At 41.1% G+C, this 115343-nt stretch carries 81 protein-coding genes and 1 pseudogene (1 of these 82 running past the window's edge); 62 read left to right on the top strand and 20 right to left on the bottom strand.

From position 1 onward, the window contains the following. Positions 1-233: 233 nt before the first annotated feature. The 6 genes from P2W73_RS08730 to sucC all read right to left on the bottom strand — a co-directional run bounded on the left by P2W73_RS08730 (position 234) and on the right by sucC (position 5678). On the bottom strand, positions 234-1700 hold the full coding sequence (locus P2W73_RS08730; protein WP_276501637.1) for a ComEC/Rec2 family competence protein: 1467 nt from the start codon (positions 1698-1700) through the stop codon (positions 234-236). A 113-nt stretch (positions 1701-1813) separates the two neighbouring features. After that, a complete protein-coding gene (locus P2W73_RS08735; protein ID WP_276501638.1) occupies positions 1814-1987 on the bottom strand; it encodes a hypothetical protein in 174 nt (57 codons plus the stop codon). Positions 1988-2232: 245 nt separating this feature from the next. Next, complete coding sequence (locus P2W73_RS08740) at positions 2233-2589, bottom strand: hypothetical protein (RefSeq protein WP_276501639.1); 357 nt, start codon at positions 2587-2589, stop codon at positions 2233-2235. A gap of 54 nt (positions 2590-2643) precedes the next feature. Further along, positions 2644-3234 (bottom strand): Crp/Fnr family transcriptional regulator, encoded by a 591-nt coding sequence (locus P2W73_RS08745; protein WP_276501640.1) that lies wholly within the window; start codon positions 3232-3234, stop codon positions 2644-2646. A 251-nt stretch (positions 3235-3485) separates the two neighbouring features. Beyond that, positions 3486-4334 carry an SUMF1/EgtB/PvdO family nonheme iron enzyme gene (locus P2W73_RS08750; RefSeq protein WP_276501641.1) on the bottom strand — a complete coding sequence of 283 codons (849 nt, stop codon included), beginning with the start codon at positions 4332-4334 and terminating at the stop codon, positions 3486-3488. 132 nt (positions 4335-4466) lie between these two features. Next, positions 4467-5678: an ADP-forming succinate--CoA ligase subunit beta gene (gene sucC / locus P2W73_RS08755; RefSeq protein ID WP_276501642.1), complete on the bottom strand. Its 1212-nt coding sequence runs from the start codon at positions 5676-5678 to the stop codon at positions 4467-4469. 178 nt (positions 5679-5856) lie between these two features. Here sucC and P2W73_RS08760 point away from each other — a divergent pair, with 178 nt between their 5' ends. The 20 genes and pseudogenes from P2W73_RS08760 (at position 5857) to P2W73_RS08855 (ending at position 27550) form a co-directional block, all read left to right on the top strand. Beyond that, positions 5857-6681: a purine-nucleoside phosphorylase gene (locus tag P2W73_RS08760; RefSeq protein ID WP_276501643.1), complete on the top strand. Its 825-nt coding sequence runs from the start codon at positions 5857-5859 to the stop codon at positions 6679-6681. Between the two features lie 247 nt (positions 6682-6928). After that, positions 6929-8881, top strand: coding sequence for a putative porin (locus P2W73_RS08765; protein ID WP_276501644.1), 1953 nt, complete (start codon positions 6929-6931; stop codon positions 8879-8881). A gap of 70 nt (positions 8882-8951) precedes the next feature. Next, positions 8952-9344, top strand: coding sequence for an HYC_CC_PP family protein (locus P2W73_RS08770; RefSeq protein ID WP_276501645.1), 393 nt, complete (start codon positions 8952-8954; stop codon positions 9342-9344). A gap of 163 nt (positions 9345-9507) precedes the next feature. Beyond that, positions 9508-10044, top strand: a complete 537-nt coding sequence (locus P2W73_RS08775) for a heavy-metal-associated domain-containing protein (protein ID WP_276501646.1) — start codon at positions 9508-9510, stop codon at positions 10042-10044. Positions 10045-10233: 189 nt separating this feature from the next. Continuing rightward, positions 10234-10779 carry a heavy-metal-associated domain-containing protein gene (locus tag P2W73_RS08780; RefSeq protein ID WP_276501647.1) on the top strand — a complete coding sequence of 182 codons (546 nt, stop codon included), beginning with the start codon at positions 10234-10236 and terminating at the stop codon, positions 10777-10779. A gap of 60 nt (positions 10780-10839) precedes the next feature. After that, positions 10840-11331, top strand: coding sequence for a TlpA family protein disulfide reductase (locus P2W73_RS08785; protein ID WP_276501648.1), 492 nt, complete (start codon positions 10840-10842; stop codon positions 11329-11331). Positions 11332-11344: 13 nt separating this feature from the next. Then, the gene (locus P2W73_RS08790) at positions 11345-12211 is read left to right on the top strand and encodes a hypothetical protein (protein WP_276501649.1); all 867 of its coding nucleotides are present in this window, start codon (positions 11345-11347) and stop codon (positions 12209-12211) included. Next, positions 12195-12758 carry a helix-turn-helix domain-containing protein gene (locus tag P2W73_RS08795; protein ID WP_276501650.1) on the top strand — a complete coding sequence of 188 codons (564 nt, stop codon included), beginning with the start codon at positions 12195-12197 and terminating at the stop codon, positions 12756-12758. The genes P2W73_RS08790 and P2W73_RS08795 overlap by 17 nt, the downstream gene beginning before the upstream one ends. 93 nt (positions 12759-12851) lie before the next feature. Continuing rightward, positions 12852-13586: a heavy-metal-associated domain-containing protein gene (locus tag P2W73_RS08800; RefSeq protein ID WP_276501651.1), complete on the top strand. Its 735-nt coding sequence runs from the start codon at positions 12852-12854 to the stop codon at positions 13584-13586. A 131-nt stretch (positions 13587-13717) separates the two neighbouring features. After that, positions 13718-15130, top strand: coding sequence for a hypothetical protein (locus tag P2W73_RS08805; protein ID WP_276501652.1), 1413 nt, complete (start codon positions 13718-13720; stop codon positions 15128-15130). Positions 15131-15257: 127 nt separating this feature from the next. Next, positions 15258-15656, top strand: a complete 399-nt coding sequence (locus P2W73_RS08810) for an HYC_CC_PP family protein (RefSeq protein WP_276501653.1) — start codon at positions 15258-15260, stop codon at positions 15654-15656. A 103-nt stretch (positions 15657-15759) separates the two neighbouring features. Beyond that, positions 15760-16203, top strand: a complete 444-nt coding sequence (locus P2W73_RS08815; protein WP_276501654.1) for a heavy metal-binding domain-containing protein — start codon at positions 15760-15762, stop codon at positions 16201-16203. Between the two features lie 21 nt (positions 16204-16224). Further along, complete coding sequence (locus P2W73_RS08820; protein ID WP_276501655.1) at positions 16225-16857, top strand: DUF3347 domain-containing protein; 633 nt, start codon at positions 16225-16227, stop codon at positions 16855-16857. Between the two features lie 72 nt (positions 16858-16929). Next, positions 16930-20097 (top strand): annotated as a pseudogene (locus P2W73_RS08825) (efflux RND transporter permease subunit). Between the two features lie 153 nt (positions 20098-20250). Next, complete coding sequence (locus P2W73_RS08830) at positions 20251-21516, top strand: TolC family protein (protein ID WP_276501656.1); 1266 nt, start codon at positions 20251-20253, stop codon at positions 21514-21516. Positions 21517-21524: 8 nt separating this feature from the next. Then, on the top strand, positions 21525-22853 hold the full coding sequence (locus tag P2W73_RS08835) for a heavy metal-binding domain-containing protein (protein WP_276501657.1): 1329 nt from the start codon (positions 21525-21527) through the stop codon (positions 22851-22853). A gap of 384 nt (positions 22854-23237) precedes the next feature. Next, entirely contained in the window at positions 23238-24434 is a 1197-nt protein-coding gene (locus P2W73_RS08840) for an efflux RND transporter periplasmic adaptor subunit (RefSeq protein ID WP_276501658.1), read from the top strand. 5 nt (positions 24435-24439) lie between these two features. Further along, a complete protein-coding gene (locus P2W73_RS08845; protein WP_276501659.1) occupies positions 24440-24985 on the top strand; it encodes an AAA family ATPase in 546 nt (181 codons plus the stop codon). Further along, entirely contained in the window at positions 24986-25492 is a 507-nt protein-coding gene (locus tag P2W73_RS08850; RefSeq protein ID WP_276501660.1) for an SRPBCC family protein, read from the top strand. It begins immediately after the preceding gene. A 3-nt stretch (positions 25493-25495) separates the two neighbouring features. Beyond that, complete coding sequence (locus P2W73_RS08855; RefSeq protein ID WP_276501661.1) at positions 25496-27550, top strand: heavy metal translocating P-type ATPase; 2055 nt, start codon at positions 25496-25498, stop codon at positions 27548-27550. Between the two features lie 82 nt (positions 27551-27632). Here the strand turns inward: P2W73_RS08855 and P2W73_RS08860 are convergent, their stop codons facing one another. Then, entirely contained in the window at positions 27633-28955 is a 1323-nt protein-coding gene (locus P2W73_RS08860) for a RagB/SusD family nutrient uptake outer membrane protein (RefSeq protein ID WP_276501662.1), read from the bottom strand. Between the two features lie 72 nt (positions 28956-29027). Further along, a complete protein-coding gene (locus P2W73_RS08865) occupies positions 29028-31988 on the bottom strand; it encodes a SusC/RagA family TonB-linked outer membrane protein (RefSeq protein ID WP_276501663.1) in 2961 nt (986 codons plus the stop codon). 538 nt (positions 31989-32526) lie between these two features. Between P2W73_RS08865 and P2W73_RS08870 the strand changes: the two genes are divergently transcribed. Then, the gene (locus P2W73_RS08870; RefSeq protein ID WP_276501664.1) at positions 32527-34812 is read left to right on the top strand and encodes a TonB-dependent receptor; all 2286 of its coding nucleotides are present in this window, start codon (positions 32527-32529) and stop codon (positions 34810-34812) included. 6 nt (positions 34813-34818) lie between these two features. On the opposite strand, the gene P2W73_RS08875 is transcribed toward P2W73_RS08870, so the two are convergent. Beyond that, positions 34819-35583 (bottom strand): hypothetical protein, encoded by a 765-nt coding sequence (locus P2W73_RS08875; RefSeq protein WP_276501665.1) that lies wholly within the window; start codon positions 35581-35583, stop codon positions 34819-34821. 134 nt (positions 35584-35717) lie between these two features. Here P2W73_RS08875 and P2W73_RS08880 point away from each other — a divergent pair, with 134 nt between their 5' ends. Continuing rightward, positions 35718-37979: a Tex family protein gene (locus P2W73_RS08880; protein ID WP_276501666.1), complete on the top strand. Its 2262-nt coding sequence runs from the start codon at positions 35718-35720 to the stop codon at positions 37977-37979. A gap of 103 nt (positions 37980-38082) precedes the next feature. Beyond that, a complete protein-coding gene (locus P2W73_RS08885) occupies positions 38083-38679 on the top strand; it encodes a Uma2 family endonuclease (protein ID WP_276501667.1) in 597 nt (198 codons plus the stop codon). Positions 38680-38730: 51 nt separating this feature from the next. Here the strand turns inward: P2W73_RS08885 and P2W73_RS08890 are convergent, their stop codons facing one another. The 9 genes from P2W73_RS08890 to P2W73_RS08930 form a co-directional block, all read right to left on the bottom strand. Then, entirely contained in the window at positions 38731-39057 is a 327-nt protein-coding gene (locus tag P2W73_RS08890; RefSeq protein ID WP_276501668.1) for a cupin domain-containing protein, read from the bottom strand. Positions 39058-39184: 127 nt separating this feature from the next. Further along, on the bottom strand, positions 39185-40408 hold the full coding sequence (locus tag P2W73_RS08895) for a hypothetical protein (RefSeq protein ID WP_276501669.1): 1224 nt from the start codon (positions 40406-40408) through the stop codon (positions 39185-39187). Between the two features lie 457 nt (positions 40409-40865). Then, positions 40866-41714 (bottom strand): type 1 glutamine amidotransferase, encoded by an 849-nt coding sequence (locus P2W73_RS08900; RefSeq protein ID WP_276501670.1) that lies wholly within the window; start codon positions 41712-41714, stop codon positions 40866-40868. A gap of 329 nt (positions 41715-42043) precedes the next feature. After that, positions 42044-42250, bottom strand: coding sequence for an ORF6N domain-containing protein (locus tag P2W73_RS08905; RefSeq protein ID WP_276501671.1), 207 nt, complete (start codon positions 42248-42250; stop codon positions 42044-42046). A gap of 178 nt (positions 42251-42428) precedes the next feature. Then, positions 42429-43094, bottom strand: coding sequence for a hypothetical protein (locus P2W73_RS08910; RefSeq protein ID WP_276501672.1), 666 nt, complete (start codon positions 43092-43094; stop codon positions 42429-42431). 164 nt (positions 43095-43258) lie between these two features. Further along, positions 43259-44920: an amidohydrolase gene (locus P2W73_RS08915; protein WP_276501673.1), complete on the bottom strand. Its 1662-nt coding sequence runs from the start codon at positions 44918-44920 to the stop codon at positions 43259-43261. 120 nt (positions 44921-45040) lie between these two features. Then, positions 45041-46150 (bottom strand): carboxylate-amine ligase, encoded by a 1110-nt coding sequence (locus P2W73_RS08920; protein WP_276501674.1) that lies wholly within the window; start codon positions 46148-46150, stop codon positions 45041-45043. 5 nt (positions 46151-46155) lie between these two features. After that, a complete protein-coding gene (locus P2W73_RS08925) occupies positions 46156-46773 on the bottom strand; it encodes a Uma2 family endonuclease (protein ID WP_276501675.1) in 618 nt (205 codons plus the stop codon). After that, the gene (locus P2W73_RS08930) at positions 46773-47726 is read right to left on the bottom strand and encodes an ATP-grasp domain-containing protein (RefSeq protein WP_276501676.1); all 954 of its coding nucleotides are present in this window, start codon (positions 47724-47726) and stop codon (positions 46773-46775) included. The genes P2W73_RS08925 and P2W73_RS08930 overlap by 1 nt, the downstream gene beginning before the upstream one ends. A 230-nt stretch (positions 47727-47956) precedes the next feature. On the opposite strand from P2W73_RS08930, the gene P2W73_RS08935 reads away from it, so the two are divergent. From P2W73_RS08935 to P2W73_RS09065, 27 genes are all read left to right on the top strand, one after another. Then, the gene (locus P2W73_RS08935; RefSeq protein ID WP_276501677.1) at positions 47957-48769 is read left to right on the top strand and encodes an alpha/beta hydrolase; all 813 of its coding nucleotides are present in this window, start codon (positions 47957-47959) and stop codon (positions 48767-48769) included. Positions 48770-48939: 170 nt separating this feature from the next. Next, positions 48940-51294, top strand: a complete 2355-nt coding sequence (locus P2W73_RS08940; protein ID WP_276501678.1) for a TonB-dependent receptor — start codon at positions 48940-48942, stop codon at positions 51292-51294. A gap of 215 nt (positions 51295-51509) precedes the next feature. Further along, positions 51510-52112 carry a TetR/AcrR family transcriptional regulator gene (locus P2W73_RS08945; RefSeq protein ID WP_276501679.1) on the top strand — a complete coding sequence of 201 codons (603 nt, stop codon included), beginning with the start codon at positions 51510-51512 and terminating at the stop codon, positions 52110-52112. A gap of 207 nt (positions 52113-52319) precedes the next feature. Continuing rightward, the gene (locus P2W73_RS08950) at positions 52320-53519 is read left to right on the top strand and encodes an efflux RND transporter periplasmic adaptor subunit (protein WP_276501680.1); all 1200 of its coding nucleotides are present in this window, start codon (positions 52320-52322) and stop codon (positions 53517-53519) included. A 143-nt stretch (positions 53520-53662) separates the two neighbouring features. Beyond that, positions 53663-56824 (top strand): efflux RND transporter permease subunit, encoded by a 3162-nt coding sequence (locus P2W73_RS08955; RefSeq protein WP_276501681.1) that lies wholly within the window; start codon positions 53663-53665, stop codon positions 56822-56824. 72 nt (positions 56825-56896) lie between these two features. Continuing rightward, the gene (locus P2W73_RS08960) at positions 56897-58318 is read left to right on the top strand and encodes an efflux transporter outer membrane subunit (protein ID WP_276501682.1); all 1422 of its coding nucleotides are present in this window, start codon (positions 56897-56899) and stop codon (positions 58316-58318) included. 231 nt (positions 58319-58549) lie between these two features. Then, positions 58550-59167, top strand: a complete 618-nt coding sequence (locus tag P2W73_RS08965; RefSeq protein WP_276501683.1) for an RNA polymerase sigma factor — start codon at positions 58550-58552, stop codon at positions 59165-59167. Positions 59168-59275: 108 nt separating this feature from the next. Then, positions 59276-60307 (top strand): FecR family protein, encoded by a 1032-nt coding sequence (locus P2W73_RS08970; RefSeq protein WP_276501684.1) that lies wholly within the window; start codon positions 59276-59278, stop codon positions 60305-60307. 179 nt (positions 60308-60486) lie between these two features. Continuing rightward, positions 60487-63894: a TonB-dependent receptor gene (locus P2W73_RS08975; RefSeq protein ID WP_276501685.1), complete on the top strand. Its 3408-nt coding sequence runs from the start codon at positions 60487-60489 to the stop codon at positions 63892-63894. A gap of 122 nt (positions 63895-64016) precedes the next feature. Further along, positions 64017-65699, top strand: a complete 1683-nt coding sequence (locus tag P2W73_RS08980; RefSeq protein ID WP_276501686.1) for a RagB/SusD family nutrient uptake outer membrane protein — start codon at positions 64017-64019, stop codon at positions 65697-65699. 203 nt (positions 65700-65902) lie between these two features. After that, a complete protein-coding gene (locus tag P2W73_RS08985) occupies positions 65903-67675 on the top strand; it encodes a hypothetical protein (protein WP_276501687.1) in 1773 nt (590 codons plus the stop codon). Positions 67676-67713: 38 nt separating this feature from the next. Further along, positions 67714-70059 carry a GH92 family glycosyl hydrolase gene (locus tag P2W73_RS08990; RefSeq protein WP_276501688.1) on the top strand — a complete coding sequence of 782 codons (2346 nt, stop codon included), beginning with the start codon at positions 67714-67716 and terminating at the stop codon, positions 70057-70059. Between the two features lie 2 nt (positions 70060-70061). Further along, positions 70062-71513, top strand: a complete 1452-nt coding sequence (locus tag P2W73_RS08995; protein WP_276501689.1) for a glycoside hydrolase family 28 protein — start codon at positions 70062-70064, stop codon at positions 71511-71513. Positions 71514-71669: 156 nt separating this feature from the next. After that, complete coding sequence (locus tag P2W73_RS09000) at positions 71670-72461, top strand: helix-turn-helix domain-containing protein (protein WP_276501690.1); 792 nt, start codon at positions 71670-71672, stop codon at positions 72459-72461. 125 nt (positions 72462-72586) lie between these two features. Next, on the top strand, positions 72587-73057 hold the full coding sequence (locus P2W73_RS09005; RefSeq protein WP_276501691.1) for a carboxymuconolactone decarboxylase family protein: 471 nt from the start codon (positions 72587-72589) through the stop codon (positions 73055-73057). Between the two features lies 1 nt (position 73058). Continuing rightward, positions 73059-73433, top strand: coding sequence for a dimethylsulfonioproprionate lyase family protein (locus P2W73_RS09010; protein WP_276501692.1), 375 nt, complete (start codon positions 73059-73061; stop codon positions 73431-73433). 342 nt (positions 73434-73775) lie between these two features. After that, positions 73776-74357 (top strand): RNA polymerase sigma factor, encoded by a 582-nt coding sequence (locus P2W73_RS09015; RefSeq protein WP_276501693.1) that lies wholly within the window; start codon positions 73776-73778, stop codon positions 74355-74357. A 29-nt stretch (positions 74358-74386) separates the two neighbouring features. Then, positions 74387-75538, top strand: a complete 1152-nt coding sequence (locus P2W73_RS09020; RefSeq protein WP_276501694.1) for a FecR family protein — start codon at positions 74387-74389, stop codon at positions 75536-75538. 290 nt (positions 75539-75828) lie between these two features. Further along, the gene (locus tag P2W73_RS09025; RefSeq protein ID WP_276501695.1) at positions 75829-79350 is read left to right on the top strand and encodes a TonB-dependent receptor; all 3522 of its coding nucleotides are present in this window, start codon (positions 75829-75831) and stop codon (positions 79348-79350) included. Between the two features lie 22 nt (positions 79351-79372). Continuing rightward, the gene (locus P2W73_RS09030) at positions 79373-81211 is read left to right on the top strand and encodes a RagB/SusD family nutrient uptake outer membrane protein (RefSeq protein ID WP_276501696.1); all 1839 of its coding nucleotides are present in this window, start codon (positions 79373-79375) and stop codon (positions 81209-81211) included. A 259-nt stretch (positions 81212-81470) separates the two neighbouring features. Then, a complete protein-coding gene (locus P2W73_RS09035; RefSeq protein ID WP_276501697.1) occupies positions 81471-82787 on the top strand; it encodes an IPT/TIG domain-containing protein in 1317 nt (438 codons plus the stop codon). A 138-nt stretch (positions 82788-82925) separates the two neighbouring features. After that, the gene (locus P2W73_RS09040) at positions 82926-84458 is read left to right on the top strand and encodes a right-handed parallel beta-helix repeat-containing protein (RefSeq protein WP_276501698.1); all 1533 of its coding nucleotides are present in this window, start codon (positions 82926-82928) and stop codon (positions 84456-84458) included. A 16-nt stretch (positions 84459-84474) separates the two neighbouring features. Beyond that, a complete protein-coding gene (locus P2W73_RS09045; RefSeq protein ID WP_276501699.1) occupies positions 84475-86637 on the top strand; it encodes an alpha-N-acetylglucosaminidase in 2163 nt (720 codons plus the stop codon). 68 nt (positions 86638-86705) lie between these two features. Beyond that, positions 86706-88478: a DUF4091 domain-containing protein gene (locus P2W73_RS09050; protein WP_276501700.1), complete on the top strand. Its 1773-nt coding sequence runs from the start codon at positions 86706-86708 to the stop codon at positions 88476-88478. A gap of 10 nt (positions 88479-88488) precedes the next feature. Continuing rightward, the gene (locus tag P2W73_RS09055; RefSeq protein ID WP_276501701.1) at positions 88489-90270 is read left to right on the top strand and encodes an SGNH/GDSL hydrolase family protein; all 1782 of its coding nucleotides are present in this window, start codon (positions 88489-88491) and stop codon (positions 90268-90270) included. 405 nt (positions 90271-90675) lie between these two features. Next, a complete protein-coding gene (locus P2W73_RS09060) occupies positions 90676-92025 on the top strand; it encodes an alpha-L-fucosidase (RefSeq protein WP_276501702.1) in 1350 nt (449 codons plus the stop codon). Between the two features lie 125 nt (positions 92026-92150). Next, a complete protein-coding gene (locus P2W73_RS09065; protein WP_276501703.1) occupies positions 92151-92495 on the top strand; it encodes a DUF5655 domain-containing protein in 345 nt (114 codons plus the stop codon). Positions 92496-92684: 189 nt separating this feature from the next. On the opposite strand, the gene P2W73_RS09070 is transcribed toward P2W73_RS09065, so the two are convergent. Next, complete coding sequence (locus P2W73_RS09070; protein ID WP_276501704.1) at positions 92685-92939, bottom strand: hypothetical protein; 255 nt, start codon at positions 92937-92939, stop codon at positions 92685-92687. Positions 92940-93322: 383 nt separating this feature from the next. Beyond that, the gene (locus P2W73_RS09075; protein WP_276501705.1) at positions 93323-94093 is read right to left on the bottom strand and encodes a class I SAM-dependent methyltransferase; all 771 of its coding nucleotides are present in this window, start codon (positions 94091-94093) and stop codon (positions 93323-93325) included. A gap of 238 nt (positions 94094-94331) precedes the next feature. Between P2W73_RS09075 and P2W73_RS09080 the strand changes: the two genes are divergently transcribed. The 12 genes from P2W73_RS09080 to P2W73_RS09135 all read left to right on the top strand — a co-directional run. Next, a complete protein-coding gene (locus tag P2W73_RS09080) occupies positions 94332-94946 on the top strand; it encodes a cytochrome c biogenesis protein CcdA (RefSeq protein WP_276501706.1) in 615 nt (204 codons plus the stop codon). A 459-nt stretch (positions 94947-95405) separates the two neighbouring features. Further along, positions 95406-95996 (top strand): sigma-70 family RNA polymerase sigma factor, encoded by a 591-nt coding sequence (locus P2W73_RS09085; RefSeq protein ID WP_276501707.1) that lies wholly within the window; start codon positions 95406-95408, stop codon positions 95994-95996. Positions 95997-96054: 58 nt separating this feature from the next. Further along, positions 96055-97164: a FecR family protein gene (locus tag P2W73_RS09090; protein ID WP_276501708.1), complete on the top strand. Its 1110-nt coding sequence runs from the start codon at positions 96055-96057 to the stop codon at positions 97162-97164. A gap of 273 nt (positions 97165-97437) precedes the next feature. Beyond that, positions 97438-100938 (top strand): SusC/RagA family TonB-linked outer membrane protein, encoded by a 3501-nt coding sequence (locus P2W73_RS09095; RefSeq protein WP_276501709.1) that lies wholly within the window; start codon positions 97438-97440, stop codon positions 100936-100938. Positions 100939-101153: 215 nt separating this feature from the next. Next, a complete protein-coding gene (locus P2W73_RS09100) occupies positions 101154-102854 on the top strand; it encodes a RagB/SusD family nutrient uptake outer membrane protein (RefSeq protein WP_276501710.1) in 1701 nt (566 codons plus the stop codon). A gap of 133 nt (positions 102855-102987) precedes the next feature. Then, complete coding sequence (locus P2W73_RS09105) at positions 102988-104238, top strand: alkaline phosphatase family protein (RefSeq protein ID WP_276501711.1); 1251 nt, start codon at positions 102988-102990, stop codon at positions 104236-104238. A gap of 222 nt (positions 104239-104460) precedes the next feature. Continuing rightward, the gene (locus P2W73_RS09110) at positions 104461-105369 is read left to right on the top strand and encodes a metallophosphoesterase family protein (RefSeq protein WP_276501712.1); all 909 of its coding nucleotides are present in this window, start codon (positions 104461-104463) and stop codon (positions 105367-105369) included. Between the two features lie 726 nt (positions 105370-106095). Continuing rightward, positions 106096-109326 (top strand): ligand-binding sensor domain-containing protein, encoded by a 3231-nt coding sequence (locus tag P2W73_RS09115; protein ID WP_276501713.1) that lies wholly within the window; start codon positions 106096-106098, stop codon positions 109324-109326. A 23-nt stretch (positions 109327-109349) separates the two neighbouring features. After that, complete coding sequence (locus P2W73_RS09120) at positions 109350-110102, top strand: response regulator transcription factor (protein WP_276501714.1); 753 nt, start codon at positions 109350-109352, stop codon at positions 110100-110102. A gap of 150 nt (positions 110103-110252) precedes the next feature. After that, a complete protein-coding gene (locus P2W73_RS09125; RefSeq protein ID WP_276501715.1) occupies positions 110253-111521 on the top strand; it encodes a glycoside hydrolase family 88 protein in 1269 nt (422 codons plus the stop codon). Between the two features lie 61 nt (positions 111522-111582). Next, positions 111583-114708: a SusC/RagA family TonB-linked outer membrane protein gene (locus P2W73_RS09130; protein WP_276501716.1), complete on the top strand. Its 3126-nt coding sequence runs from the start codon at positions 111583-111585 to the stop codon at positions 114706-114708. A 20-nt stretch (positions 114709-114728) separates the two neighbouring features. Beyond that, positions 114729-115343, top strand: the 5' portion of a protein-coding gene (locus P2W73_RS09135) for a RagB/SusD family nutrient uptake outer membrane protein (protein WP_276501717.1). It continues 1023 nt past the right edge of the window; the window shows 615 of its 1638 coding nt (coding positions 1-615); the start codon lies at positions 114729-114731; the stop codon falls past the right edge of the window.

Genomic DNA, 115343 nt, shown 5'->3' on the forward strand with positions numbered 1-115343 from the left:
GCTTTATGGAAATCTATATTACGCTATAGAATAAATAACACATGGATGCTAAAGTTCAATATTGCAAGCACTTGTTCAAAGTATAATTTCATAACAATCTAAAATTACAGTCGCGCAACAGCCACTTAAAGATGGGGCAATACAATTAAAGAATTTACCGGCTTTAGCCAAACAATTTTTAAATGAACATCCCGGGACCTTGTAAAAGATTTACCAGTTTTTTTATAAATGGGTTAAAACCTTGACATAAATGTTTCAATCTCCCATTCTCTTTTTGTTTCACTCATGGTGGCGCATAATATTTTTTCGCCATCTGTGCGGACATTGACAAGTCCATACACAATACCACTTACAAACATGCTTTGCCAGAAATCCCTTGTTCGCACCTGTCCGCTGGAAGTAAATTGCAGTTTAGCTTTTTTGTTTGAAGAATTATAAGTTTTGTCCACACCGTTTTCGTCAAGGATTAGTTTTTCCGGTTGTGTTATTTTATAACTCCTGGCGATTTCGGTTGAGTAGATCAGCGGTGTTACTACCCGGTCATCTTTAATGAATTTATGACCTGTCAACGCACTGGCGGCAACAATCTTTGGCCGGGGGTGATTGTGCCCTTCATTGTCGCCGGAAGAGATAACGGTTGCTGACGCAGATAGTGCAGATAAAAATTCAAATGAACAATCATCACTTCCATGATGGCAGGCTTTTGCCAGATCACAGGACAGTTCGCTTAAATTTTGCTGGTAAAAATTCAGGATATGTTTTTGACTTTGTGAATTGAGATCGCCGGTGAGCAATACCCTTGTTTTTCCATAATCCACTCTTAATAGCAAACTATGACCGTTGGTATTGATAGCATCGCCATTAGTGAATTTTTTTAAAGCCGGTTTACCATCCAGTGTCTCTTCGATCGGCGCCAGCACTTTGATGCTGGGTTTATTCGGCTTTGGTTCAAAGCCTGGTACATAACCATTGCTGTTTCGTTTATTACTCAATCGTTCGCAGGCGCCTGCTGTATTTACGATCAGTGAAATAAAATCTTTCCATTGTCCCTGTAGATTGTATCCGGTACTGTTGGCGGCACTCCCACCTGGTAAGTATTTTTTCAACGCTGTTTTATTATCCAGCAGCGGTGTCCAGTAGCCATCTTTATTTTGACCGAGGTTGCGTTTGCCATCTTTTTCAAACCAGTTGACGCCGGCATAGTAAAAATTTTTTACTTCCACCTTTGTCAACTTTAATTCATTCACTTCGTTCGGATTGATAATATCCCATAAGCCACCATAATGATCCTCGTCGTTATGGGAACTCATCATTACATCAAGGCTGATCTTTGTTTTGCCGTAATCCCGGTCAAATTTCCAGTCGACAAAATCGGCGGCATTTCGTTTGGTAATTTGTTTTTTGCGGATGTAACCGCCATCAATTAAAATATGCTTACGATCAGGTGTCACGATCAATACACCATCACCCTGGCCTACATCAATAAAATAATATTCCAGCAAGGCCTTATCGCTGAGATGATCCACGTTTACATAACCATTGATGCCACGGGCCTTTACTTTTACCCTGCCGCTGGCAGGTAATGTTTCCTGTAGTTGAACAGAGTCACCCCACAGAAGGGAGATGCTTTTTGTATTGGTAGTTTTGTTGGTAAATAAAGGAATCGTGTCCTGCGACACATAGCGTGTGGTAGTGGCCATGGTTAAAAGGTTTAATGATTAAGGTATCATCAAGTTCCTTTAAATTTTGAAAAAGGCCAAAAGAAAGTTTAAGTTGTTTAATTATCTCTATCTGTCAGGAAGAATTTTTATTATTAATCACTGCCTTTGTAAAAAGAAAAAGCTACACCTATCTCGGGTGCCCAACCGGGCGCCTTGGAGCTAAGCCCGAATGCATTATTTATTTTGAAATACATTTTTCTGCTGACATGCAATTGCAGTTCTGTGATCAACTCCACTTCATCTTCATTGCCTTCAATGACGGTCACCTGCAATACAAGCCTGTATCAGTTGCGTTGGCTGGTCCATACCGGTTACAATATTGGTATAGTAGTATAAGCCGGGCAAAAAGGTTGGGTCAGTATCTAAAAAGAGCTGACCTGCTGCAAAGTTGGTGAGAATTTATGGTATGCTATGTTTTTTAAAAAGACCCGTTTTTTTGAAGCCGGACCGGCGGGGAGGATTATTGCCAAAGGCAATAAAATAAAGCTGCGAAACTTTTAGTTTCGCAGCTTTATTTTTCCTCAGGAACATCATCGATGTTGTAATAAATCTTCAAACCTCTTTCTTTTGCTTTTCTTACGTCTTCGTCGGCTCCTTTGGAGGTGCCTTCCAGGCGAAGAACCGCATCGCATTTGTCAAGCAGGCGATGGGCAACAGGATATTGAATTTCTTCCCAGGCGGCATCACCGGGTTTGGCAGAACCCGCCAGGTGGATCAATGGCAAAGCCACCCATTCACCGATCATGGGCACATGTCCTTTACGAAAGAGTGGGAGGGCTACCGATTCCAGCCGGTCAAGATTTTGTTGCATCAGTTTGGGATCATCGTTTGTTCCGCTACGGTAAGGTCCTGCAATGAGAATAAGCATGGTTGATTTTTTTACAAAACAAGCAAGAAAGTGGCAAGGGAAAATTAAGATAGATTAAGAAATGGATTTGCCGCTTTTCTTTTTGCGGATAGCACTTAAGAATTCCGGCGTTATGCCCAGGTAGGAAGCAATTTGTTTCTGCGTGACCTGTTGTGCGATCTGCGGATACTTATTTAAAAAACGATCATATCGTTCCTCGGCGGTTAGCGTTAAGTTTTCGATAATACGCAGTTGTTCTCTCGTATAGGCGTTTTGCATCAGGATGCGGAAGAAGCGTTCAAATTTGGGAATGCTGTCAAACAACTTGTCAAAATTTTCCCTGCTTATCTGCAGGATGCAACTATCGTCAATCGCTTCGATATACATCATGGCGGGCTTATTGTTCAGGAAGCAATACATGTCTGTCAGCCACCAATCGGCTACGGCAAACATGATCGTCGATTCTTTGCCTTCTTTGTCGAGGCAATAAGAACGCAGGGCGCCTGAGGTTACATAGCTTAGGTGTTTGCAGGCTTGTCCTTCGGCTAGCAATAAAGTTTTTTTGGGAACTTCTTTGTAAGTCAGGAGAGACGTAAATAAAGCCGTTTCCTTTTCATCAAGGCTAATGTGTTTGGAAACGTTTTTTAGAGTCAGGTCAGGCCGCATTCAAAAATTATTAAACTGATAAATGAAGGTAAAATGTAGGGCGCAAATAAGAACAAGATCTTAGCTAATTTTTGAATATCAGAGTTGGTGTCCGAATTCGTTTTGTTGGTGATGGCTATACACAATAAGCACCGCACAACACCAACAAAGGCGTCTTACAGTTTTAGAAGACCTGCAAGGGCGAAAAAGTGTTGAGTGCCACATGTAACATTTTATGGCTTTATATAGGAACCATTTGTTGTAAGGAGTATTTACTTACTATATTTTGTCACAACGAATCTAAAACCTAACCAAATTTCAGGTTTTGTATAACCAATCTGTGCATTACTATACGAGTCTTTTGCGGTGTGAATATATGACCCGCCCATTGAGATGTTTTTTTCTGAAGTGATTTCCGCAGCATTTCCTTGTAAATTAAAAATTCCATAATTGTCAGCTGGGAATCTGTCACATCGTACAAGTTTGTTAGTGTTTAATTCAATGCCAATTACTGAGTTATTGTCACATTTGGTTTGATTGTAGTTGAAATTGAAGTTGCAATTACTTGTGCAATTCGAAACACAGATGCTGTCTTTGTTTTTTATTAAATTTTTGTATGTTTCAATTGTCGGTAAGGCTATATTAACTTTACAAACTGGATGTTTTTGTGTAATTGAATTAAATTTATTCTCTAGCCATTTACAATATTGTTGAGCTTGGTCATACGAAATTGCAGTTATCGGCATAAACATTACAGACTTTAGCTTCTCGTTTTCTTCTTTGTTGCCTTGTTTTTTCATCTTAAGAAAAAAACCAATTGGGCCTGGAGCTTGTTTGCCGAGTTTAAAGTATTTAAAATTGCTTTGCTTGGAAATGTCGTCCAAAAGAAATTTATAAGGAAGCAGCCCTAAAAGAGTTGAATCTGGATAAAGGGCTGGGTTATTATCGTTACTTACAATAAATTCTAAGTACTCTCTAACAGTTAATTCTGTTGCACGAATAAAATACGAATTGTCAACCTTTACAGTTCCTGGTACTTGGGCACACTGAATTCGTCTAGAACAACTACTAATTATTATGATCGGTGTAAATATGATTATTAAAAATCGGAGTCTTGTCATAATATGGGTTACAACACTTGTATTTGAGCAAGTCTTTGCTCCAAATCTAATTCAATTCCAAATCCAAACAGAACAAAAAATCCCGCCCACTTTCATGGACGGGATTCGTATTTCAAACTTCTTACTTCGTACTTACGCTACTGCTTTCTTCACCAAATCAGCTGCTTCACTCAATAAGATCGCTGATTGAACTTTCAACCCGCTTTCATCAATCAGCTTTTTAGCTTCTTCAGCGTTAGTTCCCTGCAGGCGAACAATGATCGGGATAGTGATATTGCCAAGATTTTTATAAGCATCAATCACACCCTGTGCTACCCGGTCACAACGAACGATACCACCAAAAATGTTGATCAAAATAGCTTTTACCGCAGGGTCTTTTAAAATGATCTTGAAACCGGCTTCTACGGTTTGTGCATTGGCGGTACCACCTACGTCCAAAAAGTTAGCAGGCTCACCACCGCTTAGTTTGATCATATCCATAGTAGCCATGGCCAAACCAGCGCCATTTACCATGCAACCCACGTTGCCATCCAGTTTTACAAAGTTCAGATTGTATTTGCCCGCTTCTACTTCCGTAGGATCTTCTTCTGTAGTATCCCGTAAAGAAGCCAGGTCAGCATGACGCATCAACGCATTATCGTCCAAATTCATTTTGCAGTCAACGGCTACGATTTTATTATCAGCGGCTTTAAACAGCGGGTTTATTTCGAGCATGCTGCAATCCAAACCTACATAGGCGTTGTATAAGTTGGTAACAAACTTTACGCAACTCTTAAATGCATCGCCAGTCAGCCCAAGATTGAAGGCAATTTTTCTTGCCTGGAAACCTTGCAGGCCACCGGAAGGATGTACCCATTCTTTAAATATTTTTTCCGGTGTATCATGTGCCACATCTTCGATGTTCATACCACCTTCCGTGCTATACATGATCACATTCTGCCCGTTGCTGCGGTCCAGCAGGATGGATAGATAAAATTCTTTCCTGTCACTGGGCCCATCGTAGTACATATCCTGTGCCACCAGCACTTTATTTACCACTTTTCCGGCCGGTCCGGTCTGAATAGTCACCAGGGTGCCACCCAGTATTTTTTTAGCAATATCGGCTACATCTTCCAGGTTCTTTCCCACTTTTACTCCATTGATACCGGTTTCCTTTACTGTGCCCTTACCGCGGCCACCCGCATGTATTTGTGCTTTTACTACGGCAAAGCTGCTGCCGTATTGTGTCTTGATCTGGCGATAGGCTTCTTCTGCTTCGTGTACGGAGGTACAGGCATATCCTTCCTGTACGGTAACATTATATTTTTTCAGTAATTCTTTCGCTTGGTATTCGTGGAGATTCATGGTCTAAAAAAATTTGCTGCGAAGATAGGGAAAGATGAAGTCGGAAGTTGGAAGTATGAGCCCGGAATTTCCGGTAGTTGACGTTTTCTTTCGGACCTCCGGCTCCCAACCTCTGACTCGCATATTTTCATTACGTTTGCTGCCTGCCTGATGGTTGGCAGGGCTTAATTACCAAAACATGGCTTCAGATATTTTAGGACAGTTGGATGAAACAGTACAATTCTTACAAAAACAATATGCAACCAAACCTGCGGTAGGTATTGTGTTAGGTAGCGGCCTCGGCAATTTTGTTGAAGAGATAGAGGTAGAAAAGGAAGTGGCCTATGCTGATATTCCCCATTTTCCCGTTTCAACAGTAGAAGGGCATAAGGGCAAACTGGTGTTTGGAAAAATCCACGGTAAAGCTGTTGTGGCGATGGCAGGCCGGTTTCATTTTTACGAAGGTTATGCAGCACAACAGGTGACTTATCCCATCCGGGTGATGAAGATGCTGGGAGTGGAAACATTATTACTATCTAATGCGGCAGGTGGGGTGAATCCAAGCTTTAAGGTGGGTGATATTATGATCATCAAAGATCATGTTAGTTTTTTTACGCCCAATCCGTTAATTGGGAAAAATATCACAGAACTGGGACCACGTTTTCCCGACATGAGCGAACCATATAAAAAGTCGCTGATCAAGAAAGCAAAGGACATTGCCATTCAAAATAATTTTGATATTAAAGAAGGGGTGTATGTAGCTGTAACGGGTCCAACGTTTGAAACCCGGGCCGAATACCAGCTTATCAAAGTAATTGGTGGCGATGTGGTGGGCATGAGTACGGTACAGGAAAATATCGTAGCCAATCATATGGGTATGCAGGTGTTTGCCATTAGTATTGTGACAGACCTGGGTATTCGTGAAGAAGAAAATATTATTACCCATGAAGAAGTGCTGCAGGCAGCAAAAGAGGCGGAACCAAAGCTGGCATTACTATTTAAAGAACTGATAGCAATCATTTGATCCGGGAAAATTGGCCCGCGGGTGGTAATTGAAAGGACGGAATATTTTTGAATGGCTCCCTTTAACATTTTAATAGAAGAACTCTACATTTGCCGCCTTAATTTGCATGCGGATCATTCCAGGCTTCAGAATCTTTGATTGAATGGGCCGGTAAACTTTAAACCTATAAAAACTGGTTAAGAAAATTACATACCTGTTAGTAACCCTGCTTCTTCTTTCAGCTGTAGATGCTTTTTCTCAACGCAATTTGATAAGACAGGGTAGCAGCCGTCTCGGTCAGTTGGGTGGCAAGTTTTCAGGAGGCGCCAGCACAGATAGCTTGAAACGGCGGGATAAGAATGAAGATTCCATTACCATTCGTTTTCGTTATCTCGACTCTACCCGCAACTATACACTTGATTCGTCGATAGTGGATTTCTCAAATCGCTTTCCGATTCCGGCTACCAATATTTTTTTGGGAAATAACGGAACGGCTTCCCGGTCTATCCTGTTTTCACCGAAGATGCAACCAGGCTGGGATCCCGGATTTCATGCTTTTGATGTCTATAAATGGACACTGGAGAAAGCCAGGTTTTTTAATACCACCCGGCCTTATTCGGAACTGAATTATATGCTGGCCAGCCGGTCGGAACAGGTGATCGAGTTGATGCATACGCAAAATGTGAAGCCCAATTTCAATTTTGCCTTTCAATACCGGTTGATCAATGCACCAGGAGCTTTTAAAAATCAAAAAACCAATCATAATAATTACCTGCTAACCTCGAGATTCGAAACAGTGAACAAGCGTTACAATGCCTATCTTATTTTGTTGGGCAACAAATTGCAGGCCGGCGAAAATGGCGGCATACAGGATACACTTATAGATGATGTCATTTATAAGGATCGTTTTAATATTCCAACGAAGATTGGCGGCGATAATTCATACACAACCAATTTTTTCAGTACCGATGTCGGCACCGGTAATCGCTATAGCGAGTTTAGTGTTTTGTTGAGACAGCAATATGATTTTGGACAAAAAGATTCTTTGGTAACCGATTCAACAGTTGTTCCACTATTTTATCCCCGGCTGCGCTTTGAGCACACCATCCAGTACAGCCAGCGTAAATATGATTTCAGTAATTATGGAGTAGACTCTGCTTACTATAAAGATAATTATGATACTACATTAAGTGCGGCGGTTGATACGTTCCAGTTACGGGACCAATGGAAAGAAATGATCAATGATTTTTCTATCTATCAATTCCCCGATGCGAAGAACCTGCACCAGTTTTTTAAAGTGGGTGCAGCGGTGCAAAATCTTTCCATTAGAAATTCGAATACCGGCTATGTAAGTGAAAATTCTTTCAATGTTTTTGGTCATGCTGAATACCGTAATCGTACACGCAACCAGAAATGGGATATGCAGGCGAATGGCAAATTATATTTCACCGGCGAGTATGCAGGCGACTATCATGCTTATGCAAGCCTTCAACGTTTTGTTGGTAAGCGAATGGGCTATGCGCAATTAGCTTTTGAAAATGTAAACCGTACTCCTTCGTTTATTTTTGATACCCGCAGCAATTTTTATTTAGCCGATACTGCCAGTTTCAATAAAGAAAATACAACACACTTATTCGCTTCATTATTACAACCAGCTCTCAGGTTGAAGTTAACGGGTCACTACTACCTTATTACAAACTATACTTACCTGTCGAACTATTACCAGTTGCGGCAGGAGAGCACCTTGTTCAACTTTTTCCAGATCGCCGTGCAAAAATCAATACGCCTGGGAAGACGCTGGTGGTGGCATGCTGATGTTTATTTTCAGCGAAAGATCGGGAATGCACCGGTCAATACACCGTTGATCTTTACCCGTAACCGTATCGGTTATGAGGGAAACCTCGGATTCAAAAACCTGGACATCGCTTTTGGTTCAGAGATTCGCTATCACACGCCCTACAAAGCGGATGGTTATTCGCCGGTGTTGAGACAATTTTATTACCAGGACAGCACCCGTATCGAAAACGCTATGCCGGATATAGCCGGCTATGTACATTTCCGTATTAAATCATTTAAACTTTATTTCAGGGCTGAAAACCTGAATACAGCCCAGCTTGTTAATCGAGAATTTGGCTTTACCAACAATAATTTAGCCGCCCCCGGCTATTATTATCCCGGTTTATTGTTGCGCCTGGGCGTTTACTGGAGTTTTGTTAACTGATCCCCAAAAAAGATAAAGTGTAAAGGGTGGATTTTAATTATCCATAATTGCGTTTATCTTTGTAGCGTTCATGAAAAAGCTACTGGTATCCATAGTATTATTGAGCTATCTCGCCTTAAGTACAGGCGTGATGGTCAATTTTCACTATTGCATGAACCGGCTGGCGTCCACTGAATTTTTTGCTGCTGAAACAAAAGAATGTCCCAAATGCGGCATGCATATCGAAACATCGCATGGTTGCTGCCGGGATGAAGTAAAAATCGTGAAGATCGATGACGATCAGAGAGTAAATACTGTAGTCAGTTTTGATTTTCCATCTTTTGCGGCCCTTATTCAAAAGCCATCTGAATTTATTGTCACTTCTTTCTATAATACCGGTGATGAAAGACATCATCCAAATCATTCCCCTCCTTTACTATCCGAGCAGGATACATACCTGCAAAACGGAGTTTTCAGAATTTGAGATATAATAGGTCAACAGTCAGTTAGGTACTTAGTCATTAATTGGCTATGCCTAAAGACTATGACAGTAAATTATTGACCGGCAGCTAATGCTGGCACTGAAGGTTATGTACTTTAAATAGTGCGATATTTTATATATTATTATACTCTCAAAAAGTTAAAAGATGAAAACGCTTAAAATATTTTCTTTCGTAGCTGTATTATTGGTTTCAACTGCTTCATTTGCCCAATCAAAAACGGAAACCATTCCTGTATCTGGCAATTGCGGCATGTGTAAGTCAAAGATCGAAAAGGCCGCAAAAACAGCCGGCGCCGCTGATGCCAAATGGGATGTGGATGCCAAAACACTTACAGTAAAATACAACAGCTCAACTACGAGTGCTGCAAAAATTCAGACAGCAGTAGCCGCCGTGGGTTATGATACAAGAGATGTAAAAGCTACCAATGAAGCTTATACTAAGCTGCATGGCTGCTGCCAATATGATCGTTCAGCGGCAAGTGGCGATGATGCAAAAATGACCGCCCGGAAGACTGGGTCGGACGGGGATTGCTGCAAGGATGGTAAATGCAGTAAAGAAGGCCACGATGGTAAAGATTGCTGCAAAAAAACGGATGGCCAAATGGACTGTTGCAACGATGGCAAATGCACAAAGCCCGGCCATGACGGTAAAGAATGCTGCAAGGCTTCACACGATCATTAAGATATAGCTTAATCGAAATGAAAAGTATTCTTTACCATGTCTATTCAGTAGGGAATACTTTTCTTTTGGTGATACAATTAATATTTCAGGACAACAAAATTTTTCCGGGTAAAATGAGTGATGATGCGGTGGTTAAATGCCTCCGTCATTTTTAGATTACTAGTACCCGGTAACAAAAAAAATAACCAGATGAAAAAGATAATGATGTTAGTGATGATTTCGCTGGCGGTGTTTTCATCTCAGGCTCAATTCACAAAGGCGAACCTGCAAGCTACGGGCCTGACCTGTGCCATGTGTAGCAATGCTATCAACAAAGCATTGATGGAAGTACCCTTTGTTGAATCAGTGAAGTCGGACATTAAGAACTCTGCTTTCAACATTGTGTTTAAGCAAGGACAGGAAGTAAAAATAGATGAACTGCGGGAAGCGGTAGAAGACGCGGGTTTTTCCATCGGTAGCCTTAAAATGACAGGGAATTTCAATGATGTGAAAATTGAAAATGATAAACATGTAGCAATCGGCAAAGATGTTTTTCATTTCCTGAATGTCAGTGACCAGTTGTTGACCGGTGAAAAAACAATCACGATAGTGGACAAGAATTTCCTGACAAATAAACAATTCAAAAAAATCAGTGGTGCTACTAAGATGAGTTGCCTGCAAACTGGTAAGGCAGCGGCTTGTTGTGTAAAGGAAGGAGTGCCTGCTGAAGCAAGAATATACCATGCAACTATTTGATTGTTGAGATGAAGATTAATATTGTCCAATTATGAAAACCCGGTAAAACATTTTTTAATAATGAAAAAAATCATTCCGATAATAATTTTCCTGTCCCTGGCCTTTCATGCATCAGCACAGGAAGTGGCGAACATCGGCGATCCCAGGCTGCAAATAAAATTGCCCGATATAAAAGGTGATTCGGTTACACTGGCATCGTTAAAGGGAAAAGTTTTGCTGCTCGACTTTTGGGCCAGTTGGTGTATGCCTTGCCGTGCAGCCAATAAAAAGCTGGTAAAGTTGTATGACAAGTATAAGACAAAAGGTTTTGAAATATTCAGCGTTTCCCTGGATGAAGATAAAGACGATTGGAAAAAAGCCATTGCCCGGGATAAGATCAGCTGGGTGCAGGTAAATGATCCCCGCGGAAGCTGGAATGCCAAAACCGCTGCCGATTGGAATATATCCGTGTTGCCTACTACTTTTTTAATCAATAAAAAAGGGGACGTGGTAGCTATTGATCCGGAAGGAAAGGAGTTGGAAAAAGGAATCCGGGAGCTATTAGAGGAGTGATGCTTACATGATCATGAAAACACAAAAGCAAAAGACAACCGCTGTACTGTTTCTATTTTTTCTTTCTTCAGTTGTTAGGGCGCAGGAGTTGTACGTTTACACGGAGCCGGCCTCCAATATGCCCGCCCATTCGTTAAGTGCAAAGATCACTGCCAACTATGTGGGAAAAAAACCTGAAACGGGCGACCGGTTTATGCAACGTTATATTCCCGAGTTGATGTTTGGGATCAATAAAAACTGGATGCTGCATGTAGGTGGAACCTTTGCCGATATGCATACCCGGAATTTCAGATGGGAGTCTGTTTACCTGTATGCGAAGTATCGTTTTTTGTCAAAGGATGAGCTGCACTCGCATTTCAGAATGGCAGTGTTTGCTGATGCAGGCTATACAAGAAGTCCTTTCCATTATGATGAAGTGACACTGCAGGGAGATAAGACCGGGGTACAGTTGGGTGTGATTGCTACACAACTTTGGAATAAGTTAGCCTTATCGGGAACAATGAGCCATACGCAGGTGCTGGATGATTCGAGAAATGATAAAGCTGTTTACATTCCATCCCGCATTTACCAGGTAATGAACTACTCCTTGTCGGGGGGCTATTTATTATTGCCTTTTCAGTACACCGATTACCGGCAAACTAACCTGAATTTGTATACCGAGATTCTGGCGCAACAATCCCTGGACAGGAAAGCTTACTTTGTTGATATGGCGCCAGCCATTCAGCTCATCTTTAACAGTAATGCCAAGTTGAACATCGGTTACCGTTTCCAGTTAAAAGGTGATATGCAGCGTATGACAAACGATAGCTGGCTCGTTAGTTTTGAGCGGACCTTTCTGAATGCATTACGGAAGAAAAAAAACAATGGAAGTATACATTAAAAATATGGTTTGTGATCGCTGTATCAAATCAGTGACAACAATTTTCCAACAGGCAGGCGTGGTTCCCGAATTGGTTCACTTAGGCGTGGTAGAGTTGAAAGAAGAGTTAAACGAGGAACAAATCCAAAAGATAAAAGCAGCTCTTGAAACAGAAGGGTTTGCCTGGATAGATGACCAGAAACAAAAATTGGTCGATGATATTAAACGAATCATCATCGAACTGGTACACTATGGTGAACTGGATGAAATGAACAAGAATCTTTCTGATTATTTGTCTTCGAAGCTGCATAAAGATTATCATTACCTCAGCACTCTTTTTTCATCCATTGAGAATACAACAGTCGAACAATATTTTATTCTGCAAAAAATAGAAAAAATCAAAGAATGGCTGGCTTATAATGAATTTACCCTAAGCGAAATGGCCTTTAAGCTTGGCTATAGCAGTGTGGCACATTTATCGGCCCAGTTTAAAAAAGTAACGGGCTTCACCGTGTCTCAGTTCAGGCAGTTAAAAGAACATCGCCGTAAACCTCTCGATAAGGTTTGAGCCTTTAGAAATTATGTAACAGATCCTCAGGATTGTGTAACAACGCCAGGCAATCTCTGCGTGAAATTCGTACTATCAAATTAAAACAATAGTATGACACACGAATACAAGATCACCGGGATGACCTGCGGCAGTTGTGTAGCAAGGGTCAAAAGCGAATTATTAAAGCTTGGAGATATTTTATCAGCAGATGTACAATTACAATCGCCACAAGCTACTATTACCATGAGTAAGCATGTTTCAACGGATACATTACAACAGGCGGTGAACAAAGCCGGGAATTATATCATTGCCGAAGATGGTAACGGCGTATCGACAGCTATGCACTCATCGGCAACGGAAGTTGAGGAGGAAAAATCTTACCTGCCTATTTTCCTGATCTTTGGCTATATCGCCGGGATTACGTTATTGATCCAATATGCACAGGGATCATTTAACCGGATGCAGTGGATGAGCCATTTTATGGCGGGCTTCTTTTTGGTGTTTTCCTTTTTCAAGTTAATGAATCTGAAAGGCTTCGCAGAGGGTTATCAAACCTACGATATAGTGGCAAAAAAGATACAGTTGTGGGGATTTATTTATCCTTTTGTTGAATTGTTTCTCGGCATTTCCTTTCTTACCGGTTTTAATCCAATAGGTACAAATATTGCAACATTGATTGTAATGGGAGTAAGCAGCATTGGCGTAATTCAAAGTTTGTTGAAAAAAACAGCTTTTCAGTGTGCTTGTCTTGGTACTGTTATTAAACTACCGCTTAGCAAAGTGACTCTGTTTGAAGACTTGTTAATGGTGGTAATGAGTGCGATAATGATTATTTCAATGACATGAAACTAATAAGATGGCTACTCAGCTTTATTAAATCATTATTTATAAAGAAAAATTGCTGCAAATGAAACAAATGATGATTCAACTGAGTGTAAGAAAGAAAGTCGGCAATTAAATAATTAAAAAATATAGGGATGAAAACTTTTTTTATTATAATGACAATGTTGTTTTTTTCAATCCGGCAAAGTTCGGCTCAGCACGAACATCACCAACAGCCTAAGAAAGACACCGTGACGACTAAAAACAAACCAGCAGTACCTGCCAGGGACACTGTAAAAAAGAAACAACCTGTTAAGAAAGAAATGGATAATATGGATCACTCCATGCATGATATGCATAACATGCAACCTATGTCCTCACATGCTTTTTCCAGGAATCTTCCCATGAGCCGTAACAGTTCCGGTACGGCCTGGAACCCGGATAGCAGCCCGATGTATATGTGGATGAAACAAACTGGAAAAACCGACTGGATGTTTCATGGTAATGTTTTTCTGCGCTATACCAATACGGATATCTTCAACAGCGGTAACAGGGGCCATGATAAACTGGATGCACCCAACTGGTTTATGGCAATGATGAACAGGAAAATGGGAAAGAAAGGACTTTTTAATCTTACCGCGATGATCAGCCTTGACCGGCTTACAGAAGGAGGTGACGGTTATCCTTTATTACTTCAGTCAGGCGAAACATGGAATGGAAAACGGTTGGTTGATAGGCAACATCCTCACGATCTTTTTTCGGGTTTAAGTATTGGTTATACACAAATGATCAATAAAAATATTGATGTGTTTGGTTATGTGGGTTATCCCGGCGAACCTGCTTTAGGTGCTCCTACTTTTATGCACCGTGTTTCATCTATGAATAATCCCGATGCACCGTTGGGTCATCACTGGCAGGATGCCACACATGTTACTTTTGGAGTAGCTACACTTGGTTTTCGTTACAAAAATTTCAAACTGGAAGGTTCATCGTTTACCGGTCGTGAGCCTGATGAGGACAGGTATGATTTTGATAAGGCAAGATTCAACAGTTATTCATATCGCTTATCTTATAACCCTACCCGGAATTGGGCTTTACAATTCTCCCAGGGATTTATTAAAGAACCCGAAGCGCTGGAACCGGGAGTTGACATTACCCGCACAACAGCTTCGGTATTGTATGCAAAATCAGCAGGTGCAGACAAACATTATAGTGCGGCATTGGTATGGGGATTGAATGATAAAGGTGAAGATCATAAAGAACATTCCATTTTATTGGAAAATAATTACCAGTTTGGAAAGAATGCTTTATTCAGCCGGTACGAATTTTTGCAAAAATCCGCCGAAGAACTTGATCTTGAAGATGAGTTGGGACACCAGACTTTCAATGTTCATGTATTTTCATTGGGTTATAACCGGAGTCTATTTCAGCAAGGCGTTTTTGAATTGTCAGCAGGTACAAAAGCAACGATTAATTTTCCGGCAAAAGAATTAAAACCTTTGTATGGCGACATGCCTGTTGGACTACAGGTATACCTGCAACTAAGGCCTTCTTTGCACAGGCATTAAAAAAATAATAGTAAGCAATATCATAAAATTGGCTGACTTTTGTCATGGAGATACTGAAGACAATTTGATTATTTTAAGTTCACATTAATAAGGGTTAAAGAGAAGGGATTATTAATAACTGCGGCACATGAAAAAGTTCCTCACTGTCATATTAGCTGTTTTATATCTCAGCACTTCGATGGGAGCAACTGTTCACATGCATTATTGCATGGGTAAACTCGCCGATTGGGGATTAGGCCATAACAAATCAAAAACCTGCGGCGAATGCGGCATGGAAAAAAAGAATGCGGAGGAAGATGGCTGCTGTAAAGATGAACAGAAATTTATAAAAAACGATACCGATCAAAAGATTAATGAATCTTCTTTTCAATTAATGGAAGTGATGGGATCAGCCCTGCTTCCCACTTATACTCATTTACCTTCTGTACAAATCTCTACTGTAACTGAAGAAAACCCTTTGAGCAATGCACCGCCACGAAGTAGCAGCATTGCTGTTTATATTCTCAAAAGAAGTTTCCTGATTTAGAGATTCCTTTCTTTTTAAAGCCGGGTAAAAACATTTGCCGGGCTTTTGGCATTTCTCTGTGCCATACGATACAAGTTTTTCCAACACATTAAATCATAAAAAAATGAAATCACTTAAAATGCTGTTGATGGCAGCTTTCTCCATCATGACGCTTACTGTTTTTTCACAGGAAAAAGCCGGAAAGAAAGACACAACGCAACATGTTACTTTATATGCCTGCCCGATGCATCCTGATGTGACGAGTGAAAAACCTGATAAATGTTCAAAGTGCGGAATGGATTTATCGCTAAAGGAGCAAATGAAGCAAAAGGTGGTAAAAAATTATGCATGCCCCATTCATGCTGATGTATTAAGTAATAAACCTGGTAGATGTTCTAAATGTAAATCAAAATTGGTTGTTGACAGAAGAGGTTCAAAGCAGCCATCTGTAGTTTACACCTGTACCATGCATCCGGATGTAACAAGTGATAAATCCGGCAAATGCCCAAAATGCAATATGGACCTGACAGAAGTAAAAAAAGAAGATCATTCCGGTAATCAACATTAAAGTTATAAATTAAAACATACTATGAAGAAGATTTTATCAGCGGCCTTTGCATTTTCGGTGATAGTTTTTACAGCTTGTAATAACGGCGGCAGTAAGAACGAACATGAAGGACATGATACAAGCAACATGAGCAAGGATACAGCACAACAGCCAGCCACAACTGATAACAAAGATGTGAAAGCTGTTGCAGTTACTTATACCAATATAGATGCAAAAGCAGCCAGTTCCATTAAAGAAATCATAGATCATTACCTGCATATAAAAAATGCACTGGCCAATGACAATGGCAAAGAAGCAGCTAAAGGAGGCGCTGCAATGGAAAAAGCTATAAGCAGGTTGGATAAGTCATTGCTGACGGCTGAACAAAAAGCAGCTTATGATGTGAATGAAGAAGAAATGAAAGAACATGCAGAGCATATTTCCGAAAATGGCGATAAGATCAGTCATCAGCGTTCACACTTCGTCATGATGAGTGAAGTAGTGTATGATCTCGTAAAGAATTTTGGCGGAGGCCGCCCGCTGTATCATGATCATTGCCCGATGGCAAGAGATAATAAAGGCGCCATGTGGATCAGTGAAACGAAAGAAGTAAAAAATCCATATTTCGGTGCGGAGATGCTTACCTGCGGAAGTGTCGAAGAAGTTATTCAATAGACAACAGGTAATTGACAATATGCAAAAATTGAAGCCGATTGCTAATTGTCAATTGCAAATTCAAAAGAGATCATGATATCAAAACTTATCGAAGCTGCTTTGCGAAACCGCATCATTGTGCTGTTGGTTGCTGCAGGCATTGCCGGTTATGGTTTTTATGCCGTAAAAACAACAGCAGTGGATGCTATACCCGATCTGTCAGAAAACCAGGTGATCATTTTTACCGAATGGATGGGCCGCAATCCGCAGATCATCGAAGACCAGGTCACCTATCCGCTGGTGAGCAACCTGCAGGGAATCCCAAGAGTGAAAAACATCCGCGCCAACAGTATGTTCGGGATGAGCTTTGTGTTTGTCATCTTTGATGATGGCGCCGATATTTATTGGGCAAGAACCCGTGTGCTGGAAAGATTAAATTCTGCACAGCGTTTATTACCGCAGGGAGTTACTCCCACACTGGGGCCTGATGGTACTGGTTTAGGACACGTTTATTGGTACACACTCGATGCTCCTGGTTTTGATCTTGGTGAGTTGAGAGCATTACAGGATTGGTACATCCGCTTTGCATTACAAACAGTGGAAGGCGTAAGCGAAGTAGCATCTTTCGGTGGATTTCAAAAGCAATACCAGGTTATAGTTGATCCCATAAAACTCCAGTACTACAATATTCCATTAATGGAGGTTGTAAACAAAGTAAAAGCCAACAACAATGATGTGGGTGGAAGAAAGTTTGAACAATCCGACATTGGTTATATCATCCGCGGATTGGGTTACATCAAAGACATCAAACAGGTAGAAGAAATTCCTATTACTACTATCAATTCTATTCCCGTTCGAATCAAAGATATCGGCTCTGTGCAAATGGGTGGCGAGCTGCGACTCGGCATCATTGAAGAAAACGGCGAAGGCGAAAAAGTAGGCGGTATTGTAGTAATGCGTTATGGTGAAAATGCGAAAGATGTGATTGACCGTGTAAAAATAAAATTAGCTGATGTAGAAAAAGGATTGCCACCTGGTGTAAAGTTTAAAGCAGCCTATGATCGTTCCGATTTGATAGAAGCAACGATTGATACATTGAGAAAGGCCGTGACAGAAGAAATCATCATTGTTTCCCTTGTGCTTTTCATTTTCCTGCTAAACGCTAGGAGTGCATTGGTTGTTGTTATCACTATTCCAATGTCAGTGCTGGTTGCATTTATTATGATGAAATGGTTTGGCATCACTTCCAATATCATGTCGCTGGCCGGCGTGGCATTGGCTGTTGGCGACCTGGTGGATGCAGGCATTGTGATGGTAGAAAACGCCATGAAATCATTAAGCGGTGAAACCGATTAAACAATATTTATGCTTACTAAACAGGAAAGAGAACAAAAAATAGAATCATCATCTAAGCTGATTGCAAAAGCCGTGGTCAGTTCCATATTGGTTACACTGGTTTCATTCAGTCCCATTTTATTTCTGACAGGACAGGAGCATAAATTGTTTTCACCATTGGTATGGACAAAAACATTTGCCATGATCGGCTCTGCCTTTGTTGCCATTTTTCTGGTGCCTGTTTTGATGGTTGTTTTATTGAAAGGAAAAGTAAGACCCGAAAGCAAACATCCTGTTTCCAGGTTTTTTATCTTTTTATATTCTCCTGTTATTCGCTGGTGTTTAAGATGGAAAAAACTTACGCTGCTTATTAGTTTTTTGATACTTGCAGGAAGCATTCCGCTGGTAATGCGATTGGGTCGTGAATTCATGCCGCCGCTTGATGAGGGCTCATTGCTTTTTATGCCTGTTACATTGCCCGATGTTTCCAATTCAGAAATCAAACGCATCATGCAGGTGCAGGATAAACTGATGCTGACAGTGCCCGAAGTGCAAAATGTTTTAGGAAAAGCAGGCAGGGCAAGCACCGCCACCGACAATGCACCCATCAGCATGATTGAAACAATTGTATTGCTGAAGCCGCAATCACAATGGCGTAAAGGGATCACGAAGAATGACATCATCAATGAACTGAATGCAAAGATGCAGATACCCGGTGTTGTGAATGGTTGGACGCAACCCATCATCAACCGCATCAATATGCTTTCTACCGGTATCCGCACCGATGTGGGAGTAAAAATATATGGGCAAAATCTTGACACCATCAATGCATTGGCACAGGAATTTAAAAAATCGTTGATAGGTGTAGACGGAGTAAAAGATTTGTATGTTGAACCAATTACAGGCGGCAAATACATTGATATAAAAATTAAAAAAGAAGAACTCGGCCGCTACAATCTTTCTGTTGATGATGTAAACATGTTTGTTGAAACCGCATTGGGCGGCATGAACATTACGCAAACAGTTGAAGGAAGGCAGCGTTTTTCTGTCAACGTTCGCCTGGCGCAGGATTATCGTAACTCGATTGAAAAATTAAAACGATTGCCTGTGATCACGATGAATTACGGGCCTATACCTTTGGCTGCACTTGCTGATATTGAAATTGCCGAAGGCCCGCCGATGATCACTTCAGAAAATGCGATGCTTCGGGGAACGCTTTTGTTTAATGTTCGTGACCGTGACCTTGGCAGTACGGTTGATGATGCAAAAAGAAGATTATCAGAAGCAGTAAAGAGATTGCCCAAAGGTTATTTTCTCGAATGGAGCGGTCAATACGAAAACCAGGTAAGGGCAGAGCAGCGGCTGAAAATAATTTTGCCAATTGTTCTCATCATCATCATTGTTATCCTGTATTTCACTTTCCATACATTCCGCGAAGTGTTGATTGTTTTATCTGCTATTCCCATTGCATTGGTTGGCGGCGCTTATTCACTTCATTTTTTCAATGTTAATTTTTCCGTGGCGGTAGCCGTTGGTTTTATTGCCTTGTTTGGAATAGCGGTTGAGACTGGTGTGCTGATGCTGGTGTATCTCAATAACTCACTATTTAAAAAGGTTAACAAATTAAATGAACAAAATCAAACGATCAATAAACAATCATTGGAAGATGCTATTTATGACGGCGCAGTTTTGCGTCTGCGTCCCAAGCTGATGACGGTAATTGTTGACATATTGGGATTGCTTCCCGTGTTACTGGCAACAGGCACGGGCAGCGATGTGATGAAACCGATCACTTATCCATTTGTTTTTGGATTGATTACTTCCACACTTTTTGTATTGATCGTTTTGCCGGTGATGTATGCGATGGTAAGGGAATATGAATTGAGGAAATACGGTAAGCTGCAGATTGCGGAGTTAGGAGAGTAAATGTTTTAATAAGAGTAAAAATAGTTTTTAGGAACCGGGCTAAAGTTTTTCATGGGATCCTCTGTTGCGTCGCACTCTTCAACGTCCAGTTCGCTGTTGAGCAAATTTTGCATTTGTACGATTGTTGGTTCGATAACATTTAAATTATCAACAATGAAGAAAGTTGTTTTTATATCAATTTGTGTTCTGTCATCTGTAATGCTGAAAGCCCAGCAACAATTATCGCTGGCGACCGTACTTGATTCAATTAAGGCTGTAAATCCATTGCTGAAAATGTACGACAACGATATCCGCTCCATGGATGAAGCAGCCAAAGGTGCAAGAAACTGGATGCCGGCAGAGTTTGGCGCTGGGTTTTTTATGACGCCTTATAATGTTAACCGCTGGAAAAAAATGGAAGATGGTATGGGCGGCACAGAAGAAGGCATGGGACAGTTCATGTTGTCTGCTCAACAAATGTTTCCCAATCGCAAAAAACAGAATGCAGAGTTTGAATACATGTCGGCAATGTCATCAGTAGAAAAAGAAAAAAAGAATTATTCGCTAAACCAGTTGTATGCAGAGGCAAAAAAAAATTATTATGAATGGACCATCATTCAGAAAAAAATAAATGTGATCGGACAGAATGAGCGGCTGTTGAACTTCATGATTCAAAGCGCAGAGATACGGTATAAGAATGGGCTGGAAAAAATCAATGCTTATTACAAAGCGAAGGCGGCACTGGGCAACCTGGAAAAAATGAAAGTGATGCTGGAGAACGAAGTGCTGCAGAAAAGAATAACGCTAAATACACTGATGAACCGTGATAAGTTAGCGGAGTTTTCAGTAGATACCATTTATTCACTGAAAGATTATTCGGCGTATGTGATTGACAGCACAGGATTGGCCGCTTCAAGAAGTGATTTAAAAGCAGTGAATAAAGAAATTCACCTGAACTGGTTAAAGTTTAAAACTGAAAAGACAAAGCTGAAGCCTGAATTTGGTATCCGTTATGAGCACATGTTTGGTTTTGGCGGATTGCCCATGCAATACACATTGATGGGAATGATGAAAATTCCATTTACCCGCGGTGCTTCACGAATGTATAAAGCTAATATGGAGAGCATTGTCTGGAAAAATGAAAGCCTGCAGCAGCAAAGACAAATGATACTAAACGAAGCGGCAGGAATGGCTCAATCCATGCAAAGCGAGATTGCAGCCAAACAAAAACAAATCAGGTTGTATGAAGAAAAGATAATTCCGGCGCTGCGAAACAATTATTCTGCTTATCAATTGGCCTATGAGCAAAACACGGAGGAACTGTTTATGCTTTTTGATGCATGGGAAACATTAAACATGACACAGGTAGAATATCTTGACCAGTTGAGAGAACTGCTGATGATGCAGGTGGAACTGGAGAGGGTGTTGGAAATAAAATAACTTCTTGTATGAAACGAATATTTGGAAATAGAAATTTATCAATCGTGAATGATCAATGGTCAATAGGAAAGTTTCTCATTTTACGTTTTGTCCTTTGTTTATTGATATTTGGTCTTTATGCATGCAATGATGAAAAAAAAGAAAACCACTCACAACACCAGCAACCTGAAACCAGCAAAGAGCAATACACCTGCCCCATGCATCCTGAAATTATAAAGGATAAACCCGGTAACTGTCCGATTTGCGGGATGGATTTGGTGAAGAAGGGAAAAGATTCCAAAGCAATTACGGGGATTTCACTGGAAACATTACTGAAGCCCACCAATCAATACGTGATTGCATCATTGCCATTGGTAACTGCTAAGTACAAAGAGGAGCCTGTGGAGATTGATGTGTTGGGATATACTGCTTACAACACTTCATCGGTGGGAACAATTGCTGCCCGTATCAATGGACGAATTGAAAAGCTTTATGTGAAGTACCGCTATCAGAAAATCAGCAAAGGGCAAAAGATAATGGATGTTTATAGCCCTGAATTGCTGACGGCGCAACAAAATCTTTTGTTTCTGTTGAAGAGTGATGCGGAAAATACTTCGATGATTGAAGCAGCCAGACAAAGATTGCTACTGCTTGGTTTTTCTGAACAGCAATTAAGACAGTTAATAAAAGGTGGTAAGCCTAAGATGACAGTTTCGGTGTACAGCAATTATTCGGGTCATATTCATGAAGCGGGAATTGTGGGCACAATGGCATCACAAACAACAGATATGGGAACTTCAGAAATACAAACTACCCAGGAACTAAATTTAAAAGAAGGTATGTATGTTCAAAAAGGGCAGGCTGTTTTTTCAATATATGATCCCGGTAAATTGTGGATACTACTGAATATTTATCCGCAGGATATGGCTTTTGTAAAAGCAGGAGATAAAGTGAGGATTGTTCCGGAATCAAAACCAGGTAAAGATTTTCGTGCAACTATCAGTTACATTGAACCAGTTTACAGGAAAGGAAGCAAGACGATTGCCGCAAGAGTAAATTTTGATAATCGTGAATTACAGTTGCCTATCGGCAGCCAGGTGAACGCAACTGTTTTTTCAGGAGTGCACAAAGGTTTATGGTTGCCGAAAGAAGCGGTACTATCATTGGGCCTGGATAAAGTTGTTTTTTTAAAAACTGATGAAGGATTCAGAGTGCATAAAATTGAAACAGGACATGTGCATAAAAAATTGTTACAGGTAACGAGTGGTTTAAATGAAAATGATTCCGTGGCGGCGAATGCACAGTATTTGGTGGATAGCGAAAGTTTTGTGAAGGAAGTAAACCCCCAAACCCCCTAAAGGGGACTTTGCATCGCACAACCCTCACTTTTCGAAAAGACTAATTGATTAAAAGCTCTTCGAAAATGTTGAATAGTGTTATGAATACAATGTGGTAGACAGGTAGTTTGGATTTGCAATGCAGCACCACCTTCTCGTCCAGACCTTGTCGAAGAATCAAGAGAAGAAAGGGTAGTGAGGCCGATGTGATAGTGGAGCATTAGTGATCTTCCCCTCCCCGGAGGGGCGAATTTAGGAATCTTATTGCTGTGAGAAATTGGGGTGGGTTGCTCAATAGCGAACAGAACGATGAATGGAGCGTCGTCCCGCCATATCGCGGGATTTCGCTTCGCTCAACAACTGAAGTTTAATAGCAGCATAAAAGCTGGCAACATAAAAATAGTTATGAAACACTTATTGATTATTTCAGTCATTGCTTTTTTATTTATTTCATGCAATAATAAAAAGCATGAAGAACATGCAGATGAAGATGTGTATTATACCTGTTCAATGGATCCGCAGGTGGTAGAATCGAAGCCCGGCAAATGCCCGATATGCAAAATGCCATTGACGCCGGTGAAAAAAAGCAACGGCCTGAATAAAGATGAAATTCAACTGAGCGATCAGCAGGTACAGCTCGGCAACATTCGTGTGGATACCATCCGGAGCGGAATGATTGGTGATAGAATGATTTTAACGGCGACACTAAACACCGACCAGTTGAGAACGAATTCAGTGAGTACAAGAGTGATGGGTCGCATTGATAAATTGTATTTCAAAAATGTGGGCGACTATGTGAAGAAGGGTGCTGCGCTTTTTGATTTATATAGCGAAGAGTTGAATAATGCTAAACAGGAATATAAATTGGCGCTGGAGAAAAAGAAGACGCTTGATAATTCCATCGTGGATTTTGGACAAGTAGTGAGCAGTGCCAAAACAAAACTTTTATTATGGGGCATGAGTGAATCGCAAATCAAGGAACTGGAAACTGCAGAAAAAATTTCTGTACATACAACTTTTTATAGCCCTGTGCCGGGTTATATCACTTCGCTGGAAGCGCTGGAAGGACAATATGTGATGGAAGGAGCAACGGTGTTGCGTGTAGCTGATTTATCAGCACTATGGGCGGAGGCGCAGGTATATGTTTCGCAACTGGCACAAGTGGATCCGCAATCCATTGCTGAAGTGCAGTTTCCTGATTTTCCGGGTAAATCCGCCAAAGGAAAAATTGAGTTTGTGAACCCTGAAATAAATCCGGAGACAAGAATTACGTTGCTCCGTGTAGGCATTCCGAATGCAGGCAATCAACTGAAGCCCGGTATGCCGGCTTATCTTTTATTGAAAGAAAAGCAACATCACTCGCTGACTTTACCGACTGATGCAGTGATACAGGACAGTAAAGGCGCTACGGTGTGGCTGCAAACCGGAAAGAATACTTTTAAAAGCAAAATGATAGAAATTGGAATGGAAGATAACGGAAGTGTAGAAGTTAAAAAGGGATTGAAACCCGGTGATGTGGTAGTAATGAGTGGAGCGTACCTGCTAAACAGCGAATATGTTTTCAAAAAAGGAACCGACCCGATGGCGGGGCATTCACATTGAATATAATGAGCAGCGACAACATACGACATCTGACAAACTGGTATGTCATTACAGGCGGGCCAGGTTGCGGTAAAACAACGATGGTCAATTTACTCAGGGAAAGAGGATACACAACAACTATTGAACATGCACGGCATTATCTCTATACGCAACGCATCAAGGGCCGAACTGCAGAGGAAGTGCGAAAAAACCAGGTGGAATTTCAATTAGGTGTTCTCAATATGCAGATAGAACAGGAAACATTACTTTCTCCCGATGAGACAGTGTTTCTTGACCGGGCTATACCAGATTCACTTGCCTATTATTATTTTTTGAACCTTGAGCCGGATAAGAAATTATTGGAGACCCTGGAGAAAGTATCGTATAAGAAGATATTTATTCTGGATTTGCTGCCCTTGGTCAACGATTATTTTCGAAAGGAAGATGAAGCGGGACAAAAGAAAATTCATGAACTGATTATGAAGGTGTATAGCTCACTTCATTTTCCCATTGTACATGTACCAGTTTTGCCGCCGGAAGACCGGGCAGACTTTATTTTAAACAACCTTTAGTTGAAAACCATTAGCAGAAATATTTTTATTCATGCTTCACCTGGGAAAGTTTTCTCAGTGTTAGATGATTTGAGTGTTACCGGCATGCACATGACAAAGAAGTCTGCAATGATGATGGGAAGTAAGCTGCATTTGGAATGGCTGACAGAACATCGAACAGGTTTAGGTACAAAATACCGGTGGACGGGAAGCATGCTGGGAATGAAAATGGATTTCATCGTTGAAGTTACCGGGTGGGAGAAAGCACAGGAAAAAACCTGGGAAACAGTTGGCAAATCAAAAATGATCATTTATTCATGGTACCGGATGCACTTTTCGCTGAAGCCGGTAAATGATGGCACTGAAGCCATTTTGTCTATTACATATCAAAGACCGGAAGGATGGTTGGCAAAATTAATTTCCTTCCTGTTTGCTGACTGGTATTGTAATTGGTGCTTAAAAAGCATGCTTGGTGATACAAAGAAAAGACTTGAAGTTGTTAATCACTCAATAAACCAAAATCTTTGAACAATGGATCATCATGACCATCATCGCGATGCAGGAACAGTAATGGAAAAGAAACCTCAGCCTGCTATCCGGCATGAGCGGCATGAAATGCATGCAGCTCACGACAAACATGCGGGTCATCATATCCACGATTTTTTAAAACGTTTCTGGATTTGTATTGGCATTACTATCCCTGTTTTGTTCTTGTCTCATATGATCCAGCAATGGTTGGGGTTTGAATTAAAATTTCCGGGTGACAAATACCTCTTGCTTATCTTCAGCACTTTTATCTATTTCTATGGTGGGATGCCCTTTCTCAAAGGAATGGTTAGCGAGATAAAGGACAAAGCCATCGGCATGATGACATTGGTAGCTATCGCTATCAGCGTGGCTTTTATTTATAGCGTTGCTGTAGTGGTGGGATTAAAAGGAATGGATTTCTTCTGGGAACTTGCAACGCTGATCGACATCATGCTGTTGGGGCATTGGCTGGAGATGCGGTCCGAGATGGCGGCATCGAAGGCTTTGGAGAGTTTGGTAGCGTTGTTGCCATCTATAGTACATGTTGAAAGAAATGGCGAAACAAAAGATATTAATTTGAAAGAGCTACAAAATGGCGATACCGTCCTGGTGAAACCTGGTGAAAAAATTCCCGCTGATGGGATAGTGATCGATGGCGGTTCTTATGTTAACGAAAGTATGCTTACCGGCGAAAGTGTGCCGGTAAAAAAAGAAAAAGAACAAACCGTAATAGGCGGTTCTGTCAATGGTGATGGAGTGCTGAAGGTAAAGATTACAGCAACAGGTAATGATAGTTATCTGAATAAAGTAATTACATTGGTTAGCTCAGCCCGGGCCTCAAAATCAAAAACACAAAACCTGGCCGACAGGGTAGCCAAATGGCTAACGATTATTTCCTTAACAGTAGGAGTGGGCACCTTTATATTCTGGCTAAACAAAGAAGGTGATACGGCTTTTGCATTGGAACGAATGGTAACGGTGATGGTGACGGCCTGCCCACATGCGTTGGGAGTTGCTATCCCACTGGTGGTTGCGATATCCACCAGTTTATCGGCCACACATGGTTTATTGATCCGTAATCGTACGGCTTTTGAATCGGCAAGAAAATTAAGTACAATTATTTTCGATAAAACGGGGACGCTTACAAAAGGCTCGCATGAAGTGCAGCAAATAATTCCATTAAGTGATGCATACTCCGCCGATGAGCTTTTACAATATGCCGCTTCGGTACAACAAAATTCGGAGCACCATATCGCTCATGGATTAATTCGAAGGGCCAAAGAAAAAGAGGTGCAACTGTGGCCGGTAGAAAATTTTAGTTACATGCAAGGTGTGGGTGTAAAAGGGATAGTCAACGGAAAAAATATTGTTTCCGCAGGGCCGAATTATTTTGTCCAAAGCAACCAGGCAGTGCCAGTAACACCATCTTCTGTTGATCCTGCAGTGGAAACCATAAATTACCTGTTGATTGATGGGCATGTGGCGGGAATCTTTTCGCTTGCTGATGCTATTCGTGAGTCTTCAGCAGGTTCCATTGATGATTTGAAGAAAATGCATATAAAATCTTATTTGCTTACCGGTGATAATGAAAATATCGCCAGGTCGGTGGCAGGTAAGTTAAAAATGGATGGCTACTTTGCCAATGTATTGCCGCATGAAAAGCAAGAGAAGCTAAAAGAGTTCCAATCAAAAGGTGAATGGGTAGCTATGACGGGCGACGGCGTAAATGATGCGCCGGCACTGGCCCAGGCCGATGTTGGTATCGCTGTAGGTTCAGGTACCGATGTGGCAGCTGAAACAGCGGATGTGATTCTTGTAAACAGCGACCCCAAAGATATAGTTGGGATGATCGCATTTGCGAAAGCCACTTACAAGAAGATGATCCAAAACCTGGTTTGGGCTGTTGGTTATAACCTGGTGGCTATTCCACTGGCAGCAGGAATTTTATATCCCCGGTTTGTATTAAGTCCTGCAATGGGTGCGGTGCTGATGTCGCTCAGTACGATCATCGTCGCCTTTAATGCACAACTATTAAAAACGAATTTGACGAACAAATGATTTTTTTATGCAGGCAATAAATTTCATAACAAGGCTTATCTGATAAGGCCGTGCAATAAAATACCATAAAGCCTTCAATAGTTTATAACTCGGTTGCCGGTCGTGGAAACTGTGCCCATACGTCATCACCGGGTCGGTCAATTGGCAACTGGCTCAGGCGATCATAACGGCGCATATCGATCCAGCGATGGCCTTCACCAAATAAAGAATAACGTCGTTGCTTTAATATTTCTGTAATAAGGCTGTTCAGATCTGTTGCGCCCCCATAATTGCCCAATGAGGCGGAGCTCCGGATCTTATTAATCGCTGCTGTGGCATTCATGGTATTGCTCAGCTGTGCCTGCACTTCCGCATAGATCAGGATCAGTTCTTCATTGCGAATAATAGGAATGGGGTCGATATTTGTTTTATAGACGAAAAAATCATAGTCGCTTGACAAATCATCCTGTGCTGCGGTAGAAGTGCGTTTGGGTGCTTTGCTCAATCTTGTATCACCGGCTGCAGCATCAGTTATAAAATTTGGCTGCACTACACGGGCTTCAGCAGGTGGCGTATTCAGCGGGAAAAACATTGGATTTAACAGGTCTCCTCCTGCTGTCGAGTAAAGATAATAGACGCCCTTTTTCAGATCGCCATTTAAATCATAAAATGATTCGGTCAGGGCCGTATTTGCAGCGGCCCAGTCTTTCCGATATATCGCCACTCTTGCAGCCAGGGCCCGGTTGAATTTTGAAAATTCGTTTGCAACATTGCTATACAAAGTGGTTGAAAATGGAAATTTAGCCGCATTTCCTTTTAAATCAGCATTGGCTTCATCCAATAAACTCTGTATGGCATTCAGTGACTCGTCTTTTGAAAGAAAGGGGCCTAAGTTATCCGGATCCGCCACATCAACCCGGATGCCATTATCATATTGCTGGTTAAATACAAGGAGCAATTCATGCGCCTGAACAGTTTTTGCATAGGCTATAGCTGCTTTTCGTTGTTCATCGGTAATGGTTGCTTTTGTATTTGTCAAGGCGTCAATGAGAATATTTGTATTCTTTACAACACGATACCTTGCATCAAATGGGTTAGTGGTATAAAAAGTGTTATTATCAAGCGTAGCACTTCCTTTGCCGAGCAGGTCTGAGGTAAATCGTGGATCAGAAGTGGAATAACGATAATATTCTCTGCCTATCACTGAAACTCCATCGAAATAGAAGTTGATATCACTTCTCATAGTAGCTTCCGTTCCAACTACCAGGTTTTGTATTTCTCCCAATGACGCATTTTGTGTGATACCACCAACACTCGGGTTGTTGGGATCTAAAATGGGCTCCACTTCGCAGGAGGTCCAAACGAAGACAATAAAAAGCATACCTGCTAATGGAATTGGCCGGTATAATTTATTTTGATGTTTCATCTGTTTATTATTTTATGTTCTGGCTACAATTTGTTGATGATACTTTTTTTGAGGTATCATTTTGGTTTGCAATTAAAAAGTCGCACTTACATTAAAATGAAAACTCTTAGCCGACGGGAAAGGTGTTACTTCCACGTTGCTTGAAATAGCGTCAATTCCGAAATTGGATACTTCCGGATCGTAACTATTGTAGTCGAAAACGTTGATCAGGTTTCTGCCTGAAAACCCAACTTTGACCCGTGCAATATCTTTGAACCATTTTCCGGGCAAAGTATAGCTTAACCCTATCTCCCGGACCCGGAAATAAGAGGCATCCTCTATCCAGGGCCGGGCGGTAACACCCAAGATAGAAAGCCGGTATGCACCATTTGTTTTTTGCCCGGTTGGATCCTGCGATTTTTTATCATAGTCGGGCGATGTGGCAAAAATATCGCTAAGCAAAGTGCTCAGGTTTACATTTTCACCACCTTTTTTCCAATGCATCAAAACCGATAATTCAAAATTTTTCCAGGTCAGGTTGTTAGAGAAAGATAGATTGAAATCCGGTTCCGCATCACCGTACACGGCCAGCTTTGTAACAGGATCAACTTTATCAATGGCAGAGTCGCCGATGCCAACCAACTGCGTAGGGCTTTTGCCTTCTTCAATCCGGTATGTCCCCAATGTAGCGCCAAATGCTCCATCATTGAATGCAGGCACATCTAACCGTGTAACTTTCGCTTTGTTCTTCCACCAATTTGCATGAAGGGTCCATCTCAAATTTTTATTGCTCACCGGTACAGCATTTACGCCAATCTCTACACCTTTGTTTTCAATAGCAGCCACATTTTTCCATTCGTTTGCAAAACCTGATGAACTGGCTGTCTCCACTTTTAGCAAGAGGTCTTCTACATCTTTATTATACCAGGTAAACTCGAGGCCAATGCGATTATTAAGCACACCGGCATCCAAGCCAAGTTCCAGTTCTTTTTGTCTTTCTGGCTTTAGGTTTGCGGATCCTCTCGTTATATCTACTATGGACCCTGTAGTGGCGTTAAAATTAGCGGGCACTAATGGTGTATAAATGGCACCAAAAGGTGCGAAATTTCCCGATTCGCCATAAGCGGCACGGAGCTTCAGCTGGCTGATGGTTTCCCAGGAAGTAAGTGGAAGAATATTGAATGCAACGGAAGCCTTGGGATAATAGTACAACTTATCTGCGTCTCCATTACGACTGGATTTATCGCCTCTTAAACCAAGTGTGGCAATCACTATATTTCTATAGGCAACTTCTTCCTGTACAAAAAAGCCACGGTCTTTTGATATGATCCGGTTTTGTTCCGCTATGATGGAACCGGCCTGGTCAATATTGGTTTGTGTTCCAATTAGCTGTGTAGCCGTGTTGACAATCGTATTCAGATCAACATTGAGGGCATTAATACCGGCCTGTGTAGTGAACTGCAAGTCATTACCAGGTTTGAAATCATATACTGCAATGGCGGAAATATTTGAATTGCGGGTAACAGTTGTCCCGCGAATGGAAGCGCCGTTGGTGCCATTACCGTCTTTTTGAAACTGCAACACTGCAGGGAATATGGCATTCGTATTTAGAGTATAATAATCAATACCACCCAATGCAATCAGTTTGACATTATGTTTTTCCTTGTCATATATTTTTAATGTACCTCTTCCACCCAATAAAATGCGATTGACTTTTTCATTATTCGTCATCAGGTCGCGGGTTTGAATAAAATTAGAAGGCGCTAAAGGATTGTTAGGATAGTTGCCGTTTGCGTCGGGGTAAAGATTAACCCACGAAGGGGTGGCTACAAACGATACGCCTAATGTAGTACTGGTGTTGTCGTTATTGAAAAAGCCACGATCTGCTTTTGACTCTACGTAGTTGGCGTTAAGAGACACATCGAGGAATTTGGTAACCTTTTGGTCAAGGTTGAGACGAAAAGATGTTTTTTGATAACCGGTATGTTTTACTATTCCCTCATCATCTCTGTAGGTAAACCCTGCATAATAAGATGTATTGTCATTTCCACCGCTAACGCTTAACCGGGTGTTACTCATAAATCCATTATTGCCATATAATTCTTCTTCGTAGTTATAAATCTTTCCTCCGTTAGCATTATAAACATCAATACCAGCTTGTTTATAAGCAGCCCGCACTTTTGTAGTGTCCCATTGGCGTTGTCCCAACTCTTTCAATTGCATTTGCCAGCCTATTGATTGGCCAATTTCAATTCTTGGCTTACCTGTTTTTCCTTTTTTAGTAGTAACAATCACCACACCAGCCGCTGCCCTTGCGCCATAGATAGCAGCCGTAGAGGCGCCTTTCAGTATCTCGATGCGGTCTATATCTTCAGGATCAAGGTCGGCCACCCGGTTAGAGGGGTTGTCCTGAAAATCGGTGCTGCCCTGGCCTGCCGCTTTTGAAACAGAATTCAGGCCGGCCTGGATGGAGGAATTATCATAATAAACACCATCTACGATAAAGAGGGGTTGTGAGTTACCGACTAAAGATGTTATTCCCCGCAATTTTACGGAGATGCCACCACCCGGTGCACCAGAATTTGCCGAAATATTTGCCCCGGCAAATTTGCCGTATAAGGCTCCATCAACGGTTGGTTGTGTTGTAGTACCAACAAGTTGTTTCGCAGAAATAGTGCCCACTGCATGAGCAATATTGGCCCGTTTGATGGAAGATGCCAAGCCAGTTATGATCACTTCGTCCAGGTTACCTACATCCTCTTCCAGTTTTATAACAAGATCGGATATGCTGCTGCTGACCTGTACGGTTTGCGATTTTAAACCGATAGAGGAAATTTCCAATGCACCACCTTGGCCCGGGAGAGTGAGGCTAAATTTACCGCTGGCGTTTGTGGCGGTGCCGAGGCTGGAGTTCTTGAGTCTTACCGATGCACCCTCTACGGGAATGTCCTTATTGTTGGTAACGGTACCGGAAACATTTACCTGGGCAAATAGCCATAAAGGGGCTAACAGGCACATCAGCAACTGAAATAGCGGAAGTTGTAATTTTTGCATGTTGTTAATTTTGAAGTGAACAATAAATAACAACAGGACTGATCGGAAAAGCTGTCACATATCAAAATAGTTCGGGTGGAGCGATTAGACAGGATCCATGTATATGCGACCTTATGATCGGTCCCTCATGTGGTCAATTCCAAACTGTTTTGCAGCTAAGGTGGGATTATTACTTCAAAAGAGACAAGAGGTCACGGGGAACTGCTGCTTAGGAAATTAAAATGGCCTGAAATCTTTATCGCCGCCCCTTCATACCATTTATTGTTAAGCAGGAAAATCCGACCATGGCAGGTTAACTCTCAAAACAAATCTGCATACCGATCGGGCGATGCCGGAAAAAATTACCATTCATCAGTCTTAAAATGTCAATGCGATAAAATTAGTGACCTAAGGGTCTTTGCATAAACAACTTCAGAGTGCTCTGCCAACAGCATAGAAATTTTTTTGTACACAGGTTTGCAAATGCCCATATTTTGTTTACATTTGGCTAAATAAATATTTAGTCAAGTCTAAAAATTAGTTTAGTTACTCTTAATTTATGAAACAAATACTGGCGTTATTCCTGGGTGGTTTTTTTAGTGTAAATGTTTGGGCACAGCGCAGCATTCACGGTACAGTGTTGAGTGGAGCAACGGGAGAACCGGTTGCTGGTGCCACTATTCAACGGGGAGATTCGTCACATTCCGTGAGCTGTGATGGCCAGGGAAAATTTTCCATTCAGCTGCCAGCCAATGATTCATTGATTATCTCGGCTGTTGGTTATGAGCGCAAAAAAATGCTGCCGGCTGCAAAGGATAATATGACCATTTTATTATCACCCACGCAAAAAGAAATAGATGCGGTAGTCGTTACGGGAACCATGAGGGCCATTACAAAGTTAGAGAGCCCGGTTTCGGTAGAAGTTTATACACCACAGTTCTTTAAGAAAAATCCTTCTCCGAGCATTTTTGAATCATTGCAAAATGTGAATGGTGTAAGACCACAATTGAATTGCAGTGTTTGTAATACCGGCGATATTCATATCAATGGACTGGAAGGCCCTTATACCATGATCACTATTGATGGAATGCCGATTGTCAGCAGCCTGGCGTCGGTGTATGGATTATTTGGTATACCTACCCAATTGATCGACCGGATAGAAATTGTAAAAGGTCCTGCCTCCGGTTTATATGGCTCAGAAGCCATTGGCGGTCTCATTAATATTATCACCAAATCGCCGGACAAAGCCCCTTTGCTAAATGTAAACCTGATGTCAACACACTGGCGGGAACATACAGTAGACATCGGCACAAAAATCAAATTGGGAAAAAAGGCTACTTCGTTGCTGGGCGTAAATTATTTTAACTATCAACACCCGATTGATAAGAATAACGATCAGTTCACGGATGTCACCTTACAGCACCGGATATCCGTTTTTAATAAACTTAGTTTTAACAGAAAGCAGAATCGTGTGGCTACTCTTGCAGCGAGGTATTTCTACGAAGATCGCTGGGGGGGTGATATGCGCTGGAACAAAAGTTTCCGCGGCGGTGATAGTCTATATGGTGAAAGCATTTACACCAATCGCTGGGAGTTGATAGGCAATTATCAGTTGCCGGTTGATGAAAAAATTTTCTTTTCTTTTTCTGCTACCAGCCACGATCAGAATTCTTATTATGGAACTACGCCGTATATGGGCAAGCAGCGAATTGCTTTCGGACAAGCGGTATGGGACAAACAAGCAGGCAACAGCCACAGTTTGTTATTGGGTTCTGCAATTCGTTATAACTATTATGATGACAATTCAACCGCTACGCAGGATACACTCACAAAAAATAACCGGCCGGATAGCTATGTCATACCCGGTGTTTTTGTACAGGATGAATGGAAGTTGAATACAAAACACCTGCTGCTGTTAGGAATGCGATACGATCATCACCCGGTACATAAGGGCATCTTTACGCCCCGTGCCGCCTGGAAATGGTCAATGAAGGATAAGCAAGTGCTTCGCATAAATGCAGGCACTGGCTTCAGGGTGGTGAGTTTATTTACCGAGGAACATGCTGCGCTGACAGGTGCAAGAGCTGTCGAAATTAAAGAAACACTCAAGCCTGAAAGAAGTTACAACGTGAACATGAATTATACCCGGCAGTTCAATTGGCAGAATGTGTCGTTGAACATGGATGCATCAGTTTGGTATTCCCATTTCACCAATCAAATTATTCCGGATTATGATACAGATCCTAACAAGATCATTTATCAAAATCTGAGAGGTTATTCATCATCAAAGGGTGCGACACTCAACACAGAGTTCAATATCGGGCATCGTTTCAAAAGCATGCTGGGTGTTACCTTACAGGATGTTGAAAAAGTGGAAGAAGATGGAGCGGGGGAAAAAACAAGATTGCAACCAGTGTTAACGGAAAAATGGAGCGGAACCTGGGCCATTACTTATATTATTCCTGCTATCGGCCTCACGATGGATTATACTGGTAATATCTATGGTCCAATGCGGTTGCCCCTGATTTCGGCAACAGATCCGCGACCGGCTTCCTCTCCGGTATGGAGTATACAAAATATTCAATTCACCAAATTGTTGAATCATGGATTTGAAATATTTGCCGGGATAAAAAATTTACTAAACTGGACACCAGCAAAAAAGTCACCCTTCCTTATTGCACGGTCACACGATCCGTTTGATAAGAAAGTGGAATATGATCCAAATGGAAAAATTTTGGCTACTGCAGAAAATCCGTATGCGTTAAGTTTTGATCCGGCTTACGTATATGCTCCGAACCAGGGTATTCGGGTGTTTGCCGGTGCAAGATTCACATTAAAAAAATAAACTTTCTTATTTCCCAATCCTTCTTCCCAATAATAATTTGATGATTCGTTGATTGGAATTTTTGGTGATGCCAAACAAGAAGCCGCCATTCAACTCCCACATTGGGTGAATATATAAGTCGATCATTGGGCCCAGTAAATGTTCCTGCAGGTCGATGGGTAGTATTTTTTTAAACGAGCCAAGACCGCCATAGTATTCAATGCCGACGCCAAATTTTTTTTCGATCGTGTACACTGTTTTGAATTGTGGCGCAATGCCTGCTCCTTTATTCTCGCCTGTCAATACAAAATCAACATTGGGATTAAAAGCGAAATACCAGTTGGCTATAGTTTTATCAATAATAGGTCTTACTTCACCCTGCCATACAAATTTTGTAGTATCGTCAGGTCTTAAGAAACCAAACTCAGCAGAGAGACTTATACCAACGGGCCAGTTCCACTTTTGCGGTGCGGTAATTCTTGGCCGTATTTGATTGCCTAAATATTGATAGCCACCGCGGGGAGCTATACCCGTGAAAGTATAAAACCCGATTTCGAAATTTTTTCCCAATCCATGGGTTATTTCCAGTGTTTTATTAAACCAATGTGCCGATTTGGGATCGGTCAGCAGCTTGCTGCCCCTGAACGTGTAATTGTTGTGCAGTTCAAAGATGGTCCATTTATGCTGAATGGTTGGGGAAGCGTACACCTGAATCTCGTTGTCGGCCTGGGCATACATCGCTATGTTAAACAACAGCCCACAAAAGAAGAAGCAAAAGTATTTTAGTCGCATCATTTTACGGCGGGTCTTTTTCGAAGGTAAAACAAGCTGTCAAAACAGCCGGCAACATGGGCATATAAAGTGAGTAAAACAAATTTTTTTCTTTTCGGGCTACCTTTACATTTGCTACCCCAAAAGTGAAACCGATGGAATTAAAGTACCAGCAGGAGATTGCAAAGACATTAAACTTTTCCTTAAAACAAATTGACAGTATTGCACAATTGCATAGCGAAGGATCAACCATTCCTTTTATAGCCCGTTATCGTAAAGAAGCAACCGGTAATTTGGATGAAGTACAAATAGCCGATGTGATCGATAAGATCAAATATTTTGCGGAGTTGGAAAAAAGAAAAGAGACCGTTATCAAAACAATAGAAGGGCTGGGGAAATTAACGCCTGAATTAAAGTTGCGGATTGAAAATTGTGTGGATGCAACGGAACTTGAAGATATTTATCTGCCCTATAAGCCTAAACGAAAAACCAAGGCCTCTGTGGCGATAGAAAAAGGTTTGGAGCCATTGGCTAAAATTCTTCTTGACCAGGAAAATGTGAATGTCGATACAGAAGCAGCAAAGTATATTTCAGAACAGGTAAACGATGCTCCTGACGCTTTGCAGGGAGCAAGAGATATCATTGCCGAATGGGTGGCAGAAAATGAACAGGCCCGCAATGCCATTCGTAAACTGTTCCAGGAAACGGCAAAGTTCTCATCAAGAGTTTTATCTTCTAAGAAGGATGAGGCTGATGCACAGAAATACCGTGATTATTTTGAATTCAGTGAACCATTAGCAGACAGCCCTTCGCATCGCATCCTTGCTATCCGGCGCGGTGAGAAAGAAGGATTCCTTATCATGGAAATCACGGTGGAAAAAGAAACAGCGGTTGGCATTTTACAGGATTTGTTTGTCAAATCATCCAATGCGGCGGCAGAACAGGTGAAGATAGCTGTGGAAGATAGTTTCGGTAGATTATTGAAATTTTCTATTGAAACAGAATTCAGAATGCTGAGCAAAACAAAAGCAGACGAGGAAGCTATTCGTGTATTTGCCGAAAATCTTCGTCAATTATTGCTGGCTTCACCATTGGGGCAAAAAAGAGTATTGGCATTGGACCCGGGCTTTCGTACCGGTTGCAAGGTCGTGTGCCTGGATGAGCAGGGAACATTTGTTCATTACGCAACCATCTACCCACATGCTCCGCAAAATGAATGGGACAAGGCGATTCATACGTTGAAAGACCTGGTAACAAAATACAATATTGAAGCCATCGGTTATGGCAACGGCACAGCGAGTAAGGAAACTGATCAATTGGTTCGCAGTATTGATTTTGGCAAACCGGTTTCCATTTTTATGGTGAATGAAAGCGGCGCTTCTATCTATTCAGCCAGTGAGGTAGCAAGGGAAGAATTTCCTGATGAAGATGTAACCGTTCGTGGCTCCATCAGTATTGGTCGTCGTTTGTTAGATCCGTTAAGTGAATTGGTAAAGATCGATGCGAAGAGTATTGGCGTGGGACAATACCAGCATGATGTCAATCAAACAAGATTGAAAGAGTCACTTGACCAGGTAGTAGAAAGCTGCGTAAACTATGTGGGAGTGGATGTCAACACGGCCAGCAAACATTTACTGACCTATGTTTCGGGTCTTAGTGCAAGTGTGGCAAAAAATATTGTGGAGTACAGGACAAAGAATGGCGGGTTTAAAAATCGTGAAGAACTGAAGAAGGTATCCATGCTAGGGCCAAAAGCATTCGAGCAGTGCGCAGGTTTTTTAAGAATACCGAATGCTGCTAATCCTTTGGATAATTCTGCAGTGCATCCGGAAAGTTACAAAGTAGTAGAAGCCATGGCGGCTAAACTCAATTGCTCGGTAAACGATCTGATCCAAAAAGCCGAAATAAGAAAAGATATCAAAGTAAAAGATTTTGTTACGGAAACAATCGGGCAGTACACCATCGAAGATATTTTGAAAGAATTGGAAAAACCGGGTCGTGATCCACGTTCACCGATCGAGGAGTTTCGTTTTGCGGATGGCGTCAGCACCATGGATGATCTGAAACCGGGCATGAAAGTGCCGGGGATCGTTACCAACATCACCAACTTCGGCGCCTTTGTAGATATAGGAGTGAAGCAGGATGGATTGGTGCATATTTCTCATCTGAGTAACCGTTATATCAGTGATCCGAACGAAGCCGTGAAGCTGAACCAGAAAGTAATGGTAACAGTGCTGGAAGTAGATGCGGCAAGAAAAAGAATTGCTTTGTCGATGAAAGAAGGAGGAGGAGAGAGGCCAGAAGTCAGAGGTCAGCGATCAGAAGGCAGAGGTTCGAAACCCCAAAATAAAAAAACTGAAGCCTTGAATCCCTTCCAGGCGAAGCTGATGGAGTTGAAGAAGAATTTTAAGGACTAATGTTTATAGTTGCCGGTTACCGGTTTCAGGTTGCAGGTAATTGGCAAATGTTTTACTCATCTCCAGGGATTGGTGACTTATTAGCATTGTTGTAAATTTAACTATGCAAGTAAGAGAACCTGACGTTGCTTACGGCAAACGCAACTTAACCATTGAGGAGTATCTGGAGTTTGAAAAAACGTCGGAAGAAAAGCATGAGTATTATAAAGGGGAAATCTTTGCCATGTCGGGCTCCAAAGTTCCTCATAATACCATTGCAATGAACTTGAGTGGGATATTAGTGCAAAAACTTAAAGGCAAATCCTGCAAAGCTTTCAATAGTGATCAGCGAATCTATATCCCCCAAAATTCTCTTTTCACTTACCCGGATATTTCAATTGTGTGTGGTAAAGTTGAAACCAGGGACAATGATGACTGGAATCTTTTAAACCCCACGGTTATTATCGAAGTTCTTTCGAAATCCACGAGGGATTATGATATGGGCGGCAAGTTTGCCCTGTACCGTGACATCCCAACTTTGAGAGAATACATTCTTGTTGATTCGGAATCACTGAATGTCTATGCCTTTCGCATTAATGAAGGCGGTCACTGGGAACTGGAAGAGTATAAAAAAATGGAGGATGCACTAAGTATCAGAATACTTGAGTTGTCCGTTCCATTACCTGAAATATATGAAGGTGTGAGTTTGGTTAACACCTGACGGATTTCCAGTTGCCAACTAAATGTTACCGGCAAAAGCCTTTACTCCTCTTTAGGGGTTGGGGGCTTTGTAATCCTCTCTTACCGGACTAAACACATCAATCACCTTACAATCGGTAACGGCCGTAGCTCCATGCGGCACGTTCGAAGGAATAACATAATACATTCCTGCAGTGAGTGAACAGGATTCACTGCCAATTACCATGTCCAGTTGCCCTTCGATAATATAAGTGATCTGTTCATGCGGGTGATGATGCTGTGCAAGCTGACTTCCTTTTTTTATTTCCACCAGGCCCAATGTCATATTCGTGCCATGAGCATAATAGCCCTTAAGGCCGGGTGCTAATTCTTTCGCTGGTAATTCATTTATTTTTTTCATTATTGTCTGGTTAAATTTTCCCGAATCCTTTAAAACCCGTTTTGGTTAAGGGTTCTAAGCCCCATCTCCTTTGGAGAGGGGGTTGGGGGTGAGGTCTTAAAATCCCATTAATCCTATAAATCATGGTTCAGACTTCAAAATAACACAAACTGCCGCCCACCCATTCTTTATCCTTATTGTACCGCACCCCAATCATTTTTCCCTTGCTTAATCTGGCGAGGTTATTCGCAGGCACCGGTCTTGCTTCACCGTCTTTCCAGAAATAAAATATCCTGATCTCCGCTTTTGCCGGCACATCCGGCGTTTCAATCACATCGGCATATCTTACTTTGCGTTGCAATATCCAGTTCTCAGGATCTTTTACTTTTTCAATATCTTCTTTCGTTACATCAATTACTACGCCCTGTCCCGCAAAAGAAAACAACGGTTTCAATACATAGTTTTCGAGATCAGCAGGTAATTGTTTTACCTGGTCCAGGAACCAGGTGGCTGGCACATAGGGATGTTTGATCAGGGGTAAGGTGTATTTGCTGATACGGTAAAACCAGGCGGGATGCGGCACCCACTCTACATCCAGATCTTCAAACAATATCTTTCCTTTTTCCTGCACTTCGGCTGATTGCTGAAAAAGATCATCAAAGATCAGCCGGTTATAAATGCGTTTGATCTCCGTTTTTTTGCCATCTTTCAAATAATATAATTTCTTTCTCTGTCCGACCGGGTCATCCGGGCTGGCTTCTTTGATCAGTTCAGTCAAGCAAACCGGTTTAATACCGGTATAATCTTCAGTGCAATAAAAATCAATTCTTGTTTTTTGCTGGTGCGGAAAAATTTCGAGCAGGATCACGTTCTCCGGGTCATGATCACCCAGCACGATTTCCTTAAAATGTTGGATATACGATTCCTTGTCATGACCACCGAGGTAAGCTGAATAATTGGCGGGAACATCAAAGTGATTGCGGAACACATCATCGATCACCACTTCATAAGCAAACAGGGTAGGGAAGCCCTGCATCTCGATCAGTTGCGGTTCATATTCGCCGCTATCGTTGATGCAAATGCCAAAATCAAAAGCGATAAAATGTGCGTGATTGTTTTCACCGGGAACCTGTAAACTTTTGGGGATCGCATTGTTGGTTAATTCTTTAAACTTTGGATCGGTGATGATATCAATAATGTTTTCGCAGGCATCCAATATTTTATTGGTAAAATATTTCGGCACAAACACCGCCGTTTCCGCCACCCTGAACTCGATAGCGCCGGGATGCACGGCATGTAACTCTTTTAAGAAGGACTCATATTTTTCATGGGTAAAATGGGCGTTGAATGCCTTGCGAACAGCAGGAACCATGCGTTTAAAATTTTATACCCAATCAATTTACTGCAAAAAACTTAGAGGGAAGGTTTTGGAGTTTTAAGTTTTAAAGTTTTTATAGAATAATCATTAAACCGCATGGGCTTTCCGGAAGCGGCCTCGAAAAAATGGCGTTAAGAAAATTACGGAACAAACCGTTAAGAACGCAGCGTTGTTCGAGCCCGTGGTATCTTCGAAGTATAACGTAACTGCGAAGCGAGTTCGCTGCGTTTAGGTTTGTGAAGTAATTTTTAGCCATTTTTTCGAAGCCTTGATCTTTTTTGTTACTCTTTTTTGCATCAAGGCAAAAAAGTAAAAAGTAGCATTTGAAAAGGGTTTGCGGTCTAAATTAATTATCTTAAGTTTTTAATAGAATGGCTTGTTCATAAAATAAAAATGAGTTTTGGTTGCAACTCCAAAACTCAAAACTTAGATCTTTAAAAACTTTAGAACCTCACGCCACTGCCACTGTTTCAAAATGGCCGATGGCCTGGTTCAAAAAGTTGGGCAGTATATGTGAATAGGTCCAGCGGATCTTATCAGGATCGTTCAAATGCTCCAGCATGGTGTTGAATTTTTCCAACCCATGATTTTCGATCACTGCATTTCTTTTTTCTTCCGTTTCAAAATGACGGGTCATACCTTCCGCATCCGCTTCGGGATGAAACTGCGTGCCGATCATGTATTCATTAAAGCGTATGCCCATGATGGCTCTTTCGTAGGGCACATGCGGCCGGTTCTTTTCAATACACAAAAGTGAACCTCCCATTTCTTTGAGCAAAGAATGATTGGGTTGTATCACCTGGTAGTCGCGGCTGTCTACGGCATAGAAGGGATCACTCAGGCCATCGAATACGGGTTCTGTTTTTCCTTCTTCCAGCATGTGCACGGGAAATACGCCAAACGAAGTTGATTTTCTTTTATACACCAACCCGGCATTAAAATAACGGCAGGCCAGTTGAAAAGAATGACAGATAAAAAACACCTGTTTCTTTTGCGCGGTGGAGGGGTTGTTGTTCCATCTCACCATTTCGTCCACCCATTTGCACCAGGCAATATCCCAGTCGTCAAAACGGCTCGAAAGGGGGTCGCCGGGGCCGCCACTCGAAATATAAATATCGAAAGAAGTATCGGGGAGTTCGTTCTTTTGCCTTACCTCAAATTCCGTAGTTTCTATGTCCAGGTCCACCGTTGCTGACCATTCTTTTACGATCTGGCGGATACAGCGCATGCCCTGGTTCGGCCGGCCATCATTCAGGTCGAGAATGGCTATACGGATTGATCGGTTGTCGTTCCAAATCATCCTGCAAACATAGCAATTTTTTAAAAGATTGACTGTCAGCTACTGTTCAGATTTACTTAAAATTCAAACGAGTTTGATCTGGGTTAAGAAAATAAGAAGAAGTATGTAGCCGGCTTCGGTACTGATGGCATCGCCTGTTGCGTCGCACACTTGTGCCTTCTGTAATGCTACTGAGCTTTTAGATAGAGCGGTAGGTAGGTAACCTGAATTTCATTTTTTAAATCCTATTCTTTCCCGGTCATCCCAGTTCTTTTGTGCAGCCTTTTCATCCAACAGGTTTTCCATGGCATCATAAATTTGATACTTACTATGCTGTCCTCTACCTTTTTTTAAGGTTTCTGAAACCTTAGCGTTTCAAACTCCCCTTTACTGAGCTGAAACATAAAATCTTTGGGAAACCGTTTTTCATTACGCTTTACGGCAAGGTTAAGCGCCTTGGTTTCTGTTTCGTATAAAGCGGCCAGGTCTCTGTCAAGAATTACTCTTTCGCCTCTTATTTCATATATCCTGTTTTGTATGGTTCGTATAATATTCATTTTAATGGAAATTTGACAAAAAGATTGATCGGTTGGTTGTAGGCTTAGGACTTTAATCATTTAAACGACGATAAATATACAAATCATCCTATTCGCCGGTTGGCTTAGGCCAAAGCCCCGCGCCGCCGCTTACTTTTACTTGAGGTTGCGGAGACTTCTCAAGAGCTGAAAGTTGCTGTTATTCTTTTCTCCAAATTGGGACAAGCCCAAAAGGTTGTATATGGCATTCATCGATTATGTATTGTCCTCTAACCTTTTTTACAAATAAAATTGTTGAATTCATGCCGTCCAACACTGGGTTTTCTTTAGAAAGACGCTGCGCAGTTTTGCAGTCCCTTTTTGTTGCAAGTTTAATAAGAGAATCTCTTTCGTTAATTACTTTTATTCCTTTTGGTCGACGTGTTGTGTCAAGAAACGGCTTGTACTGAATAATCTTTTTTGTCGAATGTAGGGTAGCAATAGACCATAGTTCTCCATAGGAGATTGTGTCGTTGCCGGTCAAAAAAATGTAGTCGGATAAATTAGTTTCGATGCCTGTCTGAAAAACCAAAATAAATGAATCTGCAGTATTGAAGTTAAATCCTGTCTTTTTATAATGAGACTTAAAAATTGTATCAAACTGAATTATTTGTTTGTCGAGAAGGCGCTTCCGATTTGACTTATTTTCCTTTATTTGCTTCTTTGTCAAATTGAGAGCCTTATTGTATTCTGTCTTGCGAAGTGAATCGAGTATTTTATCAGACTTAATTTTGGCAAGTTGAAAGGTTTTGTAGCTGTCGAGAAATGTCTGCCCTATTGAAATTCGTCCAACTAAAAGGAATAAAAGTAAAGTGTTAAGTCTCATAAGAATTTAAAGAGAGGATGCTGGCGTTAGAAATTTTGCATAATTAGGAGTGCCAATAAAATACATAGCAACCCACGTGTGTGTCGGCGTAATATTTTGTTTCAAAAATAATTCTCTTTCGACAGAAAATGGAATACCAAGTACCTGTAGCTTTTTCGGCATAATTAGTTTTTCCTCTCATACACCATCTCCCCACCCAAAAAAGTCCTCAGCACATTTACCTGCAATAATTCACTTTCACCTGCTTTCATCAAATCTTTATCGAGTATGATAAAATCAGCAAACTTTCCCGGCTCCAAACTTCCTTTTTCTTTTTCTTCAAAATTGGATTTAGCGGCCCAGATGGTCATGCCCCGCAATGCTTCTTCTCTGGTCAATGCATTTTCAGTTTGGTAGCCACCGGCCGGCCATCCTTTGGCATCTTTGCGGATAACAGCAGCATAAAATGTTTTAAAAGGAGAGATGTCTTCAACAGGGAAGTCCGTGCCTAACGGCAACCACCCATTTTGATGCAATAATTGTTTGTAGGCATAGGCACCTTTTACTCTTTCACTACCTAACCGGTCACCGGCCCAGTACATATCACTGGTGACATGTGTAGGCTGAACAGAGGGAATGATCGAATAGTCGCCAAATAAATTGAAATCAGCTTGATTGACTACCTGTGCATGTTCAATTCGCCAGCGCCGGTCATTTTTGCCTTTCAAATATTTTGCATAAATATTAAGCATGGTCCGGTTGCCACTATCGCCAATAGCATGGGTACACATTTGAAAACCTTTTTGTGCAATCCAATTCGCTACAGAATCAAAATGGTCCGGCTTACTCAATAAAAATCCGTAATGATCCGGTTTGTCACTATAGGGTTGTAACAAACAAGCTCCTCTTGATCCCAACGCACCATCGCCGTACACTTTAAAACTTCGCACATTCAACCGGTCTGTTTTGATGGCGCCTGTTTTTTCCAGCCAGTCAAAATTGGTTTTTTCATCACTGAGCATTACATACAACCGCATTTTCAAATCACCACTGGCCTGCATGGCTTTTATTCCTTCCACTGCAGGGAAGCTAAGCCCACAATCATCAATGGAGGTAAGACCAACAGCAAAACAATTTTTCTCTGCGTCTTTCAACGCTTTGGCAAACTGCTCATTCGTTTGAGAAGGAATTTTTGAAGAGACAAGATCAATGGCATTGTCAATTAAGATGCCGGTAAGCTTGCCATTTTTTGTTTCCACATCACCACCTGTTAATTTCATGCCGGCTTTTACACCCGCTTCCTCCAGTGCTTTTTGGTTGGCGATAGCTGCATGGCCATCTACTCTTGTTAACAACACCGGCCGGTCGGGAAATAGTTCGTTGAGCTTTTCATTATTGGGAAATTCCTTGATAGGCCAGTCATTCTGATCCCAGCCACGTCCAGTCAGCCATCCTTTTTTGCCGGCCTGTCCGGCAGACAGGTTCTCCGCAGCAAATGATCGTAGTTTTTCCAAAATTTCCTCCCAACTGTTGGTGCCGACAAGATTGACTGTTTGCAACGACATACCGTAGCCTACAAAATGTGCATGGGCATCAATAAAACCGGGATAGATAAATTTTCCTTCGGCATCGACTTTCTCTTTGGCATTGTATTTTTTTTCCAGGTCGGTTAGTTTGCCAGCGGCGTAAATTTTTCCATCTTTTATTGCCAACGCTTCAGCAGTAGAAAAAGAAGAGTCAACGGTGTAGATGGTAGCGTTGTAAACTAACAGATCAACATCTTCTTTTTGAGAACAGGAAACAAGGAGGCTGAACAATGCCAGTAAGGGGTATAGTAAATATTTCATCAGGATTATTTAAAACCTTTTTAGAAAGAAGGAAGGCAGATAACGCAGATTAGTATGAATGATTAAGATTGCATCATGACAATCATCACCATCTTATAAATCTGCGTTCGATATAAAATATTAAATGCCTGCTAAAAATTGGCCCTGTATATACTCCGCTACACTGGCCAGCGATTTGGTTTGTTCAAACACGGCCAACTGGCGGTCGGCGCCGGTTCCTTTTTCCAGCATATGATGAACAAAGGCAATGCGATGGCGACTACCCAGGTGATCGAGAACCGGATCGATGAAATCAAGCAGCTCATAAATCAATGCCCGGGTATTAACCTCCTCTTCCTTTCCAAAATCGATAAGATAACCATCCACTCCATAGCGGCTGGCCCGCCATTTATTTTCATTGAGTAATGCCCGGGAGTATTGAATGAAGTTGAGATTTTTAGAACGAAGCATATAGATGCGGGCGCAGATGGCCTGGAACAAGGCAGCTATAGTAATTGTTTCATCCACTGTCATCGGGATATCACAAATGCGAAACTCCACCGTATTGAAAAAAGGATGCACCCGCAGATCCCACCAGATTTTTTTTGCATTATCAATGCAATTGGTTTTGATCAACAGTTTTACATAATTATCATACGCTTCAATACTATCAAATGCATCGGGTATACCGGTACGGGGAAATTTATCAAACACTTTTGTCCGGAACGATTTGTAGCCCGTCATTCTTCCCTCCCAAAAAGGTGAGTTAGTGCTTAACGCAAAAATATGTGGCAGAAAATACCGTGTTGAATTCGCAATATGATTGGCCATCTCCCGGCTTTGCATGCCTACGTGTACATGCAGGCCGAAGATCAGGTTGCTACGGGCTGCTTCCTGTAATTCATTTACAATTTCGTTGTAGCGGGCTTGATCTGTTATCAACTGGCTTTCCCAATGGCTGAAAGGATGAGTGCCGGATGCACCCATGGCGAGATTGAGGCCGCCGGCTATGTCGGAAATTGTCTTTCTCAACAGCGATACATCGTTAAAAGCTTCATCCGCATCAGCGCAAATGTCTGTGCCTACTTCTACTACCGCCTGATGCATTTCAGCCTTTACTTTATCCTTGATCACTTTCTGTCCTTCCTGCACAATTTTCTGCTCATGGCTTTTTAATTCTTTGGTGACAGGATCAAGCACCATGTACTCTTCTTCAACGCCGAGCGTAAAGGTTTTATAGTTTAATATCATACTAGTTATTGGGTAAAAATTTCTTTTGTTTCAATGATAAGACCGGGCACAGCTTTGCTGAATATCAGTTCCTTGCCTGCATATAACTTGGCTCCATCATAGCGGTTGTTTTCGTTCAGTACAAAAACAGCGAGACTTTCTTCCTCCGGGTAAATGATCCAATATTCTTTTACACCGGCTTCTTCATACAACTCATATTTAAGATTTACTTCTTTGTGCGAGTTACCAGGTGATAGAATTTCGACAATCAGGTCGAGGGCGCCACAACAGCCTCTTGTATCAATTTTTGTTTCATCACAAACAATGCAAATATCTGGCTGTACTACGGTAGTTACTTCGTTGTCTTTTTTTCGATTTTTTACCGGAAGCCTGACATCGAAAGGCGCACTAAAAGTCTGGCATTTTTTATCGTTCAGGTAAGTGGCAATTGGGACAAAAAGATTTCTTGAAATCGCCTGATGACGGGTATTAGGGGCAGATAATTTAAAGATCTTGCCACGAAAAAGTTCCAGCCGTTCTTCAAATTTACATTGCAGGTAATCAGCATAGGTATAGCTAACGGAAGGATCGGGCTCTTCCACCTGCATGTATTGTTCATTATCTGTATCGTAAATGGTAAACACTATGTCAATGGTGTTTTAGTACTGCTTCTTTTTACATATTCACCCCAGGTAAGATTATCGCCGTTCCCATCATGGCTCATCGCTTTTTCGATGGCGTAGTTAGTGGCCGTTTCTACCACCCATTCAAAATTTTCTTCACCTACACTGGTTCTTTCGGCATCGGGAGCCGGGTTGCAAAAATCAATAGCATAAGGGACACCATCTCTTACAGCCAGTTCAACGGTATTAAAATCGTAACCTAAATATTTATTAATTCGCAAGACGATGTCGGTCATCTGTTGCAGCCTTTCCGGGAATGGAGCAAACTCCGCCACATACCGAAGATGGTGTGGATTGCGGGGCTCGTATGGCATGATGCGTACATATTTCCCACCGATACAATAGCAACGATAATATTCGCTGAAAATAATTTCTTCCTGCAACAACATCACTAACTGGCCGGTCTCACTGTGTTTTTTAAAAAAATCTTCCGCACTATCCAGTTTGTAAACATGTTTCCATCCACCACCAGCAAAAGGCTTCATATAGGCTGGGAAACCGACATAATTAAAAATGCTATCCCAATCCAGCGGGTAGGCCAGGTTGCTGAATGATTCATCGGTGGTGTCATCTGGTAATTGCCTGGATGGAATAATGGCCGTTTTGGGAACAGGTACTCCCACCTTTGTCATCAGGCAGTTGTTGAAATATTTATCATCGGCGCTCCACCAAAAAGGATTGTTGATGACCGCTGTGCCAGTAACGGCAGCATTTTTTAACCAGGTTCTGTAAAAAGGGACATCCTGCGAGATCCGGTCGATGATCACCGCATAGCCACTGGGATCACCCTGCATGGCTTTATCGATGCGCACAGACTCTGCTACTATGCCTGGAACATTTTTACTGTTGACTCTTGCAACGAATGCCTCGGGGAAGGAACGTTCTTTGCCGTGCAGGATTCCGATTTTTTTCATGTTGTAATTATTTAAGGTTTTGGCCAAATGGGATTAGTTGTACAATGAGATAGTTATTTTTTGCGCAAAATTCGAAGATGACAGTTTTTAATTGGGCTATTGTGAACTGGTAATCAGCTCTTACCAAATTTATTTTTTCGAGGCCATATAAACAAATTAATGAAGTTGTTTTGTTGATAAGCGTAAGAAATGTTGCCCTTGTTTTATGTGAATGCTTATTTTTGAAAATTATGCAACTGGTACATACTGCTAATATCCTTGTAGAAAACAGAACCCTTTTATCTGTATTCCTCGAACGTGAAGTAAAGATTGATTTTTTTCTGCCCAAAAATGTCACGGATACGTCGGCTATGAGCTTGTTATTGATCAATGATGGTCAAAACATGGGCGAATTGGGATTGCAGGCTATTCTGGAAAAACTATACACCGACAAATTAATAAATCCTGTTCTTATTGCCGCGATACATACCGGTTCACAACGTAAAATGGAGTATGGCGTCGCTTCACAGGCTGACTATCTCGGCCGGGGTGCAAGGGCGGGGGCTTATACTTATTTTATATTGCGTGAATTGTTACCGTTTATCAGGGATAGTTATCAAATCACCTCATTTAGGGAGAGAGCTTTTGCCGGGTTTTCGTTAGGCGCATTGATGGCCATGGATATTGTATGGAACCATCCCGAAAAATTTTCAAAAGCCGGTTTGTTTTCCGCTTCTTTTTGGTGGCGCAGTATTGATCAAACGGAAAAGGAATATGATGACGATAAACATCGCATCATGCAGCAGGTGATACGAAATGGTAAGTATCATCCGGGATTAAAATTCTTTTTTCAATGTGGTAGTATGGATGAAACAATGGACCGCAATAATAATGGTATCATTGATTCTATTGACGATACGCTGGATATAATTAAAGAATTAGAGGTAAAAGGCTATGACCGGGAAAAAGATATTCAATACCTGGAAATGCCCGATGGCAGGCATGATATTGCAACCTGGGGCAGAGCTATGCCAGAGTTTTTGAAGTGGGGCTGGGGAAAGTGAGCCGGAAGTCAAAAGTGAAAAGTCAAAAGTGAAAAGTGAGAAGTCGGAGAACTACAAACCGCCAACTGTCAGCTGTTAACTATAATCTCTCACCACAATCAATAAACTTTATTTCTGCGAATAGGGGTAAATGTTTCTCCAGTTGTTCTTAGAAGAAACATTATCTATTTATGAGATTCACGACCCTCGTCACACTTCTTTCATTACTCTTTCCCTTTTTTTTAACCGCTCAGCAATCAACGGTATTTACACAAAGTATCAGGGGAACAGCTTTAGACAACACCTTGCAAACTCCTGTAGCTGGAGCAACTGTTATTTTACAAGGAGCAGGTAAGTCTGTGATAACTGATCAAAATGGTAATTTCAGATTTAGCGGTGTGTCACTAACATCCCAACAACTACATATTTTACATACGGGTTATAAAGATGCCGCTGTTGAAAACATTGTTGTGAATGCAGGAAAAGAAACTGTGCTCACCATTTTATTAGAAACGAATGTGCGGGATGAAAAGGAAGTAACGGTGAAAGCAACAACAAGGAAGAACCAACCCCTGAATGAAATGAGTGCGGTCAGTGCAAGGGCATTCACTGTGGAAGAAACACAGAAATATGCCGCAGCAGTAAATGATCCGCTTCGGATGGCCGTTGGCTTTCCGGGTGTAATGGCTGCTGATGATGGTAACAACAGTATCGTTATAAGAGGGAACTCTCCTGCTGGCTTGTTATGGCGAATGGAAGGCGTCGATATTCCAAATCCTAATCATTTCAGCGGAGCAGCTACGAGTGGTGGTGGCATTTCCATTTTAAGTTCACAACTACTGGCCAATTCCGATTTTGTGACAGGTGCTTTTGCTGCGGAATATGGCAATGCGTTAAGTGGTGTGTTTGATTTGAAATTGAGAAAGGGTAATAATGAAAAAAAAGAATATTCTTTTCAAGCTGGAGTATTGGGGTTAAATGCGGCGGCAGAAGGACCAATTGCTACTTTTTATAAAGGATCTTATCTTGTTAACTATCGTTACTCGACATTATCATTGCTGAATAAGCTAGGCGTTTTAAACGATGGCAGCACTACTAATTTCCAGGACCTGTCATATAATATTTATTTGCCTGCCGGTAAATTGGGCGACTTTACTGTTTTTGGATTCGGCGGATTGAGCAATGATAAGTTCGATGCAAAAAAGGACTCTTCCACATGGAAGGAGTCCGGTGACAGGGATATTTCAAAATTTGTTTCCAATACAGCCATGAGCGGTCTGACTCATACAATACTGCTGGGAAATAAGACGAACCTGCGATCGGCCATCGGGCTTTCGTATAATACGATCAGCTATAACGAAAAATACATTGAAGACGATTACTCCGAGTCAGAAGAATACCGGGGTAAATATGATACAAGGAAATGGACGCTGTCTTCCACATTAAATCACCGGTTTAACACCCGGCACATATTGAGGGGAGGAGTGATGGTGAACTTTATACAGTTTGCTTACAACCAGCATTCAAAAGAAAACCGCAATGCATCGTTGGAAGAAATGATCGATACCCGGGGAAACACCGAACTTTTGCAGTCATTTGCTCAATGGCAATATAAGCCATCGAATGATGTTGCTGTGAATGCCGGATTTCACTATATCCAGCTCCTATACAACAAAACAACATCCCTTGAGCCAAGAGCTTCCGTTAAATGGGATATAAGTAAGAAAAGCAACCTTTCATTTGGCTATGGCCTTCACAGCCAGGTGCAGCCTCTTGGTGTGTATTTTGCACAGATTGAGGATGGGGTTGGAAATATGAGTCATCCAAATAAAAATCTCAGGCTTACCCGGGCACATCATTTCGTCGTATCACATCAATACAGGCTGGCGAAAAATCTCAGGTTAAAAACGGAAGTTTATTATCAACATCTATTCAAAGTGCCCATTAGTATATCCGATACAAGTTCTTTTTCTGTACTAAATGTCGAAGGCGATTATGTTACCGATCCGTTAGTTAATAAAGGAAAAGGTAAAAACTATGGGGTAGAGATTTCGTTGGAAAAATACCTTGCTAACAATTTTTATTACACGCTGAGCAATTCTTTGTACCAATCGAAATACACGGCGGCTGACGGGAAAGAACGAAATACCCGTTTTAATGGCAATTATATTGTGAGCTTCTTAGCCGGCAAAGAATTTTTGTCTGCCAATAAATTAAGAACAATAGGTGTGAATATTAAGACGATCTATGCAGGCGGTTATCGCACAACACCTATAGATAAAGAGCGATCAGTACAGGAAGGTTATACAATCTTCAGGGAAGAAGAGGCTTACAGTTTGCAAAATCCCGCATATTTCAGAACCGACCTCCGGCTGGGTATAAAATGGAACCGCCGGAAAATAACTTCTACGTTGTCCCTGGATATACAGAATCTGACTAACCGCCTTAACATTTACAACCAGACCTTCGATGAAGAAAAGGGAAGTATTGTTACAAATTACCAGGCAGGGTTGATACCTATACTGAATTATAAAATAGAATTTTAAGTCAGCAAAAGCCCCGTTAAGCGGGGCTTTTCATTGTTTCACTAATAGGAAGTACAAACGTTTGGCCTTATAAATTTTTTGAAAAATAAAATCCCGGCTGCCATAGGGTTGTCAGTGGCTGTTTGTTGTTTTGTGATCTGGTTAAGAAAAAAGTTTTTTGGAAATGCGGGTGACTTGCTAAATTTGCTAACAGTGTTAGGTAAAATAATGGTGATATGGGTATAGCAGAACGCCGGTTAAGGCAAAAAGAAGAAGTGAGAGCAAACATCCTTTCCACCGCATGGGGATTGGTGAAGGAGGAGGGGTGGCAATCTTTGTCAATACGAAAGATCGCCGACGCCATTGAATATAGCGTACCTGTTATTTATGATCATTTCGAGAACAAGGAAGATATATTGCTGCAGTTTGGCAAAGATGGGTTCGGTTTGTTAATCAGGAGGCTTCAACAGGCAAAAAAAAAATCGAATGATCCTGCCGAACAACTGAGGTTAATTGCCGATGCATATTGGAATTTTGCTTTTAAGAACAAAGAATATTACCAATTGATGTTTGGACTGGGCATAGCTTGTTGTGAAACTGATAAATGTCTTCCTGAGGAATCTGCATTCAGGAACCTGATAATGGAGCCGATCAATGCGATTTTGGCTGAAAATAAAAAGAAGGATATAAACGCCTGTTTAAAGTATCATACGTTCTGGTCAGTTATGCATGGGCTGATTTCAATTAAGATGTTGAGTTATTCAGAAATAGCTGATGAATTAAATAAAATGGTATTGGATGATGCCATCGAAGGATTTATAAAAAACCTGGAGCAATAAAATTTTTTTTCCCTTTTAATTAACAATGTTAGCTTTTTTAATGTTGTTATGTACCGATTGTCACCTGTCGTAGCTGCAATGACAAGAAGCCACATGTAAAAAACACACCGTTTCGGTCCTTTTGGAGTGCCATGTAAAGTGCCGGAATCAATTCACGACCCTTATTCATTAACCGGGAAATAGGAGTATTTCTCAAACCATTCTGTTATGTATAAAAAAAATCAAAGGAGCAAAAGGTTGCCCTTTCTGTTAACTAACTATTTAAGCTTATTATTTGTAGCTGTTGCAACCGCTTTTTTATATGCGTGCAATTCATCATCCGGGAATCCGACGATGATGGAGCAGCCTCCACAATTTTTGCCGGTGCTAATCGTCAATAACATGCCTGCAACTACTTACCAGGAATTTTCTGCATCACTGGAAGGAAGCAAGGACATTGAGATACGTCCACAGGTGGATGGTTATCTGGAAAAAATATATGTGGATGAAGGCGCTCACGTAAGAAAAGGCCAGGTTTTGTTTAAAATCAACAGCAGGCCCTACCAGGAGCAATTAAATAATGCCAGGGCCACTCTCGCAGCAGCAAAAGCCAGCCAGGCCAATGCTGAAATTAATGTTTCAAAATTAACACCGCTCGTTCAGAACAATGTGATTTCTGAAGTGCAGTTGAAGACTGCAAAGACGGCGTATGATGCTGCGACAGCAAATGTGGCACAGGCCCAGGCAATGGTAGGCGCTGCACAGATCAACCTGGGGTATACCACTATCAAGGCACCGGTTGATGGCTATATCGGAAGAATACCTTTTAAAACGGGAAGCCTGGTAGGTATGACAACTCCGACGGCCCTGACGGTGATTTCCGAAATAAAAGATGTGTATGCGTATTTTTCATTAAGCGAAAATGATTTTTTGCGGTTTAAACAGCAGTTCCCGGGCAATACCATTGAAGAAAAAGTGAAAAAAATGCCACCGGTCGAATTGGTATTGTCTGATAACAGTGTTTATCCGAAAAAGGGAAAGGTTGAAACTGTTCTCGGGCAGTTCAACAATACTACGGGAGCAATCAGTTTCCGCGCAACATTCCCCAACACAGATAATTTGTTGCGTTCCGGTAATACTGGTAGGGTGCGCATTTCGAAAATTCAGAAAGAAGCCTTAGTAGTACCACAGGAATCTACATTTGAAATACAGGACAAGGTATTTGTATTTGCAGTAGGGGATAGTAATAAAGTAGTCAGCAAGCCAATTGTTGTTTCCGGTAAAACTGCCAATTACTATTTTGTTGAAAGTGGTTTGAGTGCCGGGGAGAAAATCGTTTTTTCAGGCACCGGTAATCTCAAGGATGGAATGGCAATTGCCCCGCAACTTCTTTCTTCCGATAGCTTGCTTAAAGCAAAACCATTGTAAACAAAAAACACATACAAGGCCAGGAGGGTAGGTTCAACTAAGTGAACTTTTTTATCCGCTGATTTTTCGATCAGTTGGGTGAGAGCCCTTCCTGTCATCAATAGAATAATTTTTATTACTTATCAGCAGGAAAAAATAATCTCATGTTAAAAAGATTTATCGAGAGACCTGTTTTATCAACAGTTGTATCAATCATTTTGCTTTTGTTAGGCGGGTTGTCGTTATATACCTTACCGGTTACCCTGTTCCCGGATATTGCACCACCGAGTGTGCAGGTAACGGCCTTTTATCCCGGCGCTAATGCCGAAGTAGTAGCACGTTCCGTTGCAACACCTATTGAAGAAGCGATCAATGGGGTAGAGAACATGACCTATATGACTTCCAATTCCAACAATGACGGAAGCATGGCCATAACGGTTTTTTTCAACCAGGGTACCGACCCGGATATTGCGTCCGTGAATGTGCAGAATCGTGTATCAAAGGCTATAAACCAGTTGCCGCAGGAAGTAGTACAGGCAGGTATTTCAACACAAAAAGTACAAAACAGTTTCATCATGTTTGTGGCAGTGTCAAGTGAAGACAGTAGCCAGTATGATGAACTTTTCCTTGAAAACTATATTAAGATCAGCCTTATCCCCCAGGTGCAACGGGTGCCTGGCGTAGCACAGGCGCAGGTATTTGGTACGAAGGACTATTCCATGCGTATCTGGCTGAAACCTGACAGGTTAATTGCTAACAATCTTTCACCACAGGATGTGCTTAATGCCATCAGGGATCAAAACCTGGAAGCAGCTCCGGGACGGCTGGGTCAAAACAGTACTGAAACATTTGAGTATGTTTTGAAATATAAAGGAAAATTAAATGAGGGAGAGGACTATGAAAATTTTGTCATAAAAGCCAATCCTGATGGTTCATCGCTCCGGTTGAAAGATGTGGCAAGAGTAGAGTTTGGATCTTATACGTATTCATCTAACAGCCGCATGGATGGAAAGCCAGTGTCAGGTTTTGGCGTTTTGCAAACAGCAGGATCTAATGCCAACGATATATTAACACAAGTAGAAAAGCTGCTCGATGAATTTTCCGCCAGCCTGCCAAAAGGTGTTAAGACGACTGTCATGTACAATTCCAAAGAGTTCCTGGATACGTCAATTGACCAGGTAAGAGAAACACTGGTTATTGCATTTATACTGGTGTTCATGATGGTGTTCTTATTCCTGCAGGATTTCCGCTCTACGCTTATACCGGCCATCGCCGTGCCCGTGGCTATTATCGGAACATTTTTCTTTTTACAATTATTTGGCTTTACACTTAACCTGCTCACTTTATTTGCATTGGTTTTGGCTATTGGTATTGTGGTGGATGATGCGATTGTAGTGGTGGAGGCGGTGCATTCAAAAATGGAGCGGACAAAGCTGCCTGCAAGAGTTGCCACCATTCAATCGATGAATGAAATATCTGGTGCCATTATATCTATTACATTGGTAATGGCAGCGGTATTTATACCAGTAGGATTTATGCAGGGACCGGCCGGCGTTTTCTACCGTCAGTTTGCCTTTACACTGGCTATCGCCATTTTAATTTCGGCTGTAAATGCGTTGACATTAAGCCCTGCTTTATGTGCCCTGTTTCTAAAGAATCCACATAATGGAGAAGAAGGAGGACATACACGTAAAAAAGGATTTGCCGGCCGTTTCTTCCATGCCTTTAATACAGGCTTCAAGTCGATGACCAATAAATATATTCAAAGTCTGAAATTTCTTGTCCGGCATAGATGGATTGCTTTAGCAGGATTAGCTGTCATTGCCGGCATCAGTTTCTGGCTGGTTAAAAAAACACCGACGGGTTTTATACCTACCGAAGATCAGGGCTTTGTACTATATGCCGTGAATACTCCTCCGGGTAGTTCGCTGGACAGGACCCGGCAGGCAACGGAAGCAATAGATACCATTATTCAAAAAGAAGCTGCCACTAACCACTTGTATGTTGTAGATGGTTTGAATTTTATCAGTTTTTCGAATGCGTCACCTTATGCTGCCGGTTTTATCAGGCTAAAAGATATTGATGAAAGAGGACCTGTGACCAACCCCGATCAGATAGCCGGTATGCTGACACAAAAGGTAAGTGCGGTAAAAGGTGCCAACACTTTCTTCTTTAATTTTCCTACCGTACAGGGATTTGGTAATGTGAGTGGTTTTGAATTTATGTTACAGGACAGGACAAATGGGCCCCTGGACAAATTGGGTAATACAGCCTATGCATTTATCGGTGCGCTGATGCAACGAAAAGAAATCGCTTTTGCTTTTACCACCTTTGCGGCCGGTAATCCGCAATACATGATCGAGGTGGATAATTTGAAAGCGAAGCAGCTAGGTGTTTCAATAAGGGAACTAATGCAAACGATGCAGATCTATTATGGAAGTAGCTTCGTTTCCGATTTTAACCGCTTTGGAAAATACTACCGGGTAATGGCGCAGGCTGATATTTCTTATCGTGCCGATGCCGGATCGCTGAATGGCATTTATGTAAAAAATAATGATGGAGAAATGGTGCCTGTCAATACCCTGGTTTCATTAAAACGGGTATATGGGCCGGAAACAGTAACACGTAATAACCTGTTTAATGCCGTAACCATTAACGGACAGCCCAAGCCGGGATTTAGCACGGGTGACGCCATTAAAGCAATTGAGGAAACGGCGAAACAAGTGTTACCAAGAGGATATGCTTATGAGTGGACCGGCGTAACAAGGGAAGAGATCAAAACAGGAAATCAAACGGCGTTTATCTTTATGCTGAGTATAATCTTCGTCTTCTTCCTGCTGGCTGCACAATATGAAAGTTATATCCTCCCATTGGCTGTTATATTAACAATACCAACCGGTGTACTGGGAGTGTTTTCGTTTATTGGGTTTGCTGGCATCGAGAATAATATCTATGTACAAATAGGATTGATCATGCTGGTGGGCTTGTTAGCAAAAAACGCCATCCTGATCGTTGAATATGCAGTGCAAAGGCGAAGAGCCGGTATGTCGTTGATTGCTTCAGCGCTGGAAGCTTCACAATTACGTCTTCGCCCGATTCTGATGACGTCATTTGCTTTCATCGTGGGATTGTTACCATTAACATGGGCGAAAGGAGGTTCAGCATTGGGCAATCGTTCCATCGGAACAGGTGCTGTTGGTGGCATGCTTACGGGTGTAATACTCGGAATATTTATTATTCCCGTATTGTTTGTGATTTTCCAATACCTGCACGAAAAAATAAGCCGGAAACCCGTGCAAACTGAACCACCTGCCCTGGCAGAGTAATATGCAATGATGGTGAATTCCATGTGACTAAAAGCTATAAAGATTAACACATGAAAAAATAAAAAATTAGCGATGATACAAAAGATAAATTTTAAGCACTATTCGACACTCTTACTGCTGGTAGTTCTACTATCTGCGTGCCGTCTCGGCAAAGAATACCAACGACCCGAGGTGGAATTGCCGCAGCAATTCGGTACAGTTAGTTATGCTGATACCAGCAGCATTGCCGATATTGAATGGAAAAAATTTTTCAGCGATACTACCTTGCAGTCCCTGATTGAAAAAGGTATACAATACAATCATGATCTGCTAATAGCAATTAAACGAATCGACATAGCGCAACAGCAGGTAAAACAAGCCAAAGCACTTCAATTGCCCGAGATGGATCTCCGGGTTGCCGGTAGCATCAGCCGTCCGTCGGATAATAGTTTGAATGGTGTTAGCCTCAAAAGCTTTTTGGGAAAAAGTTATGTCGAAAATTATTCGGCTGCAGTTAACTTCTCCTGGGAAGCAGATGTCTGGGGAAAGATAAGGGGGCAAAAGGAAGTAGCATTAACAGAATATCTTCAAAGCTATGAAGGAACAAAGGCGGTGCAAACACAACTGGTCTCCGACATTGCTCAAGGTTTTTTCAATCTATTGACGCTGGATAAGCAGATAGAGATAAGCCGGAAAAATTTAATGCTTAATGATTCTTTTTTAACGGCAACCCGGTTATTGAAAGATGCTGGCGTGGTAAATGCATTAGCAGTGCAGCAAGCTGAATCGCAAAAACAATCTACGGCCTTACTTATTCCGCAATTGGAACAACAGATCGCAATACAGGAAAATGCATTGCAGGTATTAACAGGACAATTGCCCGGGAAGCTCTCAAGAAAAACTTTGCTGGACGAAATTACCTTGAGCGATAATTTATCTGCGGGTCTGCCCATCGCAATGTTAAGCCGGCGACCCGATGTGAGATCCGATGAATTAGCGTTACAAATAGCAACTACCCGGATTGGCATTGCGAAGGCAAATATGTATCCTGCGCTTAATATTACTGCCGGTGGAGGACTGGAGTCATTTAAAGCAAGCAACTGGTTTAACATTCCTAACTCCCTGTTTGGCTTAGCGGCAGGTTCAATAGCGCAACCAATTTTTAAAAGAAGGCAACTCAAAACACAGTACGAAATTGCCAAACTGGAAAGAGAACAGGCGGTTATTAAATTCAGGCAATCCGTTTTGACAGCAACAGGTGAGGTAGCTGATGCCCTGGTATCGGTAGAAAAATTAAAAGAACAACAACAGATCGCTTTGGGCCAGGTAGACACCTTACGCCTTGCCGTTGGTAATGCACAGCTATTATTTAAAAGTGATATGGCAAATTATTTGGAAGTGATCACAGCTCAGGGCAACGCATTACAAGCGGAACTAAACCTGGCATCTATTCGCAGGCAGCAATTATCTGCGATGGTTGAACTCTACAGATCATTGGGTGGAGGCTGGAGGTAGATAACGTGAATGGTTATTTTACTGAAGCATTCCCCTATAAATTCTGGTAAAAGCCAGTTGTTGGTAATGACAACTGGCTTTTGCATTTCTATATTAACTAAAGCAAAATCCGAATTATTGGGTTTTCAAAAGAGAATGGCTGTGGACGAGCAGCGAAAACGGTTTCGTAAATATTCTTATGCATTCTGACGAAAGGTGAGTAAAAAAATAGCAATTTAGATTAGCGTTATTTTGACACTTATTGCTTTTGCCATTTTGAACTACTCTGACTCATATAACGAATATGAATTACTCCGCCAGTTAGGCGCCGGTAGCGAATATGCCTTCACCCGTCTGTTTGATCATTACCGCGGAACAATCTATGGTGTAGCTCTTAAATTTCTTAAGTCGCCGGTATTGGCTGAAGAAATAGTACAGGATGTATTTTTAAAGGTATGGCACAAAAGAGAAGAGATGGCAGAGGTAAAGAATTTGGATGCATATCTTTTTATTATGGCGAGAAATTTCATCTTCGACCGTATAAAGAAAATGTCTTACGAAGCTGCGGATGAAATTTCTATTGTAATGGAACAATCTTCAGCTGATGATACAGAATACCTGGTACGCCAGCATCAATGTCAGCAATTACTGCAACAGGCAATAGATATGTTACCGTCTCAGCAGCGGCAGGTTTATCAATTTGCTAAAATGGATGGATTGACTCACGAAATGATCGCAGAAAAAATGCAGATCTCCAAGCATACCGTAAAAAAACATATGGCCATGGCATTGCAGGCTATCAGGAAGCATCTTGAAAGTCATCTTCATTATTTACCCATCCTGCCATTGATCATTGGAGCATTGTTGTAAATAGAGGATAAAAAAAATTTTTACCCGGAACTACTCCCTGTTCTTTTTTAAATCGTCTTTATTAAAGGTATTAAGCGAAGCCATTCCCGATCTTAATACCGGAAAAGTATGAATGGTAAGGAAAAATTTATTGAGCTTTTACAGGCATACCTGTCAGGAAAAGCTTCATCAGCAGCATACAACGAGTTGATGCGAATGATCAAATGCGGAAAATATGATGACTTGCTGAAACAGCGTATTGATGATTCACTATTGCATGACAACCCAGCCGTTGATCTTGACGTAAACCGTGCACAGGATCTATTATATCGCATTCTTAATTCAGAAAAACAAACGGCCAAACTTATCCCTGTTAGCAGACCGGTACGGCGTTACCGTTATTGGTATGCGGCAGCCGCAGCACTGTTGATAGTAACGCTGGCAATATGGAACCTGGTAGCCACGAGGAATAACCCGGAATCTCCCATTGCCAAAACGGAGAAAAAAGTTTTGGAACCAGCTCCCGAAACAAACGGTAAAAGATATGTCCGCCTGCAGGATGGCAGCACTGTCTTGTTGAATGAAGGAAGCCTGCTTGATTATCCTGCCGATTTTGCCAATGATAAAAGAGAAGTGACACTGAGTGGTGAAGCTTATTTTGATATAAGGCCTGATGCAAAGAGACCTTTTATTGTTCATACGGGAAAAGTAACTACTACTGTGATGGGAACGGCATTTAATATAAAAGCCTACCCGGAGCAAAAACAGATCACCGTAACGGTGACCCGGGGAAAAGTAAAAGTCGGTGATAATAAAAAAACATATGGCGTCATTGTTCCCAATGAAAGTATTGCGGTCAATACAGAGATCAATTCATTCAGACTGGAAAGAGTAAATGCTGATGAGGCGCTAAACTGGAAAAAACAATACCTGGTGCTGGATGATATAAGCCTTGAAGAAGCGGCGGTCCTGATAGGCAACAGGTATCATGTTAATATTTCTTTTTCCAAAGAAGCACTGGAAAATTGCCGGATAAGCGCCACGTTTTTAAATAATGAAAACCTTGAGCAGGTTTTAACGGTAGTAACAGGTGTAGTGGATGCTGATTACACGCTGCAACCTAATGACGAAGTGATTATAAGCGGCGAAGGCTGCGAATAACAATTGCGATTACTAAAAACTTAACTGACTAACCAAAACGATTGCCAATATGCTAAACTTAAACTCCACTTAACAAAACTTCACCTCGAAAATTGGTGATAAAAAACCCCTCAGCCGTGGAAAGCAATCGAGGGGCTCCGTTTAAAACTTCATTCATAAATTTTAAACTACTGCAATTTATGCAATTATTCATTGCAAGGGTTGGCGGTTCAGGCGCTGTGCCGGGCCGTGCTCTTATTAGTAAATCAAATTTTGTATTGATCATGCGGGTCAGCTTTTTAATGATCTCCATTCTTGCTTTCAGCGCACAAGTATTGCTGGCAAAGAACACATCGGGCCAGTCAATAGAGGAGACATTTATTACGCTTGAACTGAAAAATGAAACTCTCACAACAGCTTTTAAAAAAATTGAAAAGCTCACCGATTATCTTTTTGCATACCAGCGGCAACAGGTAGATGGTTACAAAGTAAGTATTGAAAAAGCCAAAAGGTCGGTAAGCTCTACGCTGGAACTGCTGCTGAAAAACACTGATCTTTCTTTCAGGCAGGTGGGTAACAGCATTATTATTTACCAGAAAAATGGCAAAGCGATTGCCTCCTTTAATAATGAAGTGGAAAAGTCCGCGGCTGTTGCCGATACAACCATTTCCGGAGTAGTGATCAATGAAGAAACCGATCTGCCGGTGGAGAATGTATCTGTTGTGATAAAGGGTCAAAAAGGAGGTACTATAACCGATGCCAATGGACAATTTCGCCTGACAACAGATAATCTTTCAGGTATATTAGTAATTAGCTCGGTGGGATATGAAGCACAGCAGTTAGACCTGAGCGGCAGAAGTTCTTTCCGGGTTGTTTTAAAACCCAATACAAGAAAACTGGACGAAGTAGTGGTGGTGGGTTATGGTAAAAGTTCACGCAAAAACTTATCAAGTGCAGTAACAACGATAAAGCCCGAAGATCTGAACCGTGGCGCTATCAGTGATGTGGGGCAGTTGTTGCAGGGTAAAGTAGCCGGATTAAATATTACCGCCAGTGGTGACCCTAACAAACCTGCCGCTGTTGTTCTTCGCGGCGCTTCTACGGTGAATAGTCCTGGCGGCCCTTTTTATGTAATTGATGGTGTGCCCGGTGCTGATATTGCAACGGTAGCTCCCGATGATATCGCTTCATTGGATGTATTGAAAGACGCTGCCGCTACCGCGATCTATGGTAACAGGGCCGCCAATGGAGTAATAATGATAACAACCAAGCGGGGAAGAAAAGGCCAGGTGCAAACTTCTTATAACGGTTATGTCGGCATTGAAAATGTAAGTAACAATCTTGACCTGATGGATGCGGCTCAGTTGCGGGCTTATATAGCCGCCAATGGCGCTGCATTTTCCCCCAACGATGATAAGGGCGCCACTACAGATTGGCAAAAAGCCATACAAAGACCAACCGCCATATCTCATAATCACAATTTATCATTCAGCGGTGGAGGTGAACACAGTACTTATAGTGCAAGTCTGAATTTCCTGGATAAAGAAGGTATTTTAACACGCAGCAGGCTAAGAAGAGTTATTGGCCGGTTGGCTATCGAGCAATATGCCTTAAACGATAAGATAAAATTCGGGTTAAATATTGCCAACTCTAACAGCAATGCCAACTATGTGCCTTTACAAAATGTGGTTTTGCTGCAGGCTGCTAAACATTTGCCTATTTCTCCTGTAATGAATGAGGATGGCACTTATTTTGAAAACCTGAATACCACGGGATATTTTAACCCGGTTGCCATTATTGACAATGCAAAAGATGATGCAAAATATAATACGGTGACCGGCAATTTCACTACTGAAATCAAGTTGCCTTTTGATCTTACGTTTAATACCAACTTAGCTTATCAAAAAACAACTTCCTTACGTGGTGAGTATTATGGAAGCTATTATGGCAAGTATCCAACTTCCAATTTTTATAATAACCCTGATCCCGGTATTGACATTGCACATACATTGATCGGAAATCTGTTTGGCGTGAATGGGTCGGCATTAAGGAGCTCTTACCAGAATACTTTTAAAACACTGGAAGCATTTCTGACATGGAACAGGAAATTTGGGTTTCATACTGTCAATGCAGTAGTAGGTTATTCATGGCAGGAGAACACGAACGGCGAAGGTTTCCAGGCATCGAGCACTAATTTCCAGAATGATCAAATTGGTTACAATAATCTGTCTGCAGGTAATCCGTATGCAATTTCCAGTTATCGTATAGGTCTTGGTGCTGGTCAAACATATAGTCAAATAAGACAGATATCAGATTTTGGAAGGATCAACTATAATTACAAAGACAAATACTTGCTACAAGCTTCTATAAGAAGAGATGGAAGCTCTGTTTTTGGCAAGAATACTCAATGGGGTTATTTCCCGTCTGCAGGTTTAGCCTGGCGCATCAGCAACGAAAGTTTTATGCAGAATCAGGATATATTTAACGATTTAAAATTAAGGGCTAGCTATGGTGTAACGGGTAACTCTGGAGGAATAAATGCCTTCAACAGTCAGTTGCTATATGGTTTACAGGGACAATTTTATAACGCCGGTCCATGGGATAATGCAATAGTACCCACTCAGTCTAACAACGCCGATTTAAAATGGGAAGAAGTATCCACGACAAACATTGGGTTGGATTTTACCATTTTGAAAAACAAGCTAAGCGGAAGCATAGACTATTATCAGAAAGAAACAACTGATATGCTCTTTTATATACGTGTATCTCCTTCTCTGGTTCCGGGAGGAAGGATTGCAGTGAATGGTGGAAGTTTGGAAAATAAAGGAATTGAATTGACATTAAATGCAACGCCTGTAAGCAAAACTGACTTTAGCTGGACAACCACTTTGAATCTTGCTCACAATAAAAACCTGGTTACAAGTTTAAGTAATCCGTATACCAACGGTGATTCCACCCGCTATTCAGACCCGGAAGGACCTGGGCAAACAGGCGCCACACTTCAATTGCTGAAAGTAGGCAAACCAATCGGGCAGTTCTTTTCATTGGAATATGCAGGCAAGGATGCCAATGGTGTTTCCCAGTTTTATAAAAAAGACAAAACCTTAACCACAGCGCCAGCGATTGGCACAGATTATTTTTATGTAGGTAATGCACAACCCAAATTGCTGATGGGATGGAGCAATAGTCTCCGATATAAAAAGTTTGACGTCAATTTCTTTTTCCGCGGTGTGTTTGGTCATAAGATATTCAATGCTACAAGGGCCGATCTTTCTTATGTGAGTGCGGCCACAGCCAACAACATATTGGTAAGCGCCGGGGATGACAAAATTGCGGATGGTAAGAACTCATTTTACTCCACCCGTTATATTGAAAAGGGAGATTATGTAAAGTTGGACAATGCAACACTGGCTTATACTTTTTCTAAGCCAGTGAAAGGATTGAACAGTGTCAGGTTATATGTTACTGGCAATAATTTATTTACCATCACCGGCTACAAGGGAATAGATCCTGAGATCAACCAGGGTGGTATAGCGCCGGGCATTGATTACAATAACTTTTATCCAAAAACACGCACCATCCTGTTTGGTTTAAATGTTTCATTTTAATAACGACTAACCATTACGAAATATGAAATGAGCTATAAAGATTTTCGGGCAAATTCATATCAACCGCGAAGAAAATTTTTATGGCGAATTCCATTTGGCCAGAAAACAATAAAATTAGACAAATGAAAAAGATATTTTTTTATACGGTGATTCCGGTTTTGCTGGTTTTGTCTTTAGCATCCTGCCATAAACTGGATGTAGAAGTAACTACTGAACTTACAAGCGAAACCTTTCCAAAAAAAGAGGCTCATTATAATGCCCTGATGGGTACAATTTATAACCTTTTCAGAGATGGTTATACTACAGGCCATTTCTTCGTTACAAGTCAGTCAACGGATGAGTCTGCTTTGTTGATTTATGGATCCGACTGGATTGACGGAAACAGGTACATGGATCTTCACCGGCACACATGGACAAAAGATCATCCGAATATCGGAGGTGAATGGTCTTACTTAGCTAACCTTATTGGTAACACCAACCAGGTTTTGTATCTCCTTAAAGACTCTGATGAAGGAACGGTTAAAACTACCAGTATTGCAGAAATGCGTACCATGCGGGCATTGTTTTATTACTATATGATGGATATGTTTGGAAATGTACCGCTGGATACTGTGTACGGAAATACCGAGTTGCGTACTAATACTCCGAGGAAAGATGTGTTTAATTATGTTGAAAGCGAGCTGAAGGCTACCATTCCTTATTTAAAAACAGCATCGGGCTCTGCTACCTATGGTAAACCCACCCGCTATATGGCGTATTCGCTACTGGCTAAGATGTATTTGAATGCAGAAGTATATACCGGTACGGCAAAGTACAATGAATGTATTGTTGCCTGTGATAGTGTGATCAATGCAGGAGGAGGCACCCAATATGCGCTGGAATCAAGGGCTACTTATTTCAATATGTTTGCTCCTTCAAATGGGCCTTCTTTTAAAGAATTCATTTTTGCCATTCCGTATGATCCTTCCACTTCCAATGGTTATTTGTTTTATGCCCGTTATGATCTGAACCGGAACTTAGGCATCAAATACCGTTATGCTGCTTCCTCGCCGGGTACTTATACCTACAGCCAGATTATTTTAAATCAAACCAAGGACAATGGACTGGCAAACAATAAGCCCAGCGGCCCCCGTTGCACAACCGATGAGTTCTATGCTCATTTCAATGATGCCAATGATATCAGAAACAATCAATGGCTTACCGGCCTGCAATATTGGCCAGATGGCAACCCCATCATGGTAAACACAACCAATCTTGGATATGATCAGTTTTATTCAGGCGGCAGTCCAGGTGCATCATATACTTATCATTTGAATCTTTCGCCGCTTGGAAATGCTTCCCGGCTCGGCGCTACTGCCTATGATGTGGGTAAAGATGAACTTGCATGGAATACAGGTTACAGGAATATTAAATTTTTGGCTGATCCTAATTCAATAACAAGAAACCAGAATAATGATGCGCCTGTGTTCCGCTATTCTGATATTATTTTAATGAAAGCAGAAGCTATTCAAAGAGGAGGCACGGCTACTATGGGTCATACAGCACTTTCATTGGTCAACATGCTGAGGGCGGTTCGCACCACAAGCCCTGAACTAACCAGCCTCACATTGGATGATATTTATGCAGAACGTTGCCGCGAATTATCGTGGGAGTGTTGGCACAGGAATGATATGATCCGCTTTGGAAAATTTGAGAATAGCTGGGGATTGGGGAAAATAAATACTGATACTTATCGCCGTCTTTTCCCAATACCCACCTCAGCCATTGCTACCAACAACAAACTTGTACAAAACCCAGGCTATTAGTTTAGCAGTTTTTATATTAAGCAGTCCCCCGGGGTTTTTCAGCCCCGGGATTTTTTTAATACGGAAAATATTCGGAAAATAGCGTACTGATCATTCTTCTATTGATATATCTTTCGTTACCTGTCCAATGGTTTTTATTGAAAAATAATAACGGAGTAGCCGCCGTATCCTGATGAGTATTAATTTTCCAGCAAATGAGCAAAATGAAACGAATTTCTTTTTTAAAAATGGGAGGAGCACTGGCGATATTAGCTCCGTTAGCAGATAGCCTTTTTGTTCAGGCGGTACTAAATACAGAAAAGGAATGTTTGTTGGCGGATGATATAATGAAAGATCTTATTACAGCTAATGATGCAACGGTTGCACTATTGCTAACATCATTGGAGCCGGGCAATCTGAAATTCAGCCGGAGAACCGGGTATGATATAGCTATATTATCAGCATCTTACTGCTCTGAGGGTTCAAAATATTATCATGATCCGCTAATTGTTTCCAGGCTTGATTGGCTGATACGTTTTTTGGCGGAGTCGCAATCAGAAGATGGGACCGTGAATATAGCAAACCTTGAATCACCGCCGGATACTGCCTTCCTGATGGAAATTCTTTGTGCAACCGCTCATATTTTGTCAAAAGATAATTCAAAGGAATTGTCAGCTATTAACAGCGAGCTGAAAAAGATTATTGTCAAAGCCGGGGATGCACTGAGCAAAGGAGGTGTGCATACTCCCAATCACCGTTGGGTGATCAGTGCAGCGTTATCTCAAATAAATGATTTATATCCCGATAAAAAATATAGAGACAGGATAGAAGACTGGCTTGGTGAAGGAATTTTTATAGATAAAGATGGCCATTATCCGGAAAGAAGCGGCACTTATTCTGCTGTAGAGGATACTGCATTCATTACCATGGCCCGCTTATTAAATAAGCCATCGTTACTGGAGCCTGTAAGAAAGAACCTGGAGATGATGTATTATTATATGGAACCGGATGGTGAACTGGTGAGTGTAGATTCCCGCAGGCAGGATCAGTACGCAGCAAGGAATATTTCATTGTTTTACCTGCAGTACAGGTATATGGCCATACGGGATAATAACAGCCATTTTGCTGCGATAGCGAAACAGATAGAAAGCATGAAAGATTTCCGCGAAGCGGTGCTGGACAGGGCACTATTTTATTTCATGGAAAATTCTTTATTGCAAAAACAACTTCCGGCCGCCGATCATCTTCCTGTTAACTATGAAAAGCTGTTTACTACTTCGCATTTGCTGCGGATACGAAGAGATAATACAACCGCTACGCTTTTTGGGGGAGTGGACTGGCCATTGATAACAGCATCCGGCCGATCCAACAGCCCCAACTTTTTTTCTTACAGGAGGGGGAATGCTGTTTTGAAATACATGAGGTTGTCGTCCGGTTTTTTCAGTATGGGATATTTTTACAGTGACGGATTAAGAAAAGAAGGGAGTAAATATATTCTCTATAAAAAACTGGAAGTTCCCTACTACCAGCCGCTGCCAATGGATAAAAGAAACAGCAGGGGTGATTACAAACTGTCTCCCAGTATTGACGATCGTTTCTGGAATAAAATGGATTTTAAAAACAGGCCGGTTAGTAATGTAAAGACGCTGGAAACAACCATCACATTTATTGAAACGAATGGAGCTGTTGAATTGAATTTTCACATTGATGGTTTGAAAGGTGTGCCGGTGACTATTGAGCTTTGCTTTAAGGAGGGTGGAAATTTGTCCGGTGTAATAGCTTCTGATAATAATAATTTTTTTCACGAAAAGGATGTTGCCCAATACAGTTTTGGAGAAGATCGTATCCGGTTTGGCCAGGGCACTCTTGTTCACCGGTCAGTTAATAATCTCGAAGGAGAAAGGTACAGTACTCATTTCGGCAGTTTGAGAACAGACGGTATGCATGTATATCTTACAGGTGTCACACCGTTCAATCATAAACTGGTATTTAGTTGAAACAACAACTGTTTAAAGTACAATAGAATTACCAAACGATGAAGAGTGCGACGCAACAGCCAATCGATAGTAGTACTGCAGCCGGGTATATAAAAAAAATAACAGCCTGTATCATGGCTGTTTTGTTGGGGCAGTATCTTTCTGCGCAGAATTTGTTAGAATATGTGCAGCCATTTTCAGGTACGGCGCCTTCCACTACCACTGCCGCATTAAAACACAGCGAGGCCGGTTCTGAAAAAAATGCCAACACCATTCCCGCTGTTACGCTTCCTTTCGCGATGACGCAATGGACGCCTCAAACAAGGCAAACAGAAATAAAATGTCAACCGCCTTATTTCTATAAAGATTCATTGCTGAGCGGTTTTCGGGGAACGCATTGGCTCAGCGGTTCCTGCACACAGGATTATGGCAGCTTCACCATCATGCCGGTAACCGGTAAGTTGAAAACAACGGTGAAAGAATACGCAATTCCGTTTTCACATACAGATGAAACGGTAACCCCTGCTTATTATAAAATTGATTTGCCTGCTTTTCATCTTACTACTGAAATGACTTCATCGCTTCGCTGTGGCATCATGCAATTCACGATGCAAAAAGATGATAGCCTGTATTTGCTTATCATACCCAATAGTGATAACGGGAAAGGATTTGTAAAAGTAGATGCAGCAACCGGGGAAGTATGGGGTTACAATCCAGTGCACCGGATTTACCAGGGATGGGGTGAACCTGCGGGGTTCAATGGCTGGTTTTATATTAAAATAGATAACGCTGTTTCAGGAAGCGGAACGTTTAGTGACAATGAATTGTTTGCAGTTGATAGTATAAAAGAAAAAAAGGATATCGGCGCATTTGTAGGTTTTGCGATGAAGAAAGGCGAGCAACTTCAAATTCGAATCGGCACATCCTTTAGCGGCCTGGAAGGGGCAAAGAAAAATCTTGAGACCGAAATAGGCGATAAAAATTTTAATGATGTATTGACAGAAGCAAAACAGCAATGGGAAAAAGCATTATCACAGGTAGAAGTACAAACAAACAATGAAAAAGATAAACGCATCTTTTATACAGCCTTGTATCATGCTATGCAGCATCCGAGATTAATGAGTGATGCGGATGGCGGCTATCCGAAGTTTGCCGGTAATTACGAGGTCAAGAAAATGAGTGATGGTCATTACTATGATGATTTTTCCATGTGGGATATTTACAGGGCGCAGTTGCCGCTTTTCGAAATAGTCAATCCCGGTTTAACCAATCAATTTGTCCGTTCATTGATATTGAAAGGGGAGCAAGGAGGATGGCTGCCAATTTTTCCCTGCTGGAATAGTTATACGGCTGCTATGATTGGCGATCATATTACTGCATTTATCGCTTCTGTCTACAACAAAGGCATCCGGAACTTTGATGTGAATGCCGCTTATGCATTAATGCGGAAGAATGCTTTTGAAACAGCAAAAACTTATGAAGAATATAAAAACGGAATGGGCCGCAGAGCATTGACTTCCTATTTAAGGTATGGATTCATCCCGATGGAAGACAGTGTGCAGGAAGCTTTTCATAAAAAAGAGCAGGTGAGCCGAACTTTGGAATATGCTTTTGATGATTATGCGTTAAGTGTTGTTGCCAAAGGGTTGAATAAAACGGATGATTACAAAAGGTTGCGGCAACGTTCCTTTAATTATAAAAAGGTTTTTGATCCTTCGGTTGGTATGATGCGAGGAAGGTACAGCAGTGGAAAATGGTTTGAATCATTTAATGCAGATAAAAGAGAAGTGTATATCACCGAAGGCACACCAAGGCAGTATACCTTTTATGTGCCGCATGATGTGCCGGGTCTTGCCAGGCTGATGGGAGGTACAAAGCAATTGGAAAATGCATTGGATAGTTTGTTTGCAAAAAATGAATACTGGCATGGCAATGAACCGGGGCACCAGATTCCGTTTATGTATAACCATACAGCGTCGCCCTGGAAAACACAGAAAGAAGTAAGAAAAATCTTGCAGGAAGAATACGGCGATGGTCCGGGTGGATTGAGCGGTAATGATGATGCCGGTCAGATGAGTGCCTGGTATCTATTTGCTGCAATGGGATTTTATCCTTTGAATCCTGTTTCAGGTGAATATTTATTGAGTTCGCCGCTGTTTGACAGAATAAGTATACGACTGGTGGAAAATAAGAAATTTGAAATCATTTGTCACCGGTCATCTGCTGATGCCATTTATATCAGCAAGGTGATGTGGGATGGTAAATTATATCATAAAAATTTTATTACTCATTCACTCATTAAGCAGGGCGGCAGGCTGGAATTATGGCTGACTGATCAGCCAACGCCATGGGGAAGTAACATTAGTAGCCGGCCGTCTGGTTTGACACAAACAAAAATGAAATAAAAATGAACAGGCTGGGAATAAATTTAGTTGCAAGTGTTTTGTTGCTGGCAATAACAAATGCTTCGGCGCAAAAAGTTTTTAATGTAAAAGAGTTTGGCGCTATTGGCGATGGTAAGGCAGATGACGCAGCAGCTATTCAAAAAACGATTGACGCCTGTCATGCAGCAGGCGGCGGGCAGGTTCTTCTGCCTTCTTCCTGTGTTTTTTTATCAGGACCTTTTAATTTAAAATCGAATATTGAATTTCATGTTTCCGGTAATGCAAAGCTGCTGGTCAATCCTGATGAAAAAATTTATACCAAAAGTGCTTTCAGGCAAAACCCGGGTGAAGGAACGATCTGGATCGGGGGAGAGAATTTAGAAAATGTAACTATCAGCGGCCATGGCGAAATAGATGGCAACGGAATCTCTTTCATGGGAGGAGAGCTGGATGATTCGTACGAATTAAAGCCTTTCAATGTGCTTGATCCGAGGCCGCATGTATTAACGATTATAGGCGGGAAGAATATCCGCATCAGGGACCTGAAGATTGGCAACTCCGCTTACTGGACCATTCATCTGGTTGGTTGTGATGATGTGGTGATTTCAGGCATCACTTTGCTCAATAGCTTAAAGGTTCGCAACAGCGATGGCATTGATCTTGATCATAGCAAAAACGTCCGCATCAGCGATTGTTATATTGAAAGCGGTGATGATTGCATCTGTTTAAAGAACCGCAGGGAATATGAAGAGTTTGGCCGTTGTGAAAATATAACAGTTACCAACTGCACGATGACATCAAGAAGCTGTGCTATTAAAATCGGCTCAGAAAATATGGATACCATCAGGCAGGTCTTATTCAACAATTGTATTATCAAAAAAAGCAACCGGGGTGTAGGTATTCAAAACAGGGATGAAGGTGTTGTGAGTGATGTGGTATTTTCCAATATGATCATTGAAGGTCATTTATTCAGTGATGTATGGTGGGGAAAAGCGGAGCCGATCTATGTGACAGCTTATCGGCGGGCAAAGGTCAATCATAAAGATGCCAACTGGCGTTTTCCGAAAGGCGCAACGGAAGGAAAGGTAGGGGCGGTGAGGAATATTTATTTTACCAATATCAAATGCAGCAGCGAAAACGGGGTCTATATCAGCGCCGAGTCTGCTGATAAGATCTCAACTATTGTTTTTGACAACGTAGATATTTTCATTAATAAAACAACCGCTATAGCCGGAGGAGTTTATGATCGCCGGCCGGCTGATGTGGAAGGATTTGTAAAAGGAAAAACATCCGGTTTTTATTTTGATAAAGCAAATAGTATAACGGTGCGGAACTGCTCGGTGCAATGGGGGAATAACAGGCCGGCCTATTTTGCCCATGCTTTGGAAAGCTACCGGGTTGCATCACTGAATGTAATGGCTTTGCAGGCGGATGCTGCTTTTCCGGGTAAGATAAAACCCAGGCTGATAAAATAAACGGACGGCTTTTTGGATTGTCTCTTTTCTTTGGTGCGGGGAACATCTCTTTATATATTTCAGTTTAAAAATATGTAGTTGGGCCCAACGAATTTTTTTTTCCGCCCGGCATTTACCTGCTGTAATTTTAGGATTCAATTCATGCTCCGGTATATAATGATTGAAATAATAAATTTTGATAAAGCGATTGATTTAAGCCGGCCGCGGCGAATCCGAAAATATGTACTTATATGGTGCGCTTCCGGCAAGGCAGCAATTGTGGTGGATGAAAAGGAGTTTAATCTGGAAGCCAACAGTGTAATTACTATCACTTCAGGCCAGGTACATTACTTCAAAGATAGAATTAATGCAAAGGGGTATGTTCTCGAATTTACATATGATTTTTTCTGTAAAGACGATAACGATATTGAATTGATTTTTCATAACAGTTTGTTTTGTCATTTTGCCATGAATGAATTGATCGCTTTGGGGGACAGTAAGGTAGTTGAAGCGGAACTAAAACAAATAGACCAGGAATTAGCTAAGCAACCTTACCAATACCTGGTTTCTGTGCATAGCAGGCTGAAATTAATATTAGTTGAAATAAATCGTGTTAAAGTCAGGCACGGTGGTGAAATATATAAGCCAGATGCCTTATTCCTGAAATTTTTGGAGGCTATTCGTGAGAACTTTGAACATAACTATCCGGTATCGCAGTTTGCGAAGTTGCTGGGTACAACAGAACTCAAACTAAACGAACATGCAAAATTGCATACCGGCCGGACGGCTCAAAGTGTTATCTATGGATTGGTTGCCTCTGAGGCCAAGCGTCTGTTGACTTATGAAAATTTATCAATTAAGGAGGTAGCCTATAAGCTGGGCTTTAATGATCCTTTTTATTTCTCCAACTTTTTTAAGAAACATGTGAATACTTCTCCTAAAGCCTACCAGGAAAAATTTGCGTTATAGGATTTTGTATGAACACCATTATAGTATTTCAATTTCCCGGATTTTACATGCTTTTCACAGGATTCTCTATTCTTTAGAGTGGAGCTACAAGCTACTTTTGATTCATCAAACGAAAATTAAAAACGATGAACAAAAGAATTGATTTTAACCAAGTGCAACCAGCAGCCTATGATGCGCTGGATGCTTTAGACCAGTTTGTAAATGCTTCTTCCATCGATGCCGAACTCAAGGAGCTTATCAGGATCAGGGCTTCGCAAATTAATGGCTGCTCTTATTGTGTGGATGCCCACTCCCGGGATGCCAGAAATGCAGGCGTGCCAGACCAAAAAATTTTCCTGGTCAGTGCGTGGCGGGAGGCTGGTGATATTTTTTCGGTAGAAGAGCAGCTGGCATTTCAAATGACTGAAGAAATCACCCTCATTCATCAACAGGGACTCAGTGAGGTGGCGTATGAAAAAGCTATTTCGCATTTTGGCGAAGAAAAGACTGCACAGATTATTATGGCAATTATTACCATCAATGCATGGAATCGTATTGGGGTGTCAACTCAGCTAAGACCTGCAAAAAGAAATTTCTCAACAACTAAATTGGTATAACATGAACACTTCTATTATTGATTATATCACCAAAACAAGTCTTATCGAATGGCAGCCGCTGGTGGAGAATGGAGTGGATACAAATGGAATTTATGTGAAGATTCTTCGCTTCGATGAACAACAGAAAAGACCACCCAGCATTTTGCTGAAATTTGGACCAGGAGCGAAATATCCCTATCATAATCATCCCGGAGGTGAAGAATTGTTTGTCTTAAGCGGGACTTGCCGGGTAAATGAGACCGAATTAAATGCAGGTGATTATCTATATACTCCTCCCGGTTTTAAGCATTCAGTTCAATCGGACCCGGGGTGTGAGTTAATGCTGATCATTCCGGAGGAAGTAGAGATAGCAGGGACTGAGGTCACCAATGAATAGATTTAAATAAAAAACCCTGCAAATGACTTGCAGGGTTTTCGTGCCCGGGACTGGATTCCCAACCGTATTGCTCCACTCATTTATGCATTTAATAGGGTTTTATTCGCCGTAATTACTATACAAAGTTCGCCTGTTGAGCTACTGAAGCGTCTGCCAAATTCCGGCATGAAAACATAATCGCGGACTTTCGGATGAAGCATTTATTAATTATTCCTCCTATTACTAATCATAGTGTTGTGCAACAGCCCGTTAAATGCTTCATAATTTGTGAACCGGTAAGTGAACAAATAGCACAATCGGTTGTGCATCCTGGAAATATTAAAGTTTGCTATATTCATCACGGTGTTATTTTTTTATGAAGGAACTATTTACTTATTGTTAATGCAGCAACAGCAGGACATACAGATTGTAGAACAGTTAAAGAACGGCGATCTGTCTGCTTACGATAGTTTATTTGTCAAATATTATAAGCTGCTTTGTGTAAGCGCATATTTCTTTTTGCGGGATGAGCAGGAAGCTAAGGACCTCGTTCAAACATTTTTCCTCGATATATGGGAGAAAAAATTATACCTGCATTTTCAGGGCGAAATCAAAGGTTATTTATACCGTGCTATTAAAAACCGCTGCTTCAACGAGATCAGCAAGCAAAAAACAAGAGAAAAAAATCATAAGGCTTTTGCAGACCTGCAGGATGCGAAAAGTTCGCCCCATGATGAAATACCCGATTATTATGGACAAATGCAAACTGCACTGGAAGGCATGTCCGGGCAAAAAAGGGCGGCCATTCAAATGGTCTATATGAAAGGTAAGAGATACCAGGAAGCCGCTGATGAAATGGGTATCAGTATCAATTCGTTTAAAACCCATTTAAAAAGCGGACTTAAAATTTTGCGGTACGGAGAAAAAAATAATAAAAACAATTAACCTGTTTCAGGTTTATCACTGTATTACTAATGATGAAGCACAGTTACGAACAGGTTTTTGAATTGTTTATGGAAAAGCTGTCAGGCAATCTTTCTCCTGAAGATGAAAAATACGTGGAGAAAATGCTGGCAGATGATGCTTCTTTCAGTGAGGTGTGGCATACATTGGAGGAGGAAAGCAGAACATTAAAAGCAGGTTCTTTTCTTGAGCACATTAATGTTGGGGATGATCTGCATATGCTGAAACAAAGAATTAATGGCGCAGAGAAACCCCGTAATAAATTATTTTCTTTAAAAAAAGCATTGGCGGTTGCAGCCGGCTTTTTGTTAATAGTAACAGGAGCTTATTTTACTTTTTTCAGAAACGAAAAAATTGTAGATAAGGAGAAAATAGCCGCCGCCGTTAAAAAGAACAGGCAGTCGGTAAGCCTTGTGCTTGCTGATGGTAAAGCTTTTGAATTAAGCAAAGAGAGTTCTGCTGAAACTATTGCGCTGGACAACGGGACTATAAATACCGATGACGGTACTTTACAATACAGTGCTGCAGATACCATGCAAAACACTTTATCGGTTCCGGTCGGAGAGAATTATAAAATAGTATTATCAGATGGCACCGAAGTGTGGCTGAATGCCGCTACCAGGCTGCGTTTCCCGTCCCGTTTTTACGGACGGCAACGGGAGGTTTATGTAGAAGGCGAGGCTTATTTTAAAGTAGCAAAAGACGTCGCCCATCCATTTATTGTTCATACGGAGCTTACACAGGTACAGGTGTTGGGTACCTCTTTTAATATCAATACTTACGAGGCGGGAAATGTAAAAACAGCATTGGTAGAAGGTAAAGTACTCACAAAAAGTAACGATGGAAAGAGTATGGAACTAACGCCCGGTTATGCGGCAGATTATGAAGTAACAAAAGGGTTTGTGTCAGGCGTGTTTGATGAAGATGATGTACTTTCCTGGATAAATGGCGTGTATTATTTTCACAATATTCCTGTTGCTGACCTGGCTGTTGCAGCCTCCCGTTGCTATGGCATTAAAATCGTGTTGAACAAAAATGACTTTGCAGGCAGATCCATTACAGGCCTGCTGGATAAAAACAAACTCACGGATTTTCTGAACGATCTTAAAACAACAGCTCAGATAGATTATTATTATTCGGGCAATGAACTCTATTTGAAATAGAAGCTTACATTAATAGCTGATAAGATTTTTTGATACGGGCATTTGTATTTCATAGTCAGCCGAAACTTATTGTTTAACAGCAATGCTACCCCGGTTATCTTCACTCTTTGCTAACCATATAGAATAAATCAACTCTTGCTGCTACGAACGTCATGATTTTCTTTTTGTAAATATTCAAAAAATTATTCCCGTTCTTTCACCCTTTTTTTATACTTAACTGTAGCAGTTATGAACAGGTACAATTGTATAGACCTGCCAGCCAAATATTGAAACAATAAATTCTGCTAAAAATGAGAAAATTTCTGATTAGTCACAGCAAGCTCACACGAAGACCTCTCCGGTTGCTTGCATTGTGTGTATTTATCCTGCTGCAAGCGACTAATATCTGTGCACAGGTAAGTTCAGCATCGCTACAAACACCCGTAACTGTTACAGGCAATAAAATCACTTTGTTACGTGTATTTAAAACTATTAAAAAACAAACGGGACTTACATTTTTTTATAGCAATCAATTACTCGATGACAATGAAAAAATAACCCTGGATTTTAAGAATACAAAACTGGAAGAGGTATTGACTTATATTTTTAAGGATAAAAATATAAGTTATGAACTACGTGGCAACCGCCTTTTGTTGAATGAAAAACAACAGGCTGCAAGGCAGGAAGTGAATGCCCCAAAAACAACTAGTGATAAAAATTCTGATGAAAATGTTGTAAAGGGTCAGGTGATGGATGCGGATGGAAAGGCCCTGGTTAGTGCAACAGTAATGGTAAAAGATAAAGCTGATAATACGGTAGTAACGGATCAGTTGGGAATATTCTCCGTTAAGGCACAGCCGGGGGATTTGCTTTCTGTTTCAATGGTAGGTATGCAAACAGAAGAAGTGACGGTGAAAGATAAAAACGTTCTAAGGATCACGTTAAAAAATAAAACTGATCAACTGAATGAAGTAGTGGTAGTGGGATATGGCAAGCAAAAGAAAATAAGTGTTACAGGATCCGTGGCTTCCGTTAATATGGAAGATATGCAAACTCCTGTACGTTCCTTAACCAATGCCCTTGCCGGTAAAGTGGCAGGTGTTATTTCCATGGCAAGTGGCGGTGGTGAACCCGGTTATGACAATCCTACTTTTACCATTCGCGGTATTGGTACGTTTACCGGCAGTGTTACGCCATTGATCATTGTTGATGGCGTGCAACGCGATGATGTGAACAGTACTTATGGCGGCGCATTTAACAATATCGATCCTGAAGACATTGCCAGCATCTCTTTATTGAAAGATGCTTCGGCTACGGCTGTATATGGCGCCAGGGGTGCTAACGGTGTTTTGATCATCACCACTAAGAGAGGAGTTGCAGGTAAGCCAAAGATTTCCGCAAAAGTAGAAACGGGCATCAACGGTCTTACCAAACTGCCCACTATGCTCGACGGTGTTACCTATATGAAATTGTACAACGAAGCCCAGCTAAACGATCCTTCTAATACTTCCGGTACCGTAACTTATAGTGATGAAGTGATACAGAAAACTGCAAGTGGATTAGATCCATGGCTCTACCCAAATGTAAACTGGATCAATACAGTTTATAAAGATTGGACCCCGATGACCAATGCCAACATCAACGTTAGTGGCGGTGGTGAAGCGATGCGATATTATGTTTCCATGAGTTTTTATAACCAGGATGGCCAGTATAGCGTATCGAAAGCAAATGGCTACAATCCCAATCTTAATTTTAAAAGGTATGATTTCAGAAGCAATATTGATATTAACCTGACTACAAGTACTGTATTATCATTGAATATAGCTTCTATGCTGGTCAACAGCCGCTATCCGGGTAACTCAGCTTCTACAATCTGGTATTCTTCTTTTGCCACCAACCCGGTTGCATTTCCTGTGCAATATCCCGGTAATAAATGGGCCGGCCCCCGCAATAACGGAGGTGTGAATCCCTTTAACCTTGTACAAAATGCAGGATACAGTACAGAATTCAAACCCTCTGTGCAATCTGTACTAACGCTTAATCAAAAATTGGATCGTATAACAAAAGGATTAAGTGCCCTGGCCAGGTTTTCTTTTGATACATATGGCGAATTTGGCACTTCAAGAACCAGTAATAATGATCTGTGGTTTGCAGGCTCACGGGATCCAAATGGTAATCTTGTTTTTGAGCATGTAAGAACAGGCTCTACCTATCTTGGATATTCCACTTATTCAAGCGGCGAAAGAGTGATGTATCTCGAAGGCAATATTTCTTATGACCGCACCTTTGGCAAGCATAATGTCGGTGCACTGGCGGTAGCCAATATCAGGAACCGTGTAATAGGATCTGCCGGCAGTTTGAAGACTGCTATCCCTTTCCGTAACCAAAGTATGGCCGGCAGAATCACATATTCTTATATGGACAGATACCTGGCAGAAGTAAATGCCGGCGCCACAGGTTCCGAAAATTTTGCCAAAGGACATAGATGGGGTTATTTCCCGGCAGTTTCTGCCGGATGGGTGATTTCAAAAGAGAATTTTTTTCAACGTTTCAGGCCTGTAGTAACACTGCTTAAATTAAGAGCTTCTCATGGAGTAACAGGTAATGACCAGATTGGTGGCGATAGGTTTGGATACCTTACTTATATAGATGGTTCATCAGGAGCCTCCTTTGGACTATCACCTACTTACTATGGCGGTATTGCAGAAACCGTATTGGGTACACCTAATCTTACCTGGGAAAAATCTACAAAAGATAATATTGGTATTGAAATAGGATTGCTCAACAAAATAAATATTGTACTGGATGCCTTCCGTGATAAAAGAACTGATATTTTAATTAACCGTAATTCTATTTCGCCCATCGCAGGTTATAGCAGCCTGGCTATTTATGCCAACCTTGGTGAAATGCAGAACAAGGGTATTGATGGTAGCATAGAATATAATGAACGCATTGGTAAAAATATAAGCCTTCGTCTTTTTGGCAATATCACTTACGCCAAAAACAAAATAGTATATGCTGATAACCCCAAACGTACTTATGCTTATCAGCAACCTGAAGGACATCAATATGGTGAATTCACTGGTTATATAAGCCAGGGTTTATTTGTTGACCAGGGCGATGTAGATAAAAGCCCCACACAAACAAGAACTGTATATGCAGGTGATATAAAATATACGGACCTGAATGGAGATGGAACAGTAAATGCATCCGACTGGACCTATCTCGGTAAATCTTCCTTCCCTGTATGGTCTTATGGTTTTGGTTTTAATGTTGGCTACAAAAACTTTGAAATTTCATCGCTTTTTGCTGGGGTTGCCGATGTTGGCATTATGGCCAATGGATCGGGTATTTTAGGCAATGGAAGAGGTAGTGATGGAGTAGGTATTATACCTTTTGCCGGTATTGGCCAATACCCAGCCAATGTACTTTCCAATGTAACCAGCAGATGGACTACAGCAAATCCCAGCCAGGATGTTGATTATCCCAGGCTTACTATTACCAATACCAGTGATAATAATTATCTCGGCAGTACCTGGTGGTTGAAAGACGGCAGTTTTATGCGTTTGAAACAAGCCACTATGGCATATACTGTAAAGCTGGGTGCCAGGGGTAATGCACGCAGGAGCAATGAATATAAAAACATCGACAATCAATTTACAAAAACCGCGGCTACTGCAACCAGTGGTATAACCAGCCTGCAATTTTATCTCTCTGGTACCAATTTGCTGACATTTTCAAAATTCAAATTGTGGGATCCGGAAATGGGTTCTAACGGGGCGCAATATCCTTATGCAAGAACAATAACTGTTGGCGTACGGGCACAATTTTAAAACTGCTAAACGAATTAATAATATGAACAAGCATATCTATTGTAGAATCATTTTGGGGGTTATGTTATCCTTTGTGCTTTTTTCCTGCAAAAAGTACCTTGATAAAAAGCCAGACAATCTTTTAACGGAAGAACAGGTATGGCAAACCAAAGCCAATGCCGAAGCATACCTGCATAATGTATATTCTTATGTGTACAACACGGATGGTGGTGACTGGGCGAGTATGGGAGCCAGTGATGAATCATCCGTGTGCATACCCACCGTTAATGTAAGGCAAATGGTTAGTGGAAACTGGAGTTCGGCAAGCTGGTATTTTTATACATGGGGCAATTTTTATACCGGCATCCGAAAATCATTTGTTTTTGAAGCCAATATCGATAATGTTCCTGCAGCGGAAATGGGTGATGAATTGAAACTTCAATATAAAGCTGAAGTAAGATATTTACGTGGTTGGTTTTACTGGCAACTTTTGAAACAGTATGGCCCTTTTGTAAAGCTTACGGAACCGATTGCAAGAGATGCGGATTTCAATCAATATCCCCGTGCTCCTTTTGATACCTGTGTGGCACATATAAACGAACTGATGAACCAGGCATCTGCGGAGTTGCCGGTATCATGGCCATCATCAAGCAATTATGGAAGACCTACCAAAGGTACCTGCCTTGCAGTAAAAGCCCAGGTAGCATTATTTGCCGCAAGCCCGTTATGGAACGGCAATCCACGCTTTGCTAATTTTAAAAATCACGATGGTACGCCATTGGCGCCTGCAGCATACAATGCTGATAAATGGAAGATTGCTGCAGATGCCGCCAAAGCCGTTATTGATCTGAATGCCTATAAACTCTTCACCAACATAGACGAAGGCGATGCAACTTTTGATCCTTATTTATCGGCACGCAATCTTTTTACAACTACCTGGAACAACGAAATAATTTTCGCTAACAATAACTGGTGGACATGGGGTTTTACAAAATGCGCTTCCCCTGGTCCCGGTGGTTATAATATGTACAACGCTACCCAGAATATCGTAGATGCGTTTTCGATGAATAATGGAAGAACCATAGATGATCCTGCTTCGGGTTATGTGGAGACTGGTTTCGCAGGCAGTGATGCTGCTAAGTCATGGGGACATAAAAAAGGAGAATGGAATATGTATGCCAACCGTGAACCAAGGTTTTATGCATACATCCAGTATAACGGCCGCCCTGTTTTGCCTGCTTCTTCAACCGATGATAAAAATTATTTTTCGTCTGATATGAATAAGGACGGTAAGGGTCGTGTAGAGTTATATTACAATGGTAAATCGGGACAAAAAGCTGCAGGCAGTAATAATATAACAGGCTATGATCTGCTGAAAAGAATAAGCCCTAACGATAATATCAGGAACGATGTAACTTCTTATCACGGGCCATATATATTGATCCGCTATGCTGAAATACTGCTCAATTATGCGGAAGCATTAAATGAATACGATCCTTCCCATCCGGATATCGCAACCTATCTCAACATGGTCAGAGCAAGAGCCGGCCTTCCCGGTATTGAAACAATATATCCCGATGCAGTTGGTAATAAAGAGCTGATGCGTAAACATATTCTGCGTGAAAGAAATGTGGAATTATGTTTTGAAAGCGACCGCTATTATACACTTATACGAAGGCTGATGATGAAGGAACCAGGAATACAAACTATTTATGGCATGAATGTAAATGGTGATGATGGTGGTCTTGGTTTTTCTTATACGGGGTTCTATACAAGAACATTATTTCAGCAACGTTATTGGGATGATAAAATGTACTTGTTTCCTATACAGCAAACAGATATTGAAAGAGACCAGGCATTGGTACAAAATCCGGGTTGGTAATTTGTTCATTCATTTTTTTATGGGTCTGGCTGGTCTGACCGTCCCGGTCTGACCATACACCACCAGCAGCATGAAATAGTTTTTGAAATTGCACTTTGCTCAATAGCGAAAAGAACGCAACCCGATAGTCCAGAGCTTGTCGAAGGATCGCGACGACGCAACAAAAGCCTAATAGCGGCAATGTAGTCGGGTCAAATAAAGTAAATACTGCTATAATAAAATTTGTTTAAAAATTTTTTTCAAATCACAACTAACAGTTATGATAAGTAATAAAAAAAATCTTCACTTTTTGTTCGGCTTCTTTGCTGTTATAGCAATTTTTATTAGCTGTAAAAAAGATAAAGATTTTACACATACAGCAGGCGCTCCTATGACCATTGATGACTTTGTTGCCAAACAAGGTGGTGGTGGTACAGAAATATTGATAACTGGTTCTAATTTTTCGATGGATACGTCACTGATAGATGTAACCATAAACGGCAATCAACTTGCCATAATTGGTGCAAACGGTAACCAGATCATGGCTGTTGTACCCAAAAAATGCGGCAGTGGAAATGTAATTGTAAGAATAGGAAGTGACAGTGCAGTAAGTTCCGGCTTATTTAATTATGTATTTACAAGAACAGTTACAACACTGGCAGGCAATGGCACTGCCGGTTTTGCCAACGGTCCCGGGGCAGATGCCATGTTCAATTTTAATGGGGAAATATGGTACAGGAGTATGGGATTGGCTGTTGATGATAATCTGAATGTATATGTTGCGGATCCCGGTAATCATTGCATCAGGAAAATAGATAGCCTTGGAAATGTAACCACTTTTGCAGGTAATCCAAATAGTTCCGGTTATGCAGATGGTCAGGGTACCGCTGCAAAATTCAGTCTTCCTTACGATGTGGCTCTTGATGCAGATGGAAATGTATACTCCGTTGATCCGGGTAACTGGGATATAAGAAAAATATCTCCAGGCGGTAATGCAGTTACCTGGGCTTGGGGAGGACAAGCGCCATGGAGCGTTGCAGTAGATAAAACAACCGGCTATGTTTACTATTCAAGTTGCGATGGCAGCGGTAATGTTTACCAGGTTCCATCGCAATGGAATGCAAGCGCTGTTATTACCGGGCTTAATTACCCGGCAGGTATAGACTTTGATAAGACAGGCAATTTGTATGTGTCGGTTAATGGTGAGAATGTGATAAGAAAATTTACAGCAGGTACATGGGACAACAGCATTATTGCCGGTACACAAGGAACAACAGGTTATGTAAATGCAACGGGCACCGAAGCAAAATTTGATCATCCCTGGGGACTCGCAATCGACGCAGATGGTAATATTTATGTTGCGGGAAACGGTACATGGGATGGCGGCACTTATAATAAAGATCAATCCGTACGCTATATACAATCAGGTACATGGAATGTAAGCACGTTCGCAGGTAATGGTGCTGCAGGTTATGCAGACGCCATTGGCGAAGCAGCGGCGTTCAATGCGCCAACAGGTGTTGCTGTTGATAAGTACGGAACAGTGTATGTATTGGATAAGAATAATAACAGGATAAGAAAAATAGTTTCAGAATAATATTCATGCCGTTTGACGATAACGGCATACAACTCTTATCATGACATTTTCCCGGCTAATGTAACACAATCACGCAGGGTGGCATAATACTACCTCTCCCGGATCATCATTCGGCAAAAACAAAAAAGTACTCACCAGATGCAACAGATATTTTCGTTGACGCTGCTTTTTGCAATGATAACAGGCTGCAGTAAAAAAAGCAGCATACCCGTTTCAACAGGAAACAATACCAATACTTCACGTACATATTTTGTGGCAACAACCGGCAGTGATGCCAATGCTGGAACGGTCGATAGTCCTTTGCGGGGTATTAATACAGCGTTGAGCAAAGCTAATCCGGGAGATACAGTAATTGTACGAACAGGGATCTATTACGAGAAAGTGTCTTTTCCCAAGTCTGGAAGACTGGATAAACACATCACGTTAAAAGCCTACACGGGCGAAAAGCCCGTTATTGATGGTACAGGTCTTTCTATTACCGGGAAGGAGGCGCTGGTTACCATCAGCAATGTCAACTATATTGTTTTTGAAGGATTTGATGTTTGTAATTATAAAAGCAGCACCCCATGGGTTAATATAAACGGGATATTAATAAATAACGGCTCGGGAAATATTACAGTAAGAAAAAATAAAATATACAACATCGAACATAATGTTGCCCCTGCTGATGGAAGAAGTGGTCATGGTATTGAGATCATCGGCAATACAAGTGTGGCCATGAAAAATATTCTTGTAGAAGACAATGAAATTCACGATTGCAATACCGGTTACAGCGAAAATCTTACCATCAATGGGTATGTGGATGGGTTTATTATCCAAAGAAATAAAATTTATAATGCAGAAAATATAGGCATTGATGCAGCGGGTGGCTACTGGGCAAACAGTGTACCTGCATTTAATTATGCACGTAACGGTATTATCAGCGATAACGAAATTTATAATATTGACATGACAACCGGGCCTGTTGGAGGTGCACATGGTCATGGGGCTATTGGTATTTACATCGATGGAGCGAGAAATATTGTCGTTGAAAGAAACAAAGTGCATGAGGCTGACAGGGGAATCGGTATTGTTAGCGAGAATGATGCTTACCCAACGGAAAACTGTATTGTAAGAAACAATTTCGTCTATAATTGCTGGCGTACGGGTATTTATCTCGGCGGCTATCTTAACTATACGACAGGAGGTACCAATAACTGCGCTGTTGTAAATAACACGATTTTTTATAACAACCGGGAGCCGGGTGCTTTTGGTGAAGTGGAAGGTGAAATAAGACTTACGGAGAACTGTAACAACAATACCATTAAGAATAATATTGTATATGCAAGACCCGAAAATGATGTGTTTATACATAAATACACATCAACAGGAAGCAACAATATAATTGATCATAACCTTTACTACACAACGGGCACAGTTAAATGGATATGGAACGGCGTGGAATATGCAGACTATGCTGCATGGAAAAAAGCTTGCGGCGGAGATGCCAATTCTACCAATGGTATTGACCCTCTATTAACAAGTACGTCTTCACCCGATCTGCATATCCAGGCTGTTTCTCCTGCAAAGAACAGTGGCGCTGTTATTTCAACGGCTATAAATGGCTCCACAGATATAGATGGCAATACACGAATCGTGAACAACAAAATAAGCAAAGGGGCGCAGCAATAATCACATCAAATAAATTATGGAAAACAATAGCGATTTAAAAATGTGCAAACGACTTTACTTACTGTTCCTGGTATTTCCACTGCAATTATTTGCTGGCGATTTTGACCCAGTAAAAGAATTAATACACAGGAGAGTTCCCTGGCTTGATAAGCATATTGTTTTTGAAAAAACAGATAAGGAAAATTCAAACGATGTCTTTGAACTGGTCACTAAAAATAAAAAGCTTGTTATAAAAGCATCCGGTGCAAACGCTGCAGCGGTTGGCCTTAACTGGTACCTGAAATATTATTGTCACCGTTCAATGAGTCATATGGGTGATAACCTTTCAGCAGTATATCCGTTGCCTGTTGTAAAAGCGCCGGTAAAAATAAATGCTGTCGCACAATACAGGTATGCATTGAATTATTGCACCTACAACTATACCATGAGTTTTTATACCTGGAAAGATTGGGAGCATGAACTGGACTGGATGGCATTGAATGGTGTAAATGTGATGCTGGTGGCGAATGGAGAAGAAGCAGTATGGCAAAATGTTTTAAGAAGATTAGACTATACAGAAAAAGAGATCAGTGATTACATAACGGGCCCTGCCTATAATGCATGGTGGCTGATGGGCAATATACAGGGATGGGGCGGCTCAATGCCGCAAACACAAATCGATGACAGGAAAAAGCTTGTTCAGAAAATGATTGCACGGATGCAATCATTAGGAATCGAACCTGTAATGCCGGGGTTTTATGGAATGGTTCCTTCTGATTTTAAAAACAAAACCAAGGCACATATTATTGCACAAGGTAACTGGGGCGCCTTTGTACGACCGGACATACTTGACCCTACCGATACTGCTTTTAACCGTGTTGCGGGCATATTTTATGAAGAGACACAGAAATTGTATGGCAGGAATATTCGCTTCTTTTCGGGCGACCCTTTTCATGAAGGTGGAATAACGGAAGGAGTGGATCTGGCTAAAGCAGGTGTAGCTATTCAACAAGCGATGCAACAATATTTTCCCGGCGCTGTATGGGTGTTGCAGGGATGGCAGGACAATCCTAAAAAAGCCATGCTGGTTAATCTTAACAAGTCGGACATTCTTGTACAGGAATTGTTTGGTGAAGTAACCAACAATTGGGAAATAAGAAATGCATATGAGGGCACGCCGTTTATCTGGTGCATGGTAAACAATTATGGTGAAAGACCCGGCTTGTTTGGCAAACTGCAACGTTATGCCGATGAATCTTATCGGGCAAGGAACAGTGCATGGGGTCAATACATGAAAGGATGTGGTATTATGCCCGAAGGCCTTAATAATAATCCCGTTTCGTATGATATAATGCTGGAGTTAGGTTGGCATAAAGAACATGTGAATCTAGAAGAATGGATCAAGGCCTTTACTGCATACAGATATGGAAAGTATAATGCAGATGTAGCTGATGCCTGGAAGTTATTCTTGCAAACTGTGTATAACAGCATACCCGGTTACCAGGAAGGACCGCCTGAGAATATCCTTTGTGCGAGGCCGGCCCTGCAGATCAAGTCTGTTTCAAGCTGGGGTACCCTGAAAAAGAATTATGATATTGAAGTGTTTTCAAGAGCAGTGCAGTTGTTTGCAAAAGCTGCTCCCGCATTCAAAGCAAGCAATACTTATCAAATTGACCTGGTTGATTTATTAAGACAGGTGTTAGCCAATAAAGCAGATACGGTATTTGCCAATATGGCTGCGGCATACAACGCGAAGGATATAATCACCTTTGACAAGGCAGCAAATCGTTTTTTGCAATTATGTTCACTGACTGACACGTTATTGAATTCACATCCTTATTACAGGTTAAGCACCTGGCAGCAACAGGCAGTGAATGCCGGAAATACGAAAGAAGAAAAGACAAACAACATGCTGAACCTGATGATGCTGATCACTTATTGGGGAGAACATAATCGTAAAGAAGATTACCTGCATGAATATGCCTACAAAGAGTGGAGTGGTATGATGAATAGTTTTTACAAAAAAAGATGGGAAATATATTTTGATTATTTGCGTAAACAAATGAAAGGGGAACAGCCCGAAGCGCCTGATTTTTTTGAGTGGGAGAGAAGCTGGGTTAAGGATAATCTCTTTATAAAAAAGGCGACGAAAAAAACATCTCCTGGAAAAATAGTAAACAAAATTTTGTTCAACAAATAGCAGTTCATAGCAGTTAGTCGTTGGTGTTCTCACCAGCGGCTTTTTTTATTTTTGATTAATCACTCATCATGAATTACAGGACCATTTTTATTTTATGTCTTTGCTTAGGATGCAGCTTTGTATATGCACAAACATGGAATGCCACCGATAAACATAAAAGAAATATTGATTACCGGGAGTTTCCCAATCCCAAACCAATTGATCAGCAATCATGGGATGCACTGGTTCCGGATATACTGATAAGCTTTGCAGATATTAATGTGCGGTATGAGAAAAACAATGCGCCTGCTGTTAGCACTTCTCAAAAAAACTGGAATGCCATAGGGTGGAAAGGAGAGCGGGTGCATACACAGTTTGTAATAGCAACAAAAATGAAATTGGCAAAAGTGTTTATCAAAGCGGGTGCATTAACGGATAACAGGGGACGCCGCATTCCCGCTTCCGCTGTTACAACAGGTTTTGTGCGATATGTTTTGTCAGATGGATTGAATAAAGAAGGTCATGGTTGTGGTATTCTGCCGGCGAATGAATCAGACTCTTCTTTGTCTGCCGATGGTATTGATTTTATTTCTGAAAAAAGCATAACCGCTTATACCGTACAACCGGTCTGGTTAAGTATAGCTATTCCCAGGAATACGGTTGCAGGCAGTTATACAGGCAAATTGCAGGTGATGATTGATCGCAGGGCTTATGAACTTACTTACACGGTAAACGTTAGACCTCAAGTATTGCCTGCACCAAAAGACTGGCGGTTTCACCTGGATCTCTGGCAAAATCCGTATTCGGTGGCAAGAGTGTTTGCTCAAAAAGAATGGAGTAAAGAACATTTTGATCTCATGCGCCCATCTATGCAAATGCTGGCCAATGCAGGACAGAAAGCCATTACGGTAAGTATGATATATGATCCATGGCGCGGACAAACTTATGATATTTATAAGTCAATGATAGAATGGATAAAGCAGAAAAATGGCACATGGACTTACGATTATTCCGTCTTTGATCAATGGGTGAGCTATATGATGGAGCTTGGCATTGATAAACTGATCAACTGTTACACGATGGTTCCCTGGAACAATAAGTTTTATTATTATGATGAAGCACTTGGCAGCGATACAATGCTCATTGCCAAAACAGGAACGCCGGAATATGAGGCTCATTGGCTGCCCATGCTTACCGATTTTGCAAAACATCTTAGACAGAAAGGTTGGTTTAATAAGACAGCTATAGCAATGGACGAAAGACCGCTTGATGATATGCAGAAAGTAATTGCACTGGTAAGAAGTGTAGATAAGGATTTTAAAATTTCATTGGCGGGCAGTTACCACGCTGAAATAACAAATGATATATATGATTATTGCATTGCTTCTGCAGAAAATTTTGATAGCACCATCAAAGCAAAACGGGTAGCAGCAGGCTTGCCTACTACTTATTATACCTATTGCTGGGAAGGGCATCCAAACACATTTACTTTTTCGCCGCCTGCTGAAGCTGCATGGCTGGGTTGGTATGCCGCAGCACAAAATTATAATGGTTATTTGCGATGGGCCTATAATTGCTGGCCGCAAAATCCCATGCAGGATGCCCGGTTCAGCACGTGGTCTTCGGGAGACACCTATTTTGTTTACCCCGGCGGCAGCTCCATTCGTTTTGAAAGATTGATAGAAGGAATACAGGATTATGAAAAGATACGGATACTCAAAGAGTATTTTTTTAAAAAAGGTGAGCTAAAAAAATTACAGCAACTTGAAGCAATGCTGAATGAATTTAATACAAAAGCATTGGAGCAGCAATCAGCAGCAGGCATGTTGCAAAAAGCGAAAAAGGTGTTGGATGCATTTTAGATATTCAATGATGAAATGTAAATTTTTTGTTGTTGCAATTGCATGTTTTGTAAAAACGACAACCTGTTTTTCTCAAAACACGAAGGAGTATAAATGGTGGAACCCCACCAATAATTCTTTTCCTGTTATTGAAGGACAGGCATGGCCAAATGAAGTAAAAGAAAGGTATGACCGGTTCCCGGCCCGTGCAGAAAAAACTTTGAATCCCAATGTGTGGAATATATCGCACAGCAGTGCCGGCCTGTATATAAAATTTAAAACAGATGCAAGCGATATTGTTGTACGCTATGTGGTACAAAGCAAAGGAAGTTTTGCCATGAATCATATGCCTGCAACAGGTGTAAGTGGTATAGATCTTTATGCTATTGATCATAATGGTAAATGGGTATGGGCACAGGGCAGATTTTCTTTTGGCGATACTATTGAATATCGTTTCTCAAACCTTGAAGTGGATCCTGTATTTTCAGGCAGAGATTGTGAATACAGATTATTTCTCCCCTTGTATAATGCGGTGCAATGGCTGCAGGTTGGTGTGCCGGGTGCTAAAAATTTTGCGCCGATACCTTTGAGTGCAGAGAAACCGATTGTTGTATATGGCACATCTATCGCACAGGGAGCATGTGCTACAAGACCCGGGCTTGCCTGGACAGCCATTCTCGAAAGAAACCTGGACAGGCCGCTGATCAATCTTGGTTTTTCAGGAAGCGGGCAATTGGAAAAATCCGTTATTGATTTAATGACTGAAATTGATGCGAAGCTGTATATACTCGATTGCTTGCCTAATTTAACTAACGGTGCAGGTTTTGCCGATGATGAAGTGAAGAAAAGAATAAGGGAATCGGTAAACCTGTTGCAACAGAAACACCCCTCAATTCCTATACTGCTGGTGGAGCATAGCAGTGGCAATACGCTAAGTATTATCGATACAGCTAAGCATAACGAATATAAGAAGGTAAATAACGCATTGAGAAAAATTTTTGCTCAATTGAAAAACGAAGGCATACAAAATATTTCCCTTTTGGGGAATAAAGATATTAACCTGGATATTGACGCTACTGTTGATGGTCTTCATCCAAACGATATCGGCATGATGAAATATGCTGCTGCTTATGAAAAAATTATCAGGAATATATTACATGAACCTTCGGGCAATATATCCTCCACTATTCCTGTAATACAAAGCAGGGACGGTTATTATGACTGGAGAAGCAGACATGCAGAAATACTGCAATTGAATAAAGCTGATCCGCCGAAATCTGTTATTCTTGGTAACTCTATTATCCATTACTGGGGTGGGGAGCCGAAAGCATCTTTAACCCGTGGCGCAGATACATGGAATAAACATTTGTTACCATTGGATATGCGCAACCTTGGCTTTGGCTGGGATAAAATTGAAAACGTTCTCTGGCGTGTATATCATGAAGAACTGGATGGCTTTGATGCGGCCAATGTTGTGCTGATGATAGGTACAAACAATTTAACAGAGAACAATGATGAAGAGATTATTGTGGGGCTAAAAAATCTGGTAGGACAAATTAAAATACGCCAGCCCAAAGCAACTGTTTTATTAGCTGGAATATTACCAAGAAGACAAATGGAAAAAAGGATCATTGTTTTGAATAAAGGCATTGCAAGGTTGTCGACTTTGTTGCACATTAAATATATTAATCCCGGAACGGTGTTGCTGAACAAAACAGGAAATATTAATGAGTCGTTGTTTGAAGACGGGTTGCATCCTAATGCAGCAGGGTATGAAAAATTGGGGGCCCAATTGGCAAGCTATCTGAAATAGTTTATGGGCCGAAAGCAATTATAGCAGACGCAAGATAAAATTGTGTAATAGCCCGGAGGCTATAATGTTAATAGCCCCGGATGTAATCCGGGCATGGATATGGCGGGATATACCCACCCCCCAAGGGGTTGAATAATAGCAAAGCACAACTTGTCCCGACTATCGGGATTTTTATCCTGTGTAGAGTATAATAAAGATAGATGCGTATTGCTCAGTATAGATGTAGACGCACAAGGTGCGACCCTTTGCTTTGCTCTGGGTAAATTGCGACGCATTTACTGAGTGAAGAACTGAATGATGATCCGCCAACTGGCGGACGCAACAGAAGATCAATAGTAGTAATGCAGCCGGGTACATGAAAAATATAATTATAAAAATAGATAACCATCAATAAATATCATTTCAATGAAATCACTGAAATATTTTTTGGCAGCATTAATTATCACATCATCATTGCAAGGTTTTGCACAGAAAAAACAAATTGGCAGGGAAACATCCGAACAAAAACAGCAGCGCATGGCATGGTGGACAAACGATCGCTTCGGGATGTTTATACATTGGGGTTTATATGCAGGAGCAGCAAGACATGAATGGGTGAAGCGTTGGGAAAGAATGAATGATGCGCAATACCAGCCTTATTTTGATAATTTCAATCCCGATATGTTCAACCCGGGAGAATGGGCCAGGCAAGCCAAAGCAGCGGGTATGAAGTATGCGGTGCTTACGACCAAACATCATGAAGGTTTTTGTTTGTTTGATTCAAAATACACGGATTATAAAGCCACCAACACCAGGGCAAAAAGGGATTTAGTAAAAGAGTTCGTGGAAGCATTTCGTGCAGAAGGTTTGAAAGTTGGGTTTTATTATTCATTGCTCGACTGGCATCACCCTGATTATACTATTGATGCCTTGCATCCCCTTCAGCCCGCTAATGAAACTGACTCTGCCTATGCGCGGCTGAATAAGGGCAAAGACTGGAGCAAATACAAAACTTATTTGCATAACCAGATAAGAGAGTTGCTTACCAATTATGGTAAAATAGATATTATATGGTTAGATTTTTCTTATCCGAACAGCAATGGTCATGGCAAAGGCAAAAACGACTGGGGTTCTGTTGAGTTACTTAAGATGATAAGAAAATTACAACCGGGAATATTGGTGGATAACAGGCTTGACCTTGATGAGTATACTGATGGTGCTGATTTTGTAACACCTGAACAGGTAAAGCCTGAAGAGCTTAACAAGTTTGCCGGTACCTACTTTGAAACCTGCCAGACCTTTTCCGGATCGTGGGGTTATTACCGTGATGAAAGTACATGGAAGACAAATCATGAACTGCTTACACTGCTGATTACTGCAGCCAGTAAAGGAGGCAACCTGATACTGAATGTAGGCCCCACTGCAAGGGGCTATTTTGATTACCGGGCGCAACGTGCATTAGATAGTATGGGTACCTGGATGAAATATAACAATAAAGCTATCTACAATTGCAGGCAGGCACCGGAGGGTTTTGCAGTTCCGGAAAAAACGTTGCTAACTTACAGCCCCTCCACTAAAAGAATATATATTCACCTGATGGATTATCATACGCAAACATTGGTGCTGCCTGGGTACAAGGACAAGATAAAATATGCGCAGTTTTTGCATGACGCATCTGAAGTAAAGTACAAGGAACAAGGCGACGATATTGTATTGATACTTCCGGTAAATAAACCAGCTATTGAAGTGCCGGTGATAGAGCTGATGCTGAAATGAAATTTATACCAATTGTGTATCCGGAATTATTTTTAGGAGTGTACTTTTAAATTAACCTGAGAATATCTGATCTTGGAATACTGAGTTTTATTTAATAATTTCTGCTCCGGGCAATACATAGATGAATGAGTTTGTTGATAAAGGATTTTCCCCAAGAACTTGCTTTTTGCCCTGTTTTTGATGATTTGTTAACTAAGATCAGGAAGTTTGGGCCGGACATCGCTATTGCGCCTGCCGTAAGTTATCTCTCATTGCTGCGGGGTGAAAAAAAGATTGGCATCATACAGGTCTCAACAAATAGAATGGATATTGGCCTTAAGCTGAAAGGAGAGGAAGCGACAAAAAGACTGGAAGCAGCCGGTAACTGGAACGCCATGGTCACGCACCGCGTACGAATTAGTGATCCAAAGCAAATTGATAAAGAATTGCCTGGATGGTTACTCAATGCCTATTGTGCTTCGATTAAATAGCCGTTACGTCTATGTCATCTACGGAAAATTCCCCGTCAATGATACACCCCGTAAAATGGTAAGGGAAGAAGTGTGGAATGAGGGTAGCGTTGACACGGTAATGTTAGAGTGAGGATTTAAATTAGCACTCTAATTTTCCACAGATATCCAGGCACTACTTTCTTTTCTTAATGTACTCAGTTTTGGATATTACTTATTTGTCAATTTCCTGAGGTACACGATAGCGCATTGTATATTGCACCAGTGTGTATAGTCAAAGTTGCCAGGAGATAGATCTTTTAATCCTTGCTTTAATTTAACCAGGTAATCAGCTTTTACTTTTGCGGGTAAATGTTTTTCTTTTAAAATCTGTATTGATCTGTCTATGATCTGCTCAGTTTCTTCGCAGTCACCCGCCGTTCCCAGCTTTTGCACCACAAACTCTTTGTACTCCTCGATAGTCATGGCAAGTTTTTTAAATATTATAGGCGAATAGTTTTTACCAGGTTTAGATACGTAATAATATTTTCGTCCTTATAAAGCTGCTTTCTGAATATTGCGTACTGCTATTTTTCACAATTCGAATAACCGCTGACCACCAAAGAAGCGGGCTAATTACCAGTATAAAAATAAGAATTTTAAACGGGGTCGGTTTAAAGTAGCCAAAACTGCTTTTGTTTCCATTACAACCAATTCTCCAAAAATACTTTTGCAGTATAAATGAACGGGCTAACTAAAATAGATACGCTGCGAAAGTGAAAAGTCTTTTTTTTTACGTGCAGGCTGTCATTAAAGCCATGATAAAAGAAAAGGTGATTGATTCAACATTCATAGAGATTCAATCTCACTTAATGTAAGGTTCCCGAAAATAGCGTGGTCTCAAATTCCATGCGGACAAAACCGTTTTCATTGCAGGCGATAAATAATTGTATCAGGGCCGAGATCATCGTTTCGTACGACGAATGCCCGGGTAAGGGTATATAGGATGATGATAATAATTGACCTTTCAGTGCATCGAAATTTAGCAACTGAACATTGGGGAAGATCGTTTTTTGAAAACCTCCCGGTGTAAACAACTTGTTTATCTTTTCTTCTTCCATCCTGGATGTGGTAGTGTCATCAATGCGATAGCATTCTTTTATATCCGCATACAACCTGAGAAATTCCGTATCGGTTTTTTGACTGTTCCAGGCCAAAACGACATGCCCACCAGGTTTCAGGATGCGGCGAAATTCCTTCGCTGCGGCAGTAATATCCATCCAGTGAAAAGCCTGGGCAACGGTGATCAAATCAATGCTGCGGCTTCGCAATCCCGTCGCTTCAGCGGTGTGCCGGCGGCTGGTGAAATTCAGGTAGTGGCCAAGCTTTGCCTCCCCGGCAATTCTCATTTCTTCATTGGGTTCGATGCAGATGACTTTATAACCCTGTTGCAACAACGGCTCGGCAAATAATCCTGTACCTGATCCGATGTCTGCTATGCGGCAGTTCCTTGCAAGGCCAATTGTTTGCTCTAAATAAGGAATGATTTCTTTGGGATAACCGGGACGATATTTGACATAATTTTCGGCGCGGTTGGAAAAACGGGTGGTGGCTGTTAGCACCGGGAGCTCACTGATCATTACCAAATGGATTTGCCTGCAATCTAAATGTATTTTTCTTGCCCGGAGGTAATTATAAAAATTTAATACAAGATTCATAGCAAATCCTGCTTCCTCGTAGAGTTGGCCAGGGACATGTTGCAATTTGTTTGGGCATGAATTTCGATTGTATTTTGCAACAAGGAATAAAATTACCTGTTAAACACGTATCTGCCGGTGTAAAGAATGTTGTTAAACGTGCATTTTTCGTGAAAAAGTTATGGCTTCAATCCTGATAGGAAGTTTTTTAATCAGTCTGCTTCATGCGATTATACCCAGTCATTGGCTACCTGTGCTTGCGATCGGGAAAAAAGAGAATTGGGATTTAAGCGAGACGGAAAAGGTCACATTTATTGCAGGCCTGGCTCATGTTCTAAGTACCGTTATCATTGGTATTTTTCTTGGGATAATCGGGATTGAGTTAAGCAGTACTATTGAAGATTTTACCCGCATTATTGCACCATCCATTATAATACTGATAGGTTTTTATTTTATTAGACAACACTACGTGCATCATCATTTTCATTTGCAAAAGCAGAAAGTAGCTGGTAAGCCAAAAAGTAAAATCATTGCGGGCTTGGTTTTAGCTATGTTTCTTTCTCCGTGTCTTGAAATTGAGGCTTATTTTTTATTGGCCGGTACGAAAGGCTGGTGGATACTGGCAACAATAGCGCTGTTGTACTCCGTAGTAAGCATTTCCGGAATGCTTTTGTGGATCAGGTTTGCTTATAAGGGTCTGCTAAAATTAAACTGGCACAAATGGGAGCACAATGCCGGATTAATATCCGGTGGTGTTTTAATAGCAACCGGGATCTTATCATTTTTCATTTATTAATTGGCTTTAAAAAAATCATCAGGAAGCCTGGGTTCCTGGCATAATCATATCATCAAAGTCTTAAAGGGCATTTTGATTTCTGAAGAGGAAAATATTTTCGATATACTTTGGCCAGGTCTAACCCCGGAAATGCTGTTGTAAAGGTTTAAAAATACCGCAAACGTTTGAGTAGTTTATTTATACAGTAAAGGGAGTACCTTGGTATAACAAATTGTGCAGATACAAGCAATATGAGAAGATCAATGATCGGTTTTGTGTAAGCTTCTGGTGATATTAATGAATAATAGAGAAAGAAATATTTCAAATGTAAATTATTGCTTCAATGTTTTTGCCGCAGACCAGACATTGTTACTCCTGAGCCATTGAAAACTTTTTCATTTTGATACAAACACACCTTTATTAATCATTTGACAACATCGTTTTCAAAAGATAGTTTTGCGGTGTTTTTATTTTTGCCATATGACCAGTCGAAGTGAACATGTAGAGCTTTTATTCAGAAATGTGTGTTCCCAAAGCAGCACCAAAGATTATGAAGAACTCTACAAGCTTTTGTGCAATCGATTGATTCATTTTTCGGCGTCTATCATAGGTTCCTTTCACCAGGCCGAGGAAATTGTTTCTGATGTTTTTATTTCGCTCTGGCAAAAACGGGAGCTGTTGGGCCGAGTAGAAAACCCGGTGGTATTCCTGTATGTGTGTACAAAGAATCTGACACTGAATGCACTGCAAAAGACAAGACAACAACTGCTTTCTTATGACGCATTATATGACGATGCTTTGTCTATAGTGCCGGACGTGGAAAGTCATATTATATCCACACAGGTAGCTCAGAAAATCGAAAATGCTATTCGCTGCCTCCCCGCCCGTTGCCAGCTTATTTTTCGTCTGATCAAAATGGATGGGCTTCGCTACAAGGAAGTGGCCGAATTGATGGAAATTTCCCCGAAAACAGTAGATGCGCAATTAACCATCGCTGTGAAAAAGGTGGCTGAAACCATCCGTCTTGATATGTCTGATGACATGATTGCTGCTTTTCTGCACCGCCGATAATTTTTTTTCGGATTCTTTAGGGAACTTTTGTTACTATTTCTGTCCTTACTGTATATCTATGTCTGATAAACTTCCAAACGAACGAATCTGGGAACTACTGGCGAAGAAACTTTCCAGGGAAATATCGCAGGATGAACTGGATGAACTCCATGCTTTGCTGCAGAAGCATTCCTATGTCTCCTATGTCGATGAAGTGCTCGGGCATGAATGGCGTGACAGTTATACTTACTATCAGCCGGACAAGACATCGAGGCTTTTCGAAAATCATCAGCAGCGGCTGGCAATGGCTATGCGGGAAAACGATGTTGTTCCGACATTGCCGGCAGATCAGGGTCGCCGGGGGGTGATAAAGAGAATATGGCAATACGCAGCGGCTGCCTGTGTCGTTGTTGCTTTTTTAGCTGCCTGGAGATGGTGGAGCCAGGATAATAAAGACAATGCTGAACAAAGAATTGCCTATCAACAGCAATTAGTCACACAAAAAGGGGATCGTTCGCAAATAGTTTTGCCAGATGGTTCAAAAGTTTGGCTGAACGCCGGAAGTACACTGGATTATCCCAAACAATTCACCGGCAAAACAAGAGATGTTCAACTGCAGGGCGAAGCTTATTTTGAAGTAACGGAAGACAGTAAAAAACCGTTTTTTGTTCATACCAATGCGTTTTATATAAAAGTATTGGGAACTGGTTTTAATGTCAGAGCTTACGCTGATGAAGATAGCGCTGTAACGGCCCTCGTACATGGCTCGGTTGAAGTCATCCTGAGCGGCAAAGAAAAAAGAACCATTCGCCTGCGTCCCAACGAAAAGATTACTCTCCCAATGAATGCGGTAGCATCTGCGGAGTCTGAAAAATCAACGGAAAATCCGACCATGCTTTTGGACGGGATCAGCCCGGAAAAAATGACGATGGTAGAGGATACGGTGCAATTGGAAACGGCCTGGGTAAACAACAAACTTGCGTTTAAAAAATTACCTCTTGTGGATGTTGCAGCTATGCTTGAAAAATGGTTTGGCGTTGATATCCGGTTTAAGAATGAGGCAAGAAAAGCCGTTAAACTTAGCGGAGTATACGATGGAGAAAATCTGGATTACATTTTATATACTCTTGAAGCGACAGGAACTTTCCATTATACGAAAGATACCAACAACGTGATATGGATTGAATAAAATGCCGTTACAAAAAAGATTAATTCACCCAAAACAACTGTAACATGAAAGAATCCTTTCCCCCTTAGTCAACAAAACATACAGCAGTTATTTCAACCAATAAAAAACGGGAAATGTTGGCCCATTTCCCGCTAAGATTAATTGGGTAATAATACTGTATTGTCTGGAAGTCGCTACAATATTTATTTAACCAACCAATTCAAAGGTATGCAAAAAATGCTACTGCTAAAATGGCCTGGCAAGGAGCCAGGCTATCGTAAACTGCTTCTGATTATGAAACTCACAGCTTTTTTCCTGCTTATGTTTTGTCTGCAGGTAAGTGCTACGGGACATTCGCAGAAAATTTCTATAAAAATCTCGAGGGCCAGTCTTGAAAAGGCTTTTTCTCTGATCGAAAAAGAAACCAACTTCCGGTTTGTATATAGTGATGATTATCTGCCCCTGAACAAAAGGATAAATATAGAGGCTAACGATTGGAGCATTGATAAACTTTTACATGAAATACTCGGCGATACAAGATTGGGTTACCGTATGATGGCCAATAATCTGGTCGTTATTGCCCCAACCGGCTCTGAAAACAACGATATTATGGTAACCGGGAAAGTATTGAATAGTCTTGGCGAGCCATTGACCGGTGTCAGCGTTCAGTTAAAGAATACGACCCTTGGTACCACAACAAATGCAAAAGGCGAATTTGAATTAAAAGTACCGGAGAACGCCGTACTTGTATTTTCCTTTGTTGGCTATACTACTCAGGAAATAGCCCTGGATGGAAGGACATCGCTCTCTTTATCGCTTACAGCCATAGACAACAGTATGAACGAAGTCGTGGTAGTAGGATATGGATCTCAAAAGAAAATCAATGTTACCGGGGCCGTTGACCAGGTGTCGGGAAAAGAATTGGCGAAAAGACCTATTGCCAATATTTTTCAAGGCTTGCAGGGGCTTAGTCCAGGGCTTAACATCACCTATTCAGGAGGCAGGCCGGGTTCTACTCCTTCTATCAATGTCCGGGGTGTTACTACACTTACAGGTGGTGGGGCTTCTCCACTGATTGTAATAGATGGAATAGCATCGGCTACTGATGATATGCTTCGCCTTAACCCTTCTGATATTGCTTCAGTTACTGTATTGCGGGATGCAGCATCAGCAGCTATTTATGGTGCCCGTGCTGCCTTTGGAGTTGTTTTGATTACTACTAAGCAAGGCGTAAGCGGGGGAAGGCAACGTATCAGTTACAATAATTATTTTTCCTGGTCACGCAGCACGGTATTACCCGATATGGTAACTGACCCTTATATCTACTCCAGGGTATTGGAAACATCTACTGATAATTCGCCATGGGATTATGTAAATTATTCAGATTATCACTATCAATGGGCAAAGGAGCGTTCAGAAAACCCTTCTGTAGAAGATACACGGATAGATCCCAACGATCCGAACCGCTGGATATATATGGGCAGCAATAACTGGAATGACTATTTTTTTAATAAAACAAATTCTTCACAAAATCATAGTCTTTCCTTCAGTGGCGGGTCTGAAATCGGTAGAGGAAAACCTTTTGGCTATCTGATTTCTACGGACTATACTAAAGAGAATGGTTTGAACAAACTGGCCAAAGACGATTGGAACCGCTATGGATTAAGGGCACGTCTTAATTTTACGCCAATCAATGGGTTGAAGTTTGATAATAACCTTAATGTCTATCAGACCATTTCTTCTGCTCCGAGTTACGCTATAACCGACCTTTATTATCTGCAGCCTACTCAGGTAGCCAAAAACCCCGATGGTACATGGGCCAATACCGCAGCGGGAAGATTGGGTGCACAATTAACAAACGGTGGACGTGATGATCAAAACCGGTTTGGCTTTCATAATATCTTCAGGGGCGTTGTGAGTTTATTAAACAATGACTTGCAGATTACCGGAAGCGCCAGTTTTAAACGGGAGCTTTGGAAATATAATAAGGACTATAAAAAATATAAAATTGGCTATGGCCCCACTGATATCCGTGAAGAAGGCGGTAGTGGTTCCGTCACCATCAGGAACGGCAATGTGAAGCATGATGTATATGATCTTTATGCTAACTACACCAAGCGCCTTGGCAATGATCATGAATTTAAATTAATGGCCGGTTATAACCAGGAAGAATATATCTGGTCTTACGAACAAGCATCAAGGGATGTGCTGATCTCATCTTCCCTTCCTTACATTGGATTAACCACTGGCACTGCTGCTATTAAATCAGATTATACTACCTATGCACTCCGTAGTATTTTTGGCCGTTTTAACTATACTTACAAAGGAAGGTATATCATCGAAGCAAATGGCCGTCGCGATGGTTCTTCCCGTTTCCCCAAAGAGCGCAGGTGGGGATTTTTTCCTTCTGTTTCCGCAGCATGGATAGCCAGTGATGAGCCATTGTTGCAGTCCCTTACCAGGCATGTGCCTACGCTTAAGTTCCGTGCATCTTACGGCGACCTGGGCAACCAAAGCGTAAGCGATTTTGGTTATATACAAACGTTGCCTACCAAACCATCTTCTTATCTTATTAATAATGTTTTTCCTGTTGTAATCGGTGAGCCGGATCCCAGGATTCCTTTTCATATGGCACCGCTTTTACAGGTTGACCCCGATACTTATACATGGGAAAAAGTAACCACCTTTAACGTAGGTACAGATATTGGTCTATTGAAAAATAAAGTTCAGGTTGGTTTTGATTATTATGTCCGCAAAACGATAGGCATGCTGGGCCCGGTTGCTGAACTGCCGGGAGTGTTAGGAACAAGTGCACCAACACAAAACTCAGCCGACCTTGCAACAAAGGGGTTTGAATTATCTGTAGGTTACAGGGATAATTTTAATATAGCTTCAAAACCTTTTGGTTTCGGAGCCAGGTTTACACTTTCTGATTCCCGTACAAAAATCACACGATATAAAAATGACCTGCTTTTGTTATCGGATTACAGGGTAGGCCAGTACACCGACGAAATCTGGGGGCTTGAGAGTAATGGTTATTTCAAAACACAGGATGAAATAAACAGCCTTGATGAGTCAGCTATTGTTCCCTGGGGTGCATTAGACATTGTAGAAGGCTGGCCTAAATATATAGATCAGAACAAGGATAAAAAAATAACATTGGGAAATACCCAAACAGATCCGGGTGATTTAAAACGCATAGGCAATAGCAGTACCAGGTATCGGTTTGGGTTCAACCTGGATATGGATTGGAATAATTTTGATTTTTCTGTGTTTCTGCAGGGGGTAGCAAAAAAAGATTTTTATCCGCACCATTACCTCTATTGGGGACCTTACCAGCAACCCTATGCGGGTGTTTATCCCTGGAACCTTGATTTCTATCGTGCCACTTCCGAAACCGGGGCCGATAGGGACAGGCATTCCAAATCGTATATAGCAGCCGGATTGGCGGATGCCAATACCAATTCATATTTCCCGGTGCTGCAAGCCTGGCTGGCTGATAACAATTATACAACTAGCGGAGATGTCCGTTATGGATTGGATCTTCCGCAAACAAAGTATATGCTGAACGCAGCCTATTTACGTGTGAAAAACCTGACGGTTGGTTATACATTGCCGGCTGCGCTGACAAAACGATATAAGATCAGCCGTTTGCGGGTATTTGTTACCGGAGAAAACTTGTTTGAATTTTCTGAAATCAAAAAATATTTTGACCCCGAAGCCGTAGCAGATGGCTATGGTTGGGCTTATCCTTTCCAACGCAAATATGCAGTGGGTATTAATCTTGATTTCTAAGTGTTAAAAATCAGAAAATGAAATGAGCCATAATCCGCCGCGGCGGACGAGCAACTTGTTCTAATAGCGATGAAAATTTTTATGGTGAATTCCATAGCCTGTCCCGAAGCATTTCGGGATGACAAAAAAGCAATAAAGATATACACATGAAAAAAAATAATTTTTATATACTACTCTGCATGATGATAGCGGTTGTCTCATGCAAAAAAAACTTTATGGATCGTTTTCCGCAAACAGCTATTCCGCCCGATTTGTTTTTTAAGTCGGAAGAAGACCTGTCAATATACATTAATGGGTTAGTTTCATTGCCTGGCAGAGGTTCCTATGTAAGTGATCAGAATACGGATGATAAGGCAACTACCGGCGCACAGGAAATAAAATCTATGATGACGGGCACGCCTAATTCGCAAAATATCACCGGTGGATGGAGTTGGAGCCGCCTGCGGGATATTAATTATTTTCTGCAAAATTATAGCAGGGCTGATGCAACGCAGGAAGTAAAAGACCATTATGCAGGGCTGGCCCGGTATTACAGGGCGGAGTTTTATTTAGATAAAGTAAAAAGATTTTCAGATGTGCCCTGGTATTCCCGTGTACTTAACCCGGGCGATACGGTGGATTTATACAAGCCCCGTGACTCAAGGTCACTTGTTATCGACAGTGTAATGGCTGATCTCGAATTTGCTTCTGCACATGTGAAGGAGTCAGTACCTGTTGGTACACCCGGCAAGTGGGTAGTAAAATTGGTACATGCGAGAGCTGCATTATATGAAGGCACGTATCGGAAATATCATCCTGAATTGAATTTACAAAGCACGGCTAATAGTTTTTTGCAAAAAGCAGCACAGGTAGCTGATGAGATAATCACATCAGGTAAATTCCAGTTAAACAGCGATTACGCCGCTCTGTTTAACAGCGCCAGCCTCGCAGGGAACAAAGAAGTTATTTTAGCTAACATATACGATCAGGATCTGAATCGAAATGGTGGCAATAATGGTGTTATTAATAACTATGAGCAGTCCCCGGCCCGTGACCTTGTACAAACATATTTGATGATAGATGGCAGCCGGTTTACCGATCAGCCAGGGTATGAAACTTTTGGTTACGTGCAGGAATTTCAAAACAGGGATCCGCGTTTATCAAAAACACTAATGTATCCCGGTATAATACTTGCTCCGGCTACCACACCTTATGTTCTGCGATTCAATAAAAACTTTACGGCATATCACCAATTGAAAGGTTATATCAATACGACCGATGCAAAAGTGAACAATAGTGTTGACTTTCCTGCTTATCGGTTTGCAGAAGTGTTGTTGATTTACGCAGAAGCTTTGGCTGAACTTGAAACGTTGACCCAGGCAGACCTGGATAAATCTGTCAACCTTTTAAGAAGCAGGGCTGGCATAACAACCCCACTCAATTTGGGATGGGCTAATGGAAATGTTGATCCGGTATTGGCGGCAAAATATCCGGATGTATCCGGAGCTAATAAAGGAGTGATACTGGAGATTCGCCGTGAGAGAAGAGTAGAGTTTGCTGCAGAAGGCCATCGTTTTGATGACCTGATGAGATGGCATGCCGGCAAAGAATTAGAAAAAACACCTGAGGGAATGTATTTCCCCGGACTAGGTAACTATGATCTTACAGGGGATGGTATTCCTGATATTGGTTTGATTGATAAGAATAGTTCTATTCCGTCTCCTAATCCCCAGGGTGGTATATTTTATTATAAAGCGGGCAATTTTGGAGAAAGCGGTGTTACAGTCTATCTGAAAAATGGTAATAGCGGTGGCGCTATTGTTACTGATAACAAGCCCCGGCAATTTATTGATCCGAAATATTATTACCGTCCTATTCCTTTCAATCAAATTACCTTAAATCCAAATCTTGGCCCGCAATCATTTGGCTGGGATTAAACACACTAAATGAGCAGTTAGTTTTGAGTTTACAGGGAGGCCGTATCAATTATGTGCTTCCCTGTTTTTTATAAAGCAACGGAATAGTTTCATTACTTAATAATAGCAGTTAAAAAAATATTTTTTACAATTTATGCAAAGAATCAGCGTACTCCTGGTAGCAGTTTGCATCAGCATGCAATTGTTTTCTCAAACCAAAAAGAAAGCAGTGTTTATTATTGCCGATGGTATTCCTGCGGATGTAATTGAAAAATTAAAAACACCTGTACTGGATAGCATAGCTAAATCAGGTGGTTATGCCCGTGCTTATGTAGGCGGAGAGAAGAATGGTTATTCGCAAACGCCTACTATTTCTGCCGTAGGTTACAACAGTTTGCTTACAGGTACCTGGGTCAATAAACATAATGTATGGGATAATGATATCGTAGCACCGAACTATAACTATCCTACTATTTTTCGTTTACTTAAAGCACAAGCACCGGAGAAGAAAACAGCTGTATTTTCAAGTTGGTTGGATAATCGCACCAAACTGGTGGGAGAGGGATTGACAGCTACCAATAATATCGAAGTAGATTATCATTTCGATGGTCTTGAACTGGATACTGTTAATTATCCGCATGACCGGGAAAGAAAGTTTATGAACAGGATAGATGAAGCTGTTGCAAAAAAGGCGGCGGAATGCATTCAAAAAGAAAGCCCTGATCTTTCATGGGTATACCTGGAGTATACCGATGATATGGGTCATCACTATGGCGACAGCAAACAGTTTTATGATGCAGTGGAAATAATGGATAAACAGGTGGGTCTTGTTTGGCAGGCTATTCAATACCGGATGAAACATTTCGATGAAGACTGGCAGATCTATATAACTACCGATCATGGCAGAGATGCAGCTACTGGCAAGGGGCATGGCGGTCAATCAGACCGGGAACGTACAACATGGATAGTAACAAACGCTAAAGGATTGAACAGTTATTTTAAAAGCGGCCAATCCGCTGTTGTAGATATTATGCCTTCGATTGCTTCGTTTTTGGATATTATAATTCCCCGTGATCAGCAGATGGAGATAGATGGTATTCCATTAACCGGAAAACTGTCGGTTACTTCAGCACAGGCCCGTTATGAAAACGGGAACATAATCCTCAGTTGGAAAACAGCAGAAAAAAAAGGAAAAGCAAAAATATGGCTGACGGCCACCAATGATTATAAAAATGGCGGTAAGGATCACTATAAACTAATCAAAACAGTGCAGTTAAAAAAAGGTAAGACTATTATACCCGTAAGCGATCAATCATCAGGCTTCTATAAAATAGTGCTTGAAAGTCCGCATAATCTCATAAACCGATGGGTGGACTTGTCCCCGGACAATGCCAAATTAAAATAACTCTTCCCGGGAGATTTCTCAAAATTTGGATGATCCAAATTTTGAGAAATGTTTTTAACAATGAAAACGACAAAGAAAAAATAATAAGATACTGAATTGAAGGCCTGATCATTTTTTGAATCGAGGGTGTTGTGAGAAAATAGAAAACGTTTTTCCCAATCAGTATCATAATGATAGAAAGAAAAAAATATAGCTGATAAGTTTTTTTGTAAAAGAATTATTATGAAAAGGAGAGAATTATTAAAGCAGATAGGCACAACAGTAGGGGTTGTTGCATTGGGTGGCCAGGGCGTTGTTGCATCTGCTTCAGAACAAGTAGTCAAAAGAAAAAGAGTTTTACGCATAGCGCATATCACCGATGTACATATCCGGCCTGAAGAAAATGCACCTGCCCGTTTTGTAAAATGCCTTGAAGAAATTAAAAATCACCAGGTTGATTTTTTCCTTAACGGAGGTGATACAATATTCGCGGCTGACTACAACGATATTACCCGTGAAAGAGTAAATGAATTATGGAATATATGGCATGAAACTACCAAAGCGATCAATGGTTTTGAGATGCATAGCTGCCTTGGTAATCATGATATGTGGTGGGCCGCACCAGACAAGCACGATGCGATGTACGGTAAAGATTATGTGGTGAAACAATTGGGAACTCCCGGCCGCTATTACAGCTTTGATAAAAAAGACTGGCATTTTATAATATTGGATAGCAACAATAAAAGCGCCGGATCACTGGATGAAGAACAACGCAGGTGGCTGGAAAAAGATTTGCAAACTGTTCCCAACGGCACACCCATTATTTGTCTGAGCCATTATCCCATACTGGCCGTATGTACACATGTAGTGGGTGGTAATCATACGGACACTTCCTACATCACCGATCTCTTCTACAAACACCGGGATAAAAAAATCAATTGTTTAAGCGGCCATATTCATTTGCTGGACAATGCTGATTATAACGGTGTAAAATATTTTTGTAATGGCTCTATGAGCGGGTTCTGGTGGGGCGAAGGTGATAAAGAATCCGCAGGTAAATACTATTATAAGGAAACGCCTCCCGGCTATGCTATCCTGGATTTGTTTGATGATGGTTCTGTAAAAAATCAATATTTCCCGCATTCCTACTAAAGGAAAGCGGGATTTATTTTCAAAAAGGAAAGCAGGTGAAAAAGTATAATGTGGGATCGAACCTGAAAATGATTTGTAGAAAAGGGATGGCAAACAGGGCCTTCAATACCTGATATTCCCGGACGGAATTCATTTTTCACTGAAATCACCAGCGGTAACGAATCCGGCGGATAACAAAAAAGGCAATTTTTTAAAAATTGCCTTTTTTGTTATCCGTGCCCGGGACTAGCCAGAGTTCGAATTTTTTCCAGGAAGATTTCAAATCTATCTTGAAATATAAAAAGTTCGGATAATTTATTCAAATCAGGTTTGACGCTCAATCGCTTTCCCAAAAACTCAATATTCCACATCAAGGAGCTCGTCCACAATTATTTGCAGAATTAGCATTCTTCAAAAAATAACAAACAGAGACACTAAACAATTTTTTCATCAGAAGTTGGCAGTTTTTCTTGAGCGGTTTGAACGACATTGGTATAACGTTCAACCTGGGATTAGCAGAATATGAGGTTACCAGGCTCTGAAACAAATATTCTTTTTCATCAATTTGTTGAGGTACAAACCGAGCAGAAGGTTTCACGCTACAATTCAGGCCTAGCCTAACCTCTAAACTCTCAGATTAATATGCCCACTTGTTTGCATCTTACTATATTCGTAGTAATTTCTTAAAACGAATTTGCGTTGCAAGTATCCTGCAAGCCATCCTTACTCCTTAAACAAGTTGTCCGTTTGTTCGGGCTTATAGTTGTTTCTTTACAAGCTGTTGTGCTTTGTGCACAAACCCGGCTTGAGTTTAACCATTTTACAATTGAGAATGGGCTGTCTTCATCTTCTGTTTTATCCATAACGCAAGATGCAAAAGGTTTTATCTGGGTTGGTACAATGGATGGACTAAACCGGTACGATGGGAATAAGGTAAAAATATTCAAGTCGTTTTATGCCAATAATCCAAAAGGGGCGAATTTAAAACTTACCTCCCTGTTAGCCGATGATCAGCAAATTTGGATTGGCACAAACAATGGTCTTTACCTGTATAATAATCACACCGATTCATTTCGTGTTTTTTATCATCAACCTCTCAGTAAAAAAAGTATCAGTGATAATGTAATTAATTCACTCTATAAAGACAAGGCTGGTGTAGTTTGGGTTAGCACAGGAAATGGCTTAACCCGGGTAACAAAAGAGGGAGAAGCGTTTGTTTTTTTACCGTTTCTCCTGGACAATACGGAGTTTTCGAGAATAAATAATGTGTATGTAGTTATTGAAACCGAAAGTGGCAGAATGATGGCAGGAACAGATGCAGGTATTGTTAGTTTTTTACCAGCCGGAAAGAACGGGAGTATTTCTGATGTAAGGCATATGTTACAAGGAAAGTCGGTTGTTTCCATAGCAAAAGACAAGCAACAGAATTACTGGGTTGGCATAAATGGAAATGGGGTACTAAAACTTAATCGGCAATGGCAGCAGGTACGCCAATATGCACAGAATAATAATGAATATCCTCTCCTGAGTAACGTGATACGTAAAGTGTATGTTGATCGTAAAGGCCGTATATGGGTTGGTACATTAAAGGGATTAAATCTTATTGATCCTATTTCTGGAAAAGCAGAATCCTATGTGAGTAATGCAAACGATCCGCAGACATTATATTTCAACTCGATCTATGATATTTTTGAAGACAGGCAAGGCAACATATGGCTTGCTACATTTTTTGGTGGTTTGAATTACGTAGAAGCTATTGCGAAACCATTTAAAGTTTACAGCAGTAACGGCACACAAAAAAGTGTGAGCAGTAATATTATCAGCGGAATTGTTGAAGATCAAAAAAAGAATCTTTGGATAGGAACTGAAGCAGAAGGGTTGAATTATTTCGACCGTAAAGCCAATGTGTTCAAATGGTACAAAGCCAATGGCGCAAACAAACGTGAAGCTTTAAGTTCAAACCTGGTAAAAGCAGTTCTTATAGATAAAGCAAATAATTTATGGGCGGGCACCTATAATGGAGGAGTAGACGTATTTAATCCGGCAGGACATAAACTTAAGGAGTTTGGAAAGAGCAATGGAAAAAATAATAATCATTCAGATAAGGTACTTTGTTTAGCAAAAGATCATAAGAACCGTGTATGGATTGGAACAGAGGATGCAGGCATTAGTATTTATGATTTCCAAAAAAACAAGGTTGCAGAATTTGAATCTGTTTACCCCGGGAAGAAGATGCCTACAATAGGTATTAACTGCTTGCTGGAAGATTCGAAACGGAATATGTGGATAGGAACCGGGCATGGTTTATTTATGTTGGAGTTTGCAAGCAACAAGCTGATTCATTTTTTTCAAGGTAATAACGAGGACCAATTACAATCGGATGTTATTAATTGCCTGGCCGAAGATAAAAACGGTGTAATATGGATTGGAACACATGTTGGGCTGGCATCATTTCATCTTACGCAGAAAAAAATTACTATATACACGGAAGCCAGTGGTTTGGCTGGAAATAAAGTAGTTGGTATTGTTGCCGATAACCAGGATAATTTGTGGATCAGTACAGAAAAAGGAATCAACTGTTTTGATGCTGCCAGGGCAAAATTTTATTTATTTAATACGTATGATGGATTGCCCGGCAATGTGTTCAACTTTCGTTCTTTTTTCAAAGACAGTAAAGGGCATATTTATTTTGGGGGCTATAAAGGTTTGGTAGAATTTGATCCGCAACAAATTAAAATGAACCTGGAAGAACCAAACGTTGAGTTGACAGGGTTAAGTATTAACGGGGAAACGATCAACAGCAGGGATTCTTCCGGAATACTAAAGCAAAGTATTGCAGATGTGAAAGAGCTCACGCTTCGCTATAATCAAAACGTGCTTACACTCGATTATGCGGTATTGAATTTTATCAAGCCCTTAAAAAACAAATCGGCGTATATGCTGGATGGTTATAACAAAAGCTGGGTTTATACAAATGATCATCATGCTGTATTTACAAATTTGCAACCGGGAAAATACCGCTTGCTGATTAAAGCTGCCAATAATGATGGCGTATGGAATAATGAATCTCACATGCTCACTGTGAAGATACTTCCTCCACCATGGAAAACCTGGTGGGCTTACACACTGTATGTACTCTTTCTATTGCTGCTCGCAACAGGTATCATTTATTTCTTTGTTTCAAGAACAGCATTGAAACGTAAGATCCGGTATGAGCATATGACAAACATTAAGCAACAGGAATTGCACCAGATGAAAGTAGATTTCTTTACCCATATCTCACACGAAATAAGAACGCCGCTTACATTGATAGTAGGTCCTGCTGAAATGCTTCAAAATGTTTACGCAGGTAACCCCACAGCTAAGAAAATGCTGGCAACAATTACGAGTAATGCTCAACGATTATTGAAACTGACCAATGACTTGCTCGACTTCAGAAAGGCTGATGCAGGGTACACGCAGTTAAAGATCAAAACAGCCAATATTGTAGAGTTTGTACAATCTGTTTTTGATAAGTTTACGCAAGTAGCCTCCGAAAAAAAGATCAATTTTAAATTTGAAAGTGAAGAGAAGAATATTCCTGTTTATTTCGATCCACATCATTTGGAAATTGTTATTACAAATCTGCTTTCGAACGCATTAAAATTTACTGCTGAAGAAGGAAATGTTTCAATTGCAATAAATCCAGGTGAAAATGAAACAGTAAACATTATTGTTTCTGATGACGGGATCGGTATTCCAAAAGAAAGCCAGGACAAAATTTTTACTGACTTTTACCAGGCCGATTCGGGGTCTGTTAAAAATATCGGATCGGGAATAGGACTTGCTTTTTCAAAAAGCCTGGTGGAATTACACAAAGGAAAACTAAGTTTTACCAGCCAGATAAATCCCACTACAAATAAACAGGAAACCCGGTTTGTTGTTACCTTACTTCCCGGAAAAGAGCATTTTAACGACAGTTATATGATCCGAGATTAACCGACTTCCAATAAAACTGCTGTATGAACCAAAACAGAATTTTAATTATAGAAGACACGGATGAAATAAGAGAGTTTGTAAAAATCTGTCTTGAAACAGATTACGCCGTGTTGGAAGCGGAGAATGGTTTGAAAGGCTGGGAGATTGCAGTATCAGAACTTCCCGACCTGATCATTACGGATGTAATTATGCCTGAAATGGATGGCAATGAATTTTGTCGCAACCTGAAACAAGATGAACGTACCAGCCACATACCTGTAATAATGCTCACGGCAAAGATTGCAGTAGAGCAACAGCTCGAAGGGCTTGAAAGCGGTGCCGATGTATACCTTACCAAGCCATTTAGTATACAGGTTTTGCAAACTTATATCAGCAATTTGTTGAAGTCGAAAGAAGTACTAAGACAACGTTACAGCCAGAAAATATTTTTGCAACCATTGGATGTGGAAGTTGGAACCGTAGATAAAAAATTTATGGAAAGGCTCATGAGTATTATAGAGCAGAACCTTAGTAAATCAGAATTTAATGTGCCTGATCTTGCAAAGGAAGTAGGGATGAGTAAAGCCGTTCTTTATAAAAAGTTTAGTGCACTTGTAAAAATACCTATAGGTGAGTTTATAAAATCTATGCGGCTTAAAAAAGCAGCATTGCTTCTTACACATGATAAGATGAACATCTCCGAGGTAGCCTGGGAAGTGGGGTTTAGCGATCGCAAATACTTCAGCAAAGAATTTAAAAAGTTTTTCGGTAAATCGCCATCTGACTACCTGGGGTGATAATTAAAAATATCAAAAGGCCGCGCCGGAATAAAAAAATACCCCTTTTTTGAGATGTTTCTGCCCTCTCGGTATTCTCAGTAAATACAAGATTTGTATATCCCGTTTTAAGTATTCATTAGTCACTTTTTAACGATTGACGATATGCAAATGAAAAAAAATCAATTCCTGAAGTTTGGGCTCCTGCTTATTGGTATTATCCTCCTTTATGCTTTTATACCCAAGCCAAAATCTGAAAAAGATAAAGAGTTTGTCGGAAAAGTGTTTAGAACAGCAGAAAGGCAATATGCTGATATGCTGCTTCATTCTAAAGATTTTACTCAGTATCCTCGTACCATCGATAAAAATGGCCAGACGATGTATGTGCCAATATCCGACTGGACAGGTGGTTTTTTCCCAGGCTCTCTTTGGTATTTATATGAAGGAACAAAAGATACTTCATGGAAGAAGGAAGCTATTAAGTGGACCGAGAGCCTGGAAAACAATCAATATAATACCAGCCACCACGATCTTGGGTTCATGATGTATTGCAGCTATGGCAACGCTTACCGGGTTACAAAAAACGAAGATTATAAAAAAATACTCATTCAGTCGGCCAAGTCACTGGCCACAAGGTTTAATCCGAAAGTAGGGTGTATTGAATCGTGGAATTCCCGCCTGTCGTGGGATGGCCATACCATGTGGCATTTCCCGGTTATTATCGATAATATGATGAACCTGGAACTGTTGTTTTTTGCTTCAAAAGTAACCGGTGATCCTTCGTACAGGAAAATTGCGATTCGCCATGCCGACGTAACAATGGAAAATCATTTCCGCCCTGATTTCAGTTCGTACCATGTTGTAAACTACGATACACTTACTGGCAAAGTGTTAAACCGCCAAACCTGCCAGGGTTATGCCGACAATTCTACCTGGGCCAGGGGGCAGGCATGGGCCATTTACGGGTACACCATGACGTACAGGGAAACAGGCGACAAAAAGTATTTGAACCTGGCCAAAAAATTGGCCGATTTCTACATCAATCATCCCAACCTGCCAAAGGATAAAATACCCTATTGGGATTTTAATGTAAACCAGAAAGGATATAAGCCCGACTGGAAATATGACCCCAATAAACTGAGCTATGTACCAAGAGATGCGTCGGCCGCGGCCATCGTAGCTTCAGCATTGTTTGAATTAAGTAGTTACCTGGGCAAGCAAGGAAAAATGTACAACAATTTTGCTGTTGCCAGTTTAGCAAGTTTGGGTTCCAGGGAATATATGGCGGAACCCGGCTCTAACGGTTATTTCCTCCTAAAACATTGTACGGGTAGTTTTCCGCATAACCAGGAAATAGACGTGCCGCTGGTATATGCCGATTACTATTATCTCGAAGCGTTGTTGCGTTACCGGCACTTAAACAAACAAAAGAAATCCTGAGAATACCAAATTCTATAATAACTGCGAAGTAAAAAATTATTACCCCACTAAAAATTAAATGATGAGAAACTGGTTACTTGCTTGTATTATGCTTTTGAGCAGTGCTGCTTTTGCTCAAAAGACAGTTAACGGAACCGTAACAGGTCCCGATGGGAAACCATTGGAGAATATTACAGTTATCCAAAAGGGAACAAAAGTTGCCACAATAACCAACAGCCGTGGCGCTTATTCCATAACAGTTAGCGGTACCAACCCGCTCCTTGTATTCAGCTCGGTTGGATATGCTCAACGAGAACTTTCGCCCGGGAACAATGCTACCCTGGATGTTGTGTTGCAATTAAAAGTTGCAGAGTCGGAAGAAGTAGTGGTTATCGGCTATGGCACTGTAAAAAAGAAAGACCTTACCGGCTCGGTGGGCAAGGTGAATATGGGTGATATTAATAAGGCGCCTGTTCGTTCGTTTGATGAAGCCTTGGCAGGCCGTTCATCGGGTGTGCAGGTATCATCCAATGATGGTCAGCCGGGTTCAGGTATCAGCATTGTGGTAAGAGGTAACAATTCCGTTACCCAGGATAATTCACCACTGTATGTTGTGGATGGTTTCCCCATTGAAAATTCAAATAATAACACGATCAATCCAACCGATATTGAATCAATTGAAGTGTTGAAAGATGCGTCAGCTACAGCTATCTATGGTGCAAGAGGCGCTAATGGGGTTATAATCATTACAACTAAAAAGGGGAAAGAAGGCCCGCCCGTAATTACATTCAATGCTTCTTATGGCGTTCAGAATGTAAATAAAAAAATGGATTTACTAAGCGCTTACGAATATGTGAGGTATCAATTGGAATCAGATCCTGCACTACTTCCTGGCTCCGGCTCATCTTCACAAACTCCAACCCAAATATATCTTTCTAATGGAAAAACGTTAGAGGATTATAAAACAGCAAAAGCTTTTGATTGGCAAGATGCCGTTTTACGCAGGGCTCCAATGGCCAATTACAATTTGTCTGTTTCCGGAGGTTCCAAACAAACAAAATATGCTATTTCCGGTTCTTTACTCGATCAGCAAGGGATACTCATTAATTCAGGATATAAACGCTACCAGGGAAGATTGGTATTGGATCAAACCATTAACAGCAAATTGAAAATTGGGATCAATGCCAACTACAGTAGTTTGCTCCAATCAGGTATCAGCCCAAGCCAAAGTGTTTTCAGTGCCAGCCATAATTTAATGGTTGCCATTTGGGGAGCAAGACCGGTTTCGCCCGATATTGATGATCCGGAAGATATGATGTTTGATCCTACAATTAACTCAGCTGTTGATTACCGTGTGAATCCCGTAATTAATCAAAAAAACCTCGTTAGAAATAACCGACTTAAAAACTTTACGGTAAATGCCTATGCCGAATATGCAATTTTACCTGAACTTAAATTACGTATTACCGGCGGCTTAGTAGAAAACAACGGACAGAATGAGCTGTTTAATAATTCCAAAACGCAATATGGTAATCCACGCTCAAATGATGGCGTAAATGGTTCCATCGTTTTTCCAAAAAGCAGTTCATGGTTAAATGAAAATACACTGAACTGGAACAAAGTGATCCGTAAATTACATACACTAAATGTTGTTGCGGGCTTTACTGCACAGGCTGGTAAGTCCTCATCCTATGGAATGAGAGCAACCCAACTTCCCAACGAAGAACTTGGATTGAGCGGATTGGATGAAGGTATTCTCCAACCTATTTCTGCAAGCAGTTCTTTATGGTCAATGGCTTCTTATCTCGGAAGAGTTAACTATAGTTATAAATCAAAGTACTTATTTACAGCTTCATTCAGGGCTGACGGATCATCTAAATTTTCATCAAATAACAAATGGAGCTATTTTCCTTCTGCCGCTGTTTCATGGCGTTTTTCACAGGAAAATTTCCTGAAGGAAAGCAATGTTTTGTCGGATGGTAAATTAAGATTTAGCTATGGTCAAACAGGCAACAACAGGGTTAACGATTTTGCCTATCTCACGATGATGCGTGTAACTAATCCGCTTTACGTGTTTAATAATAGCTACCAGCCGGGTGTTGAAGCAACGCAATTAGGTAATGAAGATCTGCGCTGGGAAAATACCCGTCAAACTGATTTGGGTATTGATCTTGGTTTTTTTGATCAGCGTATTACATTAACCGCCGATGCATACAGAAAAACTACCCCTGATCTGTTGCTGAATGCAGACCTTCCAACGTCTACCGGATTTACCACTGTATTTAAAAATGTTGGTAGTGTTCGAAACCAAGGACTCGAGTTTACTCTTAATACCGTGAATATCAGGAAAGCTGATTTTTCCTGGAACTCAAGCTTCAATATTTCCTTTAACAAAAGTGAGGTGTTAAAACTTGCCGAAGATCAGGAAGCTCTTTTAAGTAACATCAATTGGGATCAGCATTGGAGAAGTACGCCTGCTTATATTGCTAAACTGGGTATGCCTTTGGGTATGATGTATGGATTTATTTGGGATGGCGTTTACACATATGATGATTTCGACATATCAGGTACTGGTGGATATATGTTAAAAGACAACATAACTACCAATGGAAACAGCAGAGATAAAATTCAACCAGGCGATATTAAATACAGAGATATCAATGGCGACAAGACTATAAATGCAAACGATTATACTGTTATTGGTCGTGGATTACCTGTTCACTACGGTGGGTTTACCAACAATTTCACTTACAAGGATTTTGATCTGAATATTTTCTTTCAATGGTCTTATGGTAATGATATTTTAAATGGCAATCTTATCTACTTTGGAGCTAATGAAGGACACACAAGCAGAAATCTGTTTGCCTTTTACAAAGATCGCTGGACACCTCAAAATCCAAACTCCAACCTCCCACGTTTAAAAGGCTACAGAGGTGGGGGATATTCTTCATACATGGTGGAAGACGGTTCATACCTGCGCTTAAAAACCATATCATTAGGTTATAATGTAAACAGCAAATTGTTACAGAAAGTTAAGGTAAGAAGCCTGAGAGCTTATGTTTCAGCGCAAAATTTATTAACCTGGACAAAGTACACAGGTCTTGATCCGGAAGTGAGTGCATATAATTCAGCGCTTACGCCAGGGTTTGATTTTTCAACTTACCCTCGTGCAAAAACAATTACGTTCGGTTTAAACCTGTCATTCTAATTTTTTAAAAAAAGTATAGTATGAAAAAGCTTTTATATATATCGTTAATTGCCATATTGGCGCTGGGCCTGGGAGGTTGTAAAAAATTTCTCGACACTAAACCCACAGACACATTAACCCCACAGGAATACTACGGCAGTGAAGCAAAACTTACTGCTGCCTTGGCCGGCGTTTACGACCAGTTAGGAAATGAAAATGGAATGTACGGCAGCGCTATGATTACCGAATTTGATTATAGTGATGAATCATGGGGCGGTTTTGCAACAACAACAACAGGTATGTCGGTTTACAATTTTGATTTTACTAACCCACGCATTGCCGATCTGTGGAAAAGCTGTTACATTGGTATTGACAGAGCAAACCGGTTAATAGAAAATATCAATATTGCATCAATGGATAGCACAGCAAGAGAAGCTATTCTGGGTGAAGCATTGTTTCTAAGAGGCTACTATTATTTTACATTGGTTACCCGTTTTGGCGGAGTGCCAATGCGCTTAACAGCCATTACCTCACCGGCCGATGCACAATTGCCCCGCACACCTGTTCAGGAAGTGTATGCGCAAATCTTAAATGACATGAAGGCTGCAGAGGCTAAAGTACTTCCGATGTATTCAACTGCCAGCAGGGTTTATAAA

The organism is Terrimonas pollutisoli, from assembly GCF_029360765.1.
Taxonomy (GTDB): Bacteria; Bacteroidota; Bacteroidia; order Chitinophagales; family Chitinophagaceae; genus Terrimonas_B; species Terrimonas_B pollutisoli.

What these genes read in the sequence shown, in the direction of transcription:
- P2W73_RS08950 (WP_276501680.1), top strand. Translation starts at nt 52,320, where the DNA reads ATGTATAAAAAAAATCAAAGGAGCAAAAGGTTGCCCTTTCTGTTAACT.
- P2W73_RS08760 (WP_276501643.1), top strand. Translation starts at nt 5,857, where the DNA reads ATGGCTTCAGATATTTTAGGACAGTTGGATGAAACAGTACAATTCTTA.
- P2W73_RS08910 (WP_276501672.1), bottom strand. Translation starts at nt 43,094, where the DNA reads ATGAGACTTAACACTTTACTTTTATTCCTTTTAGTTGGACGAATTTCA.
- P2W73_RS09085 (WP_276501707.1), top strand. Translation starts at nt 95,406, where the DNA reads ATGACCAGTCGAAGTGAACATGTAGAGCTTTTATTCAGAAATGTGTGT.
- P2W73_RS08835 (WP_276501657.1), top strand. Translation starts at nt 21,525, where the DNA reads ATGAAACGAATATTTGGAAATAGAAATTTATCAATCGTGAATGATCAA.
- P2W73_RS08960 (WP_276501682.1), top strand. Translation starts at nt 56,897, where the DNA reads ATGATACAAAAGATAAATTTTAAGCACTATTCGACACTCTTACTGCTG.
- P2W73_RS09030 (WP_276501696.1), top strand. Translation starts at nt 79,373, where the DNA reads ATGAACAAGCATATCTATTGTAGAATCATTTTGGGGGTTATGTTATCC.
- P2W73_RS09080 (WP_276501706.1), top strand. Translation starts at nt 94,332, where the DNA reads ATGGCTTCAATCCTGATAGGAAGTTTTTTAATCAGTCTGCTTCATGCG.
- P2W73_RS09035 (WP_276501697.1), top strand. Translation starts at nt 81,471, where the DNA reads ATGATAAGTAATAAAAAAAATCTTCACTTTTTGTTCGGCTTCTTTGCT.
- P2W73_RS08740 (WP_276501639.1), bottom strand. Translation starts at nt 2,589, where the DNA reads ATGCTTATTCTCATTGCAGGACCTTACCGTAGCGGAACAAACGATGAT.
- P2W73_RS09100 (WP_276501710.1), top strand. Translation starts at nt 101,154, where the DNA reads ATGGATCGTTTTCCGCAAACAGCTATTCCGCCCGATTTGTTTTTTAAG.
- P2W73_RS08880 (WP_276501666.1), top strand. Translation starts at nt 35,718, where the DNA reads ATGGAATTAAAGTACCAGCAGGAGATTGCAAAGACATTAAACTTTTCC.
- P2W73_RS08920 (WP_276501674.1), bottom strand. Translation starts at nt 46,150, where the DNA reads ATGATATTAAACTATAAAACCTTTACGCTCGGCGTTGAAGAAGAGTAC.
- P2W73_RS08775 (WP_276501646.1), top strand. Translation starts at nt 9,508, where the DNA reads ATGAAAACGCTTAAAATATTTTCTTTCGTAGCTGTATTATTGGTTTCA.
- P2W73_RS09065 (WP_276501703.1), top strand. Translation starts at nt 92,151, where the DNA reads ATGAGTTTGTTGATAAAGGATTTTCCCCAAGAACTTGCTTTTTGCCCT.
- P2W73_RS08830 (WP_276501656.1), top strand. Translation starts at nt 20,251, where the DNA reads ATGAAGAAAGTTGTTTTTATATCAATTTGTGTTCTGTCATCTGTAATG.
- P2W73_RS08730 (WP_276501637.1), bottom strand. Translation starts at nt 1,700, where the DNA reads ATGGCCACTACCACACGCTATGTGTCGCAGGACACGATTCCTTTATTT.
- P2W73_RS09105 (WP_276501711.1), top strand. Translation starts at nt 102,988, where the DNA reads ATGCAAAGAATCAGCGTACTCCTGGTAGCAGTTTGCATCAGCATGCAA.
- P2W73_RS08820 (WP_276501655.1), top strand. Translation starts at nt 16,225, where the DNA reads ATGAAGAAGATTTTATCAGCGGCCTTTGCATTTTCGGTGATAGTTTTT.
- P2W73_RS09040 (WP_276501698.1), top strand. Translation starts at nt 82,926, where the DNA reads ATGCAACAGATATTTTCGTTGACGCTGCTTTTTGCAATGATAACAGGC.
- P2W73_RS08865 (WP_276501663.1), bottom strand. Translation starts at nt 31,988, where the DNA reads ATGCAAAAATTACAACTTCCGCTATTTCAGTTGCTGATGTGCCTGTTA.
- P2W73_RS09130 (WP_276501716.1), top strand. Translation starts at nt 111,583, where the DNA reads ATGAGAAACTGGTTACTTGCTTGTATTATGCTTTTGAGCAGTGCTGCT.
- P2W73_RS08750 (WP_276501641.1), bottom strand. Translation starts at nt 4,334, where the DNA reads ATGACAAGACTCCGATTTTTAATAATCATATTTACACCGATCATAATA.
- P2W73_RS09110 (WP_276501712.1), top strand. Translation starts at nt 104,461, where the DNA reads ATGAAAAGGAGAGAATTATTAAAGCAGATAGGCACAACAGTAGGGGTT.
- P2W73_RS09120 (WP_276501714.1), top strand. Translation starts at nt 109,350, where the DNA reads ATGAACCAAAACAGAATTTTAATTATAGAAGACACGGATGAAATAAGA.
- P2W73_RS08780 (WP_276501647.1), top strand. Translation starts at nt 10,234, where the DNA reads ATGAAAAAGATAATGATGTTAGTGATGATTTCGCTGGCGGTGTTTTCA.
- P2W73_RS09005 (WP_276501691.1), top strand. Translation starts at nt 72,587, where the DNA reads ATGAACAAAAGAATTGATTTTAACCAAGTGCAACCAGCAGCCTATGAT.
- P2W73_RS08810 (WP_276501653.1), top strand. Translation starts at nt 15,258, where the DNA reads ATGAAAAAGTTCCTCACTGTCATATTAGCTGTTTTATATCTCAGCACT.
- P2W73_RS08790 (WP_276501649.1), top strand. Translation starts at nt 11,345, where the DNA reads ATGAAAACACAAAAGCAAAAGACAACCGCTGTACTGTTTCTATTTTTT.
- P2W73_RS09060 (WP_276501702.1), top strand. Translation starts at nt 90,676, where the DNA reads ATGAAATCACTGAAATATTTTTTGGCAGCATTAATTATCACATCATCA.
- P2W73_RS08930 (WP_276501676.1), bottom strand. Translation starts at nt 47,726, where the DNA reads ATGAAAAAAATCGGAATCCTGCACGGCAAAGAACGTTCCTTCCCCGAG.
- P2W73_RS09070 (WP_276501704.1), bottom strand. Translation starts at nt 92,939, where the DNA reads ATGACTATCGAGGAGTACAAAGAGTTTGTGGTGCAAAAGCTGGGAACG.
- P2W73_RS08890 (WP_276501668.1), bottom strand. Translation starts at nt 39,057, where the DNA reads ATGAAAAAAATAAATGAATTACCAGCGAAAGAATTAGCACCCGGCCTT.
- P2W73_RS08980 (WP_276501686.1), top strand. Translation starts at nt 64,017, where the DNA reads ATGAAAAAGATATTTTTTTATACGGTGATTCCGGTTTTGCTGGTTTTG.
- P2W73_RS08785 (WP_276501648.1), top strand. Translation starts at nt 10,840, where the DNA reads ATGAAAAAAATCATTCCGATAATAATTTTCCTGTCCCTGGCCTTTCAT.
- P2W73_RS08955 (WP_276501681.1), top strand. Translation starts at nt 53,663, where the DNA reads ATGTTAAAAAGATTTATCGAGAGACCTGTTTTATCAACAGTTGTATCA.
- P2W73_RS08990 (WP_276501688.1), top strand. Translation starts at nt 67,714, where the DNA reads ATGAAGAGTGCGACGCAACAGCCAATCGATAGTAGTACTGCAGCCGGG.
- P2W73_RS08875 (WP_276501665.1), bottom strand. Translation starts at nt 35,583, where the DNA reads ATGCGACTAAAATACTTTTGCTTCTTCTTTTGTGGGCTGTTGTTTAAC.
- P2W73_RS09000 (WP_276501690.1), top strand. Translation starts at nt 71,670, where the DNA reads ATGATTGAAATAATAAATTTTGATAAAGCGATTGATTTAAGCCGGCCG.
- P2W73_RS09020 (WP_276501694.1), top strand. Translation starts at nt 74,387, where the DNA reads ATGATGAAGCACAGTTACGAACAGGTTTTTGAATTGTTTATGGAAAAG.
- P2W73_RS08770 (WP_276501645.1), top strand. Translation starts at nt 8,952, where the DNA reads ATGAAAAAGCTACTGGTATCCATAGTATTATTGAGCTATCTCGCCTTA.
- P2W73_RS08895 (WP_276501669.1), bottom strand. Translation starts at nt 40,408, where the DNA reads ATGGTTCCTGCTGTTCGCAAGGCATTCAACGCCCATTTTACCCATGAA.
- P2W73_RS09125 (WP_276501715.1), top strand. Translation starts at nt 110,253, where the DNA reads ATGAAAAAAAATCAATTCCTGAAGTTTGGGCTCCTGCTTATTGGTATT.
- P2W73_RS08855 (WP_276501661.1), top strand. Translation starts at nt 25,496, where the DNA reads ATGGATCATCATGACCATCATCGCGATGCAGGAACAGTAATGGAAAAG.
- P2W73_RS08900 (WP_276501670.1), bottom strand. Translation starts at nt 41,714, where the DNA reads ATGATTTGGAACGACAACCGATCAATCCGTATAGCCATTCTCGACCTG.
- P2W73_RS09090 (WP_276501708.1), top strand. Translation starts at nt 96,055, where the DNA reads ATGTCTGATAAACTTCCAAACGAACGAATCTGGGAACTACTGGCGAAG.
- P2W73_RS08800 (WP_276501651.1), top strand. Translation starts at nt 12,852, where the DNA reads ATGACACACGAATACAAGATCACCGGGATGACCTGCGGCAGTTGTGTA.
- P2W73_RS08885 (WP_276501667.1), top strand. Translation starts at nt 38,083, where the DNA reads ATGCAAGTAAGAGAACCTGACGTTGCTTACGGCAAACGCAACTTAACC.
- P2W73_RS08915 (WP_276501673.1), bottom strand. Translation starts at nt 44,920, where the DNA reads ATGAAATATTTACTATACCCCTTACTGGCATTGTTCAGCCTCCTTGTT.
- P2W73_RS09075 (WP_276501705.1), bottom strand. Translation starts at nt 94,093, where the DNA reads ATGATCAGTGAGCTCCCGGTGCTAACAGCCACCACCCGTTTTTCCAAC.
- P2W73_RS08970 (WP_276501684.1), top strand. Translation starts at nt 59,276, where the DNA reads ATGAATGGTAAGGAAAAATTTATTGAGCTTTTACAGGCATACCTGTCA.
- P2W73_RS09055 (WP_276501701.1), top strand. Translation starts at nt 88,489, where the DNA reads ATGAAATGTAAATTTTTTGTTGTTGCAATTGCATGTTTTGTAAAAACG.
- P2W73_RS08945 (WP_276501679.1), top strand. Translation starts at nt 51,510, where the DNA reads ATGGGTATAGCAGAACGCCGGTTAAGGCAAAAAGAAGAAGTGAGAGCA.
- P2W73_RS08940 (WP_276501678.1), top strand. Translation starts at nt 48,940, where the DNA reads ATGAGATTCACGACCCTCGTCACACTTCTTTCATTACTCTTTCCCTTT.
- P2W73_RS09095 (WP_276501709.1), top strand. Translation starts at nt 97,438, where the DNA reads ATGAAACTCACAGCTTTTTTCCTGCTTATGTTTTGTCTGCAGGTAAGT.
- P2W73_RS08860 (WP_276501662.1), bottom strand. Translation starts at nt 28,955, where the DNA reads ATGAAACATCAAAATAAATTATACCGGCCAATTCCATTAGCAGGTATG.
- P2W73_RS08805 (WP_276501652.1), top strand. Translation starts at nt 13,718, where the DNA reads ATGAAAACTTTTTTTATTATAATGACAATGTTGTTTTTTTCAATCCGG.
- P2W73_RS08840 (WP_276501658.1), top strand. Translation starts at nt 23,238, where the DNA reads ATGAAACACTTATTGATTATTTCAGTCATTGCTTTTTTATTTATTTCA.
- P2W73_RS08745 (WP_276501640.1), bottom strand. Translation starts at nt 3,234, where the DNA reads ATGCGGCCTGACCTGACTCTAAAAAACGTTTCCAAACACATTAGCCTT.
- P2W73_RS08995 (WP_276501689.1), top strand. Translation starts at nt 70,062, where the DNA reads ATGAACAGGCTGGGAATAAATTTAGTTGCAAGTGTTTTGTTGCTGGCA.
- P2W73_RS08975 (WP_276501685.1), top strand. Translation starts at nt 60,487, where the DNA reads ATGCAATTATTCATTGCAAGGGTTGGCGGTTCAGGCGCTGTGCCGGGC.
- P2W73_RS08935 (WP_276501677.1), top strand. Translation starts at nt 47,957, where the DNA reads ATGCAACTGGTACATACTGCTAATATCCTTGTAGAAAACAGAACCCTT.
- P2W73_RS08985 (WP_276501687.1), top strand. Translation starts at nt 65,903, where the DNA reads ATGAAACGAATTTCTTTTTTAAAAATGGGAGGAGCACTGGCGATATTA.
- P2W73_RS09025 (WP_276501695.1), top strand. Translation starts at nt 75,829, where the DNA reads ATGAGAAAATTTCTGATTAGTCACAGCAAGCTCACACGAAGACCTCTC.
- P2W73_RS09045 (WP_276501699.1), top strand. Translation starts at nt 84,475, where the DNA reads ATGGAAAACAATAGCGATTTAAAAATGTGCAAACGACTTTACTTACTG.
- P2W73_RS08795 (WP_276501650.1), top strand. Translation starts at nt 12,195, where the DNA reads ATGGAAGTATACATTAAAAATATGGTTTGTGATCGCTGTATCAAATCA.
- P2W73_RS08905 (WP_276501671.1), bottom strand. Translation starts at nt 42,250, where the DNA reads ATGAATATTATACGAACCATACAAAACAGGATATATGAAATAAGAGGC.
- P2W73_RS08870 (WP_276501664.1), top strand. Translation starts at nt 32,527, where the DNA reads ATGAAACAAATACTGGCGTTATTCCTGGGTGGTTTTTTTAGTGTAAAT.
- sucC (WP_276501642.1), bottom strand. Translation starts at nt 5,678, where the DNA reads ATGAATCTCCACGAATACCAAGCGAAAGAATTACTGAAAAAATATAAT.
- P2W73_RS08845 (WP_276501659.1), top strand. Translation starts at nt 24,440, where the DNA reads ATGAGCAGCGACAACATACGACATCTGACAAACTGGTATGTCATTACA.
- P2W73_RS09010 (WP_276501692.1), top strand. Translation starts at nt 73,059, where the DNA reads ATGAACACTTCTATTATTGATTATATCACCAAAACAAGTCTTATCGAA.
- P2W73_RS08815 (WP_276501654.1), top strand. Translation starts at nt 15,760, where the DNA reads ATGAAATCACTTAAAATGCTGTTGATGGCAGCTTTCTCCATCATGACG.
- P2W73_RS09050 (WP_276501700.1), top strand. Translation starts at nt 86,706, where the DNA reads ATGAATTACAGGACCATTTTTATTTTATGTCTTTGCTTAGGATGCAGC.